A 97,233-nucleotide genomic window follows, 5' to 3' on the forward strand; every position below is an offset into this window, starting at 1 on the left:
TCTCCATGATTTATTTTATCACTCCGAAGAGCGATAATTTCATCATAAAAAATCTGAAACTCAAAAGTTCATTTTCGTATTCTCTTCCCTTCCCTAATTAACAATAACTTGTTAAAGAACAGTGCAAACATCGGCGTCTCCGCCTAGCGTGCTCTGAGAGATTAATACTTTTCGTTAAAATGTGTCAACAGGTTTTAAAGAAATAATCTCTATTTTTTTCGAGACTTTTCATCCATTATTTTTTACGGCGTATTTTCGACTCGAATCGATCCATCCCGCTTAATAATATAAGTTGATCTTGAAAGTAACTCGTTTGAAATAGGCTCCGTACTCACTTGACTGCTAATGTATAGAAATGCCGGGATCGTTAAATGCAATAAACTATCATCAATCTGATCAGATCCTTGAACCAGCTGATGGAAATTGATATATGTAGAAGCAGGCATAAAGAATAGGAACTGAGAAAAATCCAATCGGGAAATATAAGGAATAACCGATTCACCTTTGGCCTTGTAATAACTGTATTCCATATCTTTTTCGTTAATTTCAATAATATATCCACTTTCATTTTTCTGAAGTACCCTAAAATGTATTGCCACCTGGTCTCGTACAGGTGTGTATTCTGACAGCGCTGAATGGAACAAGATAGATATAGCAAATAATAAAACTCCAGTAACAAGCCATGTCAGATTTTTTATATAATGAAATGATAGAGAAAATAGGATAACAAAGATAAGACAGAATATAGTAATTCTAGTAAGAGGAAATGAATCTACCTCGGCTGCAAGTAATCCAGCTATTATAAAAATGAAAATAAACATCATCTGAACTAGAAAGATATGAGACATGGCATCCCATTTTTCTTTTTTACCCGGTTCTCGCAGGACTTTAAATAAATCAGCAGTGATAGCTCCACAAAAAATAGAGGAGATAAATAAATATGTATAAAAATTGTGAAGCATTCCATTCTCCTTTTAACCTATTTTAAAGCATCTCACTGATAAACTATCAAAATATTACCTGTTCCAATATATAAAAACTCATTTTAGTATGATATCATTATAATAATTAATAACTTATTTAACGGAGATCTATACATGAAAATTAAGTCCAAGCTGATTCTGATAAACAGCGGATTGTTATTTTCTTTCATTTTGTCTCTTGCTATCTACATTATATTGACAATCCCTTCTGTCAGAATTGAACGCGAGAAGCAGACTCTTAATACTCTAGAACTCAATTTCATGGAATACAGAAATGCTATAAACCAAATACCTTATACTTTGTTTTTGAAGCAGCGCGGTCTTGTTCAGGAACTGGGAGAGCAGACCCTGAATTCCTTTGAATCCATTTCAAATCTTACAACAATGATCAACGCAAGCGAAGCTATAGCTGAAGCAATCGGGAAAATTGAGAACATCTTCTCGCTGGTTCAAAACAACTTTACCCGGCTCGATTCGGAAATGAATCAACTTGAGAATGATGCTGTTCTGATTTTCGGAACAACTGATGGTTTTAAAATTCCTGATTTATATTCGAAAAAAGAGGCTCTTGATCACGAAAACATAAGAAGAGTCTTTAATCACCTGACCAATCTCAACAGTGCTATTCTCAGTATGGATTTTAACTTACAGTCCTCTCTCAATATTCTGAATGAGCAGAAAATTATAATTGATAAAGAAATAAACAGATTAAAAATAAGAAGTCTGACTATTGCGGCAATTGTCATATCGGCTATGTTCATAATTGCTATTTTTACCGTCATGGTTTTATCAAACCGCTTAGGAAAATCCATCGGTAAAATTGTAGAAAACATAGTTACGATGAAGGATGGAGATTTAACTGTCAAATTTGATGATAAATACAAAGACGACATTGGTCTGCTCTGCAGCGATTTAAATCTCTTTCAGAAAGGATTATCTGATTCTATTAAAAATATCCAAAGCATTTCAAACAAAAACATTTCCGTTCAGAACGATTTATTTTCAGCTGTAAAGCAAACTGATGAAACATCAACCAACATTGATCGGAACGCGAATGAAATCGCAGGCAGAATTGACGCATTGAAAGATAACATTGATGTCTCTTATAAAGCTGTAGATCAGGTTGATAGAGTTTTCACGACTTTAAATGATCAGGTTGCCGAACAAATGGCGATGGTTGAAGAGTCTACCGCTTCCGTCACTGAGATGATTTCTTCAATAGAAAGCATTGCCAGAATAACGGAATCTAAAACAGCTGCCATTGACCAGCTCGTCAGGACATCGGCGAACGGCTCTGAAAGGCTTAATGTGACGACGGGAATCATAAACCAGATTAATGATAAAATAGATAACATTTCCCAAATGGCCAGCATCATTAAAAGTATTGCGAATCAAACGAACCTGCTGGCAATGAATGCTGCTATAGAAGCCGCTCATGCCGGTGATTCGGGAAGAGGTTTTGCAGTCGTTGCCGACGAGATTCGAAAATTGGCCGAAGCTTCGTCAAAGCAATCCAACGAAATATCTTCCAACTTGAAGGAAATCGTGGAAAATATCGAAAATGCTCAGGCTTCAGGAAGCGTTACCAGTCTGGCATATAGTGAAGTGGATAGCGAAATAATTCAGTTTTCTCAATCTCTTTATGAGATTTCTACTAGTATTACAGAGCTAAAAAGCGGTGGGGAGCAGATTCTGGAAGCCATGACTTCTCTTCAGGATGTCTCCATAAATGTAAAAAACAGCTCTAATGATCTCTCCGACGCATCAGAGAGTATGAAAAGTGAGATGAGCAGTGTTAAAAACATAACTGAGGAAGTTCACTCAAAGATTAATGATGTTTCTCTTGGCGTCAGAGAAGTATCACAGTCTGTCAACTCAATAACTCAACTGGCCAACAGTGTCGGTTCTGTTACGGAAAACCTCAATAAGGAAGTCAGCCGATTTAAAACAGAAGACTGACCACCCCCAAAAAAAGCCTGCTTTAAAATAAGCAGGCTTTTTTAGTCTTCAACCGATCAAGGAAGTTCTTTCGATTCAATTTTATCCATGATCATCTGAACAGCATCATGCATGGGCATACCGTTCTTCTGCTCACCGGTTCTGATTCGAATGCTGACCGCTTTCTCATTCATCTCATTTTCCCCGACAACAATCATGTAGGGTATTTTCTGAGTTTGGGCGTTGCGGATTTTTGCATTCATCCTCTCATCGGAAAAATCTGTTTCAACACGGATTCCTGCTGCGCGGAAGTTTTTCTCAACCTCTTTGGCATAATCATCGAATTTGGCAGATACGGGTATAACCATTGCCTGTACAGGACTGAGCCATACGGGGAATGCTCCTCCGAAGTTTTCAACCAATACACCGAAGAATCTCTCAATCGATCCTAGAAGCGCTCTGTGTATCATGAAGGGACGTTTTTCCTTACCGTCCTTATCGACAAAAACCATATCGAATCTTTCAGAAAGATTAAAGTCAAACTGCACGGTGGAGAGCTGCCATTCACGTCCCATTGTGTCTTTTACCTTCAAGTCGATTTTGGGCCCGTAGAAAGCGCCACCGCCTTCGTCGACACCATATTCGAGACCTTCTTTCTCAATAGCTTTTCTCAAGGATTCAGTTGCCAGATCCCAGTCTTTTTTCTCTCCTACACTTTTTTCCGGCATGGTGGAAAGGTAGGCGCTGATGTCTTCAAAGCCGAAAGATCTGAGCATGAAAAGAGAAAATCTGAGTACTTCGAGAATTTCATCTTCTACCTGGTCGGGAGTACAGATGATGTGTGCATCATCCTGAGTAAAGCCCCGGACTCTCATTAATCCGTGAAGAGTTCCTGATTTTTCATATCTGTAGACTGTACCCAGTTCGGCCCAGCGGAAAGGAAGTTCCCGATAAGAATGCTTTCCGTTGTTGTAGATCATGATGTGGAATGGACAGTTCATAGGCTTGGCGTAATAGTCGCTTTTATCCATTTCCATGGGCTGAAACATGCTCTCGTTGTAGAATCCCAGATGGCCGGAGGTTTCCCAGAGCCAGGATTTACCGACATGGGGAGTAAAAACCATTTCATAACCGTTTTTGTAGTGCTCCTGTCTCCAGAAGTCTTCAATAGCGACTCTGATTCTTGCCCCTTTGGGATGCCAGTAAACCATTCCGGGACCGGCTTCTTCATGAAGCGAAAACAAATCAAGCTCTTTACCGATTTTTCTGTGATCCCGTTTCTCCATTTCCTCCAGATGCTGAAGATGCATTTTCAGATCTTTCGGATTGGAAAAAGCTGTTCCATAGATTCTCTGGAGCATGGGCCTTTTCTCATCGCCTCTCCAGTAAGCGCCTGCAGTTTTCAGCAGTTTGAAAGACTGAGGATTGAGGCGGCTGGTATCCTCGACATGAGGACCACGGCACAGATCCTTGAAATCGCCCATTTGATAAACAGAAATCTCTTCTGTTTCAGGCAACTCTTCAATCAGCTCAAGCTTATAAGGCTGATCTGCAAAAAGAGCTTTGGCTTCTTCTTTGGAAACGACGGATCTTTCAAATCCGCTACGGGATTTGATGATTTCTTTCATGGATTCTTCGATTACACCGAGGTCATCAGGTGTGATGGATCTGGGAAGATCGAAATCGTAATAGAATCCGTTTTCGATAGCGGGACCGATGGCAATTTTCGCATCGGGGAACATCTTCAGAACTGCTCCCGCCATGACATGAGCCATTGAATGGCGCATAGTCTGTTGTTTTTCAAGCTTTTTAGCTTCTTTGTCGGACATAAATGCCTCCTGGTACTTTCGCGGGGTAAAAAAAAGACATTTTATTTTTCACCCCTGAAAACTTAATTTGATAAAAGTTTCCTAAGGACGAAAAACAAAATGTCTTCCGCGTTACCACCTTAATTCGCTACAGCTAGTGTATTCTCTGCAGCGCACTCAGCTCTCCCTTGACGCGGGATGTCGGCACGGGATACTCGGCGAAAGCCTTTGACCCGCACAGCTCGGGAGTGGTTTTCACAGATTCTTACGTCGATCATCTTCCAGCCCAGGGATGATCTCTCTCGTGACGCAGGGGATTGTTACTCGTCTCCGTCCATGCCTTTGTTCTATAATATCAGGATATAAGGCTTTAAAGTCAAGTACGCTCTTCAAAGTAAAAGATATTTTCCCTATAATGGGATTAATGGAAATAGTTGAAGGAATAACAGAAAACTACCTGATCATGTACATAGAGCGTGATGCAGAAGGGCATATCAAAAAAGTCCTGGATGCAGATGGAAGCGAGGTAGAAAAACAAATGCTGGCCCATTCATTTCTGGCCAGCGGTTGCGAAGGTGGATTCATCTACAAGGATGATTTTATCGAGATGGACAATTATTACGAGTTCAGAAAAGACAAAGCTTCCCGGCATCAGCGGTTCAAGTCAAGAAAACTGCCGAAAACAGTTAAGCCCAAAGCATCTAAAAGCTGAAAGCGGCGTTAAGGGACAAGGAGAGGGACTGGTACTGGATTCCAGCCCCACCGGGAAAGGTTCCGGCTGGAGTTCCCGAGTCATAATAGGCATATGTGATTCCTTTTGATTCAAAAAGGTATTCTCCTGAGATCAGAAATTTTAAACTGAACAGTGGAGATAACTGGATTCCCGCTTCCAGTGTTCCAGAGAGATATTGCCCGAAATAAGTTCTATCGTAAAAATGAAGACCTCTTAAAATGTGATGATCGTGATCCATTCCGAAGACAAATGGGCTGTAACCTATGTTAGCTTTCAAAAAAAAACCATAGCGGCTCCTATAGCCACCTCTCAGGCCGATGTAGGGAATATGGAGAGCGAGTCTGTAATCGATACCATTGGTTCCTACTTCAATGACATCCTCGATTCCATCATATTCAGAATCTATAATTGAGTCTGTCCAATCCCAGAACAAATATTTATATCCCATAACCGAAAGTAGCGACCAATTGGGATTTTCTAAAAAGTCGTAGGAACCATTGGCATCGATAAGAACAGAATTGACGATATCAACAGTACTGAGAGACCAATGGGACAAATCGGTCTTTCCATCTCTATCATGTAAAATGTTATATGCTCCATATTTGTCTTGTAGTACCCAATCATAGTCATTCATATATCCGCTACCATCAGTGACAGCTTTCCAGATCCCGAAATTGACATAGACACGATTCTGAAAATTGAGAGACGCAGACATTCCGGTATACAAAACATCTGTAATGTCCCAGATAAGCTCACTTAGGTAATATCCATTAGAACTGCTCATGCCCTGCGTACTTTCGTCTCCCGTATCAAAGACGATTTCTCGGGACTGACCATATAAAAATCCGAATGAAGGCTCCACTGTAATACCGAACATATTTCCTTCTGGAAGAATAGCGCCTTCAAGACTATCGAATGCCATGAGAGGAAAATAAGAGGATAAAACTAGAACGAGTAGAATAAACCGTTTCAAAGGGGCTCCTATCTCAAAGATGCAGAAGTGAATTTTCCACTTCATCAACTATCCAGTCCGGTGTAGATGCTCCGGCAGTCAGACCTATTGTATCATAACTGGAAATTTCAGGAGGGATTTCCTCAACAGTTGAAATGTGCCAGCAAGGGACGTTCATCTCTTTAACAGTCAGATAAAGACGCTTTGTGTTGGCACTGTTTTTTCCGCCAATAACAAGAAGGGCATCGACTTCCCCTGCAAGTTTTTTAACTGCGTTCTGTCTGTCATTTGTGGCGGAACAGATGCTGTTGTGGACAATAACATTCCGGTTCTTCTCTTTCAAAACCCGGCAAACCGATTCGAACTCGCTTTCTTTTATTGTTGTTTGACTGATAACCATGCTTTTATCAGGCGGATTTATAAGAGAAGCCTCATCTGCATTTCCAATAATGTCAAAATCATCCGCATAGCCGGCGAGACCTTTTATCTCTCCATGATTTTTATCCCCAACGATAATAATATGGTAGCCTAGAGAACTGTATTTCTGAACGATTTTATGTGACGCTATGACTTTAGGGCAAGTGCCATCGATAATTTCGACACCTTTATCTTCAAGTTTTTTTCTCTCTGATAGAGGTACCCCATGCGCCCTGATAACAGCTCTCCCCTCTTTAACTTCTTCAATAGACTCTACAGCCGGAATACCAAGCGAAGCGAATTTATCAACTATCTGCTGATTGTGAATAATCGGGCCAAGGGTTACGGCATTGTCTTCTTTTTCATCGGCGATTTTTTGAACTATTGCAACTGCCCGTTCAACACCCATACAGAATCCCATTGCCTTTGCTCTGATGATTTTTTTCATATCAGTCTCCAATCAGAATATAATTCTGATCATTTTCATTAATATCATAATCCGATAAATCGAAAGGATACTCAGGACTCTTTACAAGAACAGCTCTTCTATTCCTGTATAATTCTGTTTCTTTAAGCCTTTTCAGAACTTCTTCAAAATTCCCGTTGTCCACACCGATCCTGGAAATATCATATCTATTCACTTCCCCGGAATCAACAGGTTTTGTAAACTCGTTATTATAATCGAAAGCTCCTGCTATGGTATTACCTCCATAGTTGAAATTCTTAACTGTCAATTGTCGTTCCGGTGTTATGTCCCCTATTCCATAGGAATAGGCCAGTGTAGATTTTCCTTCTGTCTGAATCCCGTAACTGTTGAGAACATCATAATATCCAATTAATTCGAAGAGGTATTCCAGTTCAGAGACAACCTCGGTGACATAATGATGTAGAGTGTGGTTTCCCAGGTAGAAATTCCGGTTAAGGTAGACCAGTTTTGATTGTACGGCCGGCATGGCCAGATAAGGTGGCCCCGGATTAAACCCGCCACCGGTCTGGCGGAAGGGAATGGCATCGAATGTCAGGTAAAAAGTGAAATTTCTACGCCCCTGCTCGAGAGGAAGATATTTCTCGAGAACATAGACCATACAATCATCAGATATGACATAATCACCATTTTCCATCACAAAGGAAGAATTTTTTAGTGCTTTGACCGTCTGGTAATAAAAAACACCTGAAGAGCTGTCATCACAACCGAGAACAACAGGAAAGCTTCCGTTTACAGCAAATGTAAAGTCTCCCTCAATAAGCTGCAGATCGGTCATGACATGAAACCGATTATCATTGAAAAAAATCAGTAAAGATTCGAACCGTTCAAGAGTCAGCTCGAGATGCGGATCATCACCAATCCTGTGAAAAGCGAGAACAGGGATATATCCATCACCGGTTCTGGGTGCCAGATATGAGATTTTTCCTTCATTTCGGATAACGGGATTATCCCAATCAAGATATTGCGCCAGGGCATCTTCGGGATTTTCCATTTCTCCCATTGAAAAAAGAAATTCTCCCGGGCGTAGTACTCCATCACGGGTTTTGACTAATCGATACATTTGTTCCGTATGACCAAGAGTCGGGAGAAAAAGGAACAGGAATAAATAAATTATGTAATTTCTCATATCCGCTGATAAAACAAGAATCCCCGACCTGTAGGTTCGGGGTATTCCTGTTTGGAAAGTATGCGGCTGATCCGCCTGGAAGAAAAAAGCCACAATAGCCGAAGTATGTTCGTACCTTATGGCAAACCGAATAAGGCTGCCTCGCCTTGAGACAGCCTTAATAAAGGCTGAATTTATATATCAGGCCTTATTAAAGTTTACAACTTTTTCATTCTCTTTTTTTGCAGATCTGACATTTTTCGTAGTTTTTTTGGAACTGAGATTATGCCATCCGAGAAGAATGGATGATGCAATAAAGACTGAAGAATAAGTACCGACAATAACACCTACAATAAGATTCAGCGCAAAGAGCTTAATAGACCCTGTCGCGAGAATGAAAATAGCTGTTACGGCGATCAAAGTTGTAAGAGAAGTAATAATCGTCCTGCTCAATGATTGAGTGACAGAAATATTGATTACTTCTTCAAAAGTTTTTCCCTGAATGATTCTGGAGTTTTCTCTGATTCTGTCGAAGATAACAATTGTATCGTTCAGCGAGTAACCGATAATCGTCAATACAGCAGCGATTGTCGCAGTTGAGAAGTCGATCTGAAAGATACCGATAAAACCGAGAAGAAACAAAACATCATGGAAAATAGCGGCAATTGCCGAAATAGCGTAGTTCAATTTAAATCTGATCCAGATATAAACGAGAATAAGAGCTAAGGCAAAAACCGTCAGGAAGATCGTCTGGGATGTCAGGCTTCCGGCAAAACGGGGTCCGACATAGTCAGAAGAGCGGATTTCCACAGAGCCGGAGCCGAATGATGCTTCCAGCTTCGAGAGGATTTCCCTCTTTACGGTCTGCTGAAAATCAGCCTGGGTTTCATCAACACCGACACGAACCATGAATTCTTTATCTTCCGGATTTCCGATTGACTGAACCTGAAGCGATTCGATCCCCTCAAGAGCAATCTTAACATCTCCTTCAGAGATTTCAGAAGAAGTCGTAATCTGGATCCGCTGATTCAAACCGGCCTGAAAGTCAATTCCGAAGTTGAATCCACCTCTGAGAAAAGTGCCTCCCCAGAACGCGGTAATCAGAACAACCGAAAGGGCCAGCATAACAAATCTGAGTCTGGTAAAATTGATTGTTTTTTCCATTATTTAAGCCCCCATCCGATACTGAGTTTTTTCAGCTTGAGAGTATCGGATCCGAATGTAAATATTGCTTTGGATACGAAGATAGCCGTAAAGAGCGAACTGACGATACCCACTGCCAGCGTAACGGCAAATCCCTGAATAGGACCTTTTCCAAGCTGAGACAGGAAGATAGCAGCAATCAGTGTCGTAATGTTGGCATCCATTACAGTCCAGAAAGCTTTTTTGAAACCGGCTTCAATAGCCGCTGACCGGGCTTTACCGATTCGAAGCTCCTCTTTGATTCTCTCGAAAATGATAACGTTGGCGTCTACCGCCATTCCAACGTTAAGAATAAGACCGGCGATACTGGTCATAGTCAGGGTCATTTTAAAGGACGAAAGAATTGCCATGATAAACACAAAGTTAAGAAGGAGAGCCACTGTAGCGACAACACCTGCACCTTTGTAATAGATAATCATGAAGAGAATGACGGCAATAAAACCGATGATCATTGCCATGATACCTGTTCTGATGGCGTCGCTTCCGAGAGATGCGCCGACAGCCTGTTCATCAATAACATTGAGGTTGATGGGCAGTGCCGCTGTTTTCAGTACAATAGAAAGCTGCTGAGCTTCGTCACTGTCGAAACCTGTCATCCTGACGGAGTTTCTGATACCTTCAGAGATATTGGGAGCACCTTCCTTGATTTTATCATCCATAACGATGGCGAGACGCTTTCCTACATTATTGCTTGTCAGCTGGTAGAACAGATCGCCGCCTTCACTGTCAAGTTCAAAGATTACTTCAGGCTGATTGGTGATGGAATCTCTTCTTACCAGTGCCGATTTGATATGCGAACCATCAAGTCCGGGTTCTTTCTCTACAGCAAGATAGCTTGTAAGTTCATCAACACCATAGGCGTCTTTTTTATAAACGCCCATTACAACGACATCTTCGGGAAGAAGCGTATCGTCTTCGGGACGACCGTTCTCAAAGATTTCACCGGGATTGTTTCTGATAATGTCCAGAAGTTTATTGGAAGCATCATCATTAACGATATGAAAATTCAGAGAACCTTTACCATGAAGGAAAGAGTTAACCGTTTCCTGGTCAACCTCTCCGGGAACTTCAATAATAATCTGGTTGTTCGCCTGTTTTCTGATTGAAGGCTCTGTGACTCCGAATTTATCGATTCGGCTCGTAAGAGTTGTCATAGCGAGAGCTATGGCTTCATCGATTTCGGCATCTGAAGGACTATGTCCCAGTCTTTCCGCCAGATTGTCTTCATCAGCTTCTATGGTAACGCTCAGACCACCGGAAATATCGAGACCGAGCTGAAGGATCTTGTTTTTCATATCCTTCAAACTTGTAATATCTTCTCTATGATATTCTTCAAGTGCGGAAAACAACTCATTGGCAGAGTTGAATCCTTCAAGAACAGATTTTACAGTCCATTCCGCAGGAAAATCTTTCTTTTCCAGTTTATAATTGCTTTTGGCTTCGGCTATAAGAAAACCGTATGATTCAGCAAGAACTTCATCGGGACTGTTTTTAACCAGTGCCGTCAGCTCCTCCAATTCGCCGGCTGCCTGTTTTTTAGCATATTCCCGGATCTGCTCCTTGGAACTGTTGGCGATAAGCTGTCTGTCTTCAGGGGTAAAGAAATACCACTTGATTGTAGGTGACAGAAGAACGCCGGCCAGTCCGATAAACAGAAGAATCACCAGAAATCTAAATCTAATGCTCATTGTATGACTCCAGATTGTTTAAATATCTTATAAAAAATTATTCTTTATCTTTCTTTTTGGATTTTTTATCAGTTTCTTCGCTGATCTCAGCGACCTTCTGATTTTTCTTATCCTTTACAACTTCGGAAAGAGCGGACTTTTTAAAATCGATCTTCACATCGTTGTATACTCTGACAGAAACAATATCATCTTTAACGGAATCGACAGTACCTCTGATTCCTCCGATAGTCGTTACTTTGTCGCCTTTTTCGACAGATTCGATCATGGCTTTTGTTTCTTTCTGTTTTTTGTTCTGAGGTCTGATGATCAGAAAGTAGAAGATGGCAATAACCAGAGCGAATGTCACGATTGGAGTGGACATAGCTGCCGCACCGCCTGCAGCCTGCATAAGAGGCAGATTCAGTAATAAATTCATAATTTATCCCCGCATTTGTATTTTAAAACTTATATTAAAACTAGATTTTCGCAGTTTTTTGTATTTCATCCGGAACGGTATAAACTCCGAAAAGGAGCTTCAGCTGGTCAATGGATTTGTAAGCCGAACCGCTTTGTTCATTGTACAGATTGAGAATGTATTGCATCGATTCCTGATCATTATCGTACAGAGCGTCGCAGAAAGCTGATTTAAACAACCCTTTGTCAGCCAGTTCCCGGGATGTCAGGGAGGAATTCGCTTTTAAAGCTCTTTTATCGACAACGGCAGAATCTCCATGATATCCGATTATAAAATTGAAAACTGTTTTCTTCATAGTAATACCCTACAAGTTCAAATGATTTTATCAGTATAGCTTGAAAAAGTACACTGAAAAAAAAGTATGTTTAGCTAAAAAAATAGACTGCCCCGGATATGCTCCGGAGCAGTCCTGTATAATCCTTACGGGATCGGGCTTACATCATGCCGCCCATTCCGCCCATTCCGCCCATTCCGGGAGCACCTGCAGCAGGAGCCTCTTCGGGAATGTCAGTGATGGAACATTCAGTGGTGAGGAGAAGACCGGCAATGGAAGCCGCATTCTGAAGAGCGCTTCGTGTAACCTTGGCAGGGTCGATGATTCCCGCCTTGATCATGTCAGTCCATTCCATTTTGTTAGCGTCGAATCCGATACCTTTCTTCTCGGACTTCGCTTTGTCCGCTACAATCGCACCGTCAATACCTGCATTGTTGGCAATCTGTCTTACAGGCTCTTCAAGAGCCCTCTTTACGATCTTGAATCCGACCTTTTCATCTTCGGTAAGCAAGGACTCATCGTACTTCTCGATTGCCGCCGCTACCTGAACGAGTGTCAGACCACCACCGGCAACAATACCTTCTTCAATAGCAGCTCTAGTAGCAGACAGTGCGTCTTCGACTCTGTGCTTTTTCTCTTTCAGTTCAACTTCTGTAGCAGCCCCGACATTGATAACAGCCACACCGCCGGCCAGTTTAGCCAGTCTTTCCTGCAGTTTTTCTCTGTCGTAATCGGACGTTGTATCTTCAATCTGAGTTTTGATCTGTGCGATTCTCTCTTTGATATCCTGTTCTTTACCTTCTCCGTTGATGATCGTCGTGTTTTCTTTTTCGACTTTGATCATCTTGGCAACACCGAGGTCTTCGAGTTCAGTGTTTTCAAGCTTCAGGCCGATATCTTCGGAAATGACTTTTCCACCGGTAAGAATAGCAATATCCTCAAGCATGGCTTTTCTTCTGTCTCCGAATCCGGGAGCTTTAACAGCGCAGACGTTGAGAGCCCCTCTTATCGTGTTGACAACCAGTGTGGCCAAAGCTTCGCCGTCTACATCTTCAGCGATAATGAGAAGAGCTTTTCCTGTCTGAGCGACTTTTTCCAGAACGGGAAGGAGATCTTTCATGTTTGAGATTTTTTTGTCAAAAATCAGAATGAAAGGGTTTTCCATAGCTGAAGTCATCGTGTCACGGTTAGTAGCGAAATAAGGAGAAAGATATCCTCTATCGAACTGCATACCTTCTACGAAGTCAGTGGTCGTTTCAATCGTCTTTGATTCTTCTACAGTGATAACTCCGTCCTTTCCGACTTTTTCCATGGCGTGGGCGATTTCCTCACCTATTTCCATATCGTTGTTGGCGGAGATTGCCGCAACCTGGGCAATTTCATTTTTGTCATTGATTTCCTGGGCGTGTTTTTTGATTTCCTCAACAGAGAACTCGACGGCTTTGTCGATTCCCCTTTTGATTCCCATGGGATTAATTCCGGCAGCGACGCTTTTCAGCCCCTCTTTCACAATTGAATAAGCGAGGACTGTCGCTGTTGTTGTACCGTCTCCGGCAACATCGTTAGTTTTTGTCGCAACTTCTTTAAGCAGCTGGGCTCCCATATTCTCAAAGGGATCTTCCAGTTCAATTTCTCTTGCTACGGAAACTCCGTCTTTTGTTACTGTAGGTGCTCCGAATTTTTTGTCCAGGAGAACGTTTCTCCCTTTAGGTCCAAGAGTTACCTTCACAGCATCTGAAAGTTTTTCAATTCCCGCGAGAAGGCTTTTCCGGGCATCTTCGTTAAACTGCAGCTGTTTAGCCATAAATAATTCTCCCCTTTATAAGGTATAAAAAATTGATAATTAAACGGATAGAAATTATCCGTGATAAAAGATACTAATTCTCGTACAGATCATCAAGTAATTTGGTCAGAAATATCATATTTCTATTTCTCCGGCATAAATTTCACGAATTATGCCGCTTTCCTCTTCGATCAGAAGCTGACCGTCATTACCGATTCCCCGGTTGATTCCCCTGACAATGTCTTCAGACCCTGCCCATCCGTCCCGGACTTCTATGGTCTCGCCCGAGAGATAGAGAAATTTTTCGACTAGCGAAATCCAGAGATCGCCCGAATCCAGAAGATTCTTAAATGAACCGAGGATTTCAACGAGAAAGTCATCACGGTCGATATTCCGTCGGGTAATCTCTCTTAATGAAGTGGTTTTATATTCAATTTCCGGAGGAAAGTTTTCCTGATTGCAGTTAATACCCATCCCGCAATAAAAATAAGTGCTATCGGCTTCACAGAGAATACCGGCGCATTTCCTCCCTCCAAAAATTAAATCGTTGGGCCATTTTAAAGAAAAAGCTTCGCCGGTAAAACGAGTTGCCGCATCAAGCAGTGCCGCTCCCGCGATCAAAGGGAGATGATGGAGTTCGTGGGTCAGATGATCTCTTCTCAGGACAAGTGTAAACATCAGATTCTGACCTTTCCCTGAATGCCATCGACGTCCTCTTATACGGCCTCGTCCCTTTTCCTGAAATTCTGTCGAAAACACAGTCCCGTGGAGAATTCCAGCTGTTGCACTTTTTTTAGAGTCCTCCATAGTTGAATCTGTGACATCTCTGTAATATACTGGTGCATCGGGAAAGGGGTTTTGCAGATTCTTTATTTCCATAGAGATATTTTATGATGTTAATAATTCTTTAAACAGCCCCTTCCTGAATAAATATGATTATTGAGTGTTTGTCTGATATATGAAAAAAAATATTCTGCTTTCCCTGTTGATAATTCTCAGCTTCCCTCTTTTCGCCGATATAAACAGCGATTTGATTTATTATGTGGTCCGGGGAAACGAGACTAAAGTTCTGGAGCTTCTCGATAATGGAGCCGACCCCAACGCCGAAGGTGAAGACGGTCGGACAGCTCTTCACAGAGCGATTCTCAACAGACACGATTCAGTTGGCGAAATCCTCGTCAATGCCGGAGCCGACCCGTCCGGCGTGGATCGTGACGGAGACACTTATCTCTATCTGGCTATCCTCAGGGATCTCGATTTTACAGCCACCGCTCTGGTGAACCACGGAGCCAATCCTCATGCCATAAATCTCTACGGAAACAATATGCTTTTCCTGGCTTTATCCAGAAATCTGGAAACGACCGCCATTGCTCTGGTTCGGGCCGGAGCGGAACCCAACACGATTGGAAGCAACGGAACCCATGTCCTAATTATGGCTATCAGCCTCGGAATGGCGGAAGCAGCTGAGCAGCTTGTTCTCCATGGAGCAGATGTGAACATAAAAGACCATAACGGTTACACCGCTTTAAAACGGGCTGAATGGAGAGGATATTTCAATCTGATCGAACTGATGAAGGAAAGGGGCGCGGAATAAAAAGACTAAAGGATAGGCCCCATTATGATCTGTCCTTTTTCTTTATCCATTTTTACCAGCACTCTCGTCTGATCGCTTTCCACTTTTAATTTCAAATGCCCCACTCTTATCTCTGTTCCGGCAAAAAGAGTCCCGTGTACTTTGATGTAAGCTTCATCACATGCACAGAGATTTTTCGCTAAGGTTTCAATCTCTTTCTCCTGCATTCCGGAAGCTTCTTCCATTCGGGAAATGAGCTCTTCTGGAGGATTGGGACGATTCTTCATTTTTTGTATTTTTTCCAGCAGTACTTCATGACGGACTTTCATGTTTTCTAGCTTTCTGTTTTCAACAAATGAAACGCCGCACCACAATATCGACGGAGCACAGTTCTCCCGCCCGATATTATAGGCTTCAATGGCTTTTTCAGCCATAATGGTACTGGATACGATTATGCCCTTCTGGCCCATGGACAATTTTCCGAGAGTGTTGATATCCGCACTCATTATAGAAGTTGAAACCGTTATTCCCGATCTTGATTCCACTGTACCGTATTCAATAAATTTGGCTGTAACCATGCCGTTTGCCCGTATGAGAGCATTTCCCCGGCCTTTAACTCCCAGATCAAGATTCAGATCACCGCGGCAGAGTACTTCGGCATTTTTGACAAGTTGCTTGCAACGGATGCTTTTTCCGGCCGCGACACGGAAACCATCCTGAACTCCGCCTTCGATAATCAGGTCTCCGGCAAATGAAACGTTACCCGTGTGGTAATCTACATCCGAGGGTATTTCCAGAACCTCGGTTACGGAAATATTGTCTCCTTCGATGACAAAACGACCATGAGCCATGGAGACGAGAAGTTCTCCGCGAGGTTCCAGATTCTCTCCTGCTTTGAAGATTTGCATATCCTTGTTTTTAAAAGGAACGGCCGCACCTGTGACATCTTTTCCCTCGACGCCGGCTCTATAAGGGAATATTCTACCTACAGCCTCCCCTTTCTTGACCATAACAAAAGGGCTGCTTTCTTTGTGGTCCACCGAACCATCTGCTCTGACTACGGTTTTTTCTCTGTTAAAAAACTCCGGTTTGAGATTGATGTGGGGAGGAGACGCTTTGACAGGCTTTGTTCCTTTGGCTATGGGAACATTTTTAACAGCTTTCTGCTCGCTATTGCATTGTTCTATAGCTTTGAGGATATTTTCATCAATAATACCATAGGAGATATTATTGGCGTTCAGAGCGGAATCCGCCTGGACTTTCTCCAGAGGACGTCCTTTCCCCGTTGCGGGGAAAAAGGATGCAAAGGCTTCCATTTTATCTTCTGAGATCTCGATTGCCACATAACCATCGCTCCGGTCATCTATAATCTTCTCACTCATATCCCGTTTATTATCGGAAATTACATTTATAAACTGAAGAGAGGAGTCATTTGTCAGAAGCCGAAGAGATCACTGTAAATAAGAATCAAAAAAAATTACAAAATAAAGTATATTTATTCAATATTTCACTTGATTAACAGATCATTTACGGCTATTTTATCCTAAAAATAGAATATTTATACATGGAGTACGCTCTTGAACGATAGAAGAACCAGATTGGTGCAGATAAAGAAGATAATCAGGGAAAATCATGTTTCCAGCCAGGAACAGCTTTTGAAACTGCTCGATGAAAACGGTATTTCTGTTACCCAGGCGACCTTGTCCAGAGATCTGAAAATGCTTAATGTCAGCAAGATCTCAAACGAGAAGGATGGGTACCATTATCACCTTCCATCGGAAAAAGAGGAGAAGGAAGCTGAGAAATACCTGGTCGAAGATATTGCGCGAGGTTTTCTCTCCATAGAGTTTTCGGGAAATCTCGCAATTTTAAAAACCCTCCCGGGACATGCCAATACTGTAGCGATAGCTCTTGATAAACTGGAAGGTCTTCCCATCATCGGAACAATCGCCGGAGACGACGCGATTTTAATCGTTCTGAAGGAAAATGAAAGGGAAGAAACTGTAATTGAAGCTCTGGTAAGCAGAATACCGGATCTGGAGCATGAATTATGAAAGCGGCTGTACTGGGAGCCTCCGGTTATACGGGCATGCTCCTTCTGAGACTGTTGAGCAGTCATAAAAATATAGAATCACTTATTGCCGTTTCCACGACAAAGACAGGGGAAACTATCGAATCGGGAGATCCGGGCCTTTTCGGAAATATCCCCGGACGATATATAGGTATCGATGAGCTGGAATCCGCAGAACCGGATGTAATTTTTTCGGCTCTGCCCCATCTTGCGTCTCTTCCTTTTTACAAGGGTTTTATCGGTAAGGCCGTGATTATCGATCTATCGGCCGATCTTCGTTATGAAACAAAAGAGGGTTTTGAGAAAGCATACGGAACCGAACACGCCGCACCGGAATTTATAGGGAAAGCGGTTTTCGGTCTGTCTGAATGGTACAGGGATAAAGTGAAAACCCACGACTTGATCGCCAATCCCGGTTGTTATCCGACCTGCACTCTTCTACCTCTTCTGCCTCTTCTGAAAGAAGGAATTGTTGAAGGAGATCTGACGACGACGGCTCTGTCGGGCATATCCGGTGCGGGGAAAAAAGCGGCCATCAATAACCTCTTTGTTGAAAGAAGCGAAAACTGCAATGCCTATAATCCCGGGAAAAAGCACAGACATCAGAGTGAGATCCAGAAAGAACTGGACTATACGGGAGTGAAAAGCAACTTGCTCTTCACGCCTCACCTGGTTCCCTTAAGACGCGGCATGTTTGTCACGACAACAGCCTATCATAACGGTTTGAACCATGAACAGCTGAAGAATGTTTATAGCGAATACTACGGGAAAGATCCCTTTATAAAGATAAACGGTTCATCCATACCGGAAACATCTCATCTCTGGGGTTCCAACCGCTGTGATATAGGTTGGGAGATCTGTGATGACAGAGTGCTTCTCTTCTCCGCGATCGATAACCTGATGAAAGGAGCTTCGGGGCAAGCCATACAGAATATGAATATCCGTTTCGGATTTGATGAAACAACGGGACTGCGCACATGGGGAGATCTATGATATGAGCAAGCCTCTTATGATCATTAAAACCGGAGGAAGAGCCGCTGAGAACAGCGGGGCTCTCCGGCATCTGGCGGAAGAGATAAAGGAATTGAGCCGCAGTTACGATTTCCTGCTTGTCCACGGAGGAGGAGCCGCCGTTTCAGCTATCCAGAAAACCTATGGAATCGAACCTGTATTCAAAGACGGGATAAGAATGACTTCCGAAAAAGAAATGGATCTTGTAGATATGGGGCTGGCCGGTCTGATGAACAAAAAAATTGTCCGTCTCTTCAGCAGCTGCGGGCTGCTTTCCGTCGGGATAAGCGGGGCAGACGGTTCCATGCTGACCGGAGAGCCGATCGGTGAGGGAAGCCGGACGGGAAGGATTACAGGTTCGGATAGAAAGATTATCGATTTACTGCTTCAAGGGGGCTTTACTCCGATCGTCTCGCCGGTCTCATCCGATTCCAGAGGCGGCGCATTGAATATCAATGCCGATGAAGCGGCTCTGGCCCTGGGCATAGCCTGTAAAGCTGACACGATTGTGTTCCTCTCCGATATTCCGGGGATTCTCAATAGCGGAGAATTAATCGACAGGATCAATGAACCGGAAGCGGATAGGTTAATTGAGCAGGGCATAATCAGCGGAGGTATGATTCCGAAAGTCCGGTCGTCGCTGAAAGCCCTGCACGAAGGGGCGGGAACAGTCGTTATCGGAGAATATATAAATCAGGGTGATTTGAACAATCTTCTGAAAGGAAATAAAGGGACAAAAATATGGCTGAAATAAAAAAGGCATTGACGAAGGAACATGGTTTTCCCAAAAACTATTCCGATGAATTCCTGATCCTGGACAAAGGTGAAGGTGTTTATGTTTTTGATGTGGCAGGAAAAAGATATCTGGATTTCGGCTCGGGGATAGCTGTAAATGCCCTCGGATACGGAAACAAAGAAATCGCTGCCATCGCATCGGCCCAGATGGAGAAACTGGTTCATGTCTCCAATCTCTTTACGACCGAACCGGCTTTGAAGTTCGCTTCAAAGCTTGTCGATGGAAAGAGATTCAGCGCCGTCCACTTCGGGAACAGTGGATCGGAAGCCAATGAAGCGGCTATCAAATATGCCAAATTATGGTCAATAAGGACTAAAGGTCCTGAGTGTTATAAGATCCTCTCGTTCTCCGGAGCATTTCATGGTAGAACCATGGGCGCCCTTGCCAGCACTTACAATAATAAATACAAAGAACCTTTCGGACCGATGATTCCCGGAGCGGAGATTATCGAATACAACAATGTTGAAAAGCTGAAGGAAAGCCTCAATGAGTCTTTTGCCGCTGTAATTGTCGAAGTGGTACAGGGCGAAGGCGGTCTGAGGTCACTTTCAAAGGAATTCGTCTCAGCCCTGAACGACATCTGCAGGAAACATAAAGTCCTGATTATCGCCGATGAGGTTCAGACCGGAATGGGACGGACCGGAGACCTCTTCGCGTGCGATGGAGTCGGCCTCGATGCCGACATCATCACGCTGTCCAAGCCGCTGGCGGGAGGGCTTCCCCTCTCGGCGACTTTGATTCCCGATTACGTGAACGAAAAAGTGAAAGTCGGAGAACACGGCACGACCTTCGGCGGAGGACCTGTTACCACTGCGGTTGCATCCTATGTATGGGACATGATCACCGGCGAAGGGTTTCTTGAGGGTGTTAAAGAAAAATCAGCTTTTCTGACAGGCAAGCTGGAAGACTTGAAAAATAAATACAGTTTCATCAAGGAGATCCGGGGGAAAGGACTGTTGCTCGGTCTTGAGATTGATGAGAACGATAGGGTTGATGTACTGAAAATTATGGGAGAGGCGCGGGATAAAGGTCTCCTGCTTCTGAAAACAGGAGTGAATGTTCTGCGTCTGGCTCCCCCTCTTGTAATCAGTCAAGATGAAATCGAAGAGGGAATTGCCATTCTCGATTCGGTCTTAAAAGAATTGAAACAGAAATTGTAATTTTGAAGAAAATATATTTTACGCGCTAAGGAGAATTATATGGGTGCAATTAAAAAAATTGCTCTTGCCTATTCAGGCGGACTTGATACTTCAATCATCATTCAATGGCTGAAGGAAAACTACGATAACGCTGAAGTTATCGCTATCTGTACCAATGTCGGACAGGATGAGGACTGGGATGCCGTAGAGCAGAAGGCTCTCAATGCCGGTGCATCAAAATACTATCTTGGAGATCTTCGAGAAGAATTGGCTTCCGATTATATTTTCCCTATGGTAAGAGCCGGTGCCGTTTACGAAGGACAGTATATGCTGGGAACCTCAATCGCCAGACCTTTCCAGGCTAAATACCAGGTCGATATTGCTCTGGCCGAAGGCTGCGATGCCCTGTGCCACGGTTGTACGGGAAAAGGAAACGACCAGGTCCGTTTCGAGCTGACATACAAAGCTCTTGCACCTCATTTGAAAGTTATTGCGCCCTGGAGAATCTGGGATATCAAATCCCGTGAAGACGCCATTGATTTCGCCGAGAGCCGCAATATTAATCTCGGAGAAATCTCCAAAAAGAATATCTACTCCAGAGACTGGAATATCTGGCATATGAGTCATGAAGGCGGAATACTGGAAGACGCCTGGAACCGGCCGGAAGAGAGCATGTTCCGTCTGACAAAATCTCCCAAAGAAGCGCCGGATAAAGAAACTGAAGTCATCATCGATTTCGAAAAAGGTTTTCCTGTCGGCTTGAATGGTCAGAAAATGAATGCCTTCGATATGATGAAACAGCTCAATAAAATTGCCTCGGAGAACGGTGTCGGTCGTGTCGACATTGTCGAAACACGCCTCGTCGGAATGAAAAGCCGCGGAATTTACGAAACTCCCGGAGGAACATTGCTTCATACGGCCATGCGCGATCTTGAAATGTTCACCATCAACAATGACGCATTGCATCTGAAACAGAAGATGTCCTACGATTATGCCGACCTGGTTTATGCGGGGAAATGGTATACCACGGCCCGTTACGCACTGGAAGAGATGATGAAAAAAATCACTGAATATACAACAGGTTCAGTTAAACTCTGTGTTTACAAAGGGAATGCCTGGGTAATCGGTAGAAAATCTCCTTACGCGCTTTATCTGGAGGATCTGGCTTCATTCGGTCCCAGTGATTACAATCAGAAAGATGCGGAAGGATTTATCAATCTATACGGGTTATCGACCGGAGTTACGGCTATGGTCCATAAAGATCTGGAAGACGGTTCCGGTCAGGCTGTTGAAATGAAACAGATGGCCGCCAGCTTTCATGACAAATAGAGTACAGAAGATACTGATTCAAGCCGGCCATATTGGCCGGCTTTCCTTTATTTAAGCTGATTGTAGAGTTTGAGAAACTCCTCCCGCGACCACTGGAGCTGCCAGTCAAAGCTGCCGTTGACGTCTCTGTAGTATGATTCGACGATCATGATAAGGAAAAGGTAGAAACGGAAGAGAAAGATTCTGTTAAAGGCCTTTTCATCAGCTGTGAAAGGCATGAGAGCATGTCGGTTATACTTATCGAAGAACCATCCGTTTTCTCTGAGATCGATGTATCCCTGAACTTGAGAAAAGTCAGCCGCCGGATCCGCGTAGAACCCCCGTTCAAAATCAATCAGTCCGGAAATTTGTATTGAATTACCTCTTTTTTCAACAAAGATATTACCATCCCAGAGATCGAAATGAACAAAAACAGGTTGTCCGGTTCCGGAAAACGATTCTCTGTATTTTTCCAGCAAATTGAAAATCTGTTCCTGTGACAGGGGGAGCGCGGCTCCCCTTCTTTCTCCATCGGACAATAGCAGTTCGACCATGCGCCGAAAGGCGGTATAGTAATCATGATTGCTGTTCTCCGTCATAAATGGATAGCCGTAACGGGTTCCCGTAATCTTATGCATCTCGGCCATATATCCGGCTAAGTCGGAGCTGACGGATTTTCTCTCTTCTGTTGTTATTTCTTCAAATTTATCCAAAGGCCGGCCTTTCAGCTTTTCCATTATAAAAAAATTATAGGGAACTGATGATCGAGAGAAATCATCCTTCAGAATTTTAGCAACCGGTAATGTTTTCATCTCCATTACTTTTTTATGGAACTGCACTTCTGTTTCCATCAGATTCTGCTCATAGGTCAGTATGGGAACGTCTTCCGGAGGAGAGACTTTAAGAACATATTCCAGATTTGATTCTGACCGCACGGCATAAGATGTATTATAGCAGCCGTCCTTTAACTCTTTTATCGAATCAATTTTATCGATGTTTTGAAAAATTCCGCGTATCTGTCTTTCTGTCAGAGAGGATTTGGTTGTGCTTTCCATACATGCCATTGTGTGTCGGATTTCCGATTCAGGCAATAAAAGTGTTTTAAGAGCGATAGAAGAATATGAAGATCAGATTTTCTGCCAGTCAGCGAGGCCTAGAGGTTTCGGTTTTCTTCCATATATAAGATCATCAAGAGTGGCTCCGAATCTCCTGAAGAGAGGAGATTTCCGTATAAAAAAACGGATGGCCTTATGAATGGCATTGTCGGGATGGGAATAGGGGCAAACGGCCACACAGCGTCCGCAGTCCGTGCCGCTTTTACTCCAGAAAGTGAAACATTTTTCATGATCGATCTTCCAGCGCAGGACGCCATTATCAATTTGACGTTCTCCTTTCGGAATGGAACGGGAGGGACAGACATCGGCGCATTTCATGCAATGTTCGCAAAAATCGGCGACTGAGCCTTCGAATCCTCTCGTATCCGTTATCAGCGGCAGATCTGTCGTCACGACATTAATTCTGACCCGCGATCCGAGCTCCGGTGTTATCAACAGTCCCGTTCTTCCCAGTTCACCGAGACCGGCATCCCTGGCGACCAGAGGACAGACGACTTCATAGCTGGCATCGATATGAGCTTTAGCCGAATGGCCCAAACCTCTTATGAAAGCAGCGATTTGTACAGCTATGGTTCCGGCATTAAGATATTGCCTGGCCGATTCCATCACCGTGGGAGCTTTGGGTCCCCGGCGCAAGGAGTCCCGGTCCATTTCCACTGTGAAGGCAATGGCGTATTTGTGGTTGTTGATAACCGGTTTTCCATACTTTTCCCGACGGCCGCCTATACTGTAGCGATGATCATCTTTGAGTTCTGTAATGCCGATGGAAACAACACCCAGAAGCCCGGCCCATTCTTTGATGTATCGGGTGATTTTTACCGGATCGGATTCGATTTTCATTTCCGCAACCGGCCCGTCGCAGAGCGGTATCAGATTTTCACAGACCTGAAATGAAGCGGCAGCGGAACTGTACATAAAGGGATTGGCCTGAATGGACTCCGGAGAAAGGAGCCCGGGAGCCTCTCTGAAACGATTATCCCTTTCGAGCAATTCCGGTTTTCTTTCATAATAGTCTGAAAACTGTTCGGACCCCTCCACCAGACGATTCCGGACAAAAATGACATCCCTTTCATCATACTTTTCCTTCAACTTTTCCTCAGGGCGGATTGGATTTGTCTTATAGGGGAAAAGAAGCAGGACAAGAAAAAAAAGAGTAAGTGCGGCAAGAGCATAGCTGACGATGGCCGATCCGGGAAAATTCACTATGGCGATAACAATAAAAGGCAATGGTGATATGAGGGAGAACCGAAGGGAGCGGCGCGCCGCCCGATAATCCTTTTCCGCCAGGGAAACCAGAAAAAGCAGGAACAGAGGAAGAAAAAACAAAGCAGCGACAGTATACATAAGCAGTTCGGAAATAATCATGGGCACTAGTATAAACCAGGATTTTTCATTTGACTATCTTGTCTATTCAGGCAATATCTCCTAGCTTTGTATTATGAACTACTGGGATATGCACAGTCACTCAATCCATTCGGAAGATGCCGAAAGCTCACTGGAATCGATGTGCCTCTCTGCCATAGAGAAAAGCCTGTCCGGCATTGCATTTACCGAACATGTGGATTTCAACCCCGCCGATAAAGGCTATGACTACTTTCGCAAGGATGACTATCAGAAAGCCATTGATTCGACCCGACTGAAATATAAAGGGAAGCTATCTATTCTGAAAGGTATGGAATTCAGCGAACCCCACCTCTATCCCGGACAGTTCTCCCATCTGGCCGAAGGTGACTGGGATGTGATTATCGGTTCAATCCATATGATGGGTGATCATTTCGTCGGGGATTCGATAATTAAAACATCTGATGATTTAAAGGACCTGTACAGCCGGTATTTCAACATGGTATTGGAAATGACTCGATGGGGAGGTTTTGACATTCTGGGTCATATGGATTTTCCCAAAAGATATTTCGGTAAGGAAGCCTACCCTTATGATCTGATCGATTTGATTCTGGCAGAACTGGTGCGAAACCAAATAGCACTTGAAATCAATACTTCGCCCCTGAGAAAAGGGCTCGGCGAATGCTCCCCCGATTCAGAGATACTCCGCAGATACGCCCTTGCCGGCGGAACAATGGTAACCCTGGGCTCCGACGCCCACATTCCCGAAGATGTTGCAGCGGATTTTGATAAAGCCTGTTCCATATGTCTGGCCATCGACGGGCTCAGGATCGGACATTTTGAAAAAAGAAGATTTGTTAAAGATAGATAAAAAAAAGAACGGCTTTGAAATGAGATTTCAAAGCCGTCCAATGAAAAAAGTTTTTATCACGTGCACCGGTCAGTAGAGACCTGTAAAAGAACCGACTGTATAAATCACCAGTGAAACTATGATCGTTGTGAACACTGTCATAATTATTCCCGATTTTGCAAAATCGCGAATCGAAAAATACCCCGCTGAATAGGGAATAACATTGGTCGGGCTCGATGTTACCAGAATGAAAGCCAGAGATGCCGTAATGGACGCCGGCAGTGTTATGGAGAGCGCATCAAAGCCCAGATTATCAGCCAGTGCGATCATGATCGGTATGACAATCGTCGCCGTGACGCTGTTGCTCGAAAGCGCCACTTTCAGAATCATTACGATAAGAACTATAGCCCCCACTCTGACAAGAGGAGACAGACTGCCGATACCGCCCAGCAGAACAAAAGAGAGCCAACCGGCCGCTCCTGACTGGTAGAGCATCATGCCGATGGAAATACCCGATACGACCAGAATAATTCCGCTCCAGGACACATCCTCTTCTATTTCCTTCCACTTGAGCGAAGTTACTCCGGGAAAGAAGAAAAGAGTTGCCGTAAAAAGAACCGGCATGGATGTGGGAATGGCTATTCCCAGCAGTCTTCCAAGAAGTCCGGAGGTCAGCCAGAGCACAACAGTTATGAGAAATATAACCAGAGTCAGTTTCTCTTCGCGGCTCATGGGAGGATAATTGTCAAACTCATGGCGCAGTTCCTCCCTTGTTTTTTTCAGGTGCTTTATTTCCGGTTTGAACAAGATCATCAGCAGAATCCACCCTATGGGAAGAAGCAGAAAAACAGCGGGTACGCCGAACATCATCCACTGGGTGAAACTCAGATCGACCCCGGCAATCTCTTTCAGAAAGCCGATGGCTATAGGATTGGGACCGGCCCCCGCCGGAGTTCCGATACCCCCTATAAGAGGGCCCCAGACCGATGCGATCATCAGAGCTTTCCCGAAATTGCTCTTCAGGCGGAGACATCCCTCTTCTTCCAGAATGGCAACTCCCAGAGGGAGCAGCATAGCCGCAACAGCCATATTGGTTATCCACATGGATAAAAGGGCTCCTACAAGCATGAATCCGAAGATAATCATGGCCGTACTGTTTCCCGTTCTGGACAGAAGGTAGACGCTGATCCGTTTTCCGAGTCCCGATTTGGTAATAAAGGCCGAAAGAATGAGTACACCGATAAAAAAGGCGATTATATGGTTCCCGAAGCCCACGCTGACAATGTTTTTAAAGGTGTCAACGCGGAAAACGGCCAGAAGAACAACGCCCAGCATCCCCGTTATGTGAAAGGGTATCGCTTCGGTCATCCAGAGGACCAGGCAGAAGAGAAGCAGCCCCATGGCGATCTGCCCCTCCTGCGTCAGGACTCCTTTCCCGGCATTCCGGATAGAATCGGGAATGGGAAGAACCATCATGACGATCATGACCAGCGAGGCGAAAGAGAAATATGTGATTTTTTTTCCGGTTTCTCTGGTCATAGAAGTTCCTTCAGATAGTCCCCGACGAAACGTGGTCTTTCGGCAACTTTTCCACCAACGCTCTCGATCGCCTTGATTTTGTCGACAACAGAACCTTTGCCTCCGGAAACGATAGCGCCGGCGTGGCCCATTCTCTTTCCTTCGGGAGCTGTCCGTCCACCGAGAAAAGCTACAAGCGGTTTGGTAAAAAGTCCCTGTCTCTTCATTTCAGCACATTCTTCTTCCATGGAGCCCCCGAGCTCGCCGATAATGACAACCGCATCGGTTTCCCCGTCAGCTTCATAGAGGGGAAGCATTTCTGCAAATCGCGTTCCAGGCACGGGATCTCCCCCGATACCGATGAGCGATGAAACGCCGAAACCCGCTTTCACAACCATTGCCGTGACCTCGTTCGTAAGGGATCCGCTTCTGGTCATGACGCCGATTCTGCCCGGTTTGTAGACTCTTTCAATCCAGTAGGGAAAGAAACCCATCATGGCTTTGCCCGGAGAGATGACTCCCGAGGTGTTTCCTCCGATGACCATGGCACCTTCTGAAACGGCGGCTTTTCTGATCTGAACCGCGTCGTGGAGCGGTATGCCGTCGGCAACTGTTACAATTTTTTTTATCCCCGCATCGAGGGCTTCGAATACGGCGTCTTTCGTAAAGCGGGGCGGCACGAAAAGCATGGAGGCTTCGACATCCACCTTGTCCACAGCTCGTCTTACCGAGTGAAAGACTTCGCGCCCTTCAACCTGCTGCCCCTCTTTTCCGGGAGTGACTCCGGCTACCACATTTGTTCCGCAGCCTATCATATGATTGGTCCAGAAACTGCCTTCCTTCCCCGTAATCCCCTGAACAAGAACTTTTGTTGTCTCATCGATGAATATGCTCATGACTTCTCCCCTTTCGCGATAGCAACGGCCTTGCGCACCGCCTCTTCCGTATCATAGAGAGGTACAAGTCCCGCGTCTTTGAGGATCCGGCTCGCTTCTTCTTCATTGGTTCCCCGGATACAGGTGACAATCGGCCTGTCCGGTTTCAGCCTGCTAATGGCATCGACGATCCCTTCGGCCATGACATCGGCCCGGGCAATCGTTCCGAAAGTAACCACAAGAATGACTTTTGAATCATTTTTCAGGCACAGTTCCATGGCTCTTACAGCCTTCTTGTAGTTGGGCCCACCGAATTCCAGATAATTGGCCACTGTGCCGCCTTCGTAGTTGATCAGGTCGTATACTGTGGTCGTCAACCCCGCTCCGGCGCACATGAGGCTGATATCGCCATCGAACTGGAGATAGGGAATGCCTTCCAGCGATGCTTCGTATTCCGCATCGGAATCATAATAATCCCGGGTTTTCTCATATGAAGGCTGTCGGAAATCCGAATTATCATCGATAGACAGTTTGCCGTCTCCGGCTATGATTTTTCCCTCTCCTGTAATAAACAGGGGATTGATTTCTATCAGCTCCGCATCGCTCGAAACAAAAGCTTTATAAAGATTGGCGAGAACCGCTGAGAATTTCTTCAGCAGATCGCCTTCCAGTCCCAGGGAAAATCCAATGTTTTTGATCTGAAAAGGCATCAGCCCCCTGTCGGGGTCGACATATTCGCGAATGATCTTTTCCGGGCTTTCAACGGCAAGAGTTTCTATCTCCACTCCCCCGTCCGCACAGGCGATTATCATATGTTTCGCCTCCACAGGGTCCACGGTTATGGAAAGGTACAATTCGGATTTGATATCGACAGCCTGTTCCACGAGAATCTTTCCGACACCGTATTCTGAATCGAAAAGCTCGCCGCATTCTTTTACAGCCTGAGCTTCATCTTTCACAAGGCGGATTAGGCCTTTTTTACCGCGTCCTCCCATCAGAAGCTGGGATTTGAGAACAAGGGGATATCCGGTTTCCGCACCGGCCGGTCCCAGCTCACCGGGACTTTGGATCAGAACACTTCCCGGCGTTTCGATCCCGAATTTTCTGAATGTCTCTTTGGCCTGATACTCGAATAATTTCATTCGTATCTCCTGAAGAAGTCGCCCCAGATCTCATCATCAGTCGGTTTGACCGGAGCAAACCACTCTGACACATAAGTCACATTGAGAAAATGTTTATAAGTGATGTTTTCCGTCGTGATATTGCCGCCCCAGGTTCCGCAGCCCAGAGTTGTGGTCGAAGCCATGCCGTTGAAAAAATTACCGCCGTTTGCCGGAGCCTGCGGCTGGTTGATCATAATCCGGCTGGTCCGCATTTGAAGAGACATCCGCTCCATATAGTCGTTATTCTTTGTATGAATACCGCAGGAGTGCCCTGTTCCGCAGTTATCTGTCAACCTGATGAGAATTTCCATAGCCCGATCGAAGCCCCTATACTTGAAAATAGTAAGAACAGGAGATAGTTTTTCCAGACTGAAAAAATCATCCTCGATAGCGTCGACTCCCTCTACGAGAAGTATCCTCGTCCCTGCGGGGACCTTCAATCCCGCACCCGCGGCAATATCTTCTGCAGATTTGGCGATTATGGCAGGGTTAATGGAGCGATGCCCTGTTTTGCCGGGAATCCACATCCATTCCTCCAGAGTTTTTCTCTCTTCACCTCTGCAGACATAGGTTCCCGCTTCCTCCAGTTCCTTCAGGACATTTTCGTAAATGGAATCCTCGACAATGATGGAGTTTTCCGAAGAACAGGATGTGGCGTTATCAAAACATTTGCTGAGCACAACCTTGGCTACAGCATCTTTCCAGTCCGCATCTTCCGCGATAATCTGCACTGAATTTCCCGGTCCGACCCCATAGGCGGGCGTCCCGCTCGAATAGGCAGCTTTCACCATGGCGCTGCCGCCTGTGGCCAGAACCAGATCGACCTGTTTCATCAGTTCGCCGGTGGCTTCTATTGAGGGCTCTTTCACAATCTGGATAAGATCTTCCGGAGCGCCGACCTTTTTCAGTCCCCTGCGCATAAACTCGACGGCTTTGGCCGATGCTTTTTTTGAACGGGGATGGGGCGCGAAAATGACAGCATTACCCCCTTTGAGAATCGAAACCCCATTACTGGCAGGAGTTGCCGTGGGGTTTGTCACCGGTGTCAAAGCTCCGACCACACCGACAGGTTTGGCGTATTTTTTTATTTTCTTTTCAGGAATTTCTTCAATGCAGCCCGTGGACTTTACGCCTTTTACATCGTTGATGACTCCCAGCACTTTTCCTTTGTGCTTTGCGATTTTATCCGGAACATTTCCCATTCCCGTCTCTTCGACAGCCATTTCCGCCAGGATTTTGATATTCTCATCATTATAGACTTCCCAGGCGACAGCGAAACAGATGTCATCAAGCTGTTGCTGCGAGTAGCCGGCTGCGATTTTCTGAGCCGCGCGGGCTTTTTCAACAAGTGAAGATATCATCTGCGCTGTTTCAGCCATAGATCTCATCCTCCAGTTTCTGGACCTCTTTAAAAGCATTTGTCAGGAAATCTTTTTTAAACTCCATCTTCTGGGTGAAAGCCATTGATAACCAGGCGTCTACTATCTGCGTTCCCAGGAAAGGTGCTGTAATCCAACCGCCCATTGTGATGATGTTGGCATTGTTTATGATCTTGCTCCGCTCTGCAGCAAATACGCTGTCTACGACCGATGCATAAACTCCTTTGAATTTATTGGAAACAATTGCCATTCCCTGTCCCGTTCCGCAAATAAGGATTCCCTTTTCCGCTTCACCGCTCTGTACGCATTTGGCAACCTTGGGCGCCTGTTCGAAATAGGGTCTGGGCTTGTCTTCCGACTCGATTCCGAAATCGATCACCTCGATCGTATCGGCATAGTTTTCTTTCAAGTGTTCGACAACAGCTTTTTTCAAAGGAAATCCCGAAAGATCCGATGCGATCGCCAGTTTTATTTTATCCATCCCTATTTCCTCCCCATTAGCTCTTTGGCTTTTTTCACTATATTTTCTTTTGTAAATCCGTAAGCTTCTTTCAGGTACTCCAGAGTCCCGACCTGACCGAACTGATCTTCAACCGCGACGGCGGCAACCGGAACGGGAAATTCTTCTCCCAGACATTCGCTAACGGCGCTGAAGAGTCCTCCCGCTTTCTGGTGGTTTTCACAAACGAGGATAGCTCCGGTCTTTTCCGCACTTTCTACAACAAGTTTTCTGTCCAGCGGCTTGACGGTGTGCATATCGATAACCCGGGCCTTTATGCCCTCTTCAATGAGGAGGTCAGCTGCGGCGAGAGTCTCAGGAACCATAACATAGCCGCTGGCAATGATAGTCAGGTCATCACCCTCTTTTAAAACATTCCCTTTTCCGAGAATGACTTCATCGGTATCGCTGTAAAGTGTGTATTTCCCTTTTCTCTGAAGGCGCATATAAGTGCTTCCCTTATGTTCCGTCGCCTGTTTGATCAGGGATTTGAGGGATACGCTGTCACAGGGCTCGAAAATCACAAGCCCGGGGATACACCGCATTAGTCCGGTATCCTCGAAAGGCATATGGGTTCCCCCGTTAAAAGCGGCGGTAACGCCGGGATCCGTACCGACCAGCTTCACATTCTGTTGCGCATAATTGGCCGAGATAAAAAACTGGTCGTAGGTTCTTCTGGCGGCGAAACAACCGAATGTGGCGGCCCAGGGGATTTTCCCACCTGCTGAAAGTCCTGAAGCGACTCCGACCATATTGGCTTCGGCGACACCGACATTGAAGGCTCTTTCGGGGAATTTATCTTTGAATGATCCGGTTCCCGTGGCCCGCATAAGGTCTGCTTCAAGAACGCAGATCCTCTCATCCGTTCCGGCCATTTCAATAAGCGTCTCAGTGTATACTTCTCTCATATCTTTATCAGACATCGTTATTTCCTCTCCCTCAGTCCAGCGCTTCTATGGCTTCTTTAGCCTGCTCATACGTAAAGGCCATGTTGTGATTCGTGATGACTCCTTCCGCAAAGGAACAGCCTTTCCCTTTTATGGTGTCCATTATGATCATGGTCGGCTTATCCACCGACTGACGGGCTTTGTCTATAGCTCTATCCAGTTCCGCGAAACTATGTCCGTTGACTCTGTCGGTATTCCACCCGAAGGCTTTCCATTTGGCTTCCGGATCATCGATGGACATGATATCGCTGGTGTATCCATCTATCTGCATCTTGTTGTAATCCGTAAATGCGATAAGCTTGTTGAGTTTGAACTGGGACGCCGTCATAGCCGCTTCCCAGTTCTGCCCCTCCTGGGATTCCCCGTCACCGATTATGGCAAAGACATTGCGTTCAGACTTGTCGAGCTTCATAGCCAGCGTCAGGCCGATGGCCGACGAAAGCCCCTGCCCGAGAGAACCGGTCGTCATATCAATTCCCGGCGTTCTGTTCATATCGCAGTGACTGGGAAGGTTTGTGCCGCCCTGATTGAGTGTGTGAAGCCATTCCTCGGGAAAAAAACCTTTCTGCGCCAGCGTGCTGTACAGGGCGGGACCGGCGTGTCCTTTGGAAAGAACGAGTTTGTCGCGGTCTGCCATTTTCGGATTGTCAGGATCAATATGCATTTTCCTGTAATAAAGAATGGTCAGCAAATCGGTGATGGACATAGCGCCTCCGATGTGTCCGACACCGAGAAAACCGATAGAATCTATGGTCTTTTTTCTGATATCTTTTGCCAGATCTTCGAGATCTTTGTAATTGTTTTCAGACATTTCAACTCCTGATTTAGTTACTTACTGTAAATAAATAATTAAATACAAATTATCACCCTCCTGTGATTCTGTAAAGCGAAATTGATTTTGATTCTTGCAAAAAATGAAAAAAGGCTGTTAAATGAAATATAACTTACTTACAGGAAGAAATAAATGGCCAAATCTGACCTTCCTCTCCGCGGAAACGACATTAGAATAATAAATGAAAAGCTGATTCTGGGATTAATACAGAGGCACGGAAATCTGTCTCAGTCGGAAGCGGTGAATCTCACGGGCCTGAAACCGCCTACTATTTTACGCATATTTGCCAATCTTGAAAATGACAAACTCATCACTATTAATAAAAAAACAGATATATTGACTGAAAAAAAAGGCCGGAAACCTGTTTACTATAAAATTAATGCTAAAGCGGCCTATGCCATAGGCGTAGACTTCTGTTCCACTTCCATTTCCGTCGTCATAGTCGATTTCAACCGGAAACCTGTCTACAGTAAGTTTATAGACATCAATGAAGACCATACGGGAGACTCCATATTCGAGCTGATCTGTCAGATGATCCAGAGGGGAATCGATTCAAAATCCATACCGAAATCCCGGATCCTGGGTATAGGGATAGGGGCTCCGGGAAAAGTGGATATATCCTCGGGATCAGTGATTTTTTATGACAGGATCGAAGGGCTGTCCGACTACCCTCTTCGCCGGAAAATGGCAGAGCGCTTCGATACTGAGATCTTCGTAAACAATAACTGTTCGGTTATAGCCATGAATGAATACCAGTACGGCACAGTTTCCGAGTCCCAATCTCTCGTAACGCTTCTGATCCGAAGCGGCGTGGGCGGAGCCTTTATAAATGAGGGACAGGTTCTGACTACAAAAGGTTCGACAACTATGGAAATCGGTCACACATCCATTGATTATAATGGCAGACAATGTGAATGCGGTGAAAAAGGCTGCCTTCAGTCCTACCTGGCAGAACCGGCTATTATTAAAGACATACAGGCAGTAGCACCCTTAAAGAATTTCCTGGAGATTGACAATCTCATCAAAGAAGATGCCGAGGGAGTGGATAACTTTATACGGGAAAAAGCCTTTCAGATGACCAAAGGATTAAAAATGCTCAGCCGCGTTTTTTCACCGGACACCTTCCTTATTATATCGCGCTCTCCTCTCTATGCTGAAAAACTGGCCTTTTACACGAACGAACTGATGCAGAATGATCCCTGCCGATTCGATAATATTGAAGGCCTGTCAATTGAACACTGCGCCTACAACCCCGTTCACGCCGGACAGGGTGCTGCGGACCTCGTCTTTTCCGACTATTTTACACACTGATCGCAATTGATTTATAAAGATTTTATTTGACAGGTATTTATCAGTCGTGATTTACTTACTTATCGTAAGTAATTAAAAAGGAGAATGAAATGAGAAAAATTACTTTTCTGGTTCTATCACTGACTCTTCTTGCTGCAGGAACTCTGTTTGCAAACGGTCAGCAGGATAAAGAAAAAGAAATCGTGCTGAAATGGCCCTCGATCTGGGTTGGAGAGGACTCAAAAGCAGGTGCAGTCGCAGAGCTGGTTGATCAGTTCAATGCCGACAATGCCGGAAAGATCAGAGTCGAAGTTGAGGCTCAGCCTGACTACGACGGATATGAGCAGAAAATCAGAACTTCCATAGCCGCCGGAATCGTTCCCGATATTTTTACAATGAAACTTAATCCCACAACTAAAGCTTATTACGAATCTCCCCTTCTGATGGATTTCTCGAAAGAGCTCAATGGGGGATGGGGAAAAGATTTCAATGCCGGAACAGTTGCCCAGGCAACAGTTGACGGAATGGTAAAATCACTCCCTTACGAAGTTGCCATTACACCTGTATGGTACAACATGGATCTTTTCAAAAAAGCCGGTGTTTCAAAATATCCCCAGACCTATGCGGAATTCCTCGATGCGGCAGCCAAACTTAAAGCAGCCGGATTTATTCCCACATCGCAGATGACCGGCGGATCAAACGCCTGGACATCCATGCTATGGTATTCCCATTTCCTCGCTTCTTTCGGCGGGCCCGATGTATATGCCAATCCTTTCGGAACAGATGCCTATGTTAAAGCGGCCGAAGTTCTCCTGGCCATGTACAGCGACGGCAATACATCCATTGATGCAATCGGTGGAGATGCCGGTGTTTCCGGCGGCCACTACCTGGCAGGCGAATCAGCCATGTTCATAAACGGCCCCTGGTATATCGGACGTGTAAAATCCGAAGCACCCGCTGTTTACAGCGCGACTGAAGTCGGTCCCGCTCCTGCTGCAGGAAACAATAAAGGCGCCATGGTAGGTTTCCTTCAGACGAACTTCGCAGCAGCCGCCAACGCTGACGATCCCGAAAAAGCCGCAGCCGCTGTCAAATTCATAAAATGGATGACAAAATCGGAAAACGTGGCAAAGATTTCAGCTGCTTCCGGAGCTATGTTCGCCGTTAAATACGATTCATCTTCCATCACGGATGAACTGATGGGTAAATTCATCAACGCTTCAAATGATGCATCATTCACCATCCCCCATCTGGAAGGTGTTGTAACTTCCGATGTTATCACCGAATTCGGTCAGGCTCTCGGCAAAATGGCCCTCGGCGAAGCGACTCCCGAAGAGTTCGTTGAAATGTTGAAAAAAGTTCAGGACCAGTAATCTCATCGTAGTATAATTACATTAACGGGACAGAAAATATTCTGTCCCGCTTTATCTCTCTTTCAAGGAAATCACCGTAATGAAAAAAAATAAAAATATCAAAATGATATTGCTTTTCCTTGTTCCCGTTGCCTTTCTCTACATAAGTTTTTTTATTTATCCTCTGGCATTCGTACTGGGAACAAGTCTGACTGAGTGGAATGGCATATCGGCCATGAAGTTTATTGGTCTTGGCAATTATAAAAAGCTTTTAACCGATGGAACATTCCTCCTATCTATAAAAAACAATATAATTTGGGCTTTATCAGGTGGTTTCATTCAGATACCGCTGGCGACGATGGTGGCGTTAATACTTGCAAGGAAACCCAGAGGATGGAAGACGCTGAGAACCATTTACTTCCTTCCAAATATTATTTCCGCCGTTGCAATCGCTATGATGTGGAAAGCCATTTACAACCCCATGTACGGTTTTCTCAATGCCTTTTTAAATCTTTTCGGCATCGAAGGCCATAACTGGCTGGGAGAAACAGCCACAGCTTTGCCGGCGGTTATAGCCCAGACCGTTCTTTATATCGGCTATTTCATGGTTATCATATTTGCGGCTACGACAACCATCCCCAAATCCTTTTACGAAGCCGCAGAGATCGACGGCTGCACAACTCTTCAGCAGGAATGGTATATAACCCTGCCAATGATCAGAGGGATACTTGTCACAACCATAACCCTGGCCATGGCTTATGGAATGAGACATTTCGAAGCGACATTCCTCATGACCAGCGGGGGACCTGCCCATTCGACTTCGGTTATGGGTCTGGTTCTCTACAACAAAATGGACGCATTCCGGTTAGGAGAAGCCAATGCGACAGGAACCATTCTGATTCTTCTGGGAACTGTGGTCATTGTTCTCATTCGAAAACTTCTTTCCCGGGGAGATGCCGGATCCGATTCGGTACAGTAGGAGATTGTCATGAAAGCATTGTTAAACACCCTGAAATGGATAATTCTTATATTTTTTCTCTTTGTGGCCCTCTATCCCCTGATCTGGCTTCTACTGGCTTCATTTAAAACCAACAACCTGGAACTCCAGCAGAATCCTTTCGGTTTTCCCGAGAAGTGGATGTTCGTCAACTATTACACGGCTATTGTAAAGGCGAAACTGCCCGCTCTTTTTATCCACTCCATCATTGTGGCTTTCAGCGCCGTATTCGTCAATCTGCTCGTGGCATCCATGACATCCTTTGTCATTTCCCGAGAAGAGTTCAAAGGGAAAAATGTTTTACTGACTGTTCTGGCAGCAGGGATACTCCTTCCGATTATTTCCTTTATGGTTCCCTACTTCACCATTATTCAGAAGATGCGCCTCTATGACTCTCTTCTGGCACTTATACTGGTTTACAGCGCTATAAACATACCCATTTCCGTTTTTCTTCTGACTTCTTTCATGGATTCCATCCCCAGGGAACTGGAAGAAGCCGCGACCATCGACGGCGCCAGTTTCGTTCAGAGATTCACAAAAATCATCGTGCCTCTCTCTCAGACAGGACTGGCAACGGCCGGTACATTCTGCTTTATCTATTCGTGGAATGAGTTTATCATGGCTCTTCTGCTCACTTCTTCAGAATCATCGAGAACTCTTCAGCTGGGTATCCGATTCTTTACCAGCCAGTTCGTAACCAACTATACGGCTATGTACGCAGCAATTGTCATAACAATTGTTCCGAGTATTATCGTCTATTTTATTTTCCATAACAAAATCATCTCCGGTCTGACTGCCGGAGCCGTGAAAGGTTGATAAAAAAATGAAACTGATCTCCAATAAAAAAGGTTTTACCCTTTCTCATAAAAACAGAATTCTTCTATCACATACGGAAGATTCGCCAGCTGTTTTCGCCGGAACCGGAGAGGGACACTACAAATTCAATTACGGACTTTTTAAAATCCGCGACAGAAACCTTCAGTTGAAAAGCTGCAGGGACTACAGCATCGGCGAGTCCTCGGGAGACATGGTCAGAATAACTTTTGAATGCGGTTTTATCCTTACATTCAGGGAGATTCAGGACCGGATTCATATGGAAACTGAACAGACCAACAAAGAACTGAACCGTTTCAAACTGATTCTCAAAGCTTCTGAAAAAGAACATATCTACGGATGCGGAGAACAGTATTCCAAGCTCGATCTGAGAGGTCAGAAACTGCCGATCTGGGTGCAGGAGCCGGGACTGGGACGGGGAAAAGACCTGATAACCCTTATTGCTGAATTAAAGCAGGGTTACGGAGGAAATGCCTTTACGACATATTTCTCCCAGCCTACTTTTATCTCCTCGGACAACTGGTATTTTCACTCGGAAGGAACAGCCTACTGCGAATTTGATTTCAGAAAGAAAAATGAACACAGCCTTCTCTTCTGGCAGCTTCCTGAAAAGCTCGTCATAGGGGTTGAGAAAAATGCGGTTCAAGCTCTTTCCTCACTTTCCGCTTACCTCGGACGGCAGAGAAAACCTCCCGAATGGGTGTATGACGGTATGTGGATCGGTATGCAGGGTGGCCGGGATGTCACGTCATCGAAGCTTCAGGACGCACTGGATGCGGGTGTAAAAACCGCTGCGATCTGGTGCCAGGACTGGGAAGGCATCCGCATAACCTCCTTCGGGAAACAACTCTTCTGGGACTGGAAACCGAATGAGGAATTATACCCGGATTTCAAAGGGTATATGAAGGAGCTCAACAGTAAGGGGATCCGGTATCTCGGTTATATTAATCCCTTTCTGGCTCTTGAAGGACCTCTATACGCTGAGGCCAGGGAAAAAAATTATTGTGTCAAAAATGATAAGGGTGAAGATTACTATGTCTACATAACCACCTTTCCCGCAGCCATGGTCGACCTGACAAATCCCGCAGCCGTGAAATGGATCAAAGAAGTGATCAAGAAAGATATGATCGGTAAAGGGCTTTCTGGATGGATGGCGGATTTCGGAGAATACGTGCCGGCCGATGCGGTTCTCCATTCCGGTGTCGATCCCCAGCTCTATCACAATCAGTATGCTGCCGACTGGGCGCGGATCAATTATGAAGCGGTTGAGGAAGCGGGAAAAGAGAACGAGATAACCTACTTCATGCGGGCCGGATATACGGGGTCTTCGCGCTATTCAGCCATGAACTGGAACGGTGACCAGCTTGTAAACTGGAGTCGGGATCAGGGTTTTGCCACTGTGATTCCCGGAACTATTTCCATGGGATTTTCCGGAATCGGCTACACCCATTCCGATCTCGGCGGATATACCACGCTTCTCTGGCTGAAGAGGAGCAAGGAGCTTTTCATGCGCTGGGCCGAACTGTCCGCTTTTACCCAGACCATGAGAACCCATGAAGGAAACCGTCCCGATTCCAACTGGCAATTCAACAGCGACGGGGAAACTCTCTCCCACCTGGCGCGAATGACAGATATTTATGTAAAACTGAAACCATATCACCTGACTCTCTCCGACGAGTATCAGAAAAGCGGAATTCCTCCGGTCCGCCATCCATACATTCACTATGAGAAGGACAAAGTCGTTCACAAATTGAAATATCAGTATATGTACGGACGGGATCTTATGGTAGCACCTGTTATCAGCAAGGGAAAAGAGAAGTGGAAAGTCTATCTCCCGACCGATAAATGGGTCCATCTGTGGAGCGGAAAAGATTTCAGAGGCGGATGGTCGACTGTAGAGTGCCCGATCGGTCAGCCTCCGGTTTTCTATAGAAAAAGCTCTGAATACTCATCGCTTTTCCAGGACGTCGGACAATGCTGAGAGAGCTTAACGAAGCAAACAGACCTTTGACTATTCTGCCCCACGATTCGCAGGCTTTGGATCGTTATGGCAGAATTATTAATGGCATAGACTGCAGCGATATGATTGATCCTTCCACAGAATCGGCTCTACCCGAGAATCCCGCTTATATAAGGGACCTGGAAGAATTGCGAAAGCTGAACTCTTTCGATGAGATAAGCCGCGAAGTCTACGGGGGCAGAATGGCTCTTCAAGCCGGAATCTGCTTTGGCTACAACGACAGGATGAACGGCATGGAGTATCACGAAGGAAGCGAAGTCATCGTAGCCATAACAGACTGCGTTCTTATTCTGGGACGTTGCGAGGATATCCATAACGACAGTTGGGATTCCTCATTGGCCGAATGCTTCTATCTTCCGGAAGGTACGGTGATGGAGCTGTACAGCAACACTCTTCACCTCGCCCCCTGCCGGACGACGGATTCTCCGTTCTGCACAGTCATCATACTTCCCGAAGGCACCAACAGACCTCTGGAAAAAAGTGAAAAACCAGGGGAAACCACCTATTTTATGGAAAATAAGTGGCTTATCTGCCACAGGGAATCCCCGGCGGTTCAGCGAGGAGCCCATGTGGGAATAGAGGGAGAAAACATCCGGATCAAAACTGTATAATGACAGAAGGGAGCCTGATTTAAACAGGCTCCCTTTTTTTAATGACAGCCGCAGGCGGGACCTTTACCGGAGGCTTTGCTATAGGGACAGCCCACGCATTTAACCCCTTTACGTTTCTCCCTTACTATTGTCAGAACAGATAAAGAGAGAATCGATATAATAATTAAAGAAACTATTAAATTTGCCATATGCACCTCCTAAAAACTCATTTTCAGCTGAGGAACTGTTTCTTTATCATCACGCTTCATAAGATAGGCGAAATAACCGCTGATAAGCAGAACAAATGCCAATCCCGGAAGGAACCCGGTGCCGACAGCTCCGGTTGTTATAAGGGTTCCGATCTGATATGTCAGGAAAGAAAGGGAATAACCCATGGAAAACTGAAAACCGATTCCCGCCCATAGCCACTTGCGGCTGTTCATTTCCGAATTCATCGCACCGATAGCGGCAAAACAGGGAGGCGTAAATAGATTGAACACCAGATAGGATAAGGCCGCGACAGAGCCGATACCCATTATGGAGGCCACATCCGCCCCGCCGGAAACAAGGGCCAGTTCTTCCGTGTCGATAAAGTTTGTAATGCTGTACACAACCGCCAGCGTTCCCACGACGTTTTCTTTAGCGATAAAGCCTGTTATGGCTGCAGCGGCCAGCTGCCAGACACCGAATCCCAGAGGAATCAGAAGAAAAGCGAAGGGATTGGCCAGGCCTGCAAGAATGCTTGTGCTCTCGTCTCCCTCAGCCACCATTTGAAATTTCCAGTTAAAAGACTGCATGATCTGAATAACCGCATTGCAGAGAAGTATGATTGTCCCCGCTTTGACAATAAATGCTTTCCCTCGCGCCAGCATGGAGGATGTCGCCCTTTTAATACTGGGAATCCTGTATTCAGGAAGCTCCATAATAAAGTAGGAACGTGCGTTTGTATCTCCTGTTATCCGGACGACAATTAAAGCCCCGGCTATAATAATCCCGATTCCTGTGAAGTACATGGCCGTACCGACCCATGCGGCATCTTTGAAAAAGACTCCGGCAAAAAGGGCGATGACAGGTAATTTGGCTCCACAGGGCATGAAAGGGGTAAGCATGGCAGTGGTTCGACGCTGTCTTTCATTTTTAATGGTCCGGGTTGCCATGATTCCGGGGATGGCGCATCCCGTGCTGATGATCATGGGAATGATCGACTTACCGGACAATCCGACTTTTTTAAAGAAGCGATCCATTATCAAAGCGACCCGGGCCATATAGCCGACATCTTCCAGAATGGCGAGCAGCCAGAAGAGAACCATGATCAACGGCAGAAATCCGACGACGGCTCCGACGCCTCCGATAATGCCGTCCAGCAGAAGAGACTGCAGTATGGGAGACACTTTTCCATCGATCAGACCTTCGACGAACACATACAGCCCATCGATCCAACCCACGAGAAGATCTGCCAGAAATGGTCCCGCATAGGTTTGCGATATGGCAAAAACAGTCCACATGACCATGGCGAAAACAGGTATTCCCAGCCACTTGTTGGCGAGAAACCTGTCCACTTTATCCTGCAGGGCATATTTATCTGAGCCCTTTTTTCTCATTTCCACTTTATAGACCAGATCATTGACAAAAGAGAATCTGTCCCTGTCCGCATCATCGACAGAAGAAGGATCGAATAAGTTCACCTTAGGACTCCGGAAGGGGGAAATCTGCTGACTCCCTACCCGGCCCGCCGATTCGCTAATCAGTTCAACAAGACCGTTATTCCGTCTCTTCGTCGATACAGTATTGACAACGGGACAGCCCAGCAGAACCGAAAGCTTTTCCGAATCGATGGTGAGATTTCTTTTCAGCAGAAGATCGCTTTTATTCAGAGCCACGACAAGGGGAATGCCGAGTTCAAGGAGCTGCGTCGTAAAGAAAAGACTTCTGTTCAAGTTCGAGGCATCAACTACATTGATTATGACATCGGGTTTCTCATTTTTGACAAAACCGCTTGTTATGCTCTCTTCCGATGTAAAGGGAGATATGGAATAAGCTCCGGGAAGATCCACAACCGACATGGAGACTCCCGTCTTGTTCAGAGCTTTTTTGACAGCACCTTCCTTTTTCGCAACGGTGACTCCTGCCCAGTTTCCCACATGTTCGATCCGGCCTGTTATAGCGTTAAACAATGTCGTCTTTCCGCTATTCGGATTTCCAGCAAGTGCAATTTTCATTTTTCCTCCATATATATAAAACCGTAAAAAACGATATTCAATTGTTAGCCATGGGCAACTTTAATACAAAAAAAATAAATGAGAACTTCATCCCCATTTTATATGATTATAACTTCGGCTAGATCCGAACCGATACTGTATCTGGCATTTTTAACGGAAATGACAAGATTCCCCGCCAACCTGGAAATGATCTTCACTTTTTCACCCTCATAACACCCCAGGGAAAAGAGAAAATTCTTCAATTCCGGATCATCAGTTTTGATATCCGATATGATGTACTCGGTATTAACACTTCCTTCAGATAGATTCTTTATCATAATATTCCCATCAAGCATAATATCCGCATAAGCTTCACTCATATTTCATCTCCTAACCCTTATCTGAACAGAATATCCTGTGATTCCAGATATGTTTTTGCCGCTTTGATAAAACTATCGGTAACGATATGCTCCATCCTGCAGGCATTCTCCTCCGCCTCGGACTCTTCCAGATTCAGACTGTGCATGAGATATCGTTTTATCAGTTCATGCTTTTTGTAAATGGAAGAAGAAAGCTCCATCCCTCTCTCCGTAAGAGTAATGGTTCCATAGGATTCTTTGTATATGAAGCCCCGCGTTTGAAGTTTCTTCATTGCTTTTGTTACGCTTGCCTTAGAGACTCCCAACTCTCTGGCTATTTCCACGCCATGAGCGTGCCCATGACTTTTCTCAAGCAACAGGATTGTCTCCAGATACATTTCCAGCGATTCGGAACTTACCAATGTTTACCGCCTCAGATTGTTAACCTAAGGAAACTTTAACTCATACTGGAGTTTAAGTCAATAATTATCGATTCGATTGCATAAGTCACATGGGAATTCCGGCGCGGCGGAAATCTTCAGAGATCCGATCCATAAATCCCTGATCGGGGGCTAATGTTCCACCTAATTTATACAACAAGCCTTCCTGCTCCCATTTCTCCTCACCCATTTTGTGAAAAGGGAGAAACTCAAATTTCTCCAGAGAGGGAATGTCTGTCAGAATTTCTTTCAGAGCCTCCAGGTTTTCACGGCTGTCTGTTAAACCGGGAACGACGACATGCCTGACCCACAAAGGTTTACGGGACTGCTTCAGGTATTCGAGAATCGCTCTCGGCCGCTCTGCCGTAATCCCTGTTAAATCTCTGTGCTTCTCAGCCAGAGCAGTTTTTATATCCAGAATAATCAAATCCGCTTCGTCGAGACAGTTCCTGACCCGCTCCGGATTTCCGTATCCCGATGTATCGATAGCCACTGTCATACCTTTTTCATGAGCGATGCGTATAACATCAAGCACAAATTCCGGTTGAAACAGAGGTTCGCCTCCGCTGAGAGTGATGCCTCCCCCGGAAGCTTTCATATATGTCCGGTATTTCCAGGCTTCATCAACAAGCTCCTGCGCAGTCATCTCACGCCCTTTCCCGACAGCCCAGCTGTCGGGGTTGTGGCAATAGAGGCAGCGGAGGGGACAGCCCTGCAGAAAGGCGACAAACCGGATGCCCGGCCCATCGACCATGCCGCCCGTTTCCAATGCGTGAATTCTTCCCTTAACTGTTCCCATGATGCCTCCCTTTTTCAGATGACCTGATGGAATGTCCGGTTGATGACATCCAGCACATTAATCTTGACATGATATCCACCGTCGAGATTTGAATGGTGTTCAGAGGAGAAATATAATTGCATTAACCCTATCTGCGGGCCTGATTATTACAGATTCATGCCGGCTTTAAACTCATCGGCGATTCTCTCAAATACTTCCTCGAATGTCCCCGCTCCGTCGATCGTGACCGAACCGTAAAGAGATTTGTACTTCTCCAGAACGGGAAGCGTCGTCTCTTCATAATCGCGCAGACGCATCAGTATCTTCTGCGTATTGCTGTCATAAGGTTTCTTTTTATCCGTATCACGTCTTTTGTCCAGCCGATTGATGAGCTCCAGGGTCGGAACCTCGATTTCCATGATCTGGGAAATTTTGGAGTCTCTTTTCTTGAGCATCCCGTCGAGCATATAGGACTGCACCAGAGTTCTGGGAAATCCCTTGAAAATATACCCCTTTACATTACCGCGGGATTTTTCGATCTTTTCCTCGATCAGCTGAACAACCACATCATCGGGAACCAGCTCTCCGCTGTTGTAGAAAGATTCAATACTTTTCCCTATTTCCGAGCCTTTTTCAATTTCTTCAGCCAGCATAGGTCCTGTCGCGATATATTCCAGCCCGTATTTTTCGGCCAGGGCTTCTCCGTGGGAACCTCTTCCCGAACCGGGATATCCGAATAACACGACATTATAGAGACTGTGCTTCATCTCTTCCTTGAGAATATCTTTTATCTGGCCGGTAACGTCATCAATGGATTTATTGCCGTCCACATTCCTCAAGATTCCTTTCTCCCGGTAAAATTCCAGTACGGGATGGGTTTTTTCATTGTATTCCTGTAACCGCTTTTTTATGACTGTTTCATTATCATCGGAGCGGCCCGATGATTTGCCGCGCTCGAGAAGCCTCCGGACTGTAAGATCCTGATCCACATCGAGATTGATCAGACAGTTGAGCGACGAGTTGTGCTGAATCATCAATCCTTCGAGAATATAAGCCTGCATGTATGTTCTGGGAAATCCATCAAAAAGAAAACCGTGGGAATAGGGATTCGTCACTATGGTCTTCTCGATAAGCTGTACGATAATTTCATCGGAAACCAGCTGTCCAGCGGCGATAATGCTTTCGGCTTCCTGCCCCAGTCTGGTTCCCTCGGCAATTTCCTTACGGAGAAGATCTCCTGTAGAAATATAACAGAGGTTGTACTCTTTAATAATAAACTCCGACTGGGTTCCCTTTCCCGCACCGGGAGGGCCGAACAAAGCAATATTCAACATATTGTATATACTCTCCTGAGAATTAAATCGACTTTAAAACTAAATCAGCTGAAAGATTCTTACAAGCATTGCTCTTGTAATTCATGCCAAAAAGTAGATTCAAAAGGTATTTTATCTTTCTTTTGACAGAATAACATTACCGTTTTAATATGACAATATATTTTTCTGACATATGATTCACATGAATATTCAATGCAAAGGAGAGATTATGCAGATACTGGTTATTAATTCCGGCAGTTCTTCCATCAAATTCCAGTGGCTTGAGAGCCTAACGGGAGAGGTATTTTATTCCGGTCTAGTTGAGAGGATCGGTATGGCATCGGGTCGTTTATCTCTGAGGAAAGGCGGCGGAAAAAGCAAAAAAACCGAAAAACCGATAGCGAACCATAAAGAAGGGCTTACCATGATTTTCAGCCAGCTGCAGAACATGAATAAAATAGAGGCTGTCGGACACAGGGTCGTTAACGGCGGTGAATATTTTTCAGCTCCCTGTCTGATCGATGAACAGGCTCTTAAAAAAATCAGAAAGTGCATACCCTTAGCTCCTCTCCACAATCCGGCAAACTGCCAGGGAATTGAAGCCGCTCTGTCCCTGCTTCCCCATGTTCCTCATATTGCTGTTTTTGATACGTCTTTTCACAGAACAATTAAAGAAAAAAACTATCTTTACGCCATTCCTTACGATTATTACAGCCGTGATGGTATCAGAAAATACGGGTTTCACGGGTCCTCTCATAAATATGTGACGATACGGGCTGCTGAAATGCTGAACAAAGATGTAAAAGACATAAGCGGAATCAGCTGCCATCTGGGGAACGGCGTTTCGCTAACAGCGATCAGACATGGCTGCTCCATTGATACGTCGATGGGATACGGAACGATCAGCGGCGTCCCCATGGGTACCCGTTCGGGAGACCTGGATCCGGCGGTGATCCTCAATCTTCTACAGGAAAAAGAGGTCAGCCCTGATCAACTGAGCGATCTGCTTTATCGCGAATCGGGACTGAAAGGTTTAAGCGGTCTCTCTCCCGATATGAGAGACCTCCTGAAAGCGGAATCAGAGGGTCATGAACGGGCTGCCGCAGCTGTTGAAATCTTTGTAAATTCCATCCGGAAGTATATTGGAGCTTATCTGACGCAGCTTGGAGGGAAACCGGATTTTCTGATTTTTACGGCGGGAATCGGAGAAAACTCCGCAGAAATAAGAAGCAGGGTTCTGAAAGGTATGGGATATCTGGGTTTCAGACTCGACGAAGAAAAGAATGCCGAGGCTACAGGAGAATCACTTATCTCCCGGAAGGATTCGCCTGTTCCCGTTCTTTTGATCCCCACCAATGAGGAATGGATGATAGCCAGTGAAGCCGAGGAGCTTCTCACATCTGAATATATATCCGAATCATCTCTCACTTTTTTAGTTGACAGCTGATAATACCGGTGTACAATGAAACAAAAGTGAGAACCGATTCGGTTATCAAATATGGAGGAAAAAGTGAGTAAAAAACTATCCGCACTTCTTTTCGCCCTCATGCTGATTGTCAGCATGGGAACTCTGTACGCTACAGGGCAGCAGGGTGAAGGTGAAGCAAAACCCATCAAATTCGGTGGTGTCTGGCCTCTCGGTGATATTACCGGGGATCAGGCGGCCAAAGCAGCTCAGCTCGTAGTAGACGAACTGAACGCGAACGGCGGTCTTCTCGGAAGACCTGTCGAACTGATCGTTATCGACAGCGAGCTGAACCCGGAAAAGGGAGCAGCGGCTATCGAAAGACTGGCAACAGTTGAAAAAGTCGACTTTTTTGTCGGAGGAATGTCCAGCGGTGTTCATCTGGGACAAATCCCCTCTCTCAAGAAGTACAAAAAAGTTACCATGTGGACCGGAGCTGCCAGCTCTACAGCTGAAGCGGCTGTAGGCGAAGGTCAGGATTGGTACTTCCACCTGCATCCCTGGGACTACAACCAGGGCAACTCTTACGTGGAAGGCTGGGACGATATCGCAGAGAAATACTCCAACATTTCCATTGACAGATGGTTCCTCGCCTATGAAGAGGGCCCCTTCGGAAGTGCTTCATTCGCAGCGACTCAGACTCTTTTCGCCGATATGGAGATCGACGGAGAAGCTTTCCAGTCTGCAGCCATGGGCGGCGGTGATTACACTGCGGTTCTTCAGCGCGCTAAAGACTACAACCCCGATGTTTTCATCTGGGCCGGATATGGCGCCGATGCCCTTCCCATAATGGAACAGGCAAAAGCTGTTAACTTCACTCCTCCCCTGTTCATCGGAGCGCCTCCGGGATGGCCTTCAGACTTCGGCGATTCCTCTCTGGCTGAGAATGTGACGCTTTACGGAATGTGGGCGCCTTCCATCAGCAAGGTAAGCGCAGTCAGCAAGAAGTTCCAGGATGCCTACGAAGCGAAATACGGCGAGACGCCGGCAACTTACTTCGCGCCTCTGGGTTACACTTCAATCGAGATTATCGCGAAAGCTGTCGAACAGGCCGGATCTGTTGAAACAGAAGCTGTTATCAAAGCTCTCAAGGCGATTCAGTATGAATCTCCCCTCGGAGAAACAATCAGCTTCAGCCCTTCCAACGTAATCAGCAACCAGGGATTCAGAAACCAGAAAATTCTTCAGTGGCAGAACGGAAGCCAGGAAGTTATCTGGCCCTTCGCATTCGCAACAGCTGAACCGGCTTATCCTTTCACCAGATAATCCTCTTTCTATCTGACATTTCGATTTCCGCAGAGACAAAACTCTGCGGAAATCAATTCTAATTCAAGCAAATAAGAACTTTTTGGAGAATCCAGAATGAATAAGAAAAAAATATATACGATTGCCGGGATAAGTGCCGCTCTGGTACTCTCCGTGATCCTGCTGATCATTAAACCGACAATACTGGTATATGGTATACAAAGGGCAGGGATTTATGCTGCCATAGCACTGCCCATGGCCCTTGTTCTGGGTATTGTGCATATTGTAAACCTCGCCCACGGGGAAATGATGATGGTAGCCGCCTACCTGAGTTATTTTATCTGTACGACTTTCGGGCTTGATCCGCTCGTCGCGGCGATCCCCACGGGAATCATCATGTTTTTCCTGGGCCTGATCGTATTCAAGACATCCATAGCCCATACACTTGAAGCCCCCGAACTGAATCAGCTGATTCTGACTTTCGGAGTGGCCATGGTACTCAGTCAGACTGTAAACCTGATTGCCACCAGTCAACCGAGAAAAATATCACTCGACTATGTTTCCGCTTCGGCAACGATCGGAGAAGTCAGTTTCGGTATATATGATTTTATTTTCCCCGCACTGGCAGCGGTTTTCCTTGCGGTGCTGATCTATTTTCTGAAAAAGACGCGCATCGGAAAAGCCGCATCGGCAGTCGGACAGAATCCCAGGGGAGCCAGGATTGTCGGGATCAATGTCGATCTGACCTATACGATTATCTTCTCTCTCGCCTCGATGATCATCGGTGTATTCGGCTCCTTCTTCATAACCAAATTTTCCATCTTCCCCGCCGTGGGAGGAACATTCACCATGAAATCCTTCGCTCTGGTAGCCATGGCCGGTATCGGAAATCTGCCGATGGTCATCGGGGCGAGCCTCGTTCTCGGCCTCGCCGAAAGCCTGGTCATGTCGGTTCCTCACGGAGCCGGATGGACCCCCATGATCTTCTTCGGACTGATCATCATCGTCATTCTCAGCAGATCTTTCAGGAGTAAACAATGAGCTCAACTGTTCAGAAAAATAAGACATGGCCTGTGATCTTCGGGATCGTCGGTGTCATTGTCATAATACTGCCCTTTTTCACAGGGCCCTATGTCCAGTCGATCGGACGGACAGTCATAACCTATATGATTCTGGCTATCAGCTGGGATATGCTGATCCGCTCGGGACAGCTCTCCTTCGGTCTGGCCGGTTTCTTCGGATTGGGAAGCTATGCGGCTGTCCTCTCAGCGGTAAATCTTCACTTCAATCCCTTTGTCAGCATCCTCTTCGCCGCTGTCGTGGCGGGACTGATGGCTTTTCTCGTAGGAGCTGTGGTTCTCAGGCTGAGAGGCATGTATTTCGCTATTACGACACTGGCTCTGGGAGAAATATTCAGGATTATAATCCACAACTGGACAAGCGTGACCGGCGGTCCCAACGGGAAACTGCTCCCGAAACTGGCCTTCGACGGCGCGTCCATCCCCACATACGCCATGATGGTCGTTTTCGCCCTGGTTATCATCGCTTTATCGGAATACTTTAAAAGAAGCAAAATCCATTATGCCCTGACAGCAATACGCGATAATGAAATCGTAGCCAAATCGAGCGGTATCAACATCTACAAATACCTTCTCATCGCTTTTACGGTTACGGCAGCCATTCAGGGTGCCGCCGGCGCCGGTTTTGCCCAGCTATACGGCTTCGTAACCCCCGAAAGCAGCTTCAACGCCAACTATACGCTGATTCCCCTGGCCATGGCCCTACTCGGCGGAATGTACAGCACATGGGGCCCCGTCATCGGAGCGGTTCTGCTGGGAGTTCTGGGAGAATTCCTGAAACTATACATCCCCTACGGTCACCTGGTCGTTTACGGAATCATCATAATTCTGGTTCTTCTCTTTATGCCTCAGGGAATCGTGGGAATGGCCGGAAAGCTATTAAAAAAAGGAGAGAGCCATGAGTGAGCTGAGAACAGAAAACCTGACCATCTCCTTCGGCGGTCTTACAGCAACCAATGATGTGAATTTCAATATTAAATCGGGAGAGATCGTCGGAATAATCGGGCCCAACGGCGCGGGAAAAACCACGCTGATCAATCTGATCGCCGGTATCTACTACCCCACTTCAGGAAAGATCTGGCTCGATGACAGAGATATTTCCCAGATCCCGGCCCACGAGCGCTCAGCGCTGGGTATAGGACGGACTTTCCAGCTGATTCATCCTCTGGAAGGGCTGACGGTTCTGCAGAACGTCATGACCGGCTTTCTCTTCGCCCAGAAAATGGGCCTGAAACAGGCCAGAGAGGAAGCCCGGAAACTTTGCAAAACTCTGGAACTGACCGGACTGGACAGAGCGACCGGAGAGATAAACATTCTGGAAACCAAAAAAATGGAAATTGCCAAAGCCCTGGCGACTAATCCCAAAGTCATGTTCCTCGATGAGGTTATGGCGGGATTGAACAGCACGGAAACACTGGAGGCGATCGACATTGTTAAACAGATCGCCACAGAGAGAAATCTCGCCGTTGGAGTCGTGGAACACGTTATGGGGGTCATAACAAAACTGACCCACAGCGTAATCGTCCTCGACACAGGCAGGATCATTGCTTCAGGGCCTTATAAGGAAGTGGCGCAGAACGAACGTGTGAAGAGCGCCTATCTTGGAGGTGGTGCATAATGCTTGAACTGAAAAACATAAGCTGCTCCTACGGCAGAATGCCTGTCGTCAGAGACCTGACCCTGAAAATAGAAGAAGGTTCCACCGGGCTTTTCGGACCCAACGGAGCGGGAAAAACCACAATAATCAATGCGATTCTGGGTTTAGTCTCCTTAAAAACCGGCTCAATCAGTTTCAGAGGTATCGAGCTTAATAAACTGAAAACTCATGAAAGAGTCCATCTCGGAATCTCTGTTGTCCCCCAGGAGAGAGAGCTTTTCCCCTTAATGACTGTTTATGAGAACCTGATCGTCGGAGGACAGAATGTCCCCTCGGCCCGGGAGCACGTAGAGAAAACATTGGAAGAAGTTTGTGAAATATTTCCCATTCTGAAAGAGCGCTTCGAGCAGAAAGCGGGAACCATGAGCGGCGGTCAGCAGAGGCAGCTTGCCGTAGGACGGGCCTTGATGGCCAAACCGAAACTGCTGATTCTCGATGAGCCGTCACTGGGGCTTCAGCCCTCTATCGTACATGACCTTTTCACCATTCTGAAAGATATGAAGAAAGATGTTTCCATAATGGTTACCGAGCAGAATGTCCGGGAGAGCCTGAGAGCTGTGGACACGGGCCATATCATGGAGAACGGCGAAATCATCATTACCGGTACGGCCGACGAACTTTCCAACAATCCCGAAGTTGAAAAAGCCTATATGGGGCTTTAGGAGTTAACAATGAGTCATGTAGGAGTCATGGGCATAGGAACCTATACCCCTGAATCAAAAATGGATGCCTCGGAAATAGCCTCTCTTTCGGGCATTCCGGAAAATGTAATCAGAGAGAAATTCGGAGTCGATTCAAAACCGGTCCCCGGACCGCAGGACAGCACGAGCCATATGGGAATCGAGGCTGCAAAGAACGCTATAGAAATGGCCGGAATCGATCCTGCGGAAATCGACATACTGATCTGGAATGGAGCTCAGCACAAAGACTACCTGAACTGGCTGGCCGGGTTGTATGTAGCCGATCAGATCGGTGCCGTCAACGCCTGGTCTTTCGATATGGAGGCCATGTGCGGTTCCATGATGGCGGGCATCGAAGTGGCAAGGTCTCTTCTGCTGTCCAACAGCGACTATAAGACAGCTTTGCTTGTCAGCGGATACCGCAACGGCGATATGATAGACTATTCGGTACCCGAAACCTCTTTCATGTTCGATATCGGTGCTGGCGGTTCGGCTATGGTATTGAGAAAAGATCTGGGCAGAAATGAGATTCTCGGTTCGGCGTTCAAAGGCGACGGATCCTTTTCCCAAGGATGTATCGTCAAAGCGGGAGGTTCCCGGAACTGGCCGGTCAAACCGGAAGACGCGGGGAAATTCCGCTTTGAAATCGACGATGTTGAGGACTTCAAAAAGAAACTGGGAGAGAGAACCCTTCCCAACTTCTATAAAGTGATCAGGGAAAGCCTTGCCAAGGGAGGTCTGACCGATGAAGATCTGGATTATCTGGCCATTCTTCACTTCAAAAGATCAACCCACAATCTGATTCTGGAGGAATTGAAACTGACCGATAAGCAGACGACTTACCTCAACGAGTTCGGCCATATCGGGCAGAATGATCAGGTTATCTCCATAGAAGAAGGTCTTGCCGACGGGAAGATTAAAGATGGGGATAATATAGTTATGGTCGGAGCCGGAATCGGTTTCGTCTGGGCTGCTGCGGCTTTGCGCTGGGGACCTGTTCTCACCTAATAAATTAAACATCCCCCTTCTAAAACCGGACAATTGCCTGTATAAATGAAGGGGGTTTATAGAGGGTATATGGCAAAAGACACGAAAGAACGGATAATGAGATCAGCTGAACATCTTTTTTCTCTCAGACAGTTTGATGATGTTTCCATAGCTGAGATCTGCCGGGAAGCCAATGTATCCAATGGGGTTTATTACCGCTATTTCCGCAACAAGGAGATTCTTCTCCGCTCTCTCAATGATAGTTTTCTCGAATATTTCGAAGAGATGCTCTCCCGCCTCGACGGCGAATCCGTCGAGGAACGGCTCCATGATTTTATCAGCATCGTGCTCAGGGTCGGACGGGAGAGAAAAAGCGAAATAACGATTTTCAGAGAGGGTCAGTACCGTTTTTACGGTTATGAAGACAAATTGAGAGAAATCTATATCAAATCTGCCGAGAAAGTCTTCGGGAGAGAAATCAGCGAAGCCGAATATCTCTATACCCTTTCCGGATTGCGTTTCTGCTCCACCAGAGCGCTCTACAACGGTATGAAAGTCAAACCGGAATATCTTGTCGATTTCATTCTCAAAGGGATACTTCATTCGGGAAAAAAGACGATTCCCCGGTTGCCCGATACTTTTAAATCTCCCTTCCAGCCCTCAGCAGAAACAGGCCAGGCGAAACTGATTCAGAGCGGTTTGTCACTTTTCGGAGAAAAAGGATTTTATCATACAGCCGTAGCGGACATCGTCAGAGATTCGGGTCTGGCCGTGGGAACTTTCTACACCCATTTCGAGAGCAAGGAAATGTTCCTCAATCATCTGGTTCTGAAGCTGGGAGAAAATACAAGACACTACCTGTCCGAACAGGTTGCCGCTGTTGAAGATCGTCTGGAACAGGAGATTTCCGGACTCTGGTACTTTCTCAACTACTTCCACGACCACCTGGAATACTATTCCATCGTACGGGAGGCGGAGTTTGTCGCCAACGAAGTGGTAAACCAGTACTACAATGCCTTCGAACAGGGGTATATGAAAAATCTGACATCTGTACCTGAGGGAGAAAAAAGACTTCACGGCGCCAATTTTCTTATGGGCCTGGCACACTATACGGGCATAGAAGTCCTGCATCGGAAACGGATTCAGGATATTAAGCCTTTCCTCCAGCGGATTATGACCCTCCTCGACGAAGGCATCAGCTGCTGATCACTTCCATAAACCGATTAATTCTTTTCGCGACAACTTCCGGCTGCTCAATTACCACGGCATGCCCTGCATCGGGAATGATTTCCATCCAGGACTGGGGTATGGCGCTATTGATGATTTCCGAGAAACCTCTATGTTTGAGAATATCTTTTTCACCGACCAGAACGAGAGCGGGAGCCATTATCTCCTTCAGCCTTTCGGTCAGATCAATTTTAAGAAATGAATCACAGAGCCGGCAGAATCCGTCAAAATATTCCTGCGGCAGTTTGCTGATTGACTCTTCCCGTTCCCTGAGTTTGCCCAGATTCTCTTCCAGATAGCCAGGAGAGTAATTCCAGGGGATGATCGTTCTGTAGAATAGCCGGGGATCAGCTTCGGCGGTCAGCTGCCAGGACTCGACAGCGCTTTTCAGCACGGGATCCAGTTCGCTGACTCCATCGATCAACACGAGGGAATCTACCTTATGGGGATAAAGGATAGCAAATTCCATAGCGACTTCCGATCCGTAGGAAGTCCCGACCAGATGAGCATGGCTTATCCCCAGCTCATCCATCAGCGCACAGAGATCTTCCGCATGGCCGGCCAGCGAATACTCCTCCCTGGGTTTTTCGCTCATCAACTGTCCCCGGAAATCGTGCAGAACAAAACGGGAGTTTGAAGTCAGACCGGGAAGAAGGGGTTTCCAGTGAGCCATGGTCATGGCCACACCGTTGAGAAAGAAGATGGCTTCTTTCCCTTCCCCGATCACTTCATAGGCCAGTCCGGTACCGTTTATATCAATAAATGAAGACATTGCATCCCACCGCCAGACCGGCTCCGCTCGCTATGGTTACAATCCGGTCGCCTCTTTTTATCCTGCCTTCTTTTACGGCATGAAAAAACGCCATGGGGATACAGGCTGATCCCGTATAACCGTATTTGTCCATTACCGTTGTGGTTTTCTCATAGGGCTCTACGAGAATATCCATCACTTCATGGATGACCGCCCTGTTTATCTGGGTGAAAAAGTAATGGTCCGCTTTTTCAAGACCGGCTTTCTCAAGAGCCTTGCGCACGACCTTGGGCCAGAGGTTGACATTCCGGTCTCCGGGAAGGCGCTGCCACATTTCCAGACCGTACTGACCCGCCTCGAGTTTTTCTTTCGTAAAGGGGATTCGCGTACCGCCTGTATAGACGCCGATAAAATCCCATTGGGTTCCGTCGGCAAGCTGGAATCCGGCCAGATACTTCTGTTCTTCCGTCCGTTCCAGAATGAAAGCGCCAGCGCCATCGGCAAAAATCGAATAGCCGAAGGCGTCGCCGGGGCGAACGAAAGCCGGCATATTGTAGATTCCCGTAACCAGAGCGTATTTGATATCGGGGCGTCCCGAAAGCATATTGGCGGCCACATCAAGGGCCGTGGTAAAACTTGCACAGGAAGAGGCAATATCAAAAGCGCAGGAATAGCGCTCCCCTTTCTGGATCCGCCCCTGAAGCAGGACTCCCGTTGCGGGGCTGATATACTCGGGCGTATCGGTCGCTGCGATAAAAAGTCCGATATCTTCCGGATCGATCTGCGCATCGGCAATGGCTGCCAGCGCGGCTTTTTCTGCGAAATCAGCCGTCGTCTCATCCATTCCCCGGAGATGAGCTATATGGCGATTGACAATGCCCAGTTTGTTCTCCATTTTTTCGGGATCAATCTCAATCCCCGTCAATTCCATTAACTCATGATTGTCTATCGGTTCCCCGGGAGCATAAATGCCGACCCCTTTTATATTGATTGATGCCATAATCTTTCCTTAAAAACTGAATTATTCTCTGATGCCGGACTGGAGGAACGAACCGACCCTTAACAAACCGGATTCTATATTATCGATATTGTGACTGAAAATATCCTCGATCCCGAAATAATGGCCGATACCTGATAAAGCGTTCGCCATGGTAACGGGATCCATTTTTTCGGGGTACTGCTGTTTCAGATACCCCTTTTCGAAGCGGTTGTAATAATCTTCAACGGTTTTATCTATGACAAACTCCGCTTCACGGACAATTTTATAGTAAGCGGGATGCTTCTCGAACATCCTGATAAAGGCGTAGAACCCCCGGATCGTCTGTTCCAGAGGATTCAGATCATTTTCCATGGAACCGGCGATAACAGAACGGGTCTTTTTCCCGATCATTTCAACCAGCTCTTCCAGAATCTGCTCCTTTGACTCGAAATGCCGGTAGAAAGTCCCCACGGCAAAGCGGGACTGTCTGGTAATATCGTAGACATTGACCTGATGAAACCCTTCTTCTCCGAAAAGCTCCACAGCTTTGGCCAGAAGAATATCCCGTGTGTTTTCCGGCGCCGTCTCATCGTCGAAGCTGACAGGACCGAAAACCTTGTCCCGGTCAATAGACATACCGCCGTACATCCCCCGCAGGAGAAGTTCCATAAGAGAATTCCGGTCATAAGGCCTTTTGTGATACAGACTTCTGATGGAAATAAAACGGACGGGACCTGTTATATAGAGATATTCATTTTCCGTCAGTTCCCTTCCGTAAACTTTTGTCAAAGCGTCGACATAAATTGCCTTCAGCCTCTGTTCCATCTCATTGTAGCGGTACTGACCTTCTCTGAAGATGGTAACCAGATCCCGGTATGTTTCGGCTGTGCCTATGGTTATGTCGATGAAGGATTCCATCCTCTCCTCCAGGGTTCCGCCGCTGATTTTTTCAAGCTCGCCCTGGAAAATCTCAAGGAACCGATTGAGCAGGCTCAGAAAGATTTCCTCTTTATTTTTGAAGTAATTGTAGAAAGCCCCGCTCGATTTCCCCGCGTGACGGCTGATCTCGGGAACAGAAACGGTCTCGTACCACTTGGCGGAAAAAAGCTGCTCCGCCGATCGGAGCAGAGTCTGTTTCGTTTCAAGCGATTTCTTCGTCAATTTTGCCATCAGTCCAGAAACTCCATCATAAGCGTTTTAAACGTTTCAGGGACTTCGACCAGCGGGGAATGTCCCGATGACGGGAGGATATGAAGAGCGCCTTTCCAGGCCTCGGCTGTTTCTTCGGCCATTTCGGAGGTTATAAGAATATCATCCTCCCCGCGAATGACGAGAACGGGAATCCCCTGAAGCCCGGTTTTGCCTGTCAAGTCGAACCGGCTGAGAGAGCGGGCGTGCCCGACATAACAGTGATGACTCATCAGCAACGCGCCGTCCACCAGCTCCTCTTTTCTTTTTCCCTCTTCCAACTGCGGCATAATGGCGCTTAAAGCGGCTTTCAGAAACTGGTAGTTGACTTTATACTGTTCGAAAATCGGATAGGATTCTTCAGGAGTGTGCAGCCCCTTGTAGGACCCGGAATCTATAAGAATCATTTTCTTTACTGAATCCGGTTTTTTAACCGCCATGCTCTGGGCGACACATCCCCCGAGAGAATGACCTGTCACAACAGCGGAACCAACGCCGAGAACTTCGAGAAAATCGAGAAGATAGGCGGCATAGTCTTCAACTTCGGAACTCTCAATCCTTCCGGAAAAACCGAAATTAGGCATATCGGGAGCAATCGTCCTGTATCCGGGGATATCCATAAGATCATTAAACCATCCGTGATACCCCAGGTTGCCGTGGATATAGAGAAGAACCGGTCCGGTCCCTTTTTCCCTGTAAAAAACCTCACATCCCCTAACCATGGCGGTTTTGCCATCGGCAGGCGGCTGAAAAGCCATCTTACGCTTTACAATTTCTTCGGGCAGATTCATCTCATCCACAGCAGACTCCTGTTGTACTATTTCACGTTTTTTATCAGCATGGCCACGCCCATCCCTCCGCCGATGCAGAGAGAAGCGATTCCGTACTCCACATTCCTCTTCTTCATTTCATAGAGAAGAGTCACAAGAATCCGGTTGCCGCTGGCACCGAGAGGGTGTCCGATGGCAATGGCTCCGCCGTTAACATTGATCTTATCATAGAGAGACTGTTCGGGCACGGAAAAATCTTCCGCCAGAGCTTTCACACAACCGATGGACTGGCTGGCAAAGGCTTCGTTCAGTTCGATAAGACCCACATCATCTAAAGACAGGTAGGCTTTTTCCATCAGTCCCTTAATCGCGTAATATGGTCCCATCCCCATATAAGCCGGATCGAGTCCGACCTGATGGAAGGCTACGATTTCGGCCATGGGAGTCAGCCCGTTAGCCTCTGCTGCTTCATCGGAAGCGACGAGAACCGCTGAAGCCCCGTCATTGATCCCGCTGGAATTTCCGGCTGTAACGGTTCCATCCTTTTTGAAAGCCGGTCTCAGCTTACCGAGGCCTTCAAGAGTCGTATCGTCCTTAATGTACTCATCATCAGCAAAAAGAACATCTTTCCGCCTGACCTTAAGGGTTATCGGGGCAATTTCATCTTTGAAACGTCCCTCTTTTCTGGCCGCTGCCGCTTTCTTCTGGCTGTCAACGGCGAATTTGTCCTGATCCTCTCTGGTAATGGCGTATTTCTCAGCGATATTTTCCGCTGTGACGCCCATATGATAATTGTTGAAATAATCAGTGAGACCGTCGGAAATCAGAGAATCTTTCATAGTCAGATCACCCATCTTCGTTCCGAAGCGCACCTGTCCCGGAACCAGCATGGGAAGAGAACTCATATTCTCCATCCCGCCGGCCATGACCACTCGGCTCTGCCCTGTCTGAATGGCCTGCGCGGCCAGCATGATTGATTTCATTCCGCTGCCGCAGATCATATTAGCCGCCCAGGCCGGCCTTTCCACAGGAATCCCCGCTTTAACCGAGGCCTGACGGGCCGGGCCCATTCCCTGATCGGCGGACATGACATTACCTATGATCACTTCATCGACCGCTTCGGGAGCGAGCCCTGTCTGATCGAGAACAGCTTTGATACAATGCGCTCCCAGATCGCCGAGAGAGACATCTTTGAGAGTTCCCCCGTAGGAACCGACCGGCGTTCTTTTGGCGCCGCATATATATACTTTACTCATATTCCTTCCTTTTTCAGATGTATTTCAGCTTTCTCGCTTCATCGGTCAGCCGGTCCCGGAAATCCGGGTGGGCTATGGCGATGAGAGCCTTCACCCTCTGTGCGATGGTGCCCCCGCGGAGGTGGGCCACGCCGTATTCCGTGACGACGTAATCGATATCCTGCCGGGGAACCGTCACTTTGGCCCCTTCAGCCAGAACGGCTGTTATGGTTGATAGGGTTCCGCCTTTAGCCGTGGAGCGGAGAGCGATGATCCCCTTTCCCCCTTTGCTCATCACCGCGCCGCGGTGAGTGTCGAGCTGACCTCCCGTTCCGGAATACTGAACCGTTCCCAGAGACTCGGAACAGACCTGCCCCGTCAGATCGACGGAGATCGCCGTATTGATACTGACCATATTGTCATTCTGAGAAATCACATAAGGGTCATTGACATAACTTCCCCTGAGAATGAGAACCGCGGGATTGTCTGCCAGCCAGTCGTACATGCGCTGACTGCCCAGAGCAAAGGTGCAGATGAACTTGCCCGGCCAGAGAGTCTTTTTCTTATTTGTAATAACCCCGGCTTCGAAAAGATCGATCATCGATTCGGTAAACATTTCCGTATGTATGCCCAGGTCTTTCTTGTCGGAAAGAAGTCCGCAGACCGCGTTGGGAATCCCGCCGATTCCGACCTGAAGAGTCGCTCCGTCTTCAACAAGCTCCGCTATATGCCCCGCAATCGTTTTTTCAACATCGCTGGGCTCGAGGACTCCGATAGTGGGAAGATCTTTGCTGTACTCGACGATATAATCCACATCTTTCATATGAATCTGCGTATCGCCATGGGTCACGGGGACTTTATCGTTGACTTCCAGAATGACCATGTCGGCCATTTCAATAACTTCCTGTTCATAGACATTGCTCAGCCCCAGGCTGAAGAACCCGGATTTTTCCATCATGGAGCTGACAGCGCCCCAGTAAACCACGAAATCCCCGTCTTCTTTAAACGAGACGATTCTGTCCATGCCGGCGGCATGGAGATTGTTAGGGATATAATCGACGATGCGGTACCCGGCTTTCTGCGCCGCCCTGGTGGAAGGACCGAAAAACCAGTTGTCATTGCAGAAGACGCCTTCCGATTCAGGGTTCTCACAAAAAGGATAATGCCCGAAATTCAAGCAGGAGTTCACACGCAGAAAATCGAACTTCTCAGCATGCTTATGGATTTCGCCCATGAAACCCTGGGACTCCATGGATGCCATTCCCACGACGACGCTGGCCTTGCGGGGTATCTTCCCGATCGCCTCTTCCATGGACAGATATTTCTTTTCGTATTCTTTTTTCCAGTCTGTCACAACGGTCCTCCAATCAGATTTTAAGTCCGCCGTCCACACCGAGAATCTGCCCGGTAACAAAAGCCGATTTATCACCGGCGAGGAACGTTACGGCATTGGCGATATCTTCCGGTTCGCCCAGACGCCCGAGCGCCGTATTGCTTTCCATGAGATCCAGGACTTTCTGCGGCACGGCATCGGTCATGGGAGTGCGGATAAATCCCGGAGCCACGGCATTGACCCGGACCCTGGCACCTTTTCTGGCAAATTCTTTCGCCCATGTTTTAGTCATGGATATGACGCCGCCCTTGCTGGCCGCATAGTTGGACTGCCCCACATTGCCGTAGACGCCGACAACAGAGGACATATTTATGATCGATCCCGCACCCTTTTCCATCATTTTGGGCGCGATATATTTCGTCATATTAAAAACGCCCTTGAGGTTGATATTGAGGACAAAGTCCCAATCCTCTTCTGACATTTTCTGGATGAGATTGTCTCTTGTGACACCGGCATTATTGACCAGGACATCAATGGAACCGAATTGACCGACCATTTCATCTGTAAAGGCGGCAATGGCTTCGCTGTTCTGAACATCGAGGACGTATCCCCTGACATTGCTGTTGGCTTTTTCCATTTCTGCGAAAGTGGCATCAGACACATCGGTGGCGATTACCATCTTCGCTCCTTCAGCGGCGAACTGCTCGACGATTGTCCGGCCGATACCCCGGCCTCCGCCTGTAACGACGCATACAAGATCTTTAACACTCATTTTTATACTCCTTACAACCGGACCCTGCCGGCGCCACACGCAACCATGTGAATCACTTGTCATTTTTATAATTTATGTTACCACAGATCTGATCTCTGTAAAGGGAAAAAAAGATTTTTTTATTCATGTGATTCACATGCTCTTTTTACACGAAGATACTCACTTCTCCAAAGCGGCTCTTTATTCTATAATCTCCCTATGAAACAATATGTCACTTATCTCTTCGATGCCGACGGGACCCTTCTGGATACCTCGGAACTTATTTTTCAGAGCTTTTACCATACATGCCGGACTCACGGCGGTTTTGAAGTGGATCGGGAGACCATTTTCAAGGACGTCGGAATTCCCCTCAAAGTACAGCTGATCAAACTTCTGGGAGAGATGAGTCCCGAAGAGCTGGAAGCTGTTATTGAAACCCACCGGTCTTACCAGAAAACCATTTATGAAATGACACTGCGGCTCTACGGGGGCGTTAAGGAAGGATTGGTAAAATTGAAGGAACGGGGCGCCAGGCTGGGAATCGTAACGTCGAGAAACAGGGAGTCCCTCGACACCTATCTGAAACACACGGGAATCGACAGGCTGTTTGAAGTGGTGGCTTCTCCCGAAGATACCGCGAACCACAAACCGCACCCGGAACCGGTTTTATGGGCCATGAAGCAGTTCGGATCGGAACCGGACTCCACTGTTTTTGTCGGTGACGCTGTTTTCGACATTCTCAGCGGCAATGCGGCCGGCGTGGACACGGCGCTGATAACCTGGGGGCACAACGACCCGGAGGACATTGAAGCGGAACCGACCTGGGTCATTCATGATTTCAACGATCTCTTAAGCTGATTTTTTTATTGAATAATACCATATCGGCCCTATTATTATGGTATGGCAGCCATAAAAAAAATCTTATTGATCAGTTTTACCTTATTTGCTCTTCTCTCCTGCATGACCGGTTCGGGAAAGACAACCTCTACGGGAATGGATGTCGCTGAACTCGACAGTCTCATTCAGGATATGGCGGAGAGAATCATTCCTCTTCTTCCTGCGGAAAAGGAAGCAAATATCGCCGTCTACTATTTTACCGTCAACGGCGAAGAAAGCCCCTACAGCGATTACCTGATAAACAATCTGACAACGGAAATTGCCAACAGGGCACCGCAGAACTGTCACGTGGTAAGCCGGAAAGGGCTCGACCGGATAATGGACGAGTATTCCTTCCAGCTCTCCGACCTCGTCAGCGAAGAGACGCAGGTCAATATCGGAGAGCTGTTAGGCGCCGACACCATCATAACCGGGTATATAACCCCTCTGGGAGACAGTAACAGTATAAATGTTCAGCTCATGGATGTGCATACGGGTGCGGTCTCCGGCGGTTTTACAATGAACGTATCCGGAGACATACAGCTGGGCTCCGGACAGGTCAGCGACAGAATTACCATGGAGCGTCAGTATTCCACGACAAGCGGCGCCGCGACGACTACGACCATATACGAGAGTTTCGACGGCCCTGTTACAGAAGTGATGCCGGGATTTTTCGAAGAGCACTGGGGAGAGCACATTTTGACAATAAGCGGCGAAACCGATGTCGATCCCGGGGGATACGCTTACCTCAATTTCTCTGCCCAGCTGGATACGGACGATTACAGGGCCATCCGTGAAGATTCAGACATGACTTTTTATCTGGATCTGCCTCTCAACGCCCCGCCCCTTGACTCCGATGGCTTTTATGTAAAGGTAAAGCCCTCCGGTTTCACAGGCGCTTATATCATGGTGCGTCAGACAATCGATGATGAGCACATCGTTCTGGGCGTCCCCATCAGCTTGAGACAGGGGGAATGGAATGAGCTGCGGATCCCCTTCGGAAACCTGAAGCTCCTCGAAGGTGAGGATCGTATGGACAGGGAGGAAAATATATCCATAACGCTGGGAGTTCCCTACTTTGACAATGTCGTTCAGGGGTATCTGAAAGGCATTTCTGTTGAAGGCTCACTTTCTGTTGACGAGCTCGGTCTCTATTCTCTTAAAGAAAACATGGATGATCAGGGAATCATATCGACATTTGAAGATGAGATTCTCAAAGCAGTTCCCTCGCTCCATACAGAGGGAGGCCTGTTTTACGTAGATTATTCCAACAGCGATTCAGGCATGGAAAAACTGAACAGAGGAATAGAATCCAGCCGCCTGGAATGGCGCATAGCCGAATCGGGGCCGGTTGGGAAATTTTTCACGGTTGCCGGCGAATACAGGCTGAACGATCAGATCAATACGTTCCTCGATGAAGGAGGCGAAGTTGCTCTTGTCCTCGATCTCTTTTTTGAAAAAAGACCTGATGATTTTGAAAAACTGACATTCCTCCTGTCCTCGGAAGGACTGACCACAGGTTACCTCTACCTTTCCAATCCCGAAGAAGCCGAAGCTTTCGAAACCGATATCCGCACAGGCAGAAGCTGGTCGAGGGTTTCTATTGATTTTTCTGATCTTCTTTACAGCGAAGAGGATTCGGGAGCTGATTGGGACGATCCGGTCATGATGCGGACCATTTGGCCGATTGCCCCCTCCATTCTCAGAAATGCTCTCGGGGAAGAGGGCCTTCTTGAGCTGTCTCTGAATATTGATGAGCTGAGCTGGGAATAAGTATAAAAAAACGGCTTGCTTCCCTATGGGCCATACAATACTATACCTTCAGGAGGATTAAGAAATTGTCAAATCAGTCGCATAAGGATTCCTGGAAGAAAAATTACAGCACTGCCCCGGCGCAGCTTGAAAAAATGTCAAAAATAAAAGGGCTTATAAGTGCCTTTAATGCCAATATTGATGCGGTTATCAAAATATCGGGAAAAAAGATCGGTGAAATAATCGCTTCCGAATCATTGGACCCTGTCGCCCTGCTGAAAGAGGGAGAGACTTCGATAAACAGCAAAGAAGACTCGATAAGGGGAATAATCAAGTGTTTTGCCGGCGGAATAGCCGAAGAATGGTTAATTGAAGATGAAAAAGTGTATGGCTGGCTCAACGACACGATCGGTTACGATCAGCTCCAGATGGGCGGGCAGGGAGGAATCGTAGCCAATGCCATGGCGGTCTGCGGAGTCGATCCCGTATACGTTCACTGCGCATCCCTTCCTGAAGAGCAGGGAAAACTTTTTCTCGATCTTCCCAATCTCGTTTCGGTAGACGGCGCCGGCAATGTGAAAAAAGCCTATGAGATATCCCGCAAGGACCTCCCCCTTATTCACTGGATCATCGAATTCGACAAAGGCGATACTCTTGATCTGGGAGGGAAAACCATCACATGCCCCAAATCAAACCGCTTCATCGCCACTTATGACCCGCTGAACTTCAAACTGGACATTGATAAACCTTTTGCCGAACTATTCAATAAAGGGAAGGATCCCTTTGAATATATCATCCTCTCCGGATATCAGATGCTCAAGGAAAACCTTGAAGGCGGAGAGAAGGGTCTCGATAGAATAGACGAATCAATTGAAATCGTTGAAAAATGGCGTAAAGCCGCGGCAATGGACCATATCCTCCATTTTGAGGTCGCCTCCACCCAGGATAAAGTGATACGGAAAAATCTCCTGGATAAACTCGCTGTCCGTTCCGACAGTCTGGGCTTTAACGAAAGAGAGCTGATTGACATGCTGGAAGTTATCGGAGAAGAGGAACTGGCTTCGATATGTGACAAAAAGACAACCAGCTCAAATCTCTTCAAGGGCATGTTGAAAGTCTATGAGTACACAAAATGTCCGAGACTGCAGCTCCATATGTTCGGACTATATGTAACGCTTCAGAAAAAGGGCTTCTCCGTAACGCCGGAGCAGAACAGAAACGGAATGCAGCTTGCCGCTGTCATCGCAGCGGCCAAAGCAGGCACCGGTGCCATTAACAGCAAAGACGTTCTCATGTGGGCCGCCGGCCGCGAAGTCTCCGATACGGGTCTGGGCGAATTGAAATCGCTTTCGGAAGAAGTTGCTGAACTGTTCGGATCCAACGATATGCTGAACACAGGAATTTTTGAGAACGATGATCTGGAAATCATTGCTGTTCCTACAATTCTCATAGACAATCCCGTAACGCTCGTCGGAATGGGCGATACGATTTCATCGATCTCTCTTGTCGGTGCAAGATAAAAGACGATTTTGATGGCTGTTCCCCGGAGCAGCCTTTTTTTTCCTGTCAGGGATATATCGGATTGACTTTCCGCCCCCTTGTCGTTAACCTTTCAATTACCAATGGTTAACAAATCTATTTCAAGTAGAAAGATTATACTCTCCATGCTTAGAAACAGCAGAGAACCTCTCTCGGGAGAAAGAATTTCCAGAGAATTGGGCGTCAGTCGCGTCGCTGTCTGGAAACAGATTCAGAATCTCATAGAACTGGGATACGGCATTGAATCATCATCAGCCGGATATGCTCTGAAAGATGAGGCGGATCATCTCTACCCCTGGGAGTTCCCGCAGGAAAAACAGAACTACAATGCTTTTAAGGAATTGGACTCCACCATGACTGAAGCCAGAAAAATAGCTTTAAAAGGTTGTTCCGATTTTACGACCGTAGTGGCTGAAAAGCAGAATAAAGGGCGAGGAAGAGGTACAAAATCCTGGGATTCCCGGGAAGGCGGCTTGTATTTCACCTGGATAATTAAACCCGAGCTTCCCCTGGCCTATCACTATATTTATACAATCGGTGCCGTGGCAGCGCTTTCCCGGACTGTCAATGATTTATACGGAGTTGACGCCAGAGCCAAATGGCCCAATGACCTTGTTGCCCCGGAGGGAAAAGTGGCCGGTGTCTTATCAGAAATGGAATGCTCCGGCGAAAAAATCAGCTGGCTGAATCTTGGAATTGGAATCAATGTGAATAATAAGCTGGACTCGGAAGACAGAACATCATTAAAAGAGTTATCCGGTCATTCCATAGACAGAAAAGAACTTCTCAACAGTTTTGAAGAACAATTCCGCAGAATGCTTTCAAGGGAAACTCCGGGGTCAATCAGGGCGATGTGGGAGAACCGGAATTCCACGATCGGACAAGCGGTCCGCCTTCGATCGGAACAGGAAGGCCTGTTGACCGGCCGCGCAGTCGGACTGACGAAATCCGGCTCTCTCATCGTGAGAAAGGGAAAGATTGAAACAACAGCTCTCTTCGGAGACATATATGAAAAATAACAGGAGAAATCTGAATGAATGAAAAATCATCCATCCGCATGATGGTTATGTCCTCTCTCTTCGCCGCACTGACTGCGGTCGGCGCTTATATCGCCATACCCATAGGTCCCGTTCCAATAGTGCTGGCAAACTTTTTTGTCATGTGCGCCGGTCTGTTACTGGGAAAAAAATGGGCTCCGCTATCCATGATTGTCTATCTTGGGCTCGGCTTTGCCGGATTGCCCGTCTTCTCAGGCGGAGCATCGGGTCCGGCCGCCTTCGCCGGTCCCACTGGCGGTTTTCTCATAGCTTATGTCTTGTCTGCTCTGACTATCGCGATAATCAGCGGTTCGGGAGAAACAAGGCTCTGGAAAGACATTGCTGCTGTCCTGGCAGGAATTGCCATCGTCTATTTAGTTGGAGTCCCCTGGTTGAAAATAAGCCTCGATATGGATTGGGCGAAAGCTATGACGGCGGGCATGCTTCCTTTCATACCGGGTGATATGCTCAAGGGAGCCGCCGCAGTTGCAATCGTGAAATACCTTCGGCCGCGATTTAATGACTGAGAACACTCCGATCATTGAAATATCCCGATTATCTCATATCTTTTCCGACGGAACGATGGGGTTGTCTGATATAACCTTCTCGGTGAACAGGGGAGAGTTTCTTATTATCTCCGGCCCGAACGGAAGCGGAAAAAGCGTTCTGATGAAACATCTGAACGGTTTGCTCTCCCCTTCCGAAGGAGACATACTGATCGACGGTGTTCCGCTATCCGGGGATCTGATTTCAGTAAGGAAAAAAATCGGCCTGGTATTTCAGGATGCGGACAGTCAGATTATCGGTCAGACTGTTGAAAAAGATGCCGCCTTCGGTCCGGAAAACCTCCGCCTGTCCAGAGAGGAAATTGACAGGAGAGTGCATAGCGCTCTGGATGAGGTAAAACTACTCCATAGAAAAAAGTCCCGTCCCCATATTCTTTCGGGTGGGGAGAAAAGGCGGCTTGCCGTTGCGGGAATTCTCTGTATGGAACCGGAACTGTTTATTTTCGATGAACCCTTTTCCAATCTCGATTATTCGGGAGTCAAACAGGTCCTTCACCAACTGGTGGACCTCCATGAAAAAGGACATACCATCATTGTAATCACTCACGACCTCGGCAAAGTTCTGGCTCACGGAACAAGGCTCATTATAATGGAAAAGGGAAGAATTGTCGCAGAGGGTCAACCGGATGGCCTTCTCGATTCGCTTGAGCAATGGGGTATAAGACGTCCGAAAGGCCTGAAAAGCGGAGACATGACATGGCTGAGGTAGAGTTTTTCCACTATCGCGCCGGTTCCGGATTTCTTTACTCGCTCAACACAGGCATCAAATACCTCTGCGCACTGCTTCTCTCTGTGACACTTTTCCATAGTTCGGTCCTGGAATTATCGGCTCTGACTCTGATCATACTGCCTCTGCTGGCCCTGGCTCTGAAACCATCTCCCGCCTCCCTGATAAAAAGAATGAGAGAAATGAAAGGGTTTCTCTTTTTACTCCTGCTGGTCGCCTCGATAAGGGGGTTCAGCTCTAGCGGACCGATTGAAGAGAGATGGCTTTTCAGCGGTCTTTACTGCTGGAAGATAATCATGCTTCTCATAACGGGCCAGGTCCTGATTCAAACGACCGATCCTTCCGAACTGCACGGCGCCCTATATCGTTTTCTGAGAAAAATCCCTTTTGTTCCCGCCGGACCGGCCGCCACCATGCTCTCCCTGACCATTGCGTTCATACCCCTTATATTCGATCAGTACAGCGAAATCCGTCAGGCCGCCGAATCCAGGCTTTCCGGGTTAAACCGGAATCCTTTCAGCCGGATATTCCATATGGGCCTCCCTTTATTGGAAACGACTTTGACCCGTGCCGATGAAATCTCCGCGGCAATGGAAAGCCGCTGCTATAACCACAACCCCACTCTCCCCGAAGCGGCATTGTCCCGCAAAGACATAGCTTTACTGCTGGCTGTTATTTTATCAGCCGCGACGATTTTCATTTTTAATTATTGAAAAGCCCATTATAATTATCAGTGATGATCAGTGCCGTACTATTAGCAGGATACAACAATAAGCGAGCCGTAGAACAATATCGCCGTATAGTCGAAAGCGATTACGGAGAACGTTTTATCGAAAAAGGCTACAAACCTCTTCACGAATTTTCCGTTTCCATAAATGGCGAAACAGTCAGCAAACCGCTGCTTCAATTTACGCTTGAAGTCCTGTTGGCTGACGACCAGATTAGCGATATCGTAATCGTCGGACACAAAGAAAGGATCGAAGGCCGTTTGGACAAAGTTCTGGCCGGTGCCGGGAAACCTCTGCGGATTATTGACCAGAGAGATCCGATTCCCGTCGAAGCCGCCGAGGCTCTGAAAGTGAACCGGAAAGAAACGCCGCCCCAATCCGTAGGGGACAATGTGATCAAAGGTTACTGGGCCTCCCGTTCGGGATCGGAAAAGCAACCGGCGCTTTTCGCCGCATCGGACTCGCCTTTCACCTCTATGGATTTCATTAACAGGTTTCTGGCTAATTGCGCCTCCCTGTCCGGAGACCCGGCTATCGTTATGCCGGCCATATACACAGACCCGGTTAAAGATAACCTGGGAAGAACGCCGCTTCTCCTGATAAACGATACGGAATACACCATTCCGGAAAAAAAAGACCGGTACGGCCGGAACGGCTTCCGCCTTTCTTCCATACTGTATGCCAATCCCTTCAGATTTGATGTCAACATGACAAATGTCATGTACAGCATGAGAAAAGCTCTGAATCCCAAAACCCAGATGAAAATCTTCCGCATTGGCAGGGAGGTGGGTTATCCGGGAATTTACAGCCGCTATTTTCTGAAAAAAACACTTTCCATCCGACAGTGCGAAGCTATCTGCACCGCCTTTTTTAAAGGCCCCTTTACCAGCCTTCCCATGCACGATATCAAATCCACCTACGATTTTGACGGCACGGAAAGGGAATATATTGAAATCAGCCGTATGCTGGAACAACAAAAACCCTAATCTTCTATTGAACAACAGTCTCTCTTTCAATAGTATTTATTACAAATATAGGAGTAACGTACATGTCAATAAAATACGAAAATCTCGATACTCTGAAAGCTTTTAAAGAGCTTCGGGCTGTTGAGACTTCCGTCGATCTTAAAGAGGAGCTGACAAGAGAGAGAATTCTCCGGTACAGCGCTCCTGCAGGCGGCGGATTAACTTACAATTATGCCGCTAAAGCGGTCAATGATGAAATCGTCGGAATCCTTCAGAAACTGTCCGATGAACAGCAGCTTGTGGCCAAGTACAAAGAAGTCCTGAACGGAGAGTTTATCAACACCGGTGAAAACCGGAAAGTCCTTCATCACCTGACAAGAGGACAGCTCGGCAGCGACGTGACTTTTGAAGACAAAAACCTGAGAGATTTTTACGTGGAACAGCAGAACAGAATCCGCGAATTCTCCTCTAAAGTCCACAAAGGTGAAATAAAAGGATCGACGGGAAAACAGCTGGATACAGTCGTTCAGATCGGTATCGGCGGTTCCGACCTCGGTCCCCGCGCCATGTACCTCGCTCTTGAAAATATCTACGATGTGGAAATGGAAGGCCATTTCATATCAAACGTTGACCCTGACGATGCCAACGCCGTTCTCGGAAGACTGAACTTCGAAACAACGCTTTTCGTACTCGTGTCAAAAAGCGGTACCACTCAGGAGACGCTGGCAAACCGGAATTTCGTTCTGGAAAAGACCAGACAGGCCCACATACACGGATTCAATCCCTCAAAGCATATGGTCGCCGTAACAAGCGAGACAAGCCCTCTCGCCGGTTCAGATGAATATCTCGATTCATTCTATATGGATGACTTCATCGGAGGCCGGTATTCATCGACAAGCGCCGTTGGCGGTGTCGTTCTTTCTCTCGCTTTCGGCAGCGAAGTGTTCGACCAGTTTCTCGCCGGAGCCAATGATGCCGATAGAGCGGCTCTGGAACTCGACCTGAGAAAAAATGCCGCTCTCATGGACGCCATGATCGGTGTCTACGAAAGAAATATTCTCGGATACGGGCAGACTGCGGTTCTCCCCTATTCCCAGGCTCTCAGCCGTTTTCCCGCCCATTTGCAACAGATGGATATGGAAAGCAACGGCAAGAGCGTCAACAGGCGGGGCGAACCATTGAACTATCAGACCGGTCCCGTAATCTTCGGAGAGCCCGGTACGAACGGGCAGCACTCCTTTTATCAGCTTCTCCATCAGGGAACTGATATCGTGCCTCTCCAGTTTATCGGCTTCAAAGACTCTCAGATTCCCTTCGATCTCGATTATGAAGGTTCCACCAGCCAGCAGAAACTGAAAGCCAACCTGGTTGCCCAGATCGTCGCATTCGCCAAAGGGAAAGAGGATAAGAACAGCAATAAAAACTTTGCCGGCCAGAGACCGTCATCGCTCATTTACGGATTGCAGCTCACAGCACGCTCTCTGGGAGCTTTACTGGCTCACTTCGAGAACAAAGTTCTGTTTCAGGGATTTGTCTGGAACGTCAACTCATTCGACCAGGAAGGCGTTCAGCTCGGTAAGGTTCTGGCGAAACAGGTTCTTGCCGGCGGAGACGCGATGGATGAAGCTCTGAAAGCTTTTTCCGATTTATTGGAAATCTGATTTCTCTCTTCTGGATATTGAAAAGCCCCCGGATAAATCATTCGGGGGCTTTTTTCATGAATTCTCTCCTTCCGGAACTTCACTGCCATCTGTATTTTTTTCAGGGGGAGGAACCCACCCGTCAGGAGGATCGGGAAGTGTCGAACTGTTAATCAGAAGTATGAGGCCGGAGATGAAAGATGCGGCTCCGACAGAGATCATCCCGATTCCCAGACTCTTTTCATCCATAAGGCTGTAAGCCGCCGTCCCGCCGCCGGCCAGAAGAATTCCGGCGAGAGTCAAACCTCCTCCCGAACGCTCCAGACGCCTTTTCTCGCCGAAAATCTTAGCTGTATAATAATCATCTTCCGCAGAGCCGTCCGATAGGGCGACGACCTGGGCATCTTCTTTCTCAATCATCTGATAGACAAATTTGTTTTCTTCCCAGAACCGGTCTATCTCCTGATCGATCTGGTAGACGACCAGAGGTTCGTCAGTTGTTCCGGTTGATGTGACCACCATCTGGTCCGTTTCAATGAGAACCTCCTTAATCTCCCTGGTCTCCTTGTCCTCCTGCAGAACCTGTACAGCTCCTTCGAAGCAATAAACTGAAGTAATGGCCTCATTGGTTTCGTCTGCCGAGAAATTTTCCCCGAATGTCAGGTCATACCCGAAGTCCGTACCGCGCACACCGGCTGTCGTACCGGACCCCATCACTTCGAATTTGTCCTCATCGGTCAGTTTGTTTATCTTGGCCCTGATTCTCCCATAGGCGACACTGATCGTGCCTCCGCCGGAATTACCGATCCGTTCAAAAGCGAAAGTGGTGTTTTCAGCTATTTTTATCAGGCTGGCATTTGAGGTTACCTGTATTTCCAGAAAAGTGTCTTCCTCAGTCAGAATCGTGTCGCCCTTGTAAAGAAGCATACCTAGCACATCATCGTAGTCGACTTCATAAAATGAAGTCTCTCCATCACGGACCAGAGTGAAGCCATCTCCTTCTGCATAAACGATAACGGCTGATCCGCTTTGACCGTATAGGCTGGCGGTTGCGGCAAAAAGTAAAAACGCGAATATTAATTGTTTGAATTTCCCCTTTTTCATACTTAAAGTGTATCGCCGGAATCGCCTTCTTGCAAAGAAGGTTTGTTTTTTTATAAGATGAGTCAATGACTATAACGAGAAATGCACTAAAAGACAGTAAAATCACCGTCATGGGACTGGGGCTTCATGGCGGAGGAATTGCCACAGCCCGTTTTCTGGCCGAAGCGGGAGCCCGTGTAACAGTAACTGACCTGGGAAGCCCGGAGAAACTCGCCTCTTCAATTGAGCAGTTATCGGGCCTCGACATACAATACGTACTGGGGGAACACAGGGAGAAAGATTTTACCGAAGCCGATCTCGTTATTAAAAACCCCGCCGTACCTTCGGGATCGCCTTTTTTGAAAATGGCGAAACAGATTGAGACCGATATTTCCCTTTTCCTTCAGCTGACTGATAATCCGCTGATCGCCGTTACAGGCAGCAAAGGGAAATCCACAACAGTTTCGGCGATCCATCACGTTATGAAAATGGCTGATCCGCGGACAAGGCTCGGGGGCAACATAACCGTATCGCCTCTCTCATTTATCAACGAACTGGGAAAAGACGATCTGGTCATTCTGGAACTCTCCTCCTGGCAGCTCCACGATCTCGGAGAGAGGGATCTGCTCAAACCCGATATAGCGCTTATTACCAACATCATGTACGACCATCAGAATCGTTATTCGACTTTCCGCGATTACGTGAACGATAAAAAACTGATATACCGCAATCAGAAACCGGGACAGGTCTCCATCTTTGGAGAAGACAGCTGGGCTGAGGAATTCTGCAGCGAATCGCGGGGTGATGTTTATCGTTTTTTTCAGAACAAACCATCAGAACCCATTACAGGCCGTTGCGGCTGGCTCGAAGAAAACAGAGGCTTTTTTACAGAAAGCGGTTCTGAGATAATCGAGATCGTACCGGAGACTCTCTCTGTTCCGGGAGAACACTTCCGTCTCAATATGCTTATTGCCGGTATGGTTCTCTATAAAGCGGGCTTGAAACCTGAGCTTATACGGGAGGGTTTGTCCGGATTTAAAGGCGTTCCTCACAGAATGGAACATTTCGCCACAAAAGAAGGTATTGATTTTTACAATGATTCGGCGGCCACCATTCCCGAAGCCGTCGCTGCCGCTGTTGAAAGCTTTAAAAATCCCCCGGTACTCATTACCGGAGGCACGGATAAGGAACTGAAATTCGAAGTTCTGGGAGACGCTCTGAAGGGCGCGAAGGGGATTTTCCTCCTCGAAGGAAGCGGAACAGACAAAATCATGCCCGTTCTCAGAAGAAATGGGATCAGCTGGAACGGTCCTTACAAGTCTCTGAAGGAAGCGCTGGAAGAAGCCTATAAGATCGCTTCCCGGGGAGATGCGATCATTCTCTCCCCGGGCTGTACGTCCTTCGGAATGTTTCTCAATGAATTTGACAGAGGAGACCGTTTCAGAGAACTGGTCGGCGATCTTTAAATCTCAATGGGAAAAGACGTCCAACCGCTGCCCTGCAGGGTATGGAGCTCTTTGTATCCGCATTCGCTTATAATCTGCAGGGCTTCATTGAAGTAGAAATCAATATGTTCCGGCACATGAGAATCGGCGTTGAGCATAAGCGGAATCTTCCTGACCGAAGCTTCTCTGATAATCCAGGGCGAGGGATAAACCGAATCGGTCGCTCCTCTTGAAATACCGCCGGTATTCACCTCTACGACAATATCTCTCTCTTTCAGATAATCCAGAGTGTTCAAAACCTGTTTCCGGTACCAAGGCTCATCTTCATTGAAATAACGGTTATCCCTGTTTCTCTTTTTTATCAGGTCGAGGTGTCCGAGAATATCAAAACCGCCTTTTTCCGCCATTTCACAGATAAGTGAATAATATTTATCCGAAACTCTCTCCATTGAACCGCCGTATACATCTTCAATCAGTTCAATCAGATGAGCTTCCGGACCGTCTACGGCCAGAAATTTATGGATCTCAAGTGATTTGATCATATGTACCGAGCCTATGGCATAATCGAGATTCAGTTTTAAAAACTTCTCTGACGAAGGGCCGCTCACCCCTTCAATATAATCGATCTCGAGACCTTTCCAGATCTCCAGCTTTCCGGCGTACTCCGCCTTCAGCTCATCTATATGTTTCAGGTAGACAGGCAGATCGGCTTCGCTTATTGTCCATTCGGGCTCCGACGCAATAGGGGCATGGGAGGAGAAACCCAGAATGTCGAAATTTCTGGCAAGGGCTTCTTCGACAACATCTTCCGGCTTGCCGGAACCGTCACAGTAATCACAATGAGTATGGAAATTGCTTTGTATCATGTTGTAATTTTTCCTTTTTTTTCAGATTTTGTCATTCACGAAACAGGGATTTTATGAAAATATAGTAATACTACAGAAACTTAACTAATACTTAAGATCAGCAGATGCTGAAGGAGAGAGAATATGCCGAATAAATTGAGAAGCGCTGAGACCAGGACGGGAAGAAGGATGGCTGGAGCCAGAAGTCTCTGGCGGGCCAATGGTATGAAAGAAAGCCAAATGGATAAGCCTGTCATCGCCATTGCCAATTCGTTCACTCAGTTTGTTCCCGGCCACGTTCATCTCCACGAAACAGGTCAGATGGTCAAAAAGATCATTGAAGAGAGAGGCTGTTTCGCTGCCGAGTTCAATACCATTGCCATCGATGACGGTATCGCCATGGGACACGACGGAATGCTCTATTCCCTACCCTCCCGTGAAATTATCGCTGATTCGGTTGAGTATATGTGCAACGCCCACAAAGCCGATGCCCTGGTATGTATCAGCAACTGCGATAAAATCACTCCTGGAATGCTTATAGCTACCATGAGACTCAATATTCCCACGATTTTCGTTTCCGGCGGACCGATGGAGGCCGGAGTCTCCGGATCGGAAAAATTTGACCTTGTAGATGCCATGGTCGCCGGCGCGGATTCGACTGTTAGCGATGAAAGAGTCGAGGAAGTGGAGAGAAACGCCTGCCCGACCTGCGGCTCCTGTTCGGGAATGTTTACAGCCAATTCCATGAACTGTCTTGTGGAAGCTCTGGGACTGGGATTGCCCGGAAACGGAACGATTGTGGCGACCCACGGGAAGAGGCTTTCTCTTTTTGAAGAAGCGGGAGCCTTGATTGTCGACCTGGCTGAGCGGTATTACAGCGGCGGAGACGATTCGGTACTCCCCCGATCAATAGCGACGAAAAAAGCCTTTGAAAACGCGATGTCCCTCGATATAGCAATGGGAGGCTCGACTAATACGGTACTCCATCTTCTGGCCGTTGCCAATGCTGCGGAAGTCGATTTTACCATGAACGATATTGACAGGCTTTCCCGGCAGATTCCCTGTATCTGTAAAGTGAGCCCCAATTCCCGCTATCACATTGAAGATGTGAATCGCGCAGGAGGCATTATCGCCATCCTGGCCGAGCTGGACAGAGCGGGACTGATAGACACTTCGGTCGGCCGTATCGATACACCCGACCTGGCCGCGGCCCTGAAAAAATATGATATTCTCAGCCCTGCGGCTGAAGGAGAAGCCGTGAAGAGATACTTCGCTGCTCCGGGCCGCGTCAGATCTCTGACCATGGGTTCGCAGGAAAAATACTATGATGAAGCCGATACTGACAGAGAAAAAGGATGCATCCGCAACGTTGAGCACTGTTATGATGTCGAAGGCGGGCTGGCAGTGCTTTTCGGAAATATGGCTGAAAAGGGCTGTATAGTCAAAACGGCCGGCGTCGATCCATCCATATACAAATTCAAAGGTCCCGCCAAAGTGTATTATTCTCAGGACGCCGCCTGTGATGCCATACTTGACCGTAAAGTAAAATCGGGAGATGTCGTCATTATCCGCTATGAAGGTCCGAAAGGCGGGCCGGGAATGCAGGAGATGCTCTATCCCACCTCATATCTCAAATCAGTTCATCTCGGCAAGGAGTGTGCTCTTATCACTGACGGACGCTTTTCCGGAGGCACGTCAGGGCTGTCCATCGGACATGTATCTCCCGAAGCGGCAGCCGGAGGCGCCATAGCTCTGATAAGGGAAGGGGATACAATCGAAATTGATATTCCCGAAAGAAAGATCAACATACTCATAGACGACAGCGAACTGGCGAGAAGACGGAAGGAGGAGGAAGCCAAAGGAAAGGACGCCTTCAAACCGGCTGGAAGAAACAGAAAAGTCTCTACGGCGCTTAAGGCTTATGCCCTTCTGGCAGCCTCAGCTGACCGGGGAGCAATGAGACAACTGCCGGAGGATTAATTTTTTCCTTGTCTCACTGTCTCTTTGCCTCTAGAATTCAATTGTGAGCAATAAAGAAAACGATACTTTACATTTTCTCTCGGAAGATCCGGTTAAGGATAAGATACAGAAGTCTCCCTCCATGCCCTGGAAAATTATCGTGGCGGATGACGATGAGGAAGTGCATGCCGTAACCGCCCTGGCGCTAAGCAATTTTCAATTTAAAGGAAGAAACCTTGAAATTCTGAGCGCCTATTCCACGGCGGAAACAGAAAGACTCATAAAGGAGAATTCCGATACGGCTGTCATACTCCTCGATGTTGTCATGGAGAGCCATGATTCCGGTCTCGAACTCGTCCGCTATATCAGGAATGAGGTTGAAAACGATCTGGTCAGAATTATTCTCAGGACCGGTCAGCCGGGATATGCGCCGGAAATGGAAGTCATACTCAACTACGATATCAATGATTACAAAGAAAAGACTGAACTGACCTCGTCCAAGCTCGTAACGACTCTCATCGCCTCTTTAAGGAATTTTGATGATCTTCAGCGAATAGAGCAGAACAGGCAGAGCCTCGAACTGGTAGCCGCCAGTTCGGTAGAAATGCACAGCCAGAAAGACAAGGATAAATTCGGGGAGTTTATGATTTCCAGCCTCGACAGTATCTTGAAAAAATTTGATCCTCAATGCCGTCCTTCTTTATTTCACGGTTATTTTACACAGGGAGGAGAGCAAGTAAGAATTCTGAACGGTTCAGGAAACTTCGGGACTCAACAGGAAGATCTGAAACCGGGCGATTTTCTAAATGATGACCTCTTAGCAGAATTGAGTGAGCCGGGCGATGAAAACAGCATCTTCTACCGCGAAGGATCGGCCCTTCTCCATTTCCATTCAATCGGCGGGAATGAAAGAATAGTGTTCATAGAAGATGTACCGGTGCTTAATACAATCCAAAAAAGTATCCTTCTCACCTTTGCCAACCATATAACCACAGTTTTCAATAATATTGAGCTGATGGAAGAACAGCTGCAAAAGGAAAATGAGATCAGAAAATCTCTCGATGAAAAACTGATACTGGTAAAAGAGATACACCACAGGGTTAAGAACAATCTGCAGATTATCTCCTCTCTCCTCCATATGCAATCCATAAACGTTGAGGACCCCAAACTTCTCGATGTTCTAAAGGAGAGTGAAAACAGGGTTCAGTCCATGTCACTTGTTCATGAAAAGCTCTATCAATCCGATCTTATGGCCACTATTGATTTTAACGAATATATTACATCACTGGCGGAGAGACTGATTCACACCTACAGTGTCAGCTCTGAAATCGGATTGAAAATCGAAACCGATCCGCTGATGCTTAGTATAAACACAGCCATTCCCTGCGGGCTTATCGTCAACGAAATACTGACAAACTCCATAAAATACGCTTTTCCCGGCGACAGGCAGGGGACAATTTCCATCTTCATGAAAGTTGATGGCAATGTCATTTCACTGACTATCAGCGATGACGGCGTGGGACTCCCCGAGGATTTTGATCCTTCAAAAACCAAATCACTCGGAACCAAACTTATAAGAGTTCTGAGCGACCAGATTGATGGGGATCTTCAGATAAACAGAGACAGGGGAACCTCCTACACTCTTAATTTCAGCGAATCGGCTCAAAGAGAATCGTGAGAGCTTGAAGCATTTAAACTTTTTGACTATGATTGACCGACATTTTATAGGGACAGGAGATCATTGATGTTTATCCATCAATCAGACTTCAGCGGTAATGAGAGACAGCTGAAAGTTCTAATGAAAGCTATCAGAGAGGATAATATTCTCGCATGGAACAGCTTTGTAAAGAAAAGCGGTCCGCGCTTTAAGGCAGATCTGAAGGGAATTAACCTCAGCGACTTCAATCTGAAGGAAATCAACCTCGCAAATGCCGATCTGAGCGGCGCCGATTTTACAGGAAGTGATCTCCGGAGAGCCAATTTATCAGGCGCTAAACTGGAAAACAGCTCTTTCCATTCTGCCAATCTTCAGGGCTGCCGTCTCGGTAAAGCCAATTTGAAAAAATCCGATATGACCAGAACAGATCTTTCTCACGCCGTTTTCAGCGGCGCTCAGATTCAAGGAATCAATTTTACCGATTGCCGGTTTGATCAGACAGATTTCAGGGGAACGGATCTGAAGGGATTAGATCTGGATAAAATTGATCTGAAGAAAATAAAAACGGAAAAACCCGTAAAAGTAAAAGTAAAAACAGAAAAGCAGGATCTTCCTGATGACAAGAAAATCAAATCTCCCTGGCTTATTGCCAGAGAGGAGGAAGAAGAGCGCCGCAATAACCGCCTGAAAAAAGAAGAGGAAGAGCGCGTGAAAGAAGAAGCTGAACTTAAGCGCAAACTCGGTAAAGGGAAAAATCCCTGGAAAAAAGTCTGAGAGATTCCTGAAAATTTGCGGTATAAAAAAAGGGCTTGTTCAGATTAAGAACAGCCCTTTTTTTATATGGATAGGATTAAACGATGTCTTTTTCCTGAACAGTTTTTCTCTTATCGTTTTTAGCATTTTCAATAGCAGCATCGCAGATCTCTCTGATTTTATCAGAAAGAGAATCAATAACTTTGGCAGAGCATTTGAGATCTCCGTTTGACTTAATGTAGTTTTTTACCTTCGACGATACAACCAATGTTTCTTTTTCAGCCATTTAAAAACTCCTAATTAAAAATTATTTTTCCTATCTTATACAGAGTAATCTCTATGATTTGCACTCTTCTAAAGATTGCTTACATTTTAACAGTTTTAACGGTAGAATCAAATAAATAAGTATAAAAAACTATTTTTTTTCTTCATTCCCCTCTTTTAAACTGAGAAATCTCTGTACATCAAAGGGTGTAATGTAGGCATTAGCGACGGCAATCTCGCCGAAGAGTCTTTTATCGCCTCTATCCTGGGTATCTACAATCAACTCTACTTCTCTGGCTGACAGCAGGCCTTCCACTATCATCCACTCACCGATTCGCGCCGCCAATTACATCTCCTGAAGCGGTTGTTCCCGCTGAAAACAGTTTATAGCTCTTCGGAACTTTTGACACGTTTTTTTAAAAACTTTTTACAGAACAGGACAAGATCAGCCCGGATGCAACAGCTTGCGAAGAAAAAAAAACTGTGCATAATAATCTTCATGAGATTGTACAGACACGCCACTGCATTCCTGTTTCTTCTTCTATCCCTTGTACCCCTATACGGCGCACCGGAATCGACCGGAGAGGATCTGGAAATCCGCCTGTTTGTTATCGGGCCGGGCGATCCAGTCTACTCCTATTGGGGCCATACGGGACTTGCCATCAAAGACAACAGCAGAGATAGTGATATCTTTTTCGATTTCGGGAATTTTTATTTTGAAGATGACGATTTCTTCAAAAATTTCGCCATCGGCCGTTTGCTCTATATGGCTTATGCTGCTTATACCGAATCGTATATCCGTTCCGTCGTCAGAGAAAACCGGGATTTGACAGAATATGTTCTGAACCTGCCGCCTCAGAAAAAGAAAGAGATGTACAATGCGCTGATAGAAAAATCCCGACCCGAAAACAGAACCTATCTATACCATCACTATTTCGATAACTGTTCCACCCGCATCCGCGATTATATCGATAATGCGACCGACGGGGCTCTGAAGGAGCAAAGCGAAAAAGAACCGGGTTCCACTTACAGAGACAGCTTTCTGCGCTTCACATCCCGGAACAAATTGATCGGATCATCACTTTCCCTGCTTCAGGGAACGCCCATTGACAGGAAAATAAATGTCTGGGAAGAGATGTTTCTCCCCGAAGTCATGGGACAATACGTCAGCACGTTCTCCTACAGAAACAGCTCAGGGGAAACAGTACCACTGGTAAGCGAAATCAACGTACTCAATAAAGCGGAAGGAAGAAGGATAATCCCTTCAGAATATAAAAAACCTATTCTTCCGGCTCTACTGCTCGGTCTGTTCCTTTTCTCCGCGATCCTGTTTCTCAATATTAAGGTTTCAGGAAAGAGGAGAAGACTCTATGGTGTGCTGAACATAGCATTGGCCTTGTTAATCGGCCTTATCGGATCTGTGCTTCTCTTTCTGGCCGGCTTTACCGACCACAGTTATTCCTACGACAATCTGAACCTGTTCATGATCAATCCGGTGGCTCTTTTTGCCATACCCGCCGCGATCCTCTACATCCGGAAGGGAGAGCCATGGCGGAAAAGGCTGGATATGCTTTGGCTCATTCAATCTGTTTCAGCAATGATTATGATAGCCATAAAAATCCTGACGCCGGTGCGCCAGGATAATCTGATTGAAATATTGGTATTTCTCCCCGTTCTGATAGCATTGAGCCCCATAGTACCGGTCCTGTTAAGACGGTTGAATCTACTGCGGGAGCTCCCTGATACATCCGTTCAATGAGGAGATCTCTCCGGCGGCGGCCGACAAAGCATCGCTTCCGGAAATAATGGTGATGACAGCTTCATCCCATCTTGCCAGGAGAATGGAGGCTGTTTCCTTAATATCCCCGGCGGTAATCTCCAGAAGATAATCGCGCTTCTTCTGGCGGATGTCATCGGAGATTCCCAGAAGATCCCTTTTAAATGACACAATACCCGATTCTGCAGGGGACAGGGGCCTGAGCTCTTTTCCCACCATACCGATCAGAGCCTTTTCAAGATCCTCATCGGAAACATTTTCCATCATATATTCGAGGCTTTTTTTATAGGCATCCAGTGTCTTTGCGATATTAGGGTCCCGGTATGATCCGAAAGAAAAAACTTCCTCCAGACCCGAGACGGAAGCGAAAGCGCCGTAAGCCCCGCCTCTCATGCGGATCTGTTCCCACAGATAACCGGTTTTAAGCAGATGGGACAGCAGAAGCGAAGCGGCATGCTCTTTTGTCCCCAGTCTGCTGCCCGGAAGCGAGAGCGAAACATAAGACACAGTTGAGGGAACAGCCAGCCCCTCGGCTTCAGTATCATGACGGAAGAGCTCCGGTAAGGGAGATTCCCTGAAATCCCCTTCTTCAAGGCTGTTCAGGTCTTCAATCAGCATGGCGACAATACCGTCGCCTTCTCCGAAAGGAGCAGTCACATTGATTTTTATGGCTTCCCTGTTAAAAAGCGACGTGCGGACTTTATCCAGAGTCGCAGCAATATTCTCAAGGGCCTCATCGGACAGGTCTTCTGAAATTGCAGCCAGGTGTTCAAGCTGCGTAATCCCGTACCAACTCTCCTCAAGAGCCGAAGCTTCGGAAAAACGGCACCCGGAACGCATCATGGCATAGGAATGTCCCGAAGGGATGATTGAAGACTTGTAATCATTCCTGATCTCTAAAATCAGATCTCTAAGCCGCTTCAGATCGAAAAAATCGATATCTCTGATCAAGCGGGAAACAAGATCGAGCCCGGCGGCAGTCTGTTCGCTGAGCATCTTGAAACGGACATATATGACTTTCAGCATCCGGTCGTTATGCAACGTACTGCTGGCTTCCAGCGAGCAACCGAAACCTCCCGTATGAAGGGAGATGAGTCTGGCCGTCTCGTCATAGGGTACGCCTTTCATTCCCATGGAAGAGAGGCCTTTGCAGAACAGGGGCATCCAGATCATCAATTCCGGCGGAAGGCTGTCCATGGTAAAACCCATGTCGCAGTAGATGATGCCATTGGTAAAAAGCTCATGCTTGTACCAGTTTATGCCCCGTGAGATACCTTTCTCTGTAGGAATAGTCAGGACTTTGTGAGGGACATCATCGCGGCTGAGTGAAGGTATGGTCTGTCTGGCTTCATCGGAATCGGGTGTCTCCTGGTACATTCTGAGCTCATGATTTTTCTGTCTCAGATCATCCAGGTCTTTGTCGCTCATGGATTTCCTGAGACTCTCCATGGCTTCGGCGTTTCGGGCATCGACGACCTGCTGAAGGGCTGGATCGGGACGGACCGTAACAACCGAATAGTGTTTATTGTCCAGAAAAAGCTCTTTTATCAGATTTTCCAGGTAGCCTGCCGTCCGGCAGTTACTTTTAACCTGCTCTATGTATTTATTGAACCGGAGCGTTCTTGAAGGTCCCGCTCCATGGAGCCAGCCACGGAGCTGCTTCCGGATGAGCCTCAGTCCGAAAGGACCTCCGCCCCTGATTTCCCTGACCCGGAATTCTACGGCATGAATGGCGGCTTCGATCTGGTCGGCATCTATTCCCTGCTTTACAACCTGTTCCAGCGTATCGAAGACAAGCTTTACGAACTCGTCTCTCCTCTCGGGATCGGATCCCCGTACAGCAGCCGTGAAAATGAGATCCTGGAGCTCCATTTCAAGTCCGCTGACCGGAGAGACATCCTCTCCCACATCGGACTGCTGAAGAGCCATGAGGAGCGGTGAACCGGCATTTCCCATAAGAACCTCTGAGACGATCTGGGTTTCAATAACCTTCTCCGGTTCCGTGACAGGGAACAGACGCCAGTTCAGCGTATGGGTTGTTTTTCCCGACAGACTTTCATCTTCCGGCGATGACGGCCAGAACTTCTCCAGATATACCGGCTCCCTCCACCGGCTCTGAGACCGGACCTCGGAATCAATCAGCCGGTGGCCTTCAAACCTTCCGAGAAAATTCTCATCGATAAAATCGAGATTTTTTTTCAGATCGCTGTTTCCGTAAAGAGAGATGAGACAGTTGGAAGGATGGTAATAGGTGTTGTGAAAGCTGACGAACTGCTCATAAGTGAGCTCGGGAATTTCATCGGGATCGCCTCCCGAATCATATCCGTAGGTGTTCTCGGGAAAGAGCGAACGGCCCGACCATTCGGCGGCTATGGATTCCACAGAGCTGTAACTTCCCTTCATTTCATTGAAGACAATTCCGGTCCGGTAGAGATGCCCTTCTTCATCGATCTCCAGCCGGTGCCCTTCCTGCCTGAACATATGCTCTTTCAGAAGAGGAAAGAAAACCGCATCGCCGTAAACATGCATGAGATTGAAATAATCCTGTTCCACAGCGCTTCCGGCGGGATACATGGTTTTATCGGGAAAAGTCATGGCATTGAGAAAAGTATTCATACTGCCCTTTGCCATGGACAGGAAGGGATCTTTGACCGGGAACTTTTCCGACCCGCACAATACCGTATGTTCGAGAATATGGGCGACACCAGTATTGTCGGACGGAGGGGTTCTGAAAGTAAATGAGAAGAGATTCTCCTCATCATCATTGTAAATTTTATAGACCCGGCAACCCGTCTTAATATGTTTCAGATGAATAGCGACGCTCCGGTACTCATCGAGCTTATCTATGGATAGAACTTCAAACCGGGAAATCAGCTCTCCCTTTTTCGGAATATTCAATATGTTTTTCTCCCTTGTAACCGATTCTGGTCAGCTCCCCTTTCCAGCGGGAAATGGCCCCGAAACTGGTGACGTTGAAATACCCGCTCCGACTCAGATAACGAGCCGCCGCCACAGGTTTATTTCCCTTGCCTCCATATACAATTATAGTTAAAAACATATTTTCCACAGGAAGTGATGTAATTAATTTCTCATAGGGGATACTGACGGCGGTGGGTATATGAGCTCTTTCATACTCCCGTTCAGAACGAATATCGATCAGAAGATACTCGAAGTTTTTCTGAGAGATGAGTCTGTCCAGCTGGCTCCATCTCCTGTAATCCATCGGATCCCGCCTGCCAGAGAATATGAAATATATTGTCAGTAACAGAGCACCGCATACAAGCACTCCCACCGCAAATTGAAACATAACTGTGCTATCTTATCACAGGGTGTGAATCAAAGTTAAGCAAAAACAATAACATTTTTTCGGCTATAGTGCCGGATATCAGGGATTCATATAAATACCGGAAGGACAGGAAGAAAAAAAAAGACCGGCATAAGCCAGTCTTTGATCATTTTAGTAGTTTTTCGATCCACCGTTTACTTTACGCAGCTTTTTAGCCAGTTTGCGTCTTAATGCTTTGTTCTTACGGTTTTTGATCGTCGACGGTTTTTCGAAGTATTCGCGCTTTTTGAATTCGCGGATAATACCTTCTTTTTCAACCATTCTCTTAAAGCGCTTTACAGCTTTCTCCAATGGTTCATCGTCGTAAACCTTAATATTGGCGATGTTACATCACCCCCCTCTTTCAATGGATGGATTCTATAATATCCATAATTTCCCTTTTGTCAATCAGGGGAACCTCCATATAACGAAGAGGATCAACCGGAATACCGGAAACTCTCAATTCCCAGTGCAGATGGGCGCCGGTTACCAGTCCTGTTTTGCCCACAACTCCGATTTTCTCACCCCTGGTAACCATTTTATCGATTTGAACGTCCATTTTATCCAAATGATAATAAAGAGTGTAAACTCCGGGCAGGTGCTCGATAACCACTGTATTACCTGTCAGAATTCTAAATCGGGCCATGACCACTTTGCCTTCGGCAGGAGCGAAAACCGGCTCTCCCACGACAGCGGCCAGATCAGAACCGTTATGAAGAGACTGACTAGTTGTTCCGTCGCTGTAAAGGTAACGCCTTCTATCGCCGAAAAAAGCCGATTCAAAATAGTTTTCAACAGGACAGTCGAAACTGCCATTATAATAATCCGCTTCTTTATCAAAGGAGCTAAGCAAAGCCCAGAGCTCTCTCGATTCCTCAGCCTTTCGGGGATCGTCGCTGGTTCTCAGATCCGTCATGGCGCCGTTCAGGGAAATGTCCATTTCCTTGAACTCTCTGTCGGTGACGAAAAAGGGTTTGGTAAACTGCTCCGATCCCTTTTCGGTTTCGCAGAAAACCTGCAATTTGTATTTGCCCGGTTCAATATCGGAGGGGATTCCCAGAAGAGCCGTTATTATGGATTTTTCTCCTTCCCTCATAAAAAAGCCATCGCTCACGGAGACAATACGCCCCTCGCCGTTTACAAGAGAAAACCGGCTTGACCGGATTTCCCCGACTGGATAGACATGGGCGTTGAGGATTTCTCCCCTTTTCGCCGACCTGTCAGTAAACAGGTGCTGAGAAAACACTCCCTGCGAGAGGAGAAGCATGAGTATTGTTATGACAAATCTGTTCATTTCTTTAAGTCCAGTATGGATAATTGCAGAGTCTCCCGGCTCTGGAAAAAATTTCGGTTAATGTGGTAAACAATGTCCACCGTATCATTTTTTTCGAAGAGTTTTCCGTAATGCTCCGCTCCGTTCCAGAAAACGGCAGGCCACTTGAACTCCCCGCTGTCAATGAGCAGACGGAGATGATCACCGGTTTTCCCGATAATATTTACATCGGCAATTTTCACCTTTTTCGACATAAAAACAAGAGGACGATGCTTTTCGCCGTAAGGCTCGAAGACATCGAGTATCTTTTCGAGATCGGGAGTCATATAATCGGATGGCAGTTCCGCATCGACATCTATTGACTCCTCGCTGGATTTTCTGCTGTCCAGCTGATCGAGTTTTTTCACAGCTTCATCAAGAAGCCTGTCGAGGTTTTCCGCTTTGAGGGAGAACCCCGCAGCGAGATCGTGTCCGCCGTAGTCGAGGAACAGACCGGAGAGGCTCTGGAGAAAATCGTTGACGCTGATTCCGGGAAGGCTGCGCATGGAACCGGTAACCGTTCCTCCACGGGATGTGAGAACGACAGCCGGAACCCTGAACGCCTGGGACAATCGGGATGCCAGTATGCCGGTTATTCCCCTGGGGATTTCCTCATCAACCAGAATAATGAGTCTCTTTTTATATTTTTCCAGAACTTCGGGAGCTCTTGCGAAAACCCTGATCCAGGCTTCCTCGCCGAGAGTCCGTCTCTTCTTGTTCAGTTCGATCATTTTATCGGAAAGCGTGTGAATTTCTTCGGGATCTTCCGAGAGAAACAGCCTGACAGCGAGATCGGCCTCCCCCATTCTTCCCGCTGAGTTTATCACCGGTGTAATCTGCCAGGAAATATCGCCGGTCCGGATTTTCCGGCCTCTCTGATCGAGCTTCAACAGCAGTTCCTGAAGACCGGGGCGTTCGGTTCTGTTAAGCAGTTCAACACCTTTTGCGACAAGAATCCTGTTCTCATCAAGAAGCGGCATAAGATCGGCAATCGTTCCGAGAGCCGCCAGATCGAGCGATTTGGCAAAAGGCTGAAAGAGGGCTTCATTTTTTTTCAGCAGATAGGAGATAAAAAGATTTGCCAGTACGAGACCGGGCGTGTCATCTCCTTCCTGATACCGTGCGAAACGGCTTCTTCTGCTGAGAGAATCGAGAGATTCTCCATTCAGACCGGGGAAAAGAGCCATCATTTCGGGTTTGAGATCGTAAAGGGAAATATCAACCGAATTCCCGAAAAGCTCCTCTCTTAAAATCCGCAGCTGTCCGGGACTGTCGAAGACAAAAAGAGCCTCTCCTGAGAGAAAGTCGACTATTTTTTCATAGGACCCTTCAGCGCGGGGATCCACATCGAGTCGGCGGACGATCATCAGATTCTCAATTTTGACTGCCTCGAAACGGAGAGACTCCCCCTTTCGACTCACATTGATCATGGTATAACGCTGATTGTAGAGATCCGTCTTTGCCATACAGAGCGACCAGACGGTTTTTACGGCAATTCCACAGCCGGCCAATCCCTGAAAAGGATAGTTATCATCGTCCCGCTTGGGATTGACAATAGCGAAAGCGGGAGGTAAATCTTCACCGTCACGTGGATTATGATGATCGAGGACGAGAACATCAATGCCGAGTTCGACGGCTCTTCTGATTTCATCATAAGCGGAAATGCCGCAATCCACTGTAATGATGAGGGTTCCGTTATCGGCAGCGAAATCCTCAACGGCTGCAATGGATAGGCCGTAATCATCTTCACCTACCGGTACGGCCCATCGCGTATCGAGACCGAGAGAGCGGAGCATCTGGGTCATAATGACTGTCGAAGTGATGCCGTCTACATCCCGGTCTCCGAAAACCATGACCTTTTCCTCTTCGGAAACGGCCAGTAATATGCGATCCACGGTTTCTTCCATCGATTCCAGTCTGAAGGGATTGTGGAGAAAACGGAAATCTTTCTCCAGAAAGAACCGGAATTGCTCCGGTTCCGTTATACCCCTTCTGGCAAAGATGGAAGCGGTTAGCAGATCAATGTCAAAGAGGGAGGCAATCTCCCTCACTTTGACAGAGTCAATATCCTTCTTGTTCCATATCATGCAAGATCCTTATGAGACTTTGAAAGGATCTTAAATCGCTTTAATTTCCTTCAAAATCATATCTTTTTTAACATAGGGATCCGGACCGATTTTATAAGCGGCGTTCATTTTCGCCAGAGCATCGGCATTTTTCCCTTCGTCCTCCGTGTAGATAACGCAAAGAACGTCGCCGGCTTTGACTTCATCGCCGCACTTCTTCTTCAGTTCTATACCCACATAGGGAAGAACATTATCGGTTGTTTTATTCCGGCCTACACCGATCATAACACCGGTCATACCGGTTTCGAAAGCATCTATTTCCTGTACGTAACCATCAGTTTCAGCTTTCAGTTCGACAGCATAGGCGGACCGGAAAGTCCCATAGCCTTTCTGCAGCGCCTCCGGATCGCCTCCCTGCTCCTTGACGTTGAGCAGGAATTTTTCCCAGGCTTCGCCGCTTTCTATTTTTTCGCGGCACATGGCCAGAGCCGAATCGATATCGCTGCAGATACCTCCGGCAACAAGCATCCAGGCCGTCAGCCTGTAGGTAACATCCATAAGATCGTCGGGACCTTTGCCTTTCAGGCAGTCTATGCTCTCTTCGATCTCCAGGAAGTTGCCGACCATGTGACCAAGCGGTTCATCCATTCTCGTAATGACAGCCACGACCTTCCGTCCGAGGCTCCTGCCCGTTTCAACCAGAGAAGTGGCCAGAGTTTCCGCCTCTTCCATATTCTTCATGAAGGCACCGGATCCGCATTTTACATCAAATACGAGAGATTGGGCCCCTTCCGCGAACTTCTTACTTAGAATACTGGCTGTGATAAGGGGAACAGATTCGACAGTGGCTGTAACATCTCTAAGAGCATACATCTTTTTATCTGCCGGAACAACCTCTTTACTCTGACCGGTCATTGCCATCCCGGAACCCATAAGATTGCTGCGGAACTGCTTAATATCGATCTCTGTGGTAAAACCCGGAATAGTATCCAGCTTATCGAGGGTTCCTCCCGTATGGCCCAGAGCCCTGCCGCTCATCATGGGGACACGCACGCCGCAAGCCGCCGCGAGAGGTGCGAGAATGATGGAGACTTTGTCGCCGACTCCCCCTGTGGAATGTTTATCCACCAGAGGACCGGGAATCCCCTCCAGATCGAGGACTTCGCCGGAGGCAATCATCTCTCTGGTCAGATACCCCGTCTCCTCGAAAGTCATCCCTTTAAAATAAACAGCCATCAACCAGGCTGAAATCTGATATTCCGGAATGGATCCGTCGACATATCCTGTTATCAGGAAATGAATTTCCTCTTTGGTCAGTTCGCCGCCCATTCTTTTTTTCATAATAATATCAACAGCTCTCATATTCACTCCTTCAGAAGCGCCGGAACGACGTCTTATCGTCAATGCGGGCTTCACATTACACGTTCTTAATTAATGAAAAAAGCATTATATCACGAAGTTCCACCATTGTCATACAAACAAACAATAATTTTTATACACCACTCTTCTAAATAAACATAGAGCCGGTCTTCAGGGTTTTCAAAGGATATTCAATGAGGCTCTGTGCTATAAGTATAAGACTTTTTTTTACAGTGGCCAGTATTGATTGGTCCGTTTCAACCGGAAGCGCTTCCTCAAAAGTCATACCCGAAGTCATATACAGATAGTTTAGAGCCCGGTGATTCAATTCTCCGGCAGATTCTCCACAGCAGGAGCGGCAAGAAAACTGACCGTCTCCCGTATAATACACCGTTTCGCTGGTAGCGACTGTACGACCACAGCTGCCGCACTCCCAGGGATCGGACAGAACTCCGCTCATTTTCAGATAGCGCCAGAGATAAAAAACAAGAAGCTTTTCCACATCCTCCGCTTTTTCGGCTCTGTCTATAAAACCGATCGTTTTTTTAAAGAGAGCGTACGCTTTTTCATCGCCGCCGCCGTAAGATTTTAGTATTATTTCTGCAAGAAGAGAAATTGTGTAGAATTTTTTAAGATCGGAGCGGATTCCGTCATAGAGATCCAGTCCCGACAGATGGGTTATGCGCCACAGATCTTTAACCGGATCGTGATAGAGCTCTCCCTCGCAGAGGCAGAATGGGGTTGTCAGTCCCCTCATGGCGCTTTTCGATCCGGCCGCACCGAAAGCGAGGGCCCGGACAATCTGAGAGTTGGAAGTGAACAGAGTGACCAGTCTGTGGTTCTCTCCGCTTTTTTCACTTTTTAAAACAATTAATTCCGATCTTTGAATCCTCTTCATATTTTCTCTTGTGGTTGATATAATCGCTGAACTAAAATTGAGTATAACAGGAGACTGTTACAAAAAGAAAGGATAGTCTATGTCTGACAACGAAGTTGAAAAAAAAGAAACAGTACTGCCCGAAGAACTATTGATTATCCCCCTCGTGGGAAAACCTCTCTTTCCCGGCGTTTTTACCCCTATAATGATAACAGCAAGCGATGATATGCAGATCATCGAAAGCGCCATGAAAGCTGAGATGATGATCGGACTCCTGATGGTTAAGGACGAGAACATCGAAATTCCCGATGCACAGGATCTTCACCGGATCGGAACGGTAGCCAAAATCGTAAAGAAAATAAATCTCCCCGACGGGGGAATCAATATCTTCATTTCGACCATTAAGCGCTTTAAAGTGAAAGAGTTCACACAGAGACAATCGCCCATCTCCGCCAGGGTCAGCTATATCGAAGACGATGAAACCGCCGATCCCGATGAGATCAAGGCCATGACGCGCTCGCTCATAGCAGAGATGAAAACCATTTCCGATAACAATCCCCTCTTTTCCGAGGAAATGCGCCTCAATATGGTCAATGTGGACCACCCCGGAAAAATCGCTGACTTCATTACTTCCATTCTCAATATCGACAGGAACCAGCAGCAGGAAATTCTTGATACCATCAATATAAAGGAGAGGATGGAAAAAGTTCTTATTTATATCAAGAAAGAACAGGAGCTTCTGAGAATCCAGAGAAAACTGACAGCCCAGATAAATGAGAAGATTGAGAAGAGCCAGAGAGAATACTTCCTCCGCGAAGAAATCAAAGCCATAAAAAAGGAACTCGGCGAACCCATTGACTCGAAAAGCAGCGAGCACCTTAAATTCAAGGAAAAAATCGACGCTCTCGGCTTTGAGGGAGAGATAAAAGAACAGGTCGAGGGAGAACTGGAAAAATTCTCGCTTATGGACCCGTCCTCTTCCGAATTCATCGTAACGAGAAATTATCTGGATACCATTGTCAATCTTCCCTGGGATGCTCCGGAACCCGATGAAATCGATATAGAAAGAGGCCAGGAAATCCTCGATGAGGATCATTACGGTCTGGAAGATGTGAAAGAGAGAATCATCGAGTATCTTTCGGTTCGAAAACTGAAAAACGATAACAAAGGTTCCATAATCTGTCTTGTCGGCCCTCCCGGGGTAGGAAAAACATCGATAGGCAAGTCCATCGCCCGGGCACTCAATCGCGAGTTTTTCCGGTTCTCAGTCGGCGGGATGCGCGATGAAGCAGAAATCAAAGGCCATAGGCGAACCTATGTAGGCGCCATGCCCGGAAAACTCATTCAGGGGCTGAAGATCGTCAAAAGCAAAGCTCCGGTATTCATGATCGACGAGATAGACAAACTGTCTTCCAGCATTCAGGGAGACCCCTCGTCGGCCCTGCTCGAAGCGCTTGATCCGGAACAGAACACGGAATTCCGCGACCATTATCTGGATCTTCCTTACGATCTGTCCCACATACTCTTCATTTGCACAGCCAACACGCTCGATACGATTCCCCGTCCGCTAATGGACAGAATGGAGATCATCCGGCTGGCCGGTTATATCGAGGACGAAAAGATAGAGATCGCCCGGAAATACATCATTCCCAAATCTTTGAAGAAACACGGGCTGGAACCCAAACATATCCGCTATTACAAAACGGCGCTCCATGCAATTGCCGACGGATACGCGCGCGATGCGGGTATGCGCTCTTTTGAAAAAGCCATAGACCGGATTCACAGGAAAGTGGCCTATAAAGTCATTCTCGGCAAAGGCGAGCTTCCCCATGTGGTCGAGAAGAAAAATCTCGAGGAATACCTGAAGAAAGCGCCATTCCGCGAAGAAGTATCCAAACAGATCACCAAACCCGGAATGGCTGTGGGCCTGGCCTGGACCAATTTCGGAGGAGACACGCTTATCCTCGAAGCGATAGCCCTTCCCGGTAAAGGCGGCCTGAAGCTGACGGGGCAGATGGGTGATGTTATGAAAGAATCGGCGGATATCGCTTTATCCTATGTGAAATCCATCTGCGCCGATTACGATGTGGAACCGGAATTTTTCGAGAAACATGTCATACACCTTCATATCCCCGAAGGGGCGACCCCGAAAGACGGTCCTTCCGCCGGTATCACCATGGCGACGGCTTTCCTCTCGTTGATTACGGGGAAAAAAGTGCGCAAACATCTGGCTATGACCGGAGAGCTCTCACTCACGGGAAAAGTTCTTCCCATCGGCGGATTGAAGGAAAAGACCATTGCGGCAAGGAGAATGAAGATAGCGGAAATAATTATTCCCAAACCTAATGAAAGAGATCTGGACGATATTCCCGAATATGTAAGAGAGGGAATTCAATTCCATCCGGTTAAAGAGATCGGCGAAGTATTCAAATTGATTTTTGAAGAGGAATAAATATGGGGCCGCTGAAAGAGCGGCCCTTTTTTTCGAATGATACCCTTTAAACCGGGCCCGAAATCCTGAAAGAGATCTACTGATAATCGAAAATCTTTTTGAAGTGTTTGATGACCAGCTGCTGGACCTCCTCCAGATCCGGCTCGCGTCCGATCAGCTTTTCCAGCGATGTCACCCCTTTATCCTGTATTCCGCAGGGAACGATCCATTGGAAGTGACTGAGATCCGGTTTTACGTTAAAGGCAAACCCGTGCATGGTAATGTCCCGGTTCACCGCCAGACCGATAGCTGTAATCTTTGAATTCCCGACCCAGGCGCCTCTGTGTTTGTCATCCCGCCCGGCTTCGATACCGAATTCCTCGCGGAGAAGGCTGATAAAGACCTCTTCAAGATCGTTGACAAAGCTTTTGATCCCCTTCCGGTAATCTCTTATGTTTATAAAAATATATCCGACAATCTGCCCGGGGCCGTGATAAGTCACTTCCCCCCCCCTTGTCGTTTTTACAAATTCGGCACCCACTTTTTCGGGATCGACAAAAATATTATGACTCTGATCCCGTCGCCCCGTTGTGATGACAGGGTTGTGTTCAAGAAGAATCAGGGTATCATCAATCTTGCCCTCCATTCTCTCCTTCTGGGTTTTCAGCTGAAGCTCCAGGGCATTTTCATAGGACATGCGTCCCGCATATATGACATTGAGTTTTTTATCCATAGATAAGAGGATAAGCGATAAATTCCGCTTATGGCAAGTTGATGTGATGGACTTCCGTTTCGATCCTGCCGGAGAGTTCGATTGATCTCCAGCCGATATTTCTGGAGGAGATGGCGAAATCCCTGGTCTGATCGGAAATCTGAAAATATGTCGAAGGGGTCATATAAATATCAAGATTGCCGTATGAAAATTCTTTTTCGTTATGATAGTGCCCGCAGAAAACGGGAACCCGTCCGGGATAGGTATAGAGAACTTCCTGAAGCTGATCCATATTGATGAGAGGATACTTTCGATCCATAAAGGGAACACCGGCTTTAGCAGGAGGATGGTGAATGAAAAGAACCGGTTTTAATGCGGTTTGCAAATCGCTGCGGAGTTGTTCAAGATGCGGCGAGCTGACTCTGTGGCGCGAACTGTCCCCGAAGATGAGTCTGTAACCAGGGATATCTCTCAGAGCATAAAGATCTCTGCCTGTCATAGAATAGCCGAATGCTTTTGCCAATGGTGCCGATTTATCATGATTTCCTGCCATTACGATATAATCAAGTCCGCATTTATCCAGTTTTCCTTTGACATATTCATAGGCTTTCACATCATTGCGTGTAAAACAGAGGTCTCCCGTCAGGACGAGAAGATCCGGTGCCCAGGATACGACCTGATCGAGGATTCTATTAAAATTCGCGATGACGTCGATTCCCTCAGCGGTTTCATTCTGTTTGAGAGTGATATGTATATCGCTGATCTGGGCAATTCTAAAGAGAGACATATAAACATAATCGAATGTTTTGAAGAGATTGTTTAAAAAAAATTAATCCGGCAGATTCATCTCTCTTTTGATCTTGTTCAGTTCCTTCTCCATTGTGATGGTTCTCTTGTTTATTTCATTCATTCTGAATTCGATGGAGTTGAGTATCCAGAAAGAAAAATGGTTAGCCCTGTTGGCGCTGTGAATGAGCATGATGATTTTGATGGAAACGAGAAGAACGCCGATTTCCAGAGAGATATAGGACGGGAGAAAGTGCGTTGTCAGCTCCAGGGTGAAAAAGACGACGACAATGGCCAGAAATCCCATGTTTATCAGTTGCTCCCTTCTGTTCTGACGGGCCCCTCCGATACTGCCCAGAAGATTTCGGACCCGCTCCTTCTCCTTTTTGAACTCTTCCAGTTCGCGCATGAGTTCCGCTTCTTTTTCAGTCAGTTCCTCATCGTTAACAGACATAAATCTCTCCCCGTATTTGGTTTAACGCCTCTATCTTAACATTGACCTTTACATATGAGAAGCGTTATATATAGGTCTATGGAATTACTGGCCCCTGCGGGAAATATAGAGAAACTTAAATACGTTTATCAGTACGGCGCCGACGCGGCGTACATCGGAATAAAAAACTTTTCACTCCGCGCCAAAGCGGACAACTTCGGACGTGATGAAGCCTCCTACATGAGAGAGATCAAGGGAGACAAGAAGCTTTACTGCGCCCTGAATATCTTTTTTCATCACGATGATTTAAGAAAACTGGAAAAAGAGATAGATCAGTTCGCTGACTATCCCTTCGATGCTTTTATAATAAGCGATATCGGGATTCTGCCTCTTCTGAAAAAGCACTTCCCCGACAGAGAACTGCATCTGTCGACTCAGGCTAATTGCGTCAATGGCGAAGCGGCGAAAATATACCGGGATCTGGGTTTCTCCCGTGTCATCCTGGGACGGGAAACACCGTTGAAAGACATCAGGGATATAAAAGAAACTGTACCGGAACTGGAACTGGAGACTTTTGTGCACGGCGCCATGTGCATGGCCTATTCGGGACGCTGTTTCCTGAGCAAAATGATGACTGACCGCTCGGCCAATCAGGGCTCCTGCGCTCACTCCTGCCGCTGGACCTACAGGGTGCTGGAGGAAAGAGAGAGACCCGGTGAGTACTACCCCGTTGAAGAAGGGGACAATTACACGACGATCATGTCATCAAAAGACCTCTGCATGATCGACTACATCCAGGAGCTTAAGGATGCGGGGATCGATTCGCTGAAAATTGAAGGACGGATGAAGTCCATCTATTATGCGGCCGTGGTTACCCGGGCCTATAGAAAAATGATCGACAGCAAAATGGGAAAAAAGATTCCGGACCTGGAAGGATTCAGAGAGGAGCTTTTCAAAGTCAGCCACAGGGAGTTTACGACCGGTTTCTATTTCGGCAAAGATGATGTAGAGGAATCAACCACCAAAATGTATGAGAGGCAGTTTGCTTTTCTCGGTTCCGTAGGAGAAAAACAGGAAGACGGATCCTGGTCCATCGATGTGAAGAATCAGATCCGGCAGGAAGATGAACTGGAGTTTATAGGACCGGATCTACTTTATGTCAAATGTGAAAAATTTCAGATATTTGATGAAAAAGGCGAAAAAGTCGACAAAGCTGACCACGGGAAAATATATACCTTAAAAACTGACACACCTCTTGAAGAGGGCTTTATAATAAGAAAGAAGTCAGCAAAACCTGACTATTACGCCCCCTGATTAAAAGCCGGCCTGAAACATGAAAAAGTCTATCTCTATACTGTTTCGGGCAGGCTTATCATACCTTATCAGTAATAGTATCTATTTATATGGTAGGATTTTACAGGTATAACTTTAGTTCTACTAAAAATACTATAAAAAAATAAATAAAATTTGACAGCCAAATTTCAGCTTCTTAGACTTATGGGATAGCAATCAAAAAAGGAAGGATTTTATTCACATGGGTAAGAAGCTCTACGTAGGTAACATTAACTATAGGACGTCGGCTGAAGCTCTGGAATCCGTATTTTCCGAATTCGGAACAGTCGAATCGATCAGTATGGTCAGCGATAAATATACAGGTAAATTCCGAGGGTTTTCATTTGTAAAAATGGCCAGTGAAGTCGAAGCTAAAACTGCCATGGAAAACATAGACAGTCAGGAACTTGACGGACGCCAGCTCAGGGTCAGCATGGCCATTGAAAAAGGTCCGAAAAAAAATCGCGAAGGCCAGAATTTGTAGATTTTCATTTTTCTATTTTTTTTCAAAATAATCTTGCATGTTATTTTGCAAGTATGCTATAGTCAGTCTCGTAATAAAACGGGCTGTAGCGCAGGGGTTTAGCGTACATGTCTGGGGGACATGGGGTCGGTGGTTCAAATCCACTCAGCCCGACTCTTAAAGCTTTATAGAGCAAGGAAATATTTTCTTGATCTATAGAGCTTTTTTTTTGTGTTAGTGAAATTGTTAGTGAAACCTTTTTGCGCTTGCGCAAGCCGGCTCCTTAGAAATCAGGAAAACCTATGGTATTCTGACGAGGAGACAAGGGATGATTGAACAATTTCGTCTTTTTAAAAGGGGCCGTTCCCAGGGAAAGAAAATCTATTATTGTGAGTTTTTCGACGAGACCGGCACCAGAATAAGAACCCTCTCAACCGGGCAGACGTCAAAAGCCGCTGCCCGGAACTGGTCAATCCATCAGATAACCCAGGGGCTCGTCCATGTAAAAAAGGATCAGAAATTTGCCCAGTTCGCTGAAAACTGGTTTATCTGGGATAAATGTGATTATCTGAAAAGAGAGATCAACCGAAGAGGCTATCGGCGAAGCTATGCCGATATACAACGCAATCTTCTGACCAATTATATTACACCTACATTTGGCAAATACAAACTCTCACAGATTACGGTTCAGAGAATAGAGAAATGGCTCTTTGATATAAGAGACAACAAAATCATTCCCGCCTCCAAAAAAGATGACAAAAAGTATAAAGAAAAGAAAAAAGCATCAACAACCAAAGCCAATGTCACGGCAAACCGCTGTCTAGCTGTTTTGAAAATCATGATGAAGGAAGCTCTTCGATTGCAACTTATCTCCTCTGATCCTGCTTCTCTGGTCAAAAAGCTCAAAGAAGATTCTAAAAACAAGGGGTTATTGACTCGTGATGAGGTCAGAACGCTTTTTAATCCCCAGAGGATAGAAGAAGTATGGGGGAAAGATAAACTGTTCTATGCCATCTCTGTTCTTGCTGCAACAACAGGTATGAGGATGGGAGAAGTTCAGGCTCTTCAATTCAAAGATGTATTTGAAGACCATATTCTCGTTAATCACTCATGGGACAGGAAGTACGGTTTGGTTTCGCCCAAAGCGAACTCAACAAGAGCGATCAGTTTACCCTGCTATGTCTCTGAAGTACTTCAAAACATAATCGAGCAACAAAAGATTACCGATGAGGATGCGATAATCTTTCAGGGAAAAATTCCCGGACAGCCTGTTGATCACCGGGCTATTGTAAAACACCTATACAAAGCTCTGGAAAACATAGACATCTCAGACTCTCAAAGACGAGAGCGAAATATAACATTTCATTCATGGCGCCATTTTTTTAATACGTTCATGCGAGGAAAGGTTTCAGATATTCAACTGCGGAAAGTGACAGGTCATCGCACAGAAGCAATGACCGATCATTATGATCATCAATTGTTGGAAGAGTTGGAGGAAATTAGGCAAGTACAGAATACGATTTTGTAAATGGGGGTATATTATGATTTATTTGGATCAAGAAGAATTCCGGGAATATGTTTCTAACCAGAGGGCACATGTTTTAGGTAGAAGAGGCCGAATTGTAGGTTTTCCCTACATGGAGCTGAACAGATTTCAGAGTTATAAAGAGACATTTACTTTCGATCTTGTAAATGCTCCAATTTGGGGGTTAAAGCTATATGATGATAACCATCAAAATCAGCACGCTATCTCACCCTTAATTGACGGACACTACCTTCCACCGGGAAGCGTACGTCCCATAGGATTTTCAGGAAAGAACAAATCTGGGGGATTTCCCATCTGCAAATCCCAGTTCGAGAGAATCAGACTGTTTGATGAAAGATGTATTGAGCACTGGATTATGGGAACTGTCGAGTTATACGATAAAGTTGAAGCCTTTGTGTTCTTCCCCTTCTATTCTCTCAGTGAAAAAAACTCGAGTGATCCCAATCAATTCAATACAGATGATCTAGAGAATATAATCAACTATCGTTTTGATTTCCCTACAATTCCCCTAGAACCCAAAGAATGGCTGAATGAATTCCATAAATCGAAAGATAATATGTTTTTTTTCAACCCGCCAAAACTGAAGATCTATAGCAAAGTAATCAGATTGTCCAATCTGGATAATCAAATGGTCTTGAAAATTCCGGAACATTTCTTCATCCAAACTAAAACTGACTATTTACTTCAAAAAGACTATCGTTCTTCTGATATGAATCTGTTGAATGAAATTGGCCGAAATGTGCTTTCAAAGCTGGAAGATCAATTACCCAGACATGGTGCATATCTGCCCTACTGCACAGACCTGGGAGTTTTTGTCTATATCAGAGCTCCCTTATTTCTCGACCAGGATATTTTCGATAAAAATTTGACATTCGCTGATTTAAGTACGGTTGAAATTTTCAGACCCGAGAATAAACAATTCAGGGTTTATCAGCCTTAATTATGAGCGAGAGATGTTTTTATTAAATTACCCTCGTCTAACTTTTACTAATAAAACCTATCAACTGACACAGTTCTTGTCTCATGCGATCTTTATGTTATCACTTATATGCGATAGGAGGATCGAATATGGGAAATAGATACATTTCTGTAACGAAAGCGGCTGAATATGTTGGGCTAACTCCGGAATGTGTCAACATAGATGAAGTATGATCTTTGAAATATTTATGCAGACTTCCTTTCTGATTTCTGTTTCAGTTCTATCCTGGTATCAGCAGT

The 97,233-nt window shown here is 46.5% G+C and carries 90 protein-coding genes, 1 tRNA gene and 1 other annotated feature; of the genes, 43 read left to right on the top strand and 48 right to left on the bottom strand.

Annotated features, from left to right (window positions below; all coding sequences use genetic code 11):
* Positions 1-242: 242 nt before the first annotated feature.
* Positions 243-962 (bottom strand): hypothetical protein, encoded by a 720-nt coding sequence (locus tag HNR50_RS20735; RefSeq protein WP_184748724.1) that lies wholly within the window; start codon positions 960-962, stop codon positions 243-245.
* Positions 963-1,289: 327 nt separating this feature from the next.
* Between HNR50_RS20735 and HNR50_RS20740 the strand changes: the two genes are divergently transcribed.
* Entirely contained in the window at positions 1,290-2,942 is a 1,653-nt protein-coding gene (locus HNR50_RS20740) for a methyl-accepting chemotaxis protein (protein ID WP_184748725.1), read from the top strand.
* Positions 2,943-2,998: 56 nt separating this feature from the next.
* Here HNR50_RS20740 and thrS read toward each other — a convergent pair whose 3' ends face one another.
* On the bottom strand, positions 2,999-4,750 hold the full coding sequence (gene thrS, locus HNR50_RS20745; RefSeq protein ID WP_184748726.1) for a threonine--tRNA ligase: 1,752 nt from the start codon (positions 4,748-4,750) through the stop codon (positions 2,999-3,001).
* Positions 4,751-4,830: 80 nt separating this feature from the next.
* Positions 4,831-5,075: a binding site (T-box leader), on the bottom strand.
* Between the two features lie 78 nt (positions 5,076-5,153).
* On the opposite strand from thrS, the gene HNR50_RS20750 reads away from it, so the two are divergent.
* A complete protein-coding gene (locus HNR50_RS20750; RefSeq protein ID WP_184748727.1) occupies positions 5,154-5,441 on the top strand; it encodes a hypothetical protein in 288 nt (95 codons plus the stop codon).
* Here HNR50_RS20750 and HNR50_RS20755 read toward each other — a convergent pair.
* The 9 genes from HNR50_RS20755 to HNR50_RS20795 all read right to left on the bottom strand — a co-directional run bounded on the left by HNR50_RS20755 (position 5,431) and on the right by HNR50_RS20795 (position 14,704).
* Positions 5,431-6,384, bottom strand: a complete 954-nt coding sequence (locus HNR50_RS20755; protein ID WP_184748728.1) for an omptin family outer membrane protease — start codon at positions 6,382-6,384, stop codon at positions 5,431-5,433. The two genes, HNR50_RS20750 and HNR50_RS20755, sit on opposite strands and share 11 nt — an antisense overlap.
* Positions 6,385-6,448: 64 nt before the next feature.
* On the bottom strand, positions 6,449-7,279 hold the full coding sequence (ispH, locus tag HNR50_RS20760; protein WP_184748729.1) for a 4-hydroxy-3-methylbut-2-enyl diphosphate reductase: 831 nt from the start codon (positions 7,277-7,279) through the stop codon (positions 6,449-6,451).
* A gap of 1 nt (position 7,280) precedes the next feature.
* Entirely contained in the window at positions 7,281-8,318 is a 1,038-nt protein-coding gene (locus HNR50_RS20765; RefSeq protein ID WP_184748730.1) for a polysaccharide deacetylase family protein, read from the bottom strand.
* A 306-nt stretch (positions 8,319-8,624) separates the two neighbouring features.
* Positions 8,625-9,587: a protein translocase subunit SecF gene (gene secF / locus HNR50_RS20770; protein WP_184748731.1), complete on the bottom strand. Its 963-nt coding sequence runs from the start codon at positions 9,585-9,587 to the stop codon at positions 8,625-8,627.
* Complete coding sequence (gene secD, locus HNR50_RS20775) at positions 9,587-11,314, bottom strand: protein translocase subunit SecD (protein ID WP_184748732.1); 1,728 nt, start codon at positions 11,312-11,314, stop codon at positions 9,587-9,589. The genes secF and secD overlap by 1 nt, the downstream gene beginning before the upstream one ends.
* A gap of 37 nt (positions 11,315-11,351) precedes the next feature.
* Positions 11,352-11,729, bottom strand: a complete 378-nt coding sequence (gene yajC, locus HNR50_RS20780; protein WP_184748733.1) for a preprotein translocase subunit YajC — start codon at positions 11,727-11,729, stop codon at positions 11,352-11,354.
* 40 nt (positions 11,730-11,769) lie between these two features.
* A complete protein-coding gene (locus HNR50_RS20785; RefSeq protein ID WP_184748734.1) occupies positions 11,770-12,063 on the bottom strand; it encodes a hypothetical protein in 294 nt (97 codons plus the stop codon).
* A gap of 139 nt (positions 12,064-12,202) precedes the next feature.
* Positions 12,203-13,846 (bottom strand): chaperonin GroEL, encoded by a 1,644-nt coding sequence (gene groL / locus HNR50_RS20790; RefSeq protein WP_184748735.1) that lies wholly within the window; start codon positions 13,844-13,846, stop codon positions 12,203-12,205.
* Between the two features lie 114 nt (positions 13,847-13,960).
* Complete coding sequence (locus HNR50_RS20795; RefSeq protein ID WP_184748736.1) at positions 13,961-14,704, bottom strand: biotin--[acetyl-CoA-carboxylase] ligase; 744 nt, start codon at positions 14,702-14,704, stop codon at positions 13,961-13,963.
* A 79-nt stretch (positions 14,705-14,783) separates the two neighbouring features.
* On the opposite strand from HNR50_RS20795, the gene HNR50_RS20800 reads away from it, so the two are divergent.
* A complete protein-coding gene (locus HNR50_RS20800) occupies positions 14,784-15,419 on the top strand; it encodes an ankyrin repeat domain-containing protein (protein WP_184748737.1) in 636 nt (211 codons plus the stop codon).
* 5 nt (positions 15,420-15,424) lie between these two features.
* Here the strand turns inward: HNR50_RS20800 and HNR50_RS20805 are convergent, their stop codons facing one another.
* Positions 15,425-16,780 carry a flagellar assembly protein A gene (locus HNR50_RS20805; protein WP_184748738.1) on the bottom strand — a complete coding sequence of 452 codons (1,356 nt, stop codon included), beginning with the start codon at positions 16,778-16,780 and terminating at the stop codon, positions 15,425-15,427.
* A 195-nt stretch (positions 16,781-16,975) separates the two neighbouring features.
* Between HNR50_RS20805 and argR the strand changes: the two genes are divergently transcribed.
* From argR to HNR50_RS20830, 5 genes are read left to right on the top strand one after another with little or no spacing between them, the layout of a single operon-like run.
* Complete coding sequence (gene argR / locus HNR50_RS20810; RefSeq protein WP_184748739.1) at positions 16,976-17,452, top strand: arginine repressor; 477 nt, start codon at positions 16,976-16,978, stop codon at positions 17,450-17,452.
* The gene (gene argC / locus HNR50_RS20815) at positions 17,449-18,462 is read left to right on the top strand and encodes an N-acetyl-gamma-glutamyl-phosphate reductase (RefSeq protein WP_184748740.1); all 1,014 of its coding nucleotides are present in this window, start codon (positions 17,449-17,451) and stop codon (positions 18,460-18,462) included. The genes argR and argC overlap by 4 nt, the downstream gene beginning before the upstream one ends.
* Before the next feature lies 1 nt (position 18,463).
* The gene (gene argB / locus HNR50_RS20820; RefSeq protein ID WP_184748741.1) at positions 18,464-19,234 is read left to right on the top strand and encodes an acetylglutamate kinase; all 771 of its coding nucleotides are present in this window, start codon (positions 18,464-18,466) and stop codon (positions 19,232-19,234) included.
* Complete coding sequence (locus tag HNR50_RS20825) at positions 19,222-20,436, top strand: aspartate aminotransferase family protein (protein ID WP_184748742.1); 1,215 nt, start codon at positions 19,222-19,224, stop codon at positions 20,434-20,436. Before argB ends, HNR50_RS20825 begins: the two co-directional genes overlap by 13 nt.
* Before the next feature lie 39 nt (positions 20,437-20,475).
* Positions 20,476-21,744, top strand: a complete 1,269-nt coding sequence (locus HNR50_RS20830; RefSeq protein ID WP_184748743.1) for an argininosuccinate synthase — start codon at positions 20,476-20,478, stop codon at positions 21,742-21,744.
* Positions 21,745-21,791: 47 nt separating this feature from the next.
* On the opposite strand, the gene HNR50_RS20835 is transcribed toward HNR50_RS20830, so the two are convergent.
* Together HNR50_RS20835 and HNR50_RS20840 are read right to left on the bottom strand one after the other, a co-directional pair.
* Positions 21,792-22,778 (bottom strand): aminoglycoside phosphotransferase family protein, encoded by a 987-nt coding sequence (locus tag HNR50_RS20835; protein ID WP_184748744.1) that lies wholly within the window; start codon positions 22,776-22,778, stop codon positions 21,792-21,794.
* Positions 22,779-22,850: 72 nt separating this feature from the next.
* Positions 22,851-24,203 carry a 4Fe-4S dicluster domain-containing protein gene (locus HNR50_RS20840; RefSeq protein WP_184748745.1) on the bottom strand — a complete coding sequence of 451 codons (1,353 nt, stop codon included), beginning with the start codon at positions 24,201-24,203 and terminating at the stop codon, positions 22,851-22,853.
* Between the two features lie 73 nt (positions 24,204-24,276).
* On the opposite strand from HNR50_RS20840, the gene HNR50_RS20845 reads away from it, so the two are divergent.
* The gene (locus HNR50_RS20845) at positions 24,277-25,050 is read left to right on the top strand and encodes a histidinol-phosphatase HisJ family protein (RefSeq protein WP_184748746.1); all 774 of its coding nucleotides are present in this window, start codon (positions 24,277-24,279) and stop codon (positions 25,048-25,050) included.
* Between the two features lie 69 nt (positions 25,051-25,119).
* On the opposite strand, the gene HNR50_RS20850 is transcribed toward HNR50_RS20845, so the two are convergent.
* Genes HNR50_RS20850 through HNR50_RS20880 form a run of 7 tightly spaced genes read right to left on the bottom strand, consistent with a single transcriptional unit; the run spans position 25,120 to position 32,221 of the window.
* Positions 25,120-26,568, bottom strand: coding sequence for an SLC13 family permease (locus HNR50_RS20850; RefSeq protein ID WP_184748747.1), 1,449 nt, complete (start codon positions 26,566-26,568; stop codon positions 25,120-25,122).
* Complete coding sequence (sucD, locus tag HNR50_RS20855; protein WP_184748748.1) at positions 26,565-27,443, bottom strand: succinate--CoA ligase subunit alpha; 879 nt, start codon at positions 27,441-27,443, stop codon at positions 26,565-26,567. Before sucD ends, HNR50_RS20850 begins: the two co-directional genes overlap by 4 nt.
* Entirely contained in the window at positions 27,440-28,564 is a 1,125-nt protein-coding gene (locus HNR50_RS20860; protein ID WP_184748749.1) for a succinate--CoA ligase subunit beta, read from the bottom strand. Before HNR50_RS20860 ends, sucD begins: the two co-directional genes overlap by 4 nt.
* The gene (locus HNR50_RS20865) at positions 28,561-29,964 is read right to left on the bottom strand and encodes an aldehyde dehydrogenase family protein (RefSeq protein ID WP_184748750.1); all 1,404 of its coding nucleotides are present in this window, start codon (positions 29,962-29,964) and stop codon (positions 28,561-28,563) included. The genes HNR50_RS20860 and HNR50_RS20865 overlap by 4 nt, the downstream gene beginning before the upstream one ends.
* The gene (locus tag HNR50_RS20870; protein WP_184748751.1) at positions 29,957-30,445 is read right to left on the bottom strand and encodes an RpiB/LacA/LacB family sugar-phosphate isomerase; all 489 of its coding nucleotides are present in this window, start codon (positions 30,443-30,445) and stop codon (positions 29,957-29,959) included. The genes HNR50_RS20865 and HNR50_RS20870 overlap by 8 nt, the downstream gene beginning before the upstream one ends.
* A gap of 2 nt (positions 30,446-30,447) precedes the next feature.
* Positions 30,448-31,386, bottom strand: a complete 939-nt coding sequence (locus tag HNR50_RS20875) for a transketolase family protein (RefSeq protein WP_184748752.1) — start codon at positions 31,384-31,386, stop codon at positions 30,448-30,450.
* 16 nt (positions 31,387-31,402) lie between these two features.
* On the bottom strand, positions 31,403-32,221 hold the full coding sequence (locus tag HNR50_RS20880; RefSeq protein ID WP_184748753.1) for a transketolase: 819 nt from the start codon (positions 32,219-32,221) through the stop codon (positions 31,403-31,405).
* Between the two features lie 153 nt (positions 32,222-32,374).
* Here HNR50_RS20880 and HNR50_RS20885 point away from each other — a divergent pair, with 153 nt between their 5' ends.
* From HNR50_RS20885 to HNR50_RS20910, 6 genes are all read left to right on the top strand, one after another.
* Complete coding sequence (locus tag HNR50_RS20885; protein ID WP_184748754.1) at positions 32,375-33,553, top strand: ROK family transcriptional regulator; 1,179 nt, start codon at positions 32,375-32,377, stop codon at positions 33,551-33,553.
* Positions 33,554-33,642: 89 nt separating this feature from the next.
* The gene (locus HNR50_RS20890; RefSeq protein ID WP_184748755.1) at positions 33,643-34,905 is read left to right on the top strand and encodes an ABC transporter substrate-binding protein; all 1,263 of its coding nucleotides are present in this window, start codon (positions 33,643-33,645) and stop codon (positions 34,903-34,905) included.
* 79 nt (positions 34,906-34,984) lie between these two features.
* Positions 34,985-35,863 (top strand): carbohydrate ABC transporter permease, encoded by an 879-nt coding sequence (locus HNR50_RS20895; RefSeq protein ID WP_184748756.1) that lies wholly within the window; start codon positions 34,985-34,987, stop codon positions 35,861-35,863.
* Between the two features lie 9 nt (positions 35,864-35,872).
* The gene (locus tag HNR50_RS20900; RefSeq protein WP_184748757.1) at positions 35,873-36,697 is read left to right on the top strand and encodes a carbohydrate ABC transporter permease; all 825 of its coding nucleotides are present in this window, start codon (positions 35,873-35,875) and stop codon (positions 36,695-36,697) included.
* Positions 36,698-36,704: 7 nt separating this feature from the next.
* Positions 36,705-38,696 carry an alpha-glucosidase gene (locus HNR50_RS20905; RefSeq protein ID WP_184748758.1) on the top strand — a complete coding sequence of 664 codons (1,992 nt, stop codon included), beginning with the start codon at positions 36,705-36,707 and terminating at the stop codon, positions 38,694-38,696.
* On the top strand, positions 38,690-39,346 hold the full coding sequence (locus HNR50_RS20910) for a DUF4867 family protein (RefSeq protein WP_184748759.1): 657 nt from the start codon (positions 38,690-38,692) through the stop codon (positions 39,344-39,346). The genes HNR50_RS20905 and HNR50_RS20910 overlap by 7 nt, the downstream gene beginning before the upstream one ends.
* Positions 39,347-39,384: 38 nt before the next feature.
* Here the strand turns inward: HNR50_RS20910 and HNR50_RS20915 are convergent, their stop codons facing one another.
* The 6 genes from HNR50_RS20915 to HNR50_RS20940 all read right to left on the bottom strand — a co-directional run bounded on the left by HNR50_RS20915 (position 39,385) and on the right by HNR50_RS20940 (position 44,434).
* Positions 39,385-39,534, bottom strand: coding sequence for a FeoB-associated Cys-rich membrane protein (locus HNR50_RS20915; protein ID WP_184748760.1), 150 nt, complete (start codon positions 39,532-39,534; stop codon positions 39,385-39,387).
* A gap of 9 nt (positions 39,535-39,543) precedes the next feature.
* Positions 39,544-41,544, bottom strand: a complete 2,001-nt coding sequence (feoB, locus tag HNR50_RS20920; protein WP_184748761.1) for a ferrous iron transporter B — start codon at positions 41,542-41,544, stop codon at positions 39,544-39,546.
* Positions 41,545-41,642: 98 nt separating this feature from the next.
* Positions 41,643-41,903 (bottom strand): FeoA family protein, encoded by a 261-nt coding sequence (locus HNR50_RS20925; protein WP_221439950.1) that lies wholly within the window; start codon positions 41,901-41,903, stop codon positions 41,643-41,645.
* Between the two features lie 17 nt (positions 41,904-41,920).
* Positions 41,921-42,304 carry a metal-dependent transcriptional regulator gene (locus HNR50_RS20930; protein WP_184748762.1) on the bottom strand — a complete coding sequence of 128 codons (384 nt, stop codon included), beginning with the start codon at positions 42,302-42,304 and terminating at the stop codon, positions 41,921-41,923.
* An 85-nt stretch (positions 42,305-42,389) separates the two neighbouring features.
* Positions 42,390-43,121, bottom strand: a complete 732-nt coding sequence (gene pflA / locus HNR50_RS20935; RefSeq protein WP_184748763.1) for a pyruvate formate-lyase-activating protein — start codon at positions 43,119-43,121, stop codon at positions 42,390-42,392.
* A gap of 146 nt (positions 43,122-43,267) precedes the next feature.
* Entirely contained in the window at positions 43,268-44,434 is a 1,167-nt protein-coding gene (locus HNR50_RS20940; protein ID WP_184748764.1) for an adenylate kinase, read from the bottom strand.
* A 208-nt stretch (positions 44,435-44,642) separates the two neighbouring features.
* Between HNR50_RS20940 and HNR50_RS20945 the strand changes: the two genes are divergently transcribed.
* From HNR50_RS20945 to HNR50_RS20980, 8 genes are all read left to right on the top strand, one after another.
* Positions 44,643-45,860 (top strand): acetate/propionate family kinase, encoded by a 1,218-nt coding sequence (locus HNR50_RS20945; protein WP_184748765.1) that lies wholly within the window; start codon positions 44,643-44,645, stop codon positions 45,858-45,860.
* 63 nt (positions 45,861-45,923) lie between these two features.
* Positions 45,924-47,144 (top strand): ABC transporter substrate-binding protein, encoded by a 1,221-nt coding sequence (locus tag HNR50_RS20950; RefSeq protein ID WP_221439951.1) that lies wholly within the window; start codon positions 45,924-45,926, stop codon positions 47,142-47,144.
* A gap of 96 nt (positions 47,145-47,240) precedes the next feature.
* A complete protein-coding gene (locus HNR50_RS20955) occupies positions 47,241-48,164 on the top strand; it encodes a branched-chain amino acid ABC transporter permease (RefSeq protein ID WP_184748766.1) in 924 nt (307 codons plus the stop codon).
* Entirely contained in the window at positions 48,161-49,108 is a 948-nt protein-coding gene (locus HNR50_RS20960) for a branched-chain amino acid ABC transporter permease (RefSeq protein WP_184748767.1), read from the top strand. The genes HNR50_RS20955 and HNR50_RS20960 overlap by 4 nt, the downstream gene beginning before the upstream one ends.
* Entirely contained in the window at positions 49,101-49,820 is a 720-nt protein-coding gene (locus HNR50_RS20965) for an ABC transporter ATP-binding protein (RefSeq protein ID WP_184748768.1), read from the top strand. The genes HNR50_RS20960 and HNR50_RS20965 overlap by 8 nt, the downstream gene beginning before the upstream one ends.
* Positions 49,820-50,521: an ABC transporter ATP-binding protein gene (locus HNR50_RS20970; protein ID WP_184748769.1), complete on the top strand. Its 702-nt coding sequence runs from the start codon at positions 49,820-49,822 to the stop codon at positions 50,519-50,521. The genes HNR50_RS20965 and HNR50_RS20970 overlap by 1 nt, the downstream gene beginning before the upstream one ends.
* A gap of 9 nt (positions 50,522-50,530) precedes the next feature.
* Complete coding sequence (locus HNR50_RS20975) at positions 50,531-51,547, top strand: 3-oxoacyl-ACP synthase (RefSeq protein ID WP_184748770.1); 1,017 nt, start codon at positions 50,531-50,533, stop codon at positions 51,545-51,547.
* A 69-nt stretch (positions 51,548-51,616) separates the two neighbouring features.
* Positions 51,617-52,732, top strand: coding sequence for a TetR/AcrR family transcriptional regulator (locus tag HNR50_RS20980; RefSeq protein WP_184748771.1), 1,116 nt, complete (start codon positions 51,617-51,619; stop codon positions 52,730-52,732).
* Here HNR50_RS20980 and HNR50_RS20985 read toward each other — a convergent pair.
* The 7 genes from HNR50_RS20985 to fabG are packed head-to-tail and all read right to left on the bottom strand — an operon-like array spanning position 52,722 to position 59,781.
* Positions 52,722-53,525: an alpha/beta fold hydrolase gene (locus HNR50_RS20985; RefSeq protein WP_184748772.1), complete on the bottom strand. Its 804-nt coding sequence runs from the start codon at positions 53,523-53,525 to the stop codon at positions 52,722-52,724. The two genes, HNR50_RS20980 and HNR50_RS20985, sit on opposite strands and share 11 nt — an antisense overlap.
* The gene (locus tag HNR50_RS20990; protein ID WP_184748773.1) at positions 53,509-54,504 is read right to left on the bottom strand and encodes a ketoacyl-ACP synthase III; all 996 of its coding nucleotides are present in this window, start codon (positions 54,502-54,504) and stop codon (positions 53,509-53,511) included. The genes HNR50_RS20985 and HNR50_RS20990 overlap by 17 nt, the downstream gene beginning before the upstream one ends.
* Positions 54,505-54,525: 21 nt before the next feature.
* A complete protein-coding gene (locus HNR50_RS20995) occupies positions 54,526-55,653 on the bottom strand; it encodes a TetR/AcrR family transcriptional regulator (RefSeq protein WP_184748774.1) in 1,128 nt (375 codons plus the stop codon).
* The gene (locus tag HNR50_RS21000) at positions 55,653-56,462 is read right to left on the bottom strand and encodes an alpha/beta fold hydrolase (protein WP_246434157.1); all 810 of its coding nucleotides are present in this window, start codon (positions 56,460-56,462) and stop codon (positions 55,653-55,655) included. Before HNR50_RS21000 ends, HNR50_RS20995 begins: the two co-directional genes overlap by 1 nt.
* A 26-nt stretch (positions 56,463-56,488) precedes the next feature.
* Entirely contained in the window at positions 56,489-57,697 is a 1,209-nt protein-coding gene (locus HNR50_RS21005) for an acetyl-CoA C-acetyltransferase (protein ID WP_184748776.1), read from the bottom strand.
* 13 nt (positions 57,698-57,710) lie between these two features.
* On the bottom strand, positions 57,711-59,030 hold the full coding sequence (locus HNR50_RS21010) for an acetyl-CoA hydrolase/transferase C-terminal domain-containing protein (protein ID WP_221439952.1): 1,320 nt from the start codon (positions 59,028-59,030) through the stop codon (positions 57,711-57,713).
* A 13-nt stretch (positions 59,031-59,043) separates the two neighbouring features.
* A complete protein-coding gene (gene fabG / locus HNR50_RS21015) occupies positions 59,044-59,781 on the bottom strand; it encodes a 3-oxoacyl-ACP reductase FabG (protein WP_184748777.1) in 738 nt (245 codons plus the stop codon).
* Positions 59,782-59,979: 198 nt separating this feature from the next.
* Between fabG and HNR50_RS21020 the strand changes: the two genes are divergently transcribed.
* The 9 genes from HNR50_RS21020 (at position 59,980) to HNR50_RS21060 (ending at position 69,611) form a co-directional block, all read left to right on the top strand.
* Positions 59,980-60,618: an HAD family hydrolase gene (locus HNR50_RS21020; protein WP_184748778.1), complete on the top strand. Its 639-nt coding sequence runs from the start codon at positions 59,980-59,982 to the stop codon at positions 60,616-60,618.
* A gap of 42 nt (positions 60,619-60,660) precedes the next feature.
* Positions 60,661-62,409 carry a hypothetical protein gene (locus tag HNR50_RS21025; RefSeq protein WP_184748779.1) on the top strand — a complete coding sequence of 583 codons (1,749 nt, stop codon included), beginning with the start codon at positions 60,661-60,663 and terminating at the stop codon, positions 62,407-62,409.
* A 65-nt stretch (positions 62,410-62,474) separates the two neighbouring features.
* On the top strand, positions 62,475-63,908 hold the full coding sequence (locus HNR50_RS21030; RefSeq protein WP_184748780.1) for an ADP-dependent glucokinase/phosphofructokinase: 1,434 nt from the start codon (positions 62,475-62,477) through the stop codon (positions 63,906-63,908).
* 144 nt (positions 63,909-64,052) lie between these two features.
* The gene (locus HNR50_RS21035; protein WP_184748781.1) at positions 64,053-64,946 is read left to right on the top strand and encodes a biotin--[acetyl-CoA-carboxylase] ligase; all 894 of its coding nucleotides are present in this window, start codon (positions 64,053-64,055) and stop codon (positions 64,944-64,946) included.
* Positions 64,947-64,960: 14 nt separating this feature from the next.
* A complete protein-coding gene (locus HNR50_RS21040) occupies positions 64,961-65,491 on the top strand; it encodes a biotin transporter BioY (protein WP_184748782.1) in 531 nt (176 codons plus the stop codon).
* Complete coding sequence (locus HNR50_RS21045; RefSeq protein WP_184748783.1) at positions 65,484-66,239, top strand: energy-coupling factor ABC transporter ATP-binding protein; 756 nt, start codon at positions 65,484-65,486, stop codon at positions 66,237-66,239. Before HNR50_RS21040 ends, HNR50_RS21045 begins: the two co-directional genes overlap by 8 nt.
* Positions 66,227-66,970, top strand: coding sequence for an energy-coupling factor transporter transmembrane component T family protein (locus HNR50_RS21050; RefSeq protein WP_184748784.1), 744 nt, complete (start codon positions 66,227-66,229; stop codon positions 66,968-66,970). Before HNR50_RS21045 ends, HNR50_RS21050 begins: the two co-directional genes overlap by 13 nt.
* Before the next feature lie 23 nt (positions 66,971-66,993).
* A complete protein-coding gene (locus tag HNR50_RS21055) occupies positions 66,994-67,971 on the top strand; it encodes a glycosyltransferase family protein (protein WP_184748785.1) in 978 nt (325 codons plus the stop codon).
* 68 nt (positions 67,972-68,039) lie between these two features.
* Positions 68,040-69,611: a glucose-6-phosphate isomerase gene (locus HNR50_RS21060; protein WP_343060257.1), complete on the top strand. Its 1,572-nt coding sequence runs from the start codon at positions 68,040-68,042 to the stop codon at positions 69,609-69,611.
* Between the two features lie 54 nt (positions 69,612-69,665).
* Here HNR50_RS21060 and HNR50_RS21065 read toward each other — a convergent pair whose 3' ends face one another.
* Positions 69,666-70,694 (bottom strand): FecR domain-containing protein, encoded by a 1,029-nt coding sequence (locus tag HNR50_RS21065; RefSeq protein ID WP_184748787.1) that lies wholly within the window; start codon positions 70,692-70,694, stop codon positions 69,666-69,668.
* Positions 70,695-70,759: 65 nt separating this feature from the next.
* Here HNR50_RS21065 and murD point away from each other — a divergent pair, with 65 nt between their 5' ends.
* Positions 70,760-72,139: a UDP-N-acetylmuramoyl-L-alanine--D-glutamate ligase gene (murD, locus tag HNR50_RS21070; RefSeq protein WP_184748788.1), complete on the top strand. Its 1,380-nt coding sequence runs from the start codon at positions 70,760-70,762 to the stop codon at positions 72,137-72,139.
* Here murD and HNR50_RS21075 read toward each other — a convergent pair.
* A complete protein-coding gene (locus HNR50_RS21075) occupies positions 72,136-72,984 on the bottom strand; it encodes a histidinol-phosphatase (protein WP_184748789.1) in 849 nt (282 codons plus the stop codon). The genes murD and HNR50_RS21075 overlap by 4 nt on opposite strands.
* A 123-nt stretch (positions 72,985-73,107) precedes the next feature.
* On the opposite strand from HNR50_RS21075, the gene ilvD reads away from it, so the two are divergent.
* The 3 genes from ilvD (at position 73,108) to HNR50_RS21090 (ending at position 77,353) form a co-directional block, all read left to right on the top strand.
* On the top strand, positions 73,108-74,943 hold the full coding sequence (ilvD, locus tag HNR50_RS21080; RefSeq protein WP_184748790.1) for a dihydroxy-acid dehydratase: 1,836 nt from the start codon (positions 73,108-73,110) through the stop codon (positions 74,941-74,943).
* A gap of 43 nt (positions 74,944-74,986) precedes the next feature.
* Positions 74,987-76,600, top strand: a complete 1,614-nt coding sequence (locus HNR50_RS21085) for a histidine kinase dimerization/phosphoacceptor domain -containing protein (protein ID WP_184748791.1) — start codon at positions 74,987-74,989, stop codon at positions 76,598-76,600.
* A 66-nt stretch (positions 76,601-76,666) separates the two neighbouring features.
* Positions 76,667-77,353 (top strand): pentapeptide repeat-containing protein, encoded by a 687-nt coding sequence (locus tag HNR50_RS21090; RefSeq protein ID WP_184748792.1) that lies wholly within the window; start codon positions 76,667-76,669, stop codon positions 77,351-77,353.
* 76 nt (positions 77,354-77,429) lie between these two features.
* Here the strand turns inward: HNR50_RS21090 and HNR50_RS21095 are convergent, their stop codons facing one another.
* The gene (locus HNR50_RS21095; protein WP_184748793.1) at positions 77,430-77,618 is read right to left on the bottom strand and encodes a histone-like protein; all 189 of its coding nucleotides are present in this window, start codon (positions 77,616-77,618) and stop codon (positions 77,430-77,432) included.
* A 129-nt stretch (positions 77,619-77,747) separates the two neighbouring features.
* Entirely contained in the window at positions 77,748-77,942 is a 195-nt protein-coding gene (locus tag HNR50_RS21100; RefSeq protein WP_184748794.1) for a hypothetical protein, read from the bottom strand.
* A 153-nt stretch (positions 77,943-78,095) separates the two neighbouring features.
* Between HNR50_RS21100 and HNR50_RS21105 the strand changes: the two genes are divergently transcribed.
* Entirely contained in the window at positions 78,096-79,355 is a 1,260-nt protein-coding gene (locus HNR50_RS21105) for a lipoprotein N-acyltransferase Lnb domain-containing protein (RefSeq protein WP_184748795.1), read from the top strand.
* On the opposite strand, the gene HNR50_RS21110 is transcribed toward HNR50_RS21105, so the two are convergent.
* The 7 genes from HNR50_RS21110 to recO all read right to left on the bottom strand — a co-directional run bounded on the left by HNR50_RS21110 (position 79,320) and on the right by recO (position 88,333).
* Positions 79,320-82,271, bottom strand: coding sequence for an insulinase family protein (locus HNR50_RS21110; RefSeq protein WP_184748796.1), 2,952 nt, complete (start codon positions 82,269-82,271; stop codon positions 79,320-79,322). The genes HNR50_RS21105 and HNR50_RS21110 overlap by 36 nt on opposite strands.
* Positions 82,231-82,596, bottom strand: coding sequence for a rhodanese-like domain-containing protein (locus HNR50_RS21115; protein WP_184748797.1), 366 nt, complete (start codon positions 82,594-82,596; stop codon positions 82,231-82,233). Before HNR50_RS21115 ends, HNR50_RS21110 begins: the two co-directional genes overlap by 41 nt.
* A gap of 234 nt (positions 82,597-82,830) precedes the next feature.
* Entirely contained in the window at positions 82,831-83,043 is a 213-nt protein-coding gene (gene rpsU / locus HNR50_RS21120) for a 30S ribosomal protein S21 (protein ID WP_184748813.1), read from the bottom strand.
* A gap of 19 nt (positions 83,044-83,062) precedes the next feature.
* The gene (locus HNR50_RS21125) at positions 83,063-83,992 is read right to left on the bottom strand and encodes a M23 family metallopeptidase (RefSeq protein WP_184748798.1); all 930 of its coding nucleotides are present in this window, start codon (positions 83,990-83,992) and stop codon (positions 83,063-83,065) included.
* Positions 83,989-86,097 (bottom strand): single-stranded-DNA-specific exonuclease RecJ, encoded by a 2,109-nt coding sequence (gene recJ, locus HNR50_RS21130; protein ID WP_184748799.1) that lies wholly within the window; start codon positions 86,095-86,097, stop codon positions 83,989-83,991. Before recJ ends, HNR50_RS21125 begins: the two co-directional genes overlap by 4 nt.
* Positions 86,098-86,127: 30 nt before the next feature.
* On the bottom strand, positions 86,128-87,438 hold the full coding sequence (locus tag HNR50_RS21135; RefSeq protein ID WP_184748800.1) for a thymidine phosphorylase: 1,311 nt from the start codon (positions 87,436-87,438) through the stop codon (positions 86,128-86,130).
* Positions 87,439-87,583: 145 nt separating this feature from the next.
* Complete coding sequence (gene recO / locus HNR50_RS21140; RefSeq protein WP_184748801.1) at positions 87,584-88,333, bottom strand: DNA repair protein RecO; 750 nt, start codon at positions 88,331-88,333, stop codon at positions 87,584-87,586.
* Between the two features lie 79 nt (positions 88,334-88,412).
* On the opposite strand from recO, the gene lon reads away from it, so the two are divergent.
* Positions 88,413-90,764 carry an endopeptidase La gene (lon, locus tag HNR50_RS21145; protein WP_184748802.1) on the top strand — a complete coding sequence of 784 codons (2,352 nt, stop codon included), beginning with the start codon at positions 88,413-88,415 and terminating at the stop codon, positions 90,762-90,764.
* 76 nt (positions 90,765-90,840) lie between these two features.
* On the opposite strand, the gene lipB is transcribed toward lon, so the two are convergent.
* From lipB to HNR50_RS21160, 3 genes are read right to left on the bottom strand one after another with little or no spacing between them, the layout of a single operon-like run.
* Entirely contained in the window at positions 90,841-91,476 is a 636-nt protein-coding gene (lipB, locus tag HNR50_RS21150) for a lipoyl(octanoyl) transferase LipB (RefSeq protein WP_184748803.1), read from the bottom strand.
* 28 nt (positions 91,477-91,504) lie between these two features.
* On the bottom strand, positions 91,505-92,242 hold the full coding sequence (locus tag HNR50_RS21155) for a metallophosphoesterase family protein (RefSeq protein WP_184748804.1): 738 nt from the start codon (positions 92,240-92,242) through the stop codon (positions 91,505-91,507).
* A 42-nt stretch (positions 92,243-92,284) separates the two neighbouring features.
* Positions 92,285-92,695, bottom strand: a complete 411-nt coding sequence (locus tag HNR50_RS21160) for a hypothetical protein (protein ID WP_184748805.1) — start codon at positions 92,693-92,695, stop codon at positions 92,285-92,287.
* A 78-nt stretch (positions 92,696-92,773) separates the two neighbouring features.
* Between HNR50_RS21160 and HNR50_RS21165 the strand changes: the two genes are divergently transcribed.
* The 5 genes from HNR50_RS21165 to HNR50_RS21185 all read left to right on the top strand — a co-directional run bounded on the left by HNR50_RS21165 (position 92,774) and on the right by HNR50_RS21185 (position 96,955).
* Positions 92,774-93,988 (top strand): peptidase U32 family protein, encoded by a 1,215-nt coding sequence (locus HNR50_RS21165; RefSeq protein ID WP_184748806.1) that lies wholly within the window; start codon positions 92,774-92,776, stop codon positions 93,986-93,988.
* Between the two features lie 220 nt (positions 93,989-94,208).
* Complete coding sequence (locus HNR50_RS21170) at positions 94,209-94,490, top strand: RNA recognition motif domain-containing protein (RefSeq protein WP_184748807.1); 282 nt, start codon at positions 94,209-94,211, stop codon at positions 94,488-94,490.
* Positions 94,491-94,569: 79 nt separating this feature from the next.
* A tRNA-Pro gene (locus HNR50_RS21175) sits at positions 94,570-94,643 on the top strand.
* A gap of 154 nt (positions 94,644-94,797) precedes the next feature.
* Positions 94,798-95,997: a tyrosine-type recombinase/integrase gene (locus HNR50_RS21180; RefSeq protein WP_184748808.1), complete on the top strand. Its 1,200-nt coding sequence runs from the start codon at positions 94,798-94,800 to the stop codon at positions 95,995-95,997.
* 22 nt (positions 95,998-96,019) lie between these two features.
* Complete coding sequence (locus tag HNR50_RS21185) at positions 96,020-96,955, top strand: hypothetical protein (RefSeq protein WP_184748809.1); 936 nt, start codon at positions 96,020-96,022, stop codon at positions 96,953-96,955.
* Positions 96,956-97,233: the final 278 nt, after the last annotated feature.

Source organism: Spirochaeta isovalerica, from assembly GCF_014207565.1.
GTDB lineage: Bacteria > Spirochaetota > Spirochaetia > DSM-2461 > DSM-2461 > Spirochaeta_F > Spirochaeta_F isovalerica.

Excerpts from the sequence above, each read along its gene's own strand:
- HNR50_RS20735 (WP_184748724.1), bottom strand. The coding sequence starts at position 962 with ATGCTTCACAATTTTTATACATATTTATTTATCTCCTCTATTTTTTGT.
- thrS (WP_184748726.1), bottom strand. The coding sequence starts at position 4,750 with ATGTCCGACAAAGAAGCTAAAAAGCTTGAAAAACAACAGACTATGCGC.
- HNR50_RS20750 (WP_184748727.1), top strand. The coding sequence starts at position 5,154 with ATGGAAATAGTTGAAGGAATAACAGAAAACTACCTGATCATGTACATA.
- HNR50_RS20755 (WP_184748728.1), bottom strand. The coding sequence starts at position 6,384 with ATGGCATTCGATAGTCTTGAAGGCGCTATTCTTCCAGAAGGAAATATG.
- ispH (WP_184748729.1), bottom strand. The coding sequence starts at position 7,279 with ATGAAAAAAATCATCAGAGCAAAGGCAATGGGATTCTGTATGGGTGTT.
- HNR50_RS20765 (WP_184748730.1), bottom strand. The coding sequence starts at position 8,318 with ATGGGAGAAATGGAAAATCCCGAAGATGCCCTGGCGCAATATCTTGAT.
- secF (WP_184748731.1), bottom strand. The coding sequence starts at position 9,587 with ATGGAAAAAACAATCAATTTTACCAGACTCAGATTTGTTATGCTGGCC.
- secD (WP_184748732.1), bottom strand. The coding sequence starts at position 11,314 with ATGAGCATTAGATTTAGATTTCTGGTGATTCTTCTGTTTATCGGACTG.
- yajC (WP_184748733.1), bottom strand. The coding sequence starts at position 11,729 with ATGAATTTATTACTGAATCTGCCTCTTATGCAGGCTGCAGGCGGTGCG.
- HNR50_RS20785 (WP_184748734.1), bottom strand. The coding sequence starts at position 12,063 with ATGAAGAAAACAGTTTTCAATTTTATAATCGGATATCATGGAGATTCT.
- groL (WP_184748735.1), bottom strand. The coding sequence starts at position 13,846 with ATGGCTAAACAGCTGCAGTTTAACGAAGATGCCCGGAAAAGCCTTCTC.
- HNR50_RS20795 (WP_184748736.1), bottom strand. The coding sequence starts at position 14,704 with ATGGAAATAAAGAATCTGCAAAACCCCTTTCCCGATGCACCAGTATAT.
- HNR50_RS20800 (WP_184748737.1), top strand. The coding sequence starts at position 14,784 with ATGAAAAAAAATATTCTGCTTTCCCTGTTGATAATTCTCAGCTTCCCT.
- HNR50_RS20805 (WP_184748738.1), bottom strand. The coding sequence starts at position 16,780 with ATGAGTGAGAAGATTATAGATGACCGGAGCGATGGTTATGTGGCAATC.
- argC (WP_184748740.1), top strand. The coding sequence starts at position 17,449 with ATGAAAGCGGCTGTACTGGGAGCCTCCGGTTATACGGGCATGCTCCTT.
- argB (WP_184748741.1), top strand. The coding sequence starts at position 18,464 with ATGAGCAAGCCTCTTATGATCATTAAAACCGGAGGAAGAGCCGCTGAG.
- HNR50_RS20825 (WP_184748742.1), top strand. The coding sequence starts at position 19,222 with ATGGCTGAAATAAAAAAGGCATTGACGAAGGAACATGGTTTTCCCAAA.
- HNR50_RS20830 (WP_184748743.1), top strand. The coding sequence starts at position 20,476 with ATGGGTGCAATTAAAAAAATTGCTCTTGCCTATTCAGGCGGACTTGAT.
- HNR50_RS20835 (WP_184748744.1), bottom strand. The coding sequence starts at position 22,778 with ATGGAAAGCACAACCAAATCCTCTCTGACAGAAAGACAGATACGCGGA.
- HNR50_RS20840 (WP_184748745.1), bottom strand. The coding sequence starts at position 24,203 with ATGATTATTTCCGAACTGCTTATGTATACTGTCGCTGCTTTGTTTTTT.
- HNR50_RS20845 (WP_184748746.1), top strand. The coding sequence starts at position 24,277 with ATGAACTACTGGGATATGCACAGTCACTCAATCCATTCGGAAGATGCC.
- HNR50_RS20850 (WP_184748747.1), bottom strand. The coding sequence starts at position 26,568 with ATGACCAGAGAAACCGGAAAAAAAATCACATATTTCTCTTTCGCCTCG.
- sucD (WP_184748748.1), bottom strand. The coding sequence starts at position 27,443 with ATGAGCATATTCATCGATGAGACAACAAAAGTTCTTGTTCAGGGGATT.
- HNR50_RS20860 (WP_184748749.1), bottom strand. The coding sequence starts at position 28,564 with ATGAAATTATTCGAGTATCAGGCCAAAGAGACATTCAGAAAATTCGGG.
- HNR50_RS20865 (WP_184748750.1), bottom strand. The coding sequence starts at position 29,964 with ATGGCTGAAACAGCGCAGATGATATCTTCACTTGTTGAAAAAGCCCGC.
- HNR50_RS20870 (WP_184748751.1), bottom strand. The coding sequence starts at position 30,445 with ATGGATAAAATAAAACTGGCGATCGCATCGGATCTTTCGGGATTTCCT.
- HNR50_RS20875 (WP_184748752.1), bottom strand. The coding sequence starts at position 31,386 with ATGTCTGATAAAGATATGAGAGAAGTATACACTGAGACGCTTATTGAA.
- HNR50_RS20880 (WP_184748753.1), bottom strand. The coding sequence starts at position 32,221 with ATGTCTGAAAACAATTACAAAGATCTCGAAGATCTGGCAAAAGATATC.
- HNR50_RS20885 (WP_184748754.1), top strand. The coding sequence starts at position 32,375 with ATGGCCAAATCTGACCTTCCTCTCCGCGGAAACGACATTAGAATAATA.
- HNR50_RS20890 (WP_184748755.1), top strand. The coding sequence starts at position 33,643 with ATGAGAAAAATTACTTTTCTGGTTCTATCACTGACTCTTCTTGCTGCA.
- HNR50_RS20895 (WP_184748756.1), top strand. The coding sequence starts at position 34,985 with ATGAAAAAAAATAAAAATATCAAAATGATATTGCTTTTCCTTGTTCCC.
- HNR50_RS20900 (WP_184748757.1), top strand. The coding sequence starts at position 35,873 with ATGAAAGCATTGTTAAACACCCTGAAATGGATAATTCTTATATTTTTT.
- HNR50_RS20905 (WP_184748758.1), top strand. The coding sequence starts at position 36,705 with ATGAAACTGATCTCCAATAAAAAAGGTTTTACCCTTTCTCATAAAAAC.
- HNR50_RS20910 (WP_184748759.1), top strand. The coding sequence starts at position 38,690 with ATGCTGAGAGAGCTTAACGAAGCAAACAGACCTTTGACTATTCTGCCC.
- HNR50_RS20915 (WP_184748760.1), bottom strand. The coding sequence starts at position 39,534 with ATGGCAAATTTAATAGTTTCTTTAATTATTATATCGATTCTCTCTTTA.
- feoB (WP_184748761.1), bottom strand. The coding sequence starts at position 41,544 with ATGAAAATTGCACTTGCTGGAAATCCGAATAGCGGAAAGACGACATTG.
- HNR50_RS20925 (WP_221439950.1), bottom strand. The coding sequence starts at position 41,903 with ATGAGTGAAGCTTATGCGGATATTATGCTTGATGGGAATATTATGATA.
- pflA (WP_184748763.1), bottom strand. The coding sequence starts at position 43,121 with ATGGGAACAGTTAAGGGAAGAATTCACGCATTGGAAACGGGCGGCATG.
- HNR50_RS20940 (WP_184748764.1), bottom strand. The coding sequence starts at position 44,434 with ATGTTGAATATTGCTTTGTTCGGCCCTCCCGGTGCGGGAAAGGGAACC.
- HNR50_RS20945 (WP_184748765.1), top strand. The coding sequence starts at position 44,643 with ATGCAGATACTGGTTATTAATTCCGGCAGTTCTTCCATCAAATTCCAG.
- HNR50_RS20955 (WP_184748766.1), top strand. The coding sequence starts at position 47,241 with ATGAATAAGAAAAAAATATATACGATTGCCGGGATAAGTGCCGCTCTG.
- HNR50_RS20960 (WP_184748767.1), top strand. The coding sequence starts at position 48,161 with ATGAGCTCAACTGTTCAGAAAAATAAGACATGGCCTGTGATCTTCGGG.
- HNR50_RS20965 (WP_184748768.1), top strand. The coding sequence starts at position 49,101 with ATGAGTGAGCTGAGAACAGAAAACCTGACCATCTCCTTCGGCGGTCTT.
- HNR50_RS20970 (WP_184748769.1), top strand. The coding sequence starts at position 49,820 with ATGCTTGAACTGAAAAACATAAGCTGCTCCTACGGCAGAATGCCTGTC.
- HNR50_RS20975 (WP_184748770.1), top strand. The coding sequence starts at position 50,531 with ATGAGTCATGTAGGAGTCATGGGCATAGGAACCTATACCCCTGAATCA.
- HNR50_RS20980 (WP_184748771.1), top strand. The coding sequence starts at position 51,617 with ATGGCAAAAGACACGAAAGAACGGATAATGAGATCAGCTGAACATCTT.
- HNR50_RS20985 (WP_184748772.1), bottom strand. The coding sequence starts at position 53,525 with ATGTCTTCATTTATTGATATAAACGGTACCGGACTGGCCTATGAAGTG.
- HNR50_RS20990 (WP_184748773.1), bottom strand. The coding sequence starts at position 54,504 with ATGGCATCAATCAATATAAAAGGGGTCGGCATTTATGCTCCCGGGGAA.
- HNR50_RS20995 (WP_184748774.1), bottom strand. The coding sequence starts at position 55,653 with ATGGCAAAATTGACGAAGAAATCGCTTGAAACGAAACAGACTCTGCTC.
- HNR50_RS21000 (WP_246434157.1), bottom strand. The coding sequence starts at position 56,462 with ATGAATCTGCCCGAAGAAATTGTAAAGCGTAAGATGGCTTTTCAGCCG.
- HNR50_RS21005 (WP_184748776.1), bottom strand. The coding sequence starts at position 57,697 with ATGAGTAAAGTATATATATGCGGCGCCAAAAGAACGCCGGTCGGTTCC.
- fabG (WP_184748777.1), bottom strand. The coding sequence starts at position 59,781 with ATGAGTGTTAAAGATCTTGTATGCGTCGTTACAGGCGGAGGCCGGGGT.
- HNR50_RS21020 (WP_184748778.1), top strand. The coding sequence starts at position 59,980 with ATGAAACAATATGTCACTTATCTCTTCGATGCCGACGGGACCCTTCTG.
- HNR50_RS21025 (WP_184748779.1), top strand. The coding sequence starts at position 60,661 with ATGGCAGCCATAAAAAAAATCTTATTGATCAGTTTTACCTTATTTGCT.
- HNR50_RS21035 (WP_184748781.1), top strand. The coding sequence starts at position 64,053 with ATGCTTAGAAACAGCAGAGAACCTCTCTCGGGAGAAAGAATTTCCAGA.
- HNR50_RS21040 (WP_184748782.1), top strand. The coding sequence starts at position 64,961 with ATGAATGAAAAATCATCCATCCGCATGATGGTTATGTCCTCTCTCTTC.
- HNR50_RS21045 (WP_184748783.1), top strand. The coding sequence starts at position 65,484 with ATGACTGAGAACACTCCGATCATTGAAATATCCCGATTATCTCATATC.
- HNR50_RS21050 (WP_184748784.1), top strand. The coding sequence starts at position 66,227 with ATGGCTGAGGTAGAGTTTTTCCACTATCGCGCCGGTTCCGGATTTCTT.
- HNR50_RS21055 (WP_184748785.1), top strand. The coding sequence starts at position 66,994 with ATGATCAGTGCCGTACTATTAGCAGGATACAACAATAAGCGAGCCGTA.
- HNR50_RS21065 (WP_184748787.1), bottom strand. The coding sequence starts at position 70,694 with ATGAAAAAGGGGAAATTCAAACAATTAATATTCGCGTTTTTACTTTTT.
- murD (WP_184748788.1), top strand. The coding sequence starts at position 70,760 with ATGACTATAACGAGAAATGCACTAAAAGACAGTAAAATCACCGTCATG.
- HNR50_RS21075 (WP_184748789.1), bottom strand. The coding sequence starts at position 72,984 with ATGATACAAAGCAATTTCCATACTCATTGTGATTACTGTGACGGTTCC.
- ilvD (WP_184748790.1), top strand. The coding sequence starts at position 73,108 with ATGCCGAATAAATTGAGAAGCGCTGAGACCAGGACGGGAAGAAGGATG.
- HNR50_RS21090 (WP_184748792.1), top strand. The coding sequence starts at position 76,667 with ATGTTTATCCATCAATCAGACTTCAGCGGTAATGAGAGACAGCTGAAA.
- HNR50_RS21095 (WP_184748793.1), bottom strand. The coding sequence starts at position 77,618 with ATGGCTGAAAAAGAAACATTGGTTGTATCGTCGAAGGTAAAAAACTAC.
- HNR50_RS21105 (WP_184748795.1), top strand. The coding sequence starts at position 78,096 with ATGAGATTGTACAGACACGCCACTGCATTCCTGTTTCTTCTTCTATCC.
- HNR50_RS21115 (WP_184748797.1), bottom strand. The coding sequence starts at position 82,596 with ATGGATTACAGGAGATGGAGCCAGCTGGACAGACTCATCTCTCAGAAA.
- HNR50_RS21125 (WP_184748798.1), bottom strand. The coding sequence starts at position 83,992 with ATGAACAGATTTGTCATAACAATACTCATGCTTCTCCTCTCGCAGGGA.
- recJ (WP_184748799.1), bottom strand. The coding sequence starts at position 86,097 with ATGATATGGAACAAGAAGGATATTGACTCTGTCAAAGTGAGGGAGATT.
- HNR50_RS21135 (WP_184748800.1), bottom strand. The coding sequence starts at position 87,438 with ATGAGAGCTGTTGATATTATTATGAAAAAAAGAATGGGCGGCGAACTG.
- recO (WP_184748801.1), bottom strand. The coding sequence starts at position 88,333 with ATGAAGAGGATTCAAAGATCGGAATTAATTGTTTTAAAAAGTGAAAAA.
- lon (WP_184748802.1), top strand. The coding sequence starts at position 88,413 with ATGTCTGACAACGAAGTTGAAAAAAAAGAAACAGTACTGCCCGAAGAA.
- lipB (WP_184748803.1), bottom strand. The coding sequence starts at position 91,476 with ATGGATAAAAAACTCAATGTCATATATGCGGGACGCATGTCCTATGAA.
- HNR50_RS21155 (WP_184748804.1), bottom strand. The coding sequence starts at position 92,242 with ATGTCTCTCTTTAGAATTGCCCAGATCAGCGATATACATATCACTCTC.
- HNR50_RS21160 (WP_184748805.1), bottom strand. The coding sequence starts at position 92,695 with ATGTCTGTTAACGATGAGGAACTGACTGAAAAAGAAGCGGAACTCATG.
- HNR50_RS21165 (WP_184748806.1), top strand. The coding sequence starts at position 92,774 with ATGGAATTACTGGCCCCTGCGGGAAATATAGAGAAACTTAAATACGTT.
- HNR50_RS21170 (WP_184748807.1), top strand. The coding sequence starts at position 94,209 with ATGGGTAAGAAGCTCTACGTAGGTAACATTAACTATAGGACGTCGGCT.
- HNR50_RS21180 (WP_184748808.1), top strand. The coding sequence starts at position 94,798 with ATGATTGAACAATTTCGTCTTTTTAAAAGGGGCCGTTCCCAGGGAAAG.